Below are 115343 nucleotides of genomic sequence, written 5' to 3'. Positions count from 1 at the left end.
TCACTGCAAGGAAAATGGCCGAAGAAGAGCTGCAGCAGAGCGAACAAAAAACCAGAGAAGCGCAGAATTTCCTCCAATTGGTCCTGGATACCATACCGGTTCGCATTTTCTGGAAAGACACCAATCTGCGATACCTGGGATGTAACCGGCTTTTTGCCGAGGATGCAGGATGCCGATCTCCGCAGGAACTGATCGGCCGTGATGATTACAGTCTGGGGTGGCACGAGCAGGCCGAGAGTTATCGCCGGGATGACGCGGAAATCATCCGAACAGGAAGTTCCAAAGTACAGTATGAAGAGGTCCAGACCACACCAGACGGCAGAAAAATATGGCTCTCTACAACCAAGGTACCGCTTCGCAACACAGATGGCCGGGTGCTGGGAGTATTGGGAACCTATGAGGAGATCAGCAGGCGAAAGCAGGCTGATGAAGAAATCGTCAAAATTCAGAACCTGGAATCCCTGAGTCTGTTTGCCGGCACCCTGGCCCATAATTTCAGCAACATTCTCATGGTCATCCTGGGAAACATCTCTTTTGCCAAAATGCTGGTGGCTCCTGATACTGCCGCGTATCAGCGTCTGGTGACAGCTGAATCAGCCTCTTTGCAGGCCAAGGATCTCACCCGACAATTTCTCACCTTTGCCCAGGGTGGCGCTCCAGAGAAAAAATCAATTTCCGTTACCGAAACGATCAAGAATTATGGTCAGATTGCCTTGAGCGGAGCGCAATCGACCTGTGAATACAGGATTGATGCCGATGTGTGGCCGATAGAGGCGGACGAGAGCCAGATCGGTCAGGCGCTCACCAATATCCTCATTAATGCCGACCAGTCGATGCCCAAGGGCGGAACCATTTCAGTCCAGTGTCAAAACGTCCACATCAATGCGCAACAGGATCTACCCCTTGAGCACGGCAGGTATGTGCAGATATCCATTACTGACCAGGGAAGCGGTATCGCCAAGGAATATCTCAATAAGATTTTTGATCCGTATTTCACCACCAAGAAAACAGGTTGCGGCCTCGGCCTTGCCTCGACCTACTCGATCGTAAAAAAACACGGAGGCCACATCGACGTCAGTTCGCAACCAGGGTCCGGTACCACCTTCACCCTTTATCTGCCCGCGTCCGACGTTTCCACCGCATCTGCCGCACCTCCGCTCGCAACCACAGTGAACGTACTACCGTCGCTGTCACAGCAGGGGACCGGCAAGATACTGATCATGGATGACCACGACATGGTGGGTGAAATCCTGACCAACGCTTTGCAAAAGTACGGATATACGGTTGAACTGACTAGAGACGGCGAAGAGGCCCTGATAAAATATGCCGAGGCACAGCAAGCAGAGCAGCCCTTTGACGTGGTCATCATGGATTTGCTGGTTCCAGGCGGCATGGGAGGCAAGGAAGCAACGCAAAAAATACTGGATCTGGATCCGGACGCCAAGGTGATCGTTTCAAGCGGGTATTGCCACGACCCGATCCGGACAGACCACAAAAGCTATGGTTTCAGTGCTGTCATCACCAAACCATACCGTATCGAAGAGTTACTGCGTCAATTGCAGGGGCTCCTGCACGCATGATTGCCACGGAGATCGTCAACAAACTGGAATGACCGCCTTAACGGCCAAGATTTAAGTATTCCTGGATCCGTGACGGACGGACGCCTCCGAAGGGCGGTGGGTGAAGGTTATCATCAAGGATTCTACGACAGTTGAAATATGATGACAGCAAGATATATCCCAAACAAGAATCCAGCTGTCACGGATTCAGGATGAAAGCATGGTTTTGGTTTGTTGAGAACCCCCTTGTATCAAAACATCAACAAATTGAGTGATGTAAGAGGAGCAATACCCATGGAACTGCCTGCCCACAAAACCAAAATTGTTTGCACCATCGGGCCTGCATCCCGCTCGGAGGCTGTCCTGGAACAGCTGATGCTGATGGGCATGAACGTTGCGCGACTCAACTTTGCTCACGGGACCCTGGAAGGCCACAGGCAGGACATTCGGCGCATCCGGGCAGTAGCGGAAAAACTGCAACGCCACTGCATGATCATGTCGGATCTTCCCGGGCCCAAAATACGAATCGGCAGGCTGTTGGAGGAGCCGCTTCTACTTGAGAGAGAGGGTAAGGTCGTTCTGACCGCAAAGGATGTTGCGGGTTCGGCTGATCGAATCCCGGTCGAATACAAACAACTGCCAGCAAGCGTACAACAGGGGGACCTGATTTACCTCAATGACGGTTTCATCCAGCTCGAGGTGGAAAGGGTTTCAGGTGAAGATGTCTTCTGCCGGACAATCATTGGCGGCCCGCTCCTTTCTCACAAAGGACTGAATCTTCCTGGTGTGAAGATTTTTGCCGATGCGGTCTCCGCGGCAGACCTTGCGTTTGTTGATTTTGCCCTCCAAGAGGGTGTGGATGCCTTCGGTGTTTCTTTCGTTGAAACAGCGGAAGACATTCTCAAAGTGAAAAGGTTTGCTCTGGAAAAAGGACAATCCGTCTATGTGGTCGCCAAGATCGAGCGAGCGGAGGCCATCGATAATTTTGCCGAAATTCTCTCAGCCGCGGATGCGATCATGATTGCCCGGGGGGACATGGGGGTGCAAATTCCCCTCCAGGATGTACCGGCTGTGCAGAAAAAACTGATCCACCAAGCCAATCTTCTGGGCCGTCCCGTGATCACCGCAACCCAGATGCTGGTCTCCATGACCGAAAACATCCGGCCCACCCGCGCCGAAGTGTCGGATGTGGCTAATGCCGTTCTGGACGGAACGGACGCGGTCATGCTGTCCGAAGAAACAGCTATCGGACGGTATCCCGTGGAAACAGTTGCCATGATCGGCAAGATAGCGCTTTCCGCCGAGCGGGAAAAACAAGCCATTCAGGCGCTGGCCGATTTACCCGCCCACTTCCGGAACGCAGTGAATGAGGGCAAGGTCGATGTCGAGGATGTGGTTACGCTGAATGCCGTCGAATCGGCCGATGCCTTGAACGTACGCTTCATCCTGACCCGCACGCAGAGCCGTGCCGCCCCGTGCCTCATATCCAGGTTCAGGCCTAACTGCTGGATACTGACCCATGGTGGCGATAAACAAACAAATAACTTCCTGGCCCTATCCTACGGCGTTCATCCTGTTTCCCTCGATGGTACAACAGACGGTCTGGTCGACCAGACCATCCGACAGTTGCTGACGGACGGGGTGATTGAAAAAGATCAAAGCGTGATCTGGGTCGAAGACGAATTGCCTGGTGACAGCCTGGAAACCGTATCAGTGAAAATAATCAAAACCTGACTGAAACTCTACAATATGCCTTGATCCCATTTTTTCGGAAGGAGATGCGCCATGAACACTCCTCTCGTGCTGGCGACCGGAAACAGCAAGAAAGCATCCGAGATCAAAGAAATACTCAAAGATGTCCCGGTTGCCCTGCGCACCCTGGCCGAGTTCGCCCCGATGCCGGAACCGGTGGAAGACGGCACAACCTTCCTTGCCAATGCCCGCGGCAAGGCGGTGCATTATGCCCGCTTGCTGGGTCAGCCCTGTCTGGCCGACGATACCGGCCTGGTAGTTGAGGCGTTGAACGGCAGCCCGGGTGTTCATTCCGCCCGCTATGCCGGGCCGAAGGCGACCGACAGGGAAAATTGCGCTAAGCTGCTTCGGGAAATGGTCACGGCGACGAACCGGGCCGCCCATTTCGCCTGCGTCCTTGTTCTGGCCGTCCCGGATGGCGAAGTTCTGAGCTGGGAGGGCAGGTGCGATGGCGAAATCATCACCGAGGGTCGGGGCGTCAGCGGTTTTGGGTACGACCCTCTGTTTCTTCTCCCGGAGGTGAACAGAACCCTGGCCGAGATCCCCCTGGAGGAAAAAGGGGCCTTCAGCCACCGCGGCAAGGCTCTGGCACAATTCATCGCCGAGTTCGATGCGATCCGCAAGTGGCTCAACGAGCGCTTGTGATCCGCCATTTATCAGCGGTGTGGGGAGCGGCCGCGCCTCACTTCTTTTCCTTTCTGGTCACCGTCATTTCGCAGCGGTCGCAGTCAAACCGCACCAGGTAGCTGCCCGTCCGGTCGGCAAGCACAAGCGGAACGGCCGACGGTTGCCCCTCATGGTGCCTGCCCCCACACAACCTCAACTGTCTTCTTATACAGTATCTGCTGGTCATCAGGGCACATTCCCGCACGGCACCGGATCGCAGGCGCGGCGGATCGATGTCCTTCACGCCATGGCGACGGTAAAAGACCAGCGCCTTGCGGTTGGTGATCTGGTCGCGATAATCAACTGTCGCCCCCGGCCAGGGGACCTCCGTGGGAACGAAGGGACGAATGTCCCTCGGAAAGGATGCAAGCCGCATCGCCAGGTGAACGGCAAATGCCCTGCGGCGCAGTTCGTTGAGTGCGGCAGCAGAGACAAAAAGATCCGGGGGAAGGGTCACGAGCACATCGCGAACCGAAAAGATGGTGCCGCCGCTTTTGCTCAACTGGCGTTGCGCCATGGGCGCGATGGATCCCGCCCTGGTCGCCTCTTCCCTGGTTATGGCCATCGTGGTTGTCGAGCGGATGTTGTCTTCGTCAATGAGGGTGAGCTGCAGGCCACCGGGGTAATCACTTAGGGTCATACTCAGGGCGATGGTGCTGCATTGGCTGCTGCGTTCCAGGAGTTTATTGAAGGCGACATCGACATTGCGGAAAATATCCGTTCCCACGGTCAGGCCCAAAGCGGCTATGTCCTCCCTGGCATGGATGACCCGTTTTTCGACCCGGTTCACCCGCAGGCCGACAAGGGTCTGGTCGCGATTGAAAAAACAGAGGCCATCACCGTTGTGGACCGGTTCCTTCCCGGAAAGAGTGAAGGACCGTGGGCCGATGGCGACAACCCGGCCGATACACTTGCCGATGGATTTCGGTGTGCGGATTTCGGCCACAGCGGTGCTTTTCCCGGTCACGAAATAATCAGTGGCGCCACGGCTGAAGGAGCGGGACGGATCGGGGGTGAAGTCGAATCGGCAGCGACCCGACGAGGCGGGAGCCAGATCGGTGCGTGCTTCAAGAATGGCATCCAGGGCCAGTCGATAGGCGGCAGTGACGTTCTTGACGTAATTTTCATCCTTCAGCCGCCCTTCGATCTTGAACGAACGGATGCCGGCATCGATGAGGGCGGCAAGATGACCGGACAGGTCCAGGTCCTGCAGACTGAGCAGAAAACGGTCCGCGGCCACAAGCCGGCCCTCCAGGTCCCTGAGGTCGAAACTGTGCCGGCAGAACTGGGCGCATTGGCCGCGGTTGGCGCTCCTGCCAGCCACCACTTCACTGAAAAAACACTGACCGCTGTAGGCAACACAGAGAGCGCCGTGGACGAAAAACTCCAACGGTACCGTCGTAGCGTCACGGATTGCCCTGATTTCGGTCAGGCTCAGCTCCCGGGCAAGCACCACCTGAGCAAACCCCACTTGCTCCAGAAAGCGCACCTTCTCCACGGTCCGATTGTTCATCTGGGTGGAGGCATGGAGGGGGAACGGCGGCAGGTCGGATTCCAGCAGGCCGACATCCTGGATGATGAGCGCATCGGCCCCAAGCTCGTACAACCGGTGGCAGAGCGCCACGGCCCGATCAAGCTCTTCGTCTTCGAGGAGCGTATTCAAGGCCACATAGACCTTGGCCCGAAAGGCGTGGGCATGGGCCACCAGCCGCTCGATATCGGTCAGGCTGTTGGCGGCAGCCGCCCGGGCACTGAACAACGGCCCGCCGATATAGACCGCATCAGCACCATGGTTGACCGCCGCAATGCCGCAGGCAAGGTTTTTTGCCGGAGCCAGCAATTCAATGGTGGAGGGGTTCATGGGCTGAGGAGCTAGAGGATCGCCTGCTGCTTACTTTTTTCCCCTATTGGCTTTTTTCGATTGTTTGGTCTGTTTTTTTCTGGACTTTTTTGCTTTATTTTTCGATGTGTTAGTCGATGAAAAATGTGGCTGGGATTTTTCCGGCTGTTGAAAGCAGGCCCACCAGGACATATGTTGGTGAATGTCGTTTATGTGGTTTCTCTCCACCCGTATCCTGAATTTTTCCAGATGGTTCGCCTTGTCTGTTTTGAGAACCTCGGTAAACTCTTCATATCTGACATAGCCGGGATGGATCAATCCTTCTTCATAGGCTTTTCCAATGGCTTCCATCAATTCTTCAGGATACAGATCGTATATACAGACTGCCAGCGTATCGTGGAAACAAGATGAAGCCGTAGCTTCGTCGCCGGTAAATAATTCCTGATAAAAAGAGAGAACCTCTTCACGTGTTGCATATCCTTCGACGACCGCATAGGACAGGGCTTGAAGTGCCGAGCCGCGGCAATACTCGTAGGCATCTTTATTGAGTATTAACTCTTTGATTCTATCAATTCGCCCCCCACATGTCCTGAGGAGGACGATCGGCAGGTCACCAGTGATCGAATCGCCCAACAAAAGGCTTGGTAAATCGCCTGACAGACTGGCCAGGTCAACTATCACATCATGCGCTCCGCTTTCTTTAAAATACCCCAAGAGGATAAATGCATAAATATGGGCAAAATAATTGCAATCTCTATCTGCATAATGTTCTGGATTTTTCAGAACATTATCTAAAATACCTATGAGGTCAGGGGTAATTTCTTCACGCCGAGCAATTGCTGCATCGATAGCGTCTCGCTTGTATTCTTTATCATAAATTTCAAATGCTTGAAGAATATCATTAATTTCCATCTTCTCTTTCCATTATCGTTCAATATTGACGGTCCACGGCACTAAGTTTTCATAGTTTTGGGGTCAGGTCTTGAAATATCACTTTATCCTCGTGGCAGCCACGACCTTACCGCTGGCAATATAATGGATACCCACAATATCGGCGATATCTTTCAAGGTATAACCCAAGATAGGCCTTGTCGATTATCAGATGCTATTAGTTGTTGCCATTTCATCCTTGCCGTCGGGTCTGGTCCATCACACAATCACATACCGGTCCCCAGCCGGTTTCTCACCCGGACCGGTCCACTCGATCTCCGCCACACAGGCCCGGCACAGCCGGAAATAACGGATCGAATCAGAGCCGTGATCAATGAGTTGTTCCAGTTTATGCTGGAGTTGCAGCAAACGGTGCTCATTGAGATCCGGGCATTCAAAAACCGATTTCTGCACCCGCCGACCATGCCCTTTCAGGGCTTTCACCACCCGATAACGGACCCTATCGTCACTGATGTCAAAACAGATCACATAAAACATCGCATCATCTGATGTCCCAGGTTGTCACCGCGGCACCTGGAACGGGGTGTACATGGTGCCCTGCTGCAACACTTCGGCACAGTGGCGGCATTGGCTGTGGATGATCCAGCGCACCGATGTTTTCAGACCGGTGGGCGGATAGGTCATCCGCTCCTCCAGTTGGCGCTGATAAGCGGCGATCAAGGCCCGGGCAGCCTGGGGTTTCATCTCAACGGGCAACTGCCCTTCACTCCGCTCCTCCTCCCGCCGATAAACAAAATCCTCCGGACGAATGGCCTTGCGGTTGATCAGTCCCAGAACTAGGCGTTCGGCAATCGGCCGCCATTCCTCGACCAGGTCACAGGCCAGGGAAGGCCGGCCGGCCAGAATCTCATGGAGGCTGCCGCAGTAGGGATCGAGTCCGGTGCTTTTGATACCGTTGAGCACCTCATTGGTGAACAGGGTGTAGACAAAGGACAACAGGGCATTGACCGGATCCAGCGGCGGCCGCCGGTTCCTGCCGGTGAACCGAAAAGCCTCGTTGCGGAGCAGAAAGCCAAAAGCGCTGAAGTACAGCCGGGAACCATAGCCCTCCACCCCGCGCAAGGTGTCCATATCCGGGGCAACGGTCGCCTTGTCTCGCAACGCTTTTATCTGTGCGCCGACCCCGCGCAATGGATCGATGTTGTATTGCGAGGCCCGCCGCAGCAGCAACCGGGCCTGATTTTCCAGCTTTTCCCGAACAATGACCGCCGCGGTCCGCCGTTTATACTCCGGATCGTTGAACCGGACATATTGCTGCTGCCTGAGGGCGGTGTGGCTGGAATCATCGAGCAGCAGCCGGGCCCGGAACCGGCCGTTCATGGTCATGAATACGGTGTCGATACTATTGTTGATCAGAAAATCAAGCACCGCGCCACTGATCGAGGCCCTGCCCGCCAGGGTCAGCTGCTTGAGCCCGGCAGCCGGAATGGTCTCCACCACCCGCCCTCCTTTCATGATTTTCAGGCAGTCGCCATCCTTACGCAGGTAACTGCCCGCTTCAATGACATACAGGGTCTGCATGGCCCATCACCTCAGAGAAAACGTTCCACCTGGACAATCGCTGTTTTCAGCGATAACAGCGCGTCCTTGAGATTGACCACCTTTTCCTGGACCGCCGGACTCTCCTGCCCCTGCCGCAGGTGCAGCAAGGGATGGGGATAACCGGAACCGCTGAAAGTACAGGGCAGATCCGATCCCCCGGCCTGATCGAGCAGGCTGTGAATCCGTTTACAACCCAGCACCGTCCCCCGGACCCGGGATATTTTGAAATCGAGCAAGGGTCGATTATAATCCGGCAGTCTGGCAAACAGGTGGTGCAGCAGCAACCTGCCGCGGGGCAGATGACCAATCGTCCCCAGGACAATTTTCTCCTCGCGCACCGACAAGGGTTTACCTCCTCTGGCCATGGCAATGATCTGCCCTAGCATGGTGCATTTGGCTTCGAGTTCGGCCAGTTCGGGAAACTGTTCCGCCCAGGCCGCCAACCTGGGATGGACAACTATGCTTGCGCTCCGCTGCCGCTCCACCAGGGCTGCCACCGCCTTCGCCGGTCCGGGCCGCTGCGTGCGCAGCCAGGCCAGTTGCTCGTCTTCGGATCGGCCCTTGGGACCGACAAAAGATGACTTCCGCCCGGTGACCCGATGAATACCCAGGGGCAGTTTGACCAGGTTGCCGTACCCCTTGCCGGTCAAGCGATCCTGCTTGGGAAAGACCTCCAGGGAAAAACAGCGCAGATCATCGTTCAAGGCACCGAGCAGCACCTTGAGGGCGGTGCGCATGTCCGCGGCCGCCACCGGCTGATCAACCGGAAACCAGAAATGATAGCCCTTACCGCCGCTGATCTCGCCAAGACAGGTCAGTCCCGCCGCAGAAGCAAGTTCCATGATGCGGGTATAGATATAGGCCGATTCCCGCCTGATCACGGCCTTTTCCTTTTCCGCGGCCTGCCGGTCGCGCAGGGCGGTGACGAGATCGACATCCACGACCCCGGTCCAGACCTGACTCGCTCCGGTCAACAGATAAATACCATAAGTCCGTTTCCCCTGGATGTGCTCGCGGACGTCCTCCGGCTGCATCGGCCGCTGTACCGGGACATAGCCCTGTTTTCCCTCTTCCCGATCCGCCCACTGACGGGCAAAGGCCTCTTCCCGGCCGCGGAACAAGGCCATGTAGGACCCGAGATCCTCTTCCAGACGGCGCAAACGAGCAAAGGGTTCAAGGATATTTTCCTCCTCTTTGGTTTCCCCTGCCCCGCCGGATTGCGACTGGGCCGCGGCCACTCCCTCCCATTGCCGCACCTGCGCCGCCGGCACAAATCGTTGCGCCCGGGCCGCGATTTTCGCGGCCTCTCCAGCCTGGCCAAGGGTCGCGTGCAACTCGACATGCGCCTGCCATCCGCGCACGGATTGCGGCCGTTCCCGGTTAAGCCAAGACAACACAATCAGGGCCTGATCAAACAGACCATGCTGCTGGGCCACAAGGGCAAGGCCGAGGATTTCGTCGTCATCGCACCCATCCCAGAAGACCTCACCGCTGAAGGCCCTGCGCACAAAGGCCTGACCGGCATCATCAAAGGATGCCTTGTTGATCCGGTCGAGCAGCAGGCGGTGGTCCTGCCGGGGTATAGCCTGAATATCAGTATTTGGTTGTTGCAGAGCCATGGTTGTTTCCCCCTTGACTGTCCCGACCGGCAGCAGCCGTGGCGGCGGGCACCGCGGCGCGAACCAGTCCAGCAAGACGGCTGAAATGCGGATAACGGAAATGTCCGGCTTCCAGTTCCTGGATAATGGCCAGGGCCTCGGTGTTCCTGCCCAGCAGGTGCAATGCCGCTGCCTGCCAGAACAGCGCCTCCTTGGATGGATTGCCGTAGGTGTCCCGACAGAAGCTTGCCGCTCGGTCAGCAGCCTCCAGTGCCCGGTCGTATTCACGCAAGCCGAGAAACACCCTGGCCATGCGGATCAGGCTGACATGGCGGGAACGCTTGTCGCGTTCGCCACAACTCTGCAAGACCCGCAGGGCTTCCCGGGCCCTGCCGTCAGCAGCCAGGATGTCGGCCTCGGTCCAGAGCACGTACGGCCGCCGCCGATTACGCGGCACCTTGTTGATAAACCCCTTGGCCTTCTCCGGTTGCTGCAGGCGAAGGGCACAGCGAGCCGCCAACTCCCAGACAAAATCCGTGGGTTGATGCGCTTCAGCCACAAACCCCGCTGTTTCCAGGTGCTGCACCGCTTCCTTGTATCGCCCCAGGGCATGCAGCACCTTGCCAAAGGCAAAATGCTTGAACAGCGGGTGCATGAAATTGCGATCCTTGTCCTGGGGTTCCAGGATCTGCAACAGCTTGAGGCTCTGGGCGGCCTGGCCCGCTTCCAACTGACAGGAGGCAAGGTGATAGAGGCTCTTGATGTATTTGGGCCGCTGCTGGTGGTGGCGCTCCTGCTCCTGGGGGCTCTGTCGTTCCCAATTGCTGATGGCCTGGGTAAAAAGCGGGATAGCCAGCCGGGGTTTTTTTTCGATTTCCTTGTAGAGGATGGCTTCCCGGTAGAAAAAGGTCACCGAATCCGGCCGCAGGTCCCGGGCCGCGGCAAAATGGGTATGGGCCAGGGCGATCAATTCCTGCTTTCGTTTGGCGGGAATGATCCGCCGCTCGGTTCGGGCCGAGAACAGTTCATCCAGAGCCGCATACCCCAGGGTATAATGGACCATGGCATCCTCGGGGTGCTGGCCCGCCAGCGGGGTCAGCATCCGCACCGCTTCATCCGACCGGCGCAGACGGACCAGGGCAAAGGCCACCTTGACGCGGATATCGACATCCATCCCCGCGGCGACCTGCTCTGGCACCTTGTCCTCAAGCGGAAAAAACAGGGCGACAATATCCTCCCAACGATTCTCGGCCTGCAAGGCCAGAATGTCGTTGATGATCCGGTTATGGTCCCGCTTCAGCCCGTCCATGTCGCCGGCACAATTGACCCACTCGGCGAGCATCTGTTCCGTTTCCGCGGCCAGGCCTGATTGTGGTGCGGGAGGCCTGACCTGGTCATTGAGTTGAACGTGACCGACAACACGGGCATTTTCCCCTGCACCAATCTTTTGAGCTGCCTGTTCCATATTCCCTCCTCCTGCATAGATGTTTCTGGTCTTTACAAGTGGATACGGACAAAACAGCTCTTTTTTTGCAGAACGAAAAAAAAAGAAGAAAAACAGAAGAGCTGGGGCGGAGGTTGTCGGCACCAACCAGGGGGGACAGAGATTGATTGTCGCCCCTGAGACCCGGGGCGTGTTGAGAGAAGGTGGACCAGTTACGGCATACCGGCAGCCAGAGCCCCGAACACCGGACAGATTGCCTCCGGCATGAGTTACGCATGTGCTACAGCATGTACATCAATAGACCGACACTGCCGGGCACCAGCAGGAAGAGCAGCGCCCCGGCCAGACACCCTTTCCCTGGCTGCTGCTCGCTCTCCTGTTCCATATCTTCATAGAGGATGTAATCAAGGGCCTCATCCTCATCGAGGAGAGGATCGTGTTCGTAGTGTAAACCGGACATGCTCTCAATACCTTGTTTCTTTTTCATCTGAGCCTGCGGGCCGACGGCAACCCATTGGTACCAAGCCCCGGCCGCAAACCTGCACACGGAAGCCAACAACAACCCTGTTCAGCAGGAGCCCACCCCTGTGGGCGATAACAACGGACGACAACATGGGCAATCCCCTCTGGTCGGGGCATTCGTTCCGGTTCACCAAGGAGGTGATGGAATCGATCAAGAAAGGCATCACGATCAAGATTGTGTTGTGATCAGCTTACCACGGCTTTTCTCCATAAAAAAGATAGCTTGCCCGCTCATGATGCGGATTGCAACGTGTTTCTCTTATTTTCAATTTCTTATTTTTATCTTATACAAAGACCATGAACGCTATCAAATGGACAGAGAAGCATTCCGGCAATTACGAAAGATCAAGGACACGCATGCGAGCAAGCGCATTTACCAAGAAGCGCAAAACCTTGCCCATTTCCCTGAATGCAAGAACATCAAGCGACTGGTCAATCATCGGTACGGCTACCGGTTGCGTGTTGGAGATTGACGAGTCTTTTTCGAGTTTGACGGCGAAGTGAAAATCATATCCATAGAGGAGGTCAAGAAGCGCAATGAACGTACATATTGATGTCCAGATTATCAAGGATTCTTCCGGCAAGCCTACGTTCGCGGTCGTCCCCTATGAGCGATGGGTCAAACAGACATCTATCACCGCCGGGATGATCCCCAACGAGGTTGTTGGCGCCGTCATCATGGAAGGGAAAACACCTGTGCGCGCCTGGCGTGAGCACCTCGGATTCACCCAGGATGAACTTGCGGCAAAGGCGGGGATGACGCAGGCGGCGTTGTCACAGATCGAATCCGGCGAGCACAAAACCCGCAAAGCCACTCTTGAAAAGTTGGCGCTCGCCATGGGGATCACTGAATCCATGCTGCGTTGAAGGTCCACATCACCACAACGCCCCCTTGGGTAAATTGATCCATGACTGGACGATGCGCAGCATGTCTTTCCGGTATTCGGCGTTCTCTATGGACTTGACCATCTTGAGCGCCGCCTTGTGTTCGCCACGGCCATACAGCAAGATGGCTATCTTGAATCGTTCTGAATCAGTACCCTCGAAAAATCTCAGGGTTTCAGTGGCAAAAGGGTCATCAGGATCGCCACAGATTGTATCAATCTCTTCCCTGGTCGGGTTATAATCAAAGAAGTGCTTCGCCAAGTTACCGTCCATTGGTTAAATGTATCGTCTTCAGTAAGAACGCGAAGCGCTCTGTCTATGCAGACTCATTGAATATTGCCCTTCTGCGCACGATACAGCGCATCAACCACCGGGTCTTTAGTCTCAATCCCCTCTGATCGGGGCATTCGTTCCGGTCAAAAACAGGTTTGACAGCATACCGGGTTGAAATTGGTCTCAATCCCCTCTGATCGGGGCATTCGTTCCGGTGGGCAAACCCTGTCAACCTTTGTACAGGCATTGATTAAGTCTCAATCCCCTCTGATCGGGGCATTCGTTCCGGTAACAAGGACCTGCTGGATCATGTCATCGAGACCCTGTCTCAATCCCCTCTGATCGGGGCATTCGTTCCGGTTGAAGATGGATTACGAAAAATATCTGGTAGAAAACGGTCTCAATCCCCTCTGATCGGGGCATTCGTTCCGGTACAGCAGGGCAACTGAGATCGTAAAAGGCCCAGAAGTCTCAATCCCCTCTGATCGGGGCATTCGTTCCGGTGAACTGATATCCGGGCTTCGGGGCGAAAGGGCTAAAGTCTCAATCCCCTCTGATCGGGGCATTCGTTCCGGTTCTTTTCCCCTGTTTAAGGCTTTCTGTAAGTATTGTGTCTCAATCCCCTCTGATCGGGGCATTCGTTCCGGTCGATAATGGAAAAGAAGAAGAAGTGAGGGTGGGCAAGTCTCAATCCCCTCTGATCGGGGCATTCGTTCCGGTTGAAGATGGATTACGAAAAATATCTGGTAGAAAACGGTCTCAATCCCCTCTGATCGGGGCATTCGTTCCGGTCAAACCCCATGAAAAGTATCGCGATCGTATGGTCGCGTCTCAATCCCCTCTGATCGGGGCATTCGTTCCGGTTTGATGTTGACTATCCGCAAAACCTCCCTATTCCTGAGTCTCAATCCCCTCTGATCGGGGCATTCGTTCCGGTCCACTCCCGTAAACGAACGTCCGCTGTCAACGATCGTCTCAATCCCCTCTGATCGGGGCATTCGTTCCGGTCACAGCTCTTTGACAATCAATTTCCTCCTTTGTATGTCTCAATCCCCTCTGATCGGGGCATTCGTTCCGGTGCAGCTTGGCATTATTGGTAATAAATAATTGAAATAGTCTCAATCCCCTCTGATCGGGGCATTCGTTCCGGTCTCAATTAGGGCTCATAACCCTGATTTGATGGGATCAAGTCTCAATCCCCTCTGATCGGGGCATTCGTTCCGGTTCTACCATCGAGACCGTATCGAATCAAATGAACAAAAGTCTCAATCCCCTCTGATCGGGGCATTCGTTCCGGTCGTTCCCGTCGCCAGATGCTTAATCAATATTAAAAAGTCTCAATCCCCTCTGATCGGGGCATTCGTTCCGGTCAACCATTCGTAACGTATCTAATCAACTGAGCAAAGTCTCAATCCCCTCTGATCGGGGCATTCGTTCCGGTCCATCTTCACCGAAGAACTGAGAACAGTTGTGGCGGAAGTCTCAATCCCCTCTGATCGGGGCATTCGTTCCGGTAGGCCGTGAGCGACCAGCTTAGCAAAAAGTTGATCAGTCTCAATCCCCTCTGATCGGGGCATTCGTTCCGGTTGATATCGTTTTGGCTCATCCTATTGAAGAAATCATGTCTCAATCCCCTCTGATCGGGGCATTCGTTCCGGTCCCTACTTCCGATATGTGGTATCAGAGGCAATAAATTGTCTCAATCCCCTCTGATCGGGGCATTCGTTCCGGTACGCAAAAGGATTGCCGCACGCCTACATCGATAAATCCGTCTCAATCCCCTCTGATCGGGGCATTCGTTCCGGTCTACGAACACATTACTCAAGGCCATGCCGACACCGGAGTCTCAATCCCCTCTGATCGGGGCATTCGTTCCGGTCTAGATAACTTCGAACAGATCGTTAAGTTAACCGAAAAGTCTCAACCCCTCTGATCGGGGCATTCGTTCCGGTTCTTGTTTGGTGCTATGATTTCAATCCATTCGGAGAAGTCTCAATCCCCTCTGATCGGGGCATTCGTTCCGGTTGGTCTTGCCGGAAGTATCTGCGAAAACTTTAATTGGTCTCAATCCCCTCTGATCGGGGCATTCGTTCCGGTGAAAAGTTTCTGCTCTCCAAGCATACCATGCAACCAGTCTCAATCCCCTCTGATCGGGGCATTCGTTCCGGTTCTTGGAAGAAAAAGCCTTGTTAAATGAATTCTATGGAGTCTCAATCCCCTCTGATCGGGGCATTCGTTCCGGTAAGAACAACAAAGAAGAGGAACAAATGATTATACGTCTCAATCCCCTCTGATCGGGGCATTCGTTCCGGTTGAATCGGAAATTGACCTAAGCAATCAGGATGGTTCTGTCTCAATCCCCTCTGATCGGGGCATTCGTTCCGGTCTCATGGGTATTTTGGGACACGTGCGATTGAAGAGATTGTCTCAATCCCCTCTGATCGGGGCATTCGTTCCGGTACTGAACTCTCCAGCGGAGAGTGGCTGGTTGAATATGTCTCAATCCCCTCTGATCGGGGCATTCGTTCCGGTCATTGAGGATCGGCTGCAAACCGTGCGCGAGCGGATGTCTCAATCCCCTCTGATCGGGGCATTCGTTCCGGTGTCCAAGAAAGTGTTGGCGATATTGAAGCCTGCACTCATGGTCTCAATCCCCTCTGATCGGGGCATTCGTTCCGGTTCGCCGCCCATGCGGACGATTTTTTGGCTGAACAAGTCTCAATCCCCTCTGATCGGGGCATTCGTTCCGGTCAATTTTTTGGCCTCTTTAGAGGCAAGACCCCACGAAGTCTCAATCCCCTCTGATCGGGGCATTCGTTCCGGTATTACACAACAGAGGACCTGCCCGTTATCACCCCCCGTCTCAATCCCCTCTGATCGGGGCATTCGTTCCGGTTCCGTTAAGCACCATTCAATCCGTGACCGACCAGCTAGTCTCAATCCCCTCTGATCGGGGCATTCGTTCCGGTAGGTGAAGTAACGGGATCAACCCTGGACTCTCTTAAGTCTCAATCCCCTCTGATCGGGGCATTCGTTCCGGTAATTTTGCGATGTTTTATTGAGGATGAAGATGACGAGTCTCAATCCCCTCTGATCGGGGCATTCGTTCCGGTAGGTGGTGGAGATGTATGAGGGGAGCGCGGAATGAAGTCTCAATCCCCTCTGATCGGGGCATTCGTTCCGGTTTTCATCCGTTGTCACCCCCTCCGGAACACAGCGAATGTCTCAATCCCCTCTGATCGGGGCATTCGTTCCGGTTTTCAATTTTGAACAGAACGAAGTCAGAACAGTGGTGGTGTCTCAATCCCCTCTGATCGGGGCATTCGTTCCGGTCCACTATTGAAAGCATTTGCCAGTGAAGTACAATCGGGTCTCAATCCCCTCTGATCGGGGCATTCGTTCCGGTCAAAATGCTGGCCGAACGCTACAATTACTCGGTTGTAGTCTCAATCCCCTCTGATCGGGGCATTCGTTCCGGTCCGAAAACAGAAGAAAAGGCGCTGGCAGAAGGAAAGTCTCAATCCCCTCTGATCGGGGCATTCGTTCCGGTTTATTCCAGGGGTTCATCCTTGACCAGAGTAAAGCAACATGTCTCAATCCCCTCTGATCGGGGCATTCGTTCCGGTTTACACCAAGTACAAAACACTCCAGCAATTCGCAAAGTCTCAATCCCCTCTGATCGGGGCATTCGTTCCGGTGGAAGTACGACGATACGTTGAACCTGATCATGCAACTGTCTCAATCCCCTCTGATCGGGGCATTCGTTCCGGTCTAAACAGTTATAGCGGTACTCTGTTTTCTCTTTTGAGTCTCAATCCCCTCTGATCGGGGCATTCGTTCCGGTCAAAGATCAAGGGTCGAGGTGGACGCATGAACGAGTTGTCTCAATCCCCTCTGATCGGGGCATTCGTTCCGGTCAGAACACCAGGGACACCATTCACCCCAACGGAGGCAGTCTCAATCCCCTCTGATCGGGGCATTCGTTCCGGTTCAAGCTGTCGGGTCAGAAGAGTTCCGGAAAGGCAGAAGTCTCAATCCCCTCTGATCGGGGCATTCGTTCCGGTCCTGACGACGTACAAATAAAAATCGAATTCCATACCATGTCTCAATCCCCTCTGATCGGGGCATTCGTTCCGGTTCTTCAGTAGATAGAAGACAGTTGTGGCACGCTGTTTGTCTCAATCCCCTCTGATCGGGGCATTCGTTCCGGTGAAGAGATTATCAATCCAATCAAGGAGGAAGAAACTGTCTCAATCCCCTCTGATCGGGGCATTCGTTCCGGTTCGTCGTTGAACAGACGAGGCAAGATGAGATGACCAGTCTCAATCCCCTCTGATCGGGGCATTCGTTCCGGTCAAGATCAAACCTCCAATCTCCACCCTTTACGGGTGTCTCAATCCCCTCTGATCGGGGCATTCGTTCCGGTACGTGTTCATCGAGCTAATAGAGTTAGTCATTGGAGTCTCAATCCCCTCTGATCGGGGCATTCGTTCCGGTCCATTGCCGGCAGGAGATTACCTGGCGCAAATCGTGGGTCTCAATCCCCTCTGATCGGGGCATTCGTTCCGGTTGATCAGGCGTTGAAACAGAGAGTCATGAGGCATGGTCTCAATCCCCTCTGATCGGGGCATTCGTTCCGGTTACGAGTATCGCATTATGCGGCAGATGGTCTGTGAGTCTCAATCCCCTCTGATCGGGGCATTCGTTCCGGTTTTAGAAATAGAATCATACTGTGACAGGACAGGTATAGTCTCAATCCCCTCTGATCGGGGCATTCGTTCCGGTAATTGCGGATGGAAAAAGTGAAGCGGCGGCAAAAAAAAGTCTCAATCCCCTCTGATCGGGGCATTCGTTCCGGTAGCAATTCAAAATTGTTTTCCAATGAATTGCCAAACAGTCTCAATGCCCTCTGATCGGGGCATTCGTTCCGGTAAGAAGTATTTGGAAGGTGTGTAATATGCCACTCCATGTCTCAATCCCCTCTGATCGGGGCATTCGTTCCGGTGAACACTCAATCAACAGTCATGGATTAACGATGTGGGTCTCAATCCCCTCTGATCGGGGCATTCGTTCCGGTGAAGTAACTTTGATCGATGACTGTGAAACCTTAACGTCTCAATCCCCTCTGATCGGGGCATTCGTTCCGGTAGCACTTGGCTATGTGTCGAGATGGATACAGGAGCAGAAGTCTCAATCCCCTCTGATCGGGGCATTCGTTCCGGTTCATACATGTAACTGTCGAGGCTGAAGATATACACTGTCTCAATCCCCTCTGATCGGGGCATTCGTTCCGGTTGACCTTGCACTGTCAAGGTCAATCGGCAAGGAATTGGTCTCAATCCCCTCTGATCGGGGCATTCGTTCCGGTCGCAAGATTCATCCTTCGATACCTTGACCATTCAGTTGTCTCAATCCCCTCTGATCGGGGCATTCGTTCCGGTTATGACACAAGCTACTGCTTCCAAGACCGCTGCCAAGTCTCAATCCCCTCTGATCGGGGCATTCGTTCCGGTTCTACCCTCGAGTTTGGATACCTTGACCAGGAATCAAGTCTCAATCCCCTCTGATCGGGGCATTCGTTCCGGTGTATTCAGAGGTGATATTATGACACAAGCTACTGTTGTCTCAATCCCCTCTGATCGGGGCATTCGTTCCGGTCCACTAATAAATATCGTGAAGATAAAAATGAAGGAGTGTCTCAATCCCCTCTGATCGGGGCATTCGTTCCGGTATAACATTATTGATCGCCCATCAGTCGAAGTCTTGGTCTCAATCCCCTCTGATCGGGGCATTCGTTCCGGTTGATATTGAGCCTGTTTATAGGAGGTTGAGGGTGAAGTCTCAATCCCCTCTGATCGGGGCATTCGTTCCGGTGAAAATCTGCCCAGCCACAAACGGCCTGCCGACGCGGTCTCAATCCCCTCTGATCGGGGCATTCGTTCCGGTCCTTACCCTAAAATCTTTTATCTAATCCAGGTGTTACAAAGGGAAATTCGGGCACCTCCCCTGAAAAAGGGTTCGGGAATTTTATAGCGTGTACCAAGGTCCACGTTGCCCATGCCAATATCCTGTAAGCACAGAATAAAATCAAATTCGAGCACCTCCGTGCCAAATCTAACCCGAATAGTTCTGTCTGAAATTACCTTTTGTTCAATAAGACGGTCAACGCTGCAATTCAGGGGTGCCAAACGTTTAACAACCTGAACCGTATAAAAGTTTTGATGGCTTTTCAAGAAATCTCGGAGTTCGCAATGTCTGGGTCGGTCATCTTCTGAGCCTGCTGGTTGAGCAGTATCGTCTATAGTGGTGGCGGTACGCATGGGTTTACTCGATCAGCGTGATGATAAAATAAGATGTAGAATTGAAACATTTTCAGCAACAACGTATCGCATGCCCGCAAAACCACCAGGAGGTTGAAATGAAAATCATTTTGGTACCTTAAGTTGCTTAATGCGGCTATGAAGCTTGTCCCAGTATTCCTTCTTACCCGGGTTTTTCTTCCAGGCTTTTTTATTGTCAAGTTTCCACTCTTTGAATAGTTGTTGCAGGCTTTGCACCTCTACAGCAGAGAGATTTTCCACCTCTAAGCCAAGCTGTTTGCTACGGTTTGTCCAGTCACCAAAATTTTTGAAACCGGCGTCGGAAATCCTGTCTGGGGCACTCGCACCATCCTCTGCTGTGGTAGTTATGACTGGCTCTGATGATGACCACTCCAGGCCCGAAGCCGCCAGCCATAGCACAACATACTCATCACGTTCAACGCTCCATGTTTTTGGGAAATTGGTTCGTACACGCTCAGCCGCCATCTTGAATACGGAAGCCACTTCAACCTCGTTTTTCCAAGCGTCATCGAATTTCAGACCTGCCTGTTGCAGGTCCCCCCAGTTTTCGACCTTCTCCAATTGCGGCAGATGTTCACGCCAGGGGAACTTCTTTATTTCATCTTCTCTACGCTGCCGCTCCGCTTCCCTTTCCTGCCTGGCCCTTTCTTCTGCTTGCATCTGCTCGCGGATTTTTTGCGCGTCGTGTTCAGCTTGCAACCTGGTGGCTGCAAGCTGCTCGTACTCCGTTTTCATATTCGGTCGGTTATATACTTGCTGATCACACCAGGCTTTCAGTTGCGGCAACTCTCCCTGTGGGGTGATTTCCACCAATACCCAGCCAAAAGGCAGCATCTCTTTCTGCTGCTCCGCCTTTGGCGCCGCGAACCAGAACGTTTTCGTTTTGTTGAGAAACTCGAACTCTTGCTTGCCGGCGGCCTTGCCTTTCATTATTTTGATTTCCGCAACTCCGGTCAGTGTTTTACTCTCCGCACCACCATATTTGCCCAAACGCACCAGCATTGCTTTTCCTGCGTCAAGCAACGGCTTGAGTTCACCGTCCAAAAGCCCTTCTATATCAGCCTTCCATTTTGGGTCAATCATGCCTGTTATTACCATGTCGCGGAGTTCTTCGCGCAGACGAGGCCGGTGATATTCATTACAGTCCCTGGCGACCTGAGCGAGTTCAGGCCGCATATCTCTCCTGGGAACGTTACGTTTAGTATTCATCGAGGCCTCGAGGCCTCGGTCACCAAGATCATGAACGGTTATTGTTCCGGTAAAAGCACGATATTGACCGGGCAAGATAACCTCTTTTCGCGCCACAACGCCTCTGGGTTCTTTTTCCTGCCCGGTTTTCCGGTCATATTTTCTTAATTTGTAGCGATTGACAGCATAGAGGATCTGCCGGTCAATATCGTTGGAAGGCATGCAATCAGCAACTTTCAGTAACCGTAGCGGACTTGTGGCAAAGTCGCCCCCCAGTAAACGAACGGCCAATTTTCCGCTGTTTCTCTTTTCGTCCCGGTCGACAATTGGCCGACTTTTGTTGAGCCTGTCCATCAATGCTGTTCTGAGTGCTCCTTTCAAACTACTGCCAGGTATATACAATCTGTTCCTGCTATGGATATGCCGCTCAATGGCAAACTGATTAAAAACTTGCCTGCCGCCGCCTTCAAGATTGGCAACTTTGCCAATTTTATTGTGGTAATCACTTGCCACACCATCAGCAACTGGCATTACCACCTGAGAATACGGAATGAAAAACGACCTATTGTCCCGAAAAAACCGCTGGATACCAAGTAAATTAGCACTTTCTGCCAGCTCGGTCAGCTTTTGCGCCTGAGTGTCCGGTAAAACTGTCTTACCGGGGTCAAAACCGTACAGCTGTTTTTTCTCAGAATCTATAACATAATTGGTCGGTTCAAAATCTTCACCGCAACCGATATGAATTGGCGAAAGAGGAGTGACAGCAAGCTGACATATTTCCATAAATTTCATTGTGAATCCTCCAGGAAAATACCCTGTACCGGTGCGTATCCCTGACTCACCGTTTCGGGCTGACTCGGGGAAACGCCACCCAAACCCTGACCGATGAAAAGGCGACGGACTTGCGAGGTCTCCCCTGCTGGTGTAAACACACCACCGGTGGCCGCAAGGAGAACGGGGCGTTTGAAGGGGCTTCCGGCAAGTGCCAACGTACTGCCATGACGGCCGAAACGTGTAAAGGGTCGATAATAGCTCTTTCCACCATCAAACCCCAAACCTTGGGGTGCGCAAGGGGCAAGAGTCAGCCAAGCATTGGCTTTGTTGATGTTTGCCAAGGAAACGCGTTTCACTTCACCAACGAGGTTAAATTTACCAAGACCGATGCTGGCATCGCGGCCATAACCACTTTGGCCGATATCAGTGAGCGCGGCTGTCAATTCTTCTTTGCTGATTCGCTCTGTATCGAATAGCATATGGAGGTCAAAGCGCATGGCTGGGTGAAACCAGATCTGCGACATACTGTACGGCGCGAACATCCCCTCGCCGGTGGTGCCGGTGGCACGATTGATACTGTTGTGCGGCTGCGCCGTGATCTTTTGCAGGGCCGCGTTATCCGAGGAAAAGCCGCTATCACCCAAGATGATGTCCGCAGCTTCATGATCGGATTTGGCCCGCCTTTGCCATTCCCGAAAATCAGTGTCCATCTCCGCCACCGCAAGCCAGCGCTTTTTCTTCAAGGTCTTGCGATCTTCCGAGCTTTCATGAAAAAACCGAGACGGCACCGCAGGCAGGGGAAAAAAACCTTGCGGGAAGGCATCGGATATGACCACGAACGGCCGGCCTTCGGTATAGCCTTGCAAGCGTTCGACAAGCCAACCTTTGCCAAAACGATGCCTGAGCGCCCAGCAAAGCTGACCAAACAGGGTATCGCCCACAAGCGGGGTGCCGAAAGCAGAGCAGGGCTGGATGGTACAACACAGTGTGTCCATGTTACCCCCGTCTCAAGTTTTTTGCAGATTAGGAAAGGCCTGAACCTTAGCGAACTGCTCTGACTCATCTTTGCCGTTGATTGTCAGATCAAGGAATTGCACCTTCCCGTAGCCTCGCGAACCGGAACCGCCCAGACTGTCGAGTTCGATGAGCTTCAACCCCTGCAGGACAATTTTCAGAAGTGATGGGTCGTCACCATCGATTTCTTTCAAGGACAAGCGAAAGTCAAATTTTGCACCAGCCGGGACCCGTTCAGTATTTCGTGGATGTTGCGCTACACCGGAAATGCGGTTAATAACATTTTCACTTTTCACTTCGGTGAGCAGCTGGTTGTTGTCGCGTACTTCTTGTTCCCAGGTCTTTTCCAGCGGGCAATCCCAGAAAGACAGACGGGTTGGCCCCAGTTTCGCCACCAGTTCTTTGTTGTCCTGCACATCACCGCCCCCGATACCGAACAGTTGCAGAATATGTTTGATTTCCGTTTGCCTTGAGGTGTCCGTTTCACTGGTGTACTCTTTCGCACCAAGCGGTTTTTCCTTGACTGCACCGCTGCGCCATTCCAGCAGACTGCGCATTTTGCCTTTCAAGCTGGATCCGGGTATATAGGGTGCACCAGTCAACGGATGTTTGATAACGGTGTTATCGACGCCGCCGATGTGCATTTCCGAGTCGCCAGCCCCAATGCGCAGGCCAGTGACGAGTTCCAGAGTTGCTGCTATCCTAATGATGTTGTTAAGTTGCGCCATGGTTATTTTTCCTCCGCTTTGTAAAAACCCATGAAGGCTTCGATGAAGAGTTTTGCCTGTTTCAGTGTTTCTGGACTATTGACGGCACGGATAACGTGACTGAAAAGTTTTTCAAAGCCTTCACTGACATGATCACGCCCCCTGGCATAAGAAACTTTAGCACAGAGCATTTTAATATAAGGGGCCAGTTCTTTATACGTCACCACACGGTCTACGCCGTGCGCAAAGACCTTGTCATGCCACATGACGAGTTCATCAAAAAATTTTCGTAGCTGTGAAGACTTGTTCCTCCTGCCTCCGCCTTCAATTGCAATGATTTTGGCTTTGGCCTGGGCAATATCTGCAAAAAGATTAGAATCAATGTTTTCACCAAAATAGATGCCATCAACTATCGAATTATTTTGGTTGTAACTGCTGTTTTGTTGGCCTTGATTGCCATGGGAACGGCTCTGACTCTGTCTTCGCATTGATGTCTGGCTCATGTTTTGCCTCCTTGTCGTTTGCTGTAAAAATAGTTGAAAAGCGGAATGCGGAATTGTCTTTTCAAGGTTCCGATGTTTTTACCAAAAATTTCAGTTAACTCTATCTGCACACCTTCTCGTTCGTTTTTATCTAGCTTATCAACAACATAGCGTTTAGTGCGATAGGCGAATCGACTGTGCCACATAACGGATTCGATGTTGTTGCTATCGGCGGCCAAATCAATCAAGTGAAAAAGTCCATAAATATAACTGGTCGAGAGTCTGTATCTGGCAGCGCATAGTTGCACATCCGCTTCCAAAGAGGCGAGTCGATCCCAGTCAGGCCAAGGTACTATTTCGCCATATAGGCTGATCGCGTTCTTTTGTTTTCGTTCGTCCGTTTCGTACCCCTTGGCATTCTCCAGAGCCTCTTCCGCCAATACAGCCAGGGAATGGATGGGGTGTTTGGGCTTGGTCATGACCATGCCTGCGGAAAAATGAATCTCCGGGTTCTCAGCTACATACCACTTGAATTGCCTCGCCATGTCGGCAACAAGTTTTTGTGTACTGTACCAGGGACCAATCAGGAAAAAGTCGTCACCCCCTGCAAAAACGGTGTATACATTTGGGTAGTTTTTCTTACAAAATGCTGGTAGCCAGACAGTAAAAAAAGCGTTCATCTGGCGGGAGAGTGCCGCCATTTTAGCAAAGGTGCTCTTCCCTCCCATGCCGTGCTGAAAAATCATGCCAAGATTATCGACATCGCCTTTCACTGTGGTAAGCGCTACCTGGCCGAGCCATTGACCTTTTTCTTCCTTATCTGATCGGTCTTCACAGGCAATATGAGAAAAAGTTTTGGGGTTGGCCGGACGGCAGTCATCGTCCTTCTCAAGACCCTGATACTTTTCGCTCGTCAGTTGGTCATGGGCCGTAAAAATAGGCACATAGGCATTGATATAGCGGCGGGCATAACCATGCCAAAGAGTATCTGAAAAACTATCAGGCAGACTGAAATCCCAGCAGCGCAGTAAACCGCCGGATTGTGCGAGTTGCCCGAACCGGCCGGTGATTTCCTCCTCTTGGGTGAAGCCGACGCGGTAGCCAAACACGACAGTCTCCAATGTTTTGACACTGCCTTGACGGAGATCGGCGTCATTTCTGGTGACAAGCAACCTGTCTCTGTTTACAAGGGCTGTGCCGATTTCGATCTGGTCGCGGGAGAGCGACGAAGACCCTTTATTTCCTTGTTCCAACTTGTCTGCGGGCAGGCGATTGTTATACTGGCAAATACCCTGTTCATAGTTGACATCGAAAACAGTTGGCGTATCGCCGGTGAGTTCAAAACGTCGGAGCTTTTCATGCTCAAGATCGATAAAAAGGGTCTTCAGCAGATTTTCAAAACGGCCAGTCAGAAAATCGTTACAACAGGCGGTGTTCCAAACCAAACCCAGGCCCGCCAGTCCGTAGGTATGTTTCAAAAACCAATCGTTAATGTCCTTGCGCACAGCAGCGAGTTTTGTACGTATATCGATGGTGTTAGGTGCAACAATCTGAAATTTTCCCGCTGCGTTGATAATTTGTGAAGTTGACGGTAATTCGAGCACCTCCAAAATTCTTAGTGCCGCCAATTCCGAAAAAAGAGAGACCATAAATGAGCGTCCGCGCAGGAGTTTGGCAGCTTTTTTATTGGTTTCGGCTCCGTCTGCAAAAATGAAATCCTGGATGCCGAAAAAATCACCCTGGACCAGCAGAAACTTTTCCTCGTCCCAATCAGCCCGATCTTTATGCCGGCGGATGGCATCCTCTGTCGTCAGATTTCCCTGAGCCTCATGCCACCGCCAGAGTGCCACCGCAAAAGCGGCCGTTGCCTTACTGTGGTCGTAGAGCGATACCTCCGGCCGTATCCCAAAGGCGGTAGCCGATGGAATGGCGTGCGTGTAGCTTTGCCAGAGCGTATCGAAGTGATCAAGCCACAAGGGCCAGGATGTACGGTGTGATGCGGGAATTTTCTGCAAAGCGTCAACAAATTCCTGCCACAATTGCTGATATTCCGCTTGAGCCGAACCATTGTCTGTTGGTTCATAGCCGTCTCGGCAAAGTGGGAACATATTATCTGGTGTCAATGGCTTCAGCCTATAGCACCATTTGAACGTACAGGTATCTTGCCGTTCCAGGCGTACCTGCTCAAACAAGGTCAACAACCGTGCCTGATAGTGGTTACGCCCACTTTTACTCGCAGTATTGGTGCGGTCTTCGCACTTGTTGTATTTCTCATATTCTTCGCGCTCAAAACCTGAAGCAACTCGATCAGCAGTGGCGATAATCCATTGCAGCAAGGTCTCCGGCCGGTGGTGCATGGCGGCGGCATTGATAACGGAATCAGTGATGTCGCCCTCTCTATTACGACTGGCAAAGGGGGCTGTTTCACCATCAATCAGGTCCGGCGCGCTTTTCTCGATTACATCCAGATACAGCGCCGTATACGCGGCGTGTTTGTGGCTGTGATATTTTCCCTGCTCATGCCACCTGCAGTAATTAGTGATATGAGCATCAAGAGTCTTGCCCTCAACATTCGGGGCGGCACGCTCGGCAAATTTACCCAGGTCGTGGGTAAGCGCCGCGAAAGCGACGCGACAGGACGCGCCAAGCTGACCGGTGTTCGATATGTTTTCCATTCGTTATCCTCCTTGGTCCGCGTTACTCGCAGACTATTGCGTTTACGCTTTCATCTTTTTCGTATTGAGATCCTTTCATCCGGTGTGTGCCTGCCCGTTGGTTACCGATGATGGCCTTGGACATTCATGGCCACCTTGTGGCATGGTTGAACGGTTCAATTTCAATGCTTCCCAGGCCAAATAACGTTTGTTTCCCGACATGCACTCGCTGTGCATATTGCAAGAGCGGAACAAATTCGCCGAGTTCGCCTTCGTAAAGAGCCGTGCCCGTCAGACCGCTCAGGGAAACTTTTTGTTGCTGACGATTGCTATAACGGCGCAATTCGCGCCATCGCAAGGAGGATTCCTTGACTTCGACTCCTTTCGCTCGGTGGACAAGGCCGCGGTAATCAAGATCCGGTTCGCCTCTATTATCCAGTCCATAGGCGATTTCCAAAGCAGATATCCTTCTCAACGCAGTACGAACGAGGACATGAAAAGGAAGCTCCCTCAACAGTTTGTTCTCCTGTTTCAACCGTAACGGGGTACGCAGATGGATACGAAGTTGACCAACATCCTCCGCGGTTGATTGCAGGACAAGAGACTCGGCCACGGTCGTATTGTCCAGTTGCCCAGTCGCGTCGTCAAAAACAGTGACGTCATTGCTTGTCACTTTTTCCAGGGTAAAACGTCCCAATCCATGTTTTGCTCCAACACCGATACCTGTTTCGCCCATCATTTTAACACTGTAAACGATATGAGGCTGAAATTCGCTGGTATGGCCAATGATCAACAAGGAGAAATCCCAGCTTTCGCCTTTCTTGCTCAAACCCGTGCGTTGTGGTCTTGGTTGAAAAACCAGTGGATGCGGTCGAGCATTGACCGGACCACGAACTTCATTGTCATTGTACTGCTCCGTTGCGAACAACAAGGAATAGGCACAGGTCGAGTTCAATACGCAGGTTAAACATTTTTGCTGCTTCAACATGCAGGTGCAGCGTTTCAAGGCCCATCCAAAGGCACCGCGCAAGGTCGAACCAGGATAATCAGGCAATCTGCCATCAGTGGTCCAGCGACAATGAAAAGTGAGTTGTTGAATGAGGATTGTCATGTTGTCTTCCTTTTTATCACTGACTTGACAGATTGCCATGCCTTGCGCAAATTCGACCCATCTCTTCGACAAACCCCAATAAATTTTTCTGGAGAGTCTTTGGTTTACTTGGTTTATCATTATGACCGGCATGGTTGAGATCATTGCGGGTATCACTCAGATTCCTTAAATTATCCACCAGATCTTGCTGAGGCTTCAACCAGGAGATCATCTTCCGGGTTTTCAACTTTTCATCCCTTGCGGGTGGCAACCATTCCGATTCCGGTATATTTTTTTTGATGATAGTAACGCACTGATTGACGAGATCTCTGTCTCCTTGGTTTCGTCCATCCAGGCCGAGAACCTTGTTAACCACAAACGTGGTCAATGTTTCCTGGAGAATCGTATATCCCTGCTGATACAATTGATGATCCAGACACCAACGAACTGCTGCCAGGCCATCAGCGACCTCTTCCCCTGGGAAAGCGGCAAGGCTGGTCTCCAGTTTATGAAGCAGTGGTTTAAGGGGCTTGAGGATGTTTAAATCTTCAATTTGTTGTAAAGAGTTCTTCACTGCCGCCACATTGGCCGATATCTCCAGGCCGCGGCATGTGGCGAGGCCGACAGAGAATGCATTGAGATGCTGACCAAGCTTCTTGATAGTGAAGGCATCAGTATTCTGCCCCTTGGTTGCCTTTCTGAGAGGGCGCATATCCATGTCGGCCAAGTGTTCGATCATGGCCGCATCACCAGTGGCGGTAAATCTATCCAGGGCAATCACCCAATCCTGAAGGCGGTCAAAAGGTAAGAGATCGAATACTGGAACTTCACGGTCCTCAATGTCCATCCTTCGTATTTTCTCCAGATTGCCCAATGCTTCCATTGCTCCATAGGAAATGGCGCGTACCGTGATGGAACGCATTGCTTTCGCGTAGCTGAGAATCACCATAGCCAGCATCGGCAAGGAGCGAAAGGCATGGGTGATATCGAGATAAAGGTTATCTTTTTCGTTCAGGAGCGAAAAAACCTGCTCGAAAATCTGCCAAATTTGGTCTTCTGATTTACCGGCTGGAATTTTTACTACCTCAAAAGGAACATTGAGATTGAGCGCTTTCAACCTGGTTTGGAGTCCTTGCCTGGTTTGAATATTGCCATCTCTGTCCTTATGCCCATTGTCCAGCCAATTTTTTTCGTACGATTCATCGGTCACACAAATATAAATCCGGTCATCAGCGAGCCATGGACCACACCAGCGGGCTATGCAGGCTTCCTGGACAAAACGGACGCCTTGAACCGGTTCGTATCCATTGATCTGGTAAGTACAGGGAAGGTAATCGTTGGTCCCTAGAAAACTGACAAAAATTTTGCGCATGCTGTCACTCCTTCGGCCTGGTTCATTGTTTAAGTTTTCTGAAAAAATGTATCGATGCACCCCTTCACTCCCCATACCGCCGAAACCGAACATGCGCAAAGGTGTGCTCGAGCTTAATCCGACCATCGGCGAGTCGTTCCTCCCGGGCGTGGCGCTCGGTGGTGGCATAGACCGGGATATACCCCTGTTCCAGGGCAAAACGAACCAGGAGGTAGCAGGCCCCGAATTCTCCCTGCACCAGGATAAAATCACCGGGTTGGGCATGTTCCCGCAGCCAGGCCAAAATGGGCTGCAGCCAGGGGCGCAGGCTGGCCTCGGTGGGCGGGATGTTGGCCCAGCGGCGGCTGAGTTCCAGGGGTGGTTCGACAATGCTGGTAACCCCCAACTCGGTGCGGGCATTGTTCTGCTGATCGAGGGTGATGGTGTGGTTGAAAAAAAGAAACAATCGATGCATGCGGTAGCTCTACTCTGTTTGTTGGTGCCTTGGTCATTTCCGTCGGCGCTGCAGGCCGCGGGACGTGTTGTCTGTTGATATGTACGGGCACAAATGGATTTTTTTTCCCTGGTCCTTTTTTTTTTCTGTTTTTTTTCACCGGTAGCTGAAGGGAAAATAGCGGCCACGGTGGCGCTGGACTTCGGCCAGCACCTCGTCCGGGCCGGAGGCCTGGAGAAGCGGACGAAAATGCTGCTGATTGAGCTGGGGACTGTTGGCGATCATCTCCAGGGTGCGGCTGCAGATGGCGGTGTGTTCCGCTTCGATCAGACCGTGGTGATGGAGAATGGCCAATGGCAAGAGCGCCATGGCCTGCATGGTTTCCCCACCCTGTAGACAGGCTCTCAGGGCACGGGCCAGCAGTTGGCGGGCCAGGGCCGGAGCGCCGAGTGTCAGGGCCAGGCGGCCGAGATTGCAGGTGGTCAGCTGCCAGGGATGATGCAGTGCCGCCGGGATGGCGTTGACGATTTCCTGCAGATCGACCACTGTCGGCGCAGGCGCACCCGGGCCAACAGTTTCGGCCAACAGTCTGCAGGCCACCGCGGTCTGGAATGGGGTGTGCTCGCTGGGCTGCTGATTGATCTGGCACAGGGTTGTGATCAGGTGCCGCGGGTGGCCGGCTGCTGCGGTCAGGCCGAGGTATTGATCGAGCAGGTCGCTGGCTTCGCCATACAGTTCCGCGTCCAGGAGGCCGTAGATCCGGTAGGCGAACAGGCGCAGGCGATCGCGGTGATGTTTTCTACCAAAGGCCACGGCAGCTTTCTCCACCGATTCCTCGAGATGCTGCCGCCATTGCGGGCCACAGAACCCATAATTCTGGGCCATGGTCCCGTACAGGGCGCCCAGTGGGCGGGAATTTCTGGTGGCCCCGGGATGGGTCTTCTCCTCCATGGCCAAAGCTCTATGGAAATCTTCGGGCAACTCGGGGCGGAAGTCATAGCGATTAAAACGGGTGGCGATCAGGCCATGGTTAGCACTTTCGACAAATTCCTCTTCGGTCAACCTGGGGTGGAGTGTGTCGGCAAGCTTGATCCAGACCCTGGTGGCGGCAACGGCACCGCGACGGTTGGCCGAGGTTATTCGGGCCACACACCACTGATGTGCGTGAAACCCTTCATCTCCGCCAGCCTGGTGTGCGATGGCGAGGATTTCCTCCGGCGTGAAAAGATCGGCAAGCATAGCGGACCGCTGCGGGTCGTCACGGCAGCCGGCCAGACATATGCTCAGCTTATGGAGAAAAATATGTCGCTGGGTCGCGATCCTGGAGAGGACAGAGCGGCCTTCCCGGCTGGTCAGCAACGGTAAGGGCAGGATGTGGAACTGCTCGAGAAACAGTTGTGGATTGCCGAGGCAGACTCGATACCAGTTGATTGCCTGAGGATCAAGCCTGTCTTGCAGACAGCTGAGCACAAAAAAAGCCTGGTCCAGGTCGGCACAGCGCAACACCTTGGTTTCCTGAAGACCATTGATCAAGCCATTTTCCGGGAGGATCAATGCGTGCATGCGCTTATGGACGTGGAGATATTTCACGGTTTCCCCGTCAATGGCCTGCAGGTCGCCGTCGGCGGTCAGCCCGCCGCTGGCAAAGACCAACTCCGGCCATGGGCTTTGCCGGTCAAGCAGCAGCATACCCAGGGCAAAGGGCAGCGCCAGGGAGCCGCCGGTGACCGGCGGGTCATCGGGATGCTGCACGGCCATGACCAGGTACTCCCCTCCTGTGTGGCCACAGCAGCGGCGCACCGCCTCCAGAGCAGTCTGCATGGCAACACGACTGCTCCGCTCCGGAATGGGGTGTCCGCTCAGTATAAGCCCCCCCTCTTCCCCTGGTAATGATCCCAGCAGAAACCAGGTGATGGAGCTGGTCGACTCCTGGCAGGTCAGGATCGGCAGGCAGAGCCAATGCCCCCGGTACAGGGTGGCGGGTGCATGCTCTGGAAATAAGGCCTGAATTGCCGCATGCGGCAGCTGGTCTGGCTGTGATTTGTGGGGCGACGGCAAGGCCAGTGCGGTGAGCAGATGCCGATAGAACAGATCGGCAAGGCCCTTTTGGTGGGCCGTGGCAAGAAGGTGGGCCAGGAATGGTTCTGGAGGGAGAGCGACCGGACAGGGGGCGCGGAGACGGCGGGCGGCAATCAGCGGGGTTCGGTGCAGGAGCACCGCCAGTTCCTGCCAGTGAGCCGTTGCCGGAAGACTCATTCCCGGCGCTCCCGAAGGATGCGCACGATCAGCGTGCCGGGCTGGTCGGCCTGGTGCGGTTTCAGCGGAAATGCGGCCCAGAAGAGCCGCTCCTCACAGCCCGATTGACCAGGGAGGGGGGGGATCAACTCGGTGCCGGACTGCCAACGGACAATCCAGGCCTGGACCTCCGTGCTGCTGCAATCGGCCAAACCGGTGACTGTGAGCACCCCGTCGGCATAATCCCGTGAGGTCAGGGTAAGTGTCTCGACGGTGGCGGCGACGAGCCTGCCCTGCTCAACCGTGAAAACCAGGGCTTGGATGGTTGCCGCATCGGCCGCGGCCAGGGGCAGGAGTCGTTCATCGGCACATGTTACGGCCAACAGATCATCCATGCCGGTGACGGAGGTGGCGTCGGTGATCATTTTGAGCGGCAATTGCAGCAAATCCGGAAGCAGTTCCCGGTGATCGGTATACCTGAGCAGGGTTGCGCTCTGACCGGTGTGGACCATCATCAGCCGTCTGCTTGCCTGTTGGGCAAAATAATACCCGGTTTCCACCTCCATTTGCCGGAAAAAACACAGCAAGGATCCGGGCTGCAGGGGCAGTTCCCCTTGTTTTCGTTGCTCCAGGAGGGTGACGACAAGGTCGGCGTCGACCTTGCCAAGCCGCGGACCGACATCGTCGCGCATCAGGGTGTAGCAGTTCCACGGCTGAGCAAAGCCGCCGGGGTCGGGAGGAAGCACAATGTCATCAGCGCCGGCCAGGCTCAGGTCACCATAGATCTGGGCAACGAAGAGCGAATGCTCATCGGGGCAGGAAAGAATCAACACCGCGGGCGGATTATAGTATCTCGATTTGGGGCCCCATCCGGCAAGTCGGGAATGGAGGAAATATATATGGCCCGGCAACGGGGTGGTGGGCGCAATTGATTCCAGGGGCTGGTCCATGGGTAAAGGGCACGGCGGGAGTTCCAGGGTGTCGCGGCACCAGGGACAGATTTCGAGATGATCGCGTAATCGCTGATCAGCAGGCCTGATCAGCATGTGCTCAGGTGGACAGCAGCGCAGACGCCAGGCCTGCTTCCAGGCTGGAGAACCGGCATAGTCGGGGTTCATAAATTCCATTGCAGCCAGGTGTAAGTAGAGGAAAAAGGATGTTGGCTTTGTTTATTCATACGATCAATTTCCGCTGTTTTTGCACAGCCTCTTCATTTCATCGATAAAGACTTCGGCCACCTCCCGGGGCAATTCAGTCAAAGGCGGGCCGGGCCAGGTGGCGGTGAACCGTTGCAGAGATCTGGTGGCTTGCTGATACAGGCTGTAGGACCGATTATGATCGGCGAAACCAAGGTGTTCGCTGATCTCGCGGAAGGTCATGGCAGGCAGATCGGCCAGGCGGAGGGCAAAAACCTGTTGTTGTTCCGCAGGCCAGGTGGCAACCAGTTGCGCTGCCAGAGCGGTGATGGTGCGCAGGTCGTCGTGACGCTGGATCTGTTGTTCCGGGGTGCCATGGGGATCGGCCAGGCGGTCGGTCAGGTCGGCCTCATCACTACTCTGCGGTTGGGGATTGTTCAGCCATGGGTGGTGCGCGGCCAGATAGCGGCACAACTCGCGAATCGGCATGGCTATCGGGGTGCCGATCCGTTGCCCAGCCTCGATCCAGAAAAATTCTGCGGTGGCAGCAAGCCATTGGCCGGAAAAAAGATACTTCTCAGGAGACTGCCCAGCCAGGGGCGGCGGAGGCGGCCAGTCAGAATAGTGCAGGATTTCATGATGGTTGGTGGCCGCTTCGATATCCCCTGCCCCAGGATCAGCCACCGGATGATAGCACAACAGCCCCTGGGCATTGGTGGTCATCGTATAGTGAGGGGCGCTGTTGAGGAGTTCCCGCAAACGACGATACAGGTAACCGCGGGGGTTGGCCTGTTTGCTTCGTGCCTGATCCTGTTGGCGCCAGAGATACCGGTTCCAAGCCAGCTCCAGCACCCGACGATACGCCCCTGTAAGGAAAAGCCGGCTGATTTCCGGGTTTCGCGTTGCACTTGTCAGCCAGATGTCGAGCAGAAACAGCAGAAAATCATGACTCAGGTCCTGCAGCATGTCCTGCCGCTGGTCGACTACCCGCTCGGCCCAGGCAGATTGCCCGGCACCAGCACCGCTCGCAACCAGGCGGCCACGCCGGGCCATGATGGAGACAAACTGGGTGAGATACCCGTATCCAGCGGCGGTTTTCAGCCAGGCGCGAAAAGCGTTGGTCTGGTTCGTCACTGTCATGGGTGGTTTTCCCGGTGGTCCTGAAGACAGTGCAGCGGAACCCTGCCAAAAAAACGTAACCCTTTGCACAGTCGATGGTCCAGGGGGAGAGCAAACTGGTACTGCTCCATCAGAAAGGAATCACGGTTCATGATTTGGTCTTTCATCTCCATCTTGCAGCCTTCAGCGATGAAACGATACCGTTTACGATTGCCCTGTGAAGAACAGGGGCAGGCCAGGTGGCCGGCAGTCCCGGTACGGAGAATAAAGATGGGGTGCGTTGTATTGTCTTTACGAAAAGTTGCCGGAAACAGCCCTGTCTGCGCCTTGAGTTCGGTATCAGCGGCGCCGGTGAAAAACATCCGCTCCTGCCATTGTCCGGGCGGTAGCCGACGGATCGCGTTGCCCAGTATGCTCAGATCCGGTTGCCGCAGGTGGTGGATCAGCTCAGCGGTGGGGTTGGTTTGTTCAGCAGCCATGCACCCTCAGTCGTTTTTTTACCATTGTACCCGGTATTATCCTGATTATTAAACCTTTTCAGGAAAATAGATCACCATTGACAATGGTCATAGCCCTGAAGGCCTTCGGAGACAAGCATTTTCGTGATAAAAAATTTTTGAGTCCATAGGCAGACAAAAAAAGGGGAAGATTCATTGTATAGTAAAGAATCTGTCCCCTTTTTTTGTCTGCCTATTTCTATATAAGGCTCTTTATGTCCATCCCTCTCAAGTGATGTACTCCGCGGCCTGAGCAAGCAGGTTATCTGTAGAGGGTTTTGATGTTGGCCTGGCGAATATTTTGAAGCGGGATAAGTGCGGGAACCTCAATACGCAATATTTCTTTCCAGGCCCATGGTACTTTTTGATTTCAGCCGTGATATTCCCCCAACCAACTGAGGTTTTTCTTGTCTCCGGAGCAAGAGCATCCCGTTGCTCCAGGATACGTGTTATATCGGCAAAGGTTTCGTTGTTGATACAAATAATCAACCGGGGGTCAATCACCGTAACTATCTTACTCCATAACGCAAACGCCAGTTGCCTGGAAGCCTCTTTCTGGTGGAGTTGCTGATAATTCGGTGACCTGAAGGGAAGATAATAGGCGAAAATGGAATGAGTCAATAACTCCTTCCCTGTTGATTTTTCAGGAAGAAATGTGGCCAAATCGTTAAAAAGTACCTGAATCTGTTTTTGCAAGGGAGCCTGGCCTGGAGCATTATGCCCCCATTTTTCAGCAAGAATAGCATGATACTCCTCGCAGCTTTCAGATGGATGGTCGAGTGGAATAGTGCTGCCACCGGGATTCAAAGAGAGAAACAGGATTTTTGTTGATGGCCGCAGAGTCTCTTTGGGGCCAAGCAGAAATCTATACCCCAACTGATGATCCATCTGCGTATAACCCTCGGCTATGGTTGCGCATGCCCAATCAAATATGCTGTCTTTTTTCATTGTCCTTCCCCTTGTTTTTATCAATCTTTTTCAAAGAAATTCTCCTGTCATCCGGCGTTATACGTCATGGTTGCTGCCAATCTGCACAAAAGCTTCCTGTTTGATAGTGTATCGCGCAGGGTGACGGGAGGCCAGACGAATCTACTCAATCCTGGGACATCCAGCCTTGATATAAAAGACTCTGTCCTCTTTTGAGAGCTCCGTACCTTTGCAGGTAGTTACGGACAAAAAATTATTTTTTTGAAAAAAAGAAAGCTTCTGAAGGGGTCAAATCTACCTTTGGCTCTTAGTCTCTTTTATTTTGATCACAGCAAGAGGTTCTCTCACCTTCAAACCGAGCTATAGTCAAGCCTGGTGTTCGAAGAATCATTCTCAGGCGTTGGCTAACCTGTCGGTTCCGCTTCCTTCTACCGGATCAACCTTTTCACCGTCTTTGAATTGAACACCGCGTATTACTTCGGCTGGCAGCCTGTACCCTCTCAAGCGTCGCCATTTCTTCTGCGCACTCTGACCGAGCTTATAAACCATAGACAAAATGCTATGTCTTGTAACGCAGCCCCCTGTTTTTGCGGCTCTCAAACGCACCGTGGCAAATGTCGATTCTATTGGGTTGGCTGTCCGTATATGCTGCCAGTGAGTGGCTGGGAAATCATAAAACGCAAGCATTTCCTCCTTGTCCTTCTTCAGGCATTCCATTGCCTTCGGGTATTTCGCCGAAAACGTTGCGAGAGCCACATCAAAGGCCTGATATGCATCTTCCCTCGTTGGAGCCATCCATATTTCATGCAATGCCTGTTTGACTTTGGGCTGCTGCTCGCTCTCCTGTTCCATATCTTCATAGAGAATGTGATCAAGGGCCTCATCCTCATCGAGAAGAGGAGTCTGTTCTTCGATGACCTTGCAGGCGCCGTTATGAACGGTGCTGTATTGCCAGGGGGATTCCATCCGTACAATCAATCCTCGCCATGGGGTGGTTGCGCGGCAAAAATTGTCAGCATCAGCTCAGAATCATCAAGGAGCCTGTACTCCGGTTTTCTTCCCGAGAGCTTCTCACTTTCGGTGATGATGATCGGTACCCCCTCGCCACGCTTGTCCATGATGAAATTACGCTGGCTGCCGATTGCGTTTACATTCATAGGGCAACGGGCCAGCAAGGAAGTGATCAATTCGTTCCGGGCCGATTGCCGTTCCGAAATGCTCTCAATGGTCATGCTGTTGGGGATCGCACCGGGTGAGAAGATTTCCAGCCGATCAGAAAACAGGTGCAGGCGAATCTTGGAGCCGTAAATGGAGTAATCCCGATGGGCGACAGCGTTGACTACCGCCTCGAACACCGCGTTCATGGAGAACTGGGGGGTTTCAATCCGATTGGGCGCTTTGATGGCAAAAACCCGCATGTTTCGCTCCACAAACTTGCAGGCGTCCCGAATCTGAACATCCAGCGGACCAGTGATGTCCTTGGCGTCCAGTTGATAGGCGGCGTTGCGCTCTGTTCCTCGATAACAAACAGCCTGAATGAAAGCACTGGACATGAAAGACTCCGGTGCATCCGATGCCATCAAAATACCGCTGACTGTCGCCCGCATGGCGCCGTCTTCGTCCTTGGCGATCAGCTTCATCTTTTCAAGAAATTCCTGATCCGCTTTGGAGGAGATAACCGTCCGGAATTGATTCCATAGCTTGGGATTCAGATCATTGACAGATGTGCCCGGAACAGTCTGTTCATCGAAGCGAATGAGTCGCGCCTGACTGCGTTGCTGGAATAACCGCGCCAAAACATCCGGTCTCATCTCACGCTTGGAACTCCCGAGCCGGCGGAAATAGCCATTAGGGCTTTTATGGACAAAAAGACTGCGGGGCACGTCGATTCGCAGGATAGTTTTCTCACCACCTTGTTGATCGGGCACGATGAGTTTGCGTATGACACAATCCAAGGGAGGATCAATCGAGTCGTTGCAGATAGAACGTAGCCAGCCTTCAACTATGTCAAGTTTCTCCGGCGGTATCCCTCGAATCTCCTTGGTCTTGTCATCAACCCCCAGGACAATGATGCCGGAGGCCGTATTCGCCATGGCCGCCAGTTCGTCTGCCATGCCATCCTTGTGTGGACCGATAACTTTGTTGCCACTGAACTCCACTTCCTTGAGTTCAAGAACAGAGTCTTCGCCCAGCGCGATTTGTTTAAGCAGATCGGAAATATTATCGTACATAGTCAGTTCTCCTTGCCTGCTAAGAAGAACCACGAATGAACACCAATAGACACTAATGTTTTTCCATCCGGTTCCAATTTGTGTGTATTCGTGTCCATTCGTGGTTCACTCTCCCATACGGGTTACTGCCTGGTCGTACCACATGAGCAGCTTGGGATCTTTTTCCAGGACGTTGTTGGGGATCTTGTCGGCCACGGCGACGATGACGGCGTACTCGCGTTCCTGCCAGGCTTTCTTGAAACCGGCGCGGACAGCTTCCAAGCGGAAGACATTGAGCTTCTTTATGACCTCTTTATTTACCTCGAACTTCTTGAGCAGCGCCTTCTCGCGCAGTTTATCCAGATCGCCAGTCTTGTTGGGATCGGGGACGTAACAGCGTTCGCGGGCCTTGGCGACCAGAGTCGGGTCATCGGCTTTGGTGTTAGAGAACTCGACCGTCATCCACCTGCCTGGATTCAAGACGCGATAGGCCTCCCGAAATGCCTGTGTCAGTAATCATGCATAAAACGGTGAGGGAATGGTCGGGTAGACCCGGTAGATGTGATGAAATACCTCGTCCGTCTTGGCCTGCACATCCTCTTCCGTATAAAAAACCTCCGGCAGGCCGGTGGTGTCGCTGTACAGGAAATTATGTATTTCAACCATGACCGTGTCGCGGGTGGTTTCACGGTCACGCCAATGATCGATTTCCGAAATTTTCCTTTTCAGGGTCTCCAGCAACTCCACCGCCACCTGCTTGATCCGCTTAATCTCCTTGGCAGACAAGTCCGGCTTCCTTAACAGGTCGAAAATGGCCAACGATTCCTCATCCAGCCCCTCCCGGACCGCCCGTCGTTCCTCCTCATCCAGGCCCTGCTCAAAGCGGAACAGGGCCTCAAAGGTCTGCTCGATAGTTACCCGGTCTTTTTCCCGGTTGTATTCCGCCACGATTTGTTCGTAATGCAGCTGCAAGTCGGTTCGCAGCGGGTTGCGCTCCATCAGCCGCCGCAGCCGGGCTTCTACGACTTGCTTGAGATTCTGCACTGCGGTCCGCTTGTTTTTGCTCCGCTCAAATTCTTTTCGCAGCCGGTCGAAATCGATCCGGCTGATGTCGTAGGTGGTCTCCGGCCCAGGCTCACCGATAGTCAGCCCCGACTTCACTTCAATCGCCTCATCCACAATCGCATGCAACTGGCGGATGATATCACTGATGTCGGCCTGGTCGCGGTCCTGCTGCAGGCTCTTATAGATAATATTGACCGCGTCCCGGTCAGCCCGGTGGGTGTTCACCCCTTCCACGTTGATACAGGCCTTGAACTTCTTGAACACCTCCCGGCACATCACCTCAAACCGCTTGCGGGTCTCGTCGTTTTCGTTGGCCGCTTCTTTGCAGGCGATAATGGCCCCATTCCTTTCAAAGCCGGTCTTCTGGATAACGTCATCCAGCGAGGCCTCCCGGTCTTCGAGAAATGCCCGCACCATCAAGATGGCTTCGGCCAGGTCAGCCAGCAACTCATCATCCGGCCGGGCCGGGTCAATCTCACCACCTTCACCTTCAGGCTTGGTTCCGGCAAAGGTAGCCAATGCCTTGCGCAGGTGCTTGAGGATGCCGCAGTAGTCAACGATCAGGCCGTTGTTCTTGCCTTCACTTACCCGGTTGGCGCGGGCAATGGCCTGCATCAGGGTATGTGCCTTGAGCGGCTTGTCCAGATAGAGCGTAGCCAGGCTTGGCACGTCAAAGCCGGTCAGCCACATGGCACAGACGATGGCCACCCGCAACGGATGTTCGTCGGCCTTGAAAGCATCATCCAGGGCCATGGTCTGCAGGTTGCGGTATTCCGGTTTCTCCCGCATCGATTCCGGCAGGTCGATTCCTTCCTTCATCAGTTTCCGGTGCGGAATGATGTCCAGATCCCACCTGCGGAATTTGTCTACCTCTCCCTGCTCCTCACTCACCACCACGACCATTCTGGTCTCACGCATCCAATCCAGTTGCCGGTGGCGAAACAGTTCCTCCTGCTCGTCACCGATTCCAGCCAATTCCTTCGTAAGCTCATTGATCCGCTCCTGCCAGTAGAAATCGATCAACTTATGCATCCGCACACAGGTGACCTTGTCGATGCACACCAGCATTGCCTTGCCGGTCTCCCAGCCGGTCGAGTAATGGCGCACAAAGTCCCGCGCTACCTGGTCAAGCCGTTTGCCGGCGGTAATGATGTGGTAATCACGCTTCAGTTCCTTCTCCAGCCGTTGCTCCACATCGATACTCTCGGTTTCCAACTCCTCCAGCTTGGCGGCGATCCGTTCGTTCAAGTCCCCGATGGCCACGCCCAGTTTCTCGCCCCTGGCGTCATAGTAAAGCGGCACCGTGGCCTGGTCGCCCACCGCTCGCCCAAAGTCATAGGTCGAGACATATTCGCCGAAGACCCGGCGGGTAATCTCATCATCCTTGAACAGGGGCGTGCCGGTAAAGCCGATATAACTGGCATTGGGCAGGGCGTTACGCAGATTAAGCGCCAGAGTGCCGTACTGGGTGCGATGGGCCTCGTCGGTGATGACGATGATGTCGTCCCGGTCACTGTATGGCTGTTCCGGCTCCACCTTCAGATTGAATTTCTGGATCAGAGAAAAGATGTAGGCCTTGTGCTGCGTCAGCAGGGTGTTCAGATGACGGCCACTGGCGGCCCGACACGGCTCCTGGTCGCTCACCACGCCGCAGTTGGCAAAGGTCTTGTAGATCTGGGTATCGAGATCGTCCCGGTCGGTCAGAACCAGAAAGGTGAAATTGCCGCCCAGCTTGCGGTGTACCTTGCGGGTGAACATCACCATCGAGTAGCTCTTGCCCGAGCCCTGGGTATGCCAGAAGACCCCCAGCTTGCCCAGTCGCGCCGTCCGGTCCCGGACCGAAGCAATGGCCCGGTTTACGCCCAGGAACTGATGGTTGCGGGCAATAATCTTTTTGGGTTCCCCGGCCGTCTCATCGAACAGGGTAAAATTTTCGACCAGGTCGAGGAAGTTGCGCTTCTCGCAGACGCCCTTGAGCAGCGTCTCCATGTCCACGGCTCCAGGCGCTTCCTCCTCCAACCGTTTCCATTGGTTGAAATGCTCCCATCGGCTGGTGATGGAACCAATCCTGGCCTTCACACCGTTGCCGAACATGACGATGGCGTTGTGGTGGAACAGGTGGGGAACGGTATCGCGGTAGTCGGAAAAGTTCTGCTCGAAGGCGGCTTTCAGATTCTTGTGGATATTCTTGCACTCGATGAACAGAAGGGGCAATCCGTTGACAAAACCGATGATATCCGCCCGCCGCCGGTAGAGATCCCCTTTCACCCACAACTCACGCACGCAAAGAAAATCATTGTTTTCCGGGGCCTCAAAATCAACTGCCCTCAGCCGTTGCCGGACCCGTTCGCCCCTGTCGTTGCGAAAGGCGACCAGTACCCCGTCGAGCAAGAGAGCGTACTTTTCGCGATTGGTTGCGGCCAGGGTCTGGGAGGCCATGGTGGCGGTGATCTGACGAATGGCATCGTCATAAGCGCCATCAGGCAAGCCGGGATTCAGGTCAGCCAGCTTGGTTCGCAAGATCCGGGTAAGCACCACCTCACGGTCCGAGGTTCTCCCCAAAAGGCTATCCGGCCCGAAGGCCTCGTTGTTATGGGCATACACCGACAGCCACCCGAGCTGCTGCTCCAGGTACTCGGCTGTGGTCTGCTGGACGAGGGTGTCTTCGGTAAATGATGAATGATGAGTTTTGAATGATGAAGTGCTGCTCATGACTCATTCCGGGTTTGAGCGGACTTGACGATGCTGGTCAGGATTCGAACCAGTTCATCAGCTTCTTGCAATAGTTCGCCAAGTTTTTCATCGGTAATGATCTCCGAAGAAACCAATAGCTTGAGCCAGTAATGGGTCTCCCTTGCCTCTTTGCGTGCAATCGACATTTTGGCGGTAAAGTCTGCCTTGCTTTGACCGGCTTGCGCTTCTTCGATATTGGCACCAACCGAAGTCCCCGAACGGAGGAGTTGAGATGCCAGGGTTCTGGAAACCCGATCCTGCTTTTCCAGAAATTGACAAAGGCGCACAATCCGCACTGCGAATTGAAAGCTGCGCTCCGTGATTTTCCATTCAACATTCATAATTCGCCCATCATCACTCAATCACCTCCCAATGACCGGTTTTTTTGGACCCCACACGCCGCAGGATGCCTGCATCCTTAAGCTTTCCGATGTTACGCATCACAGTGGTGCGATCTTTTTGGGTCATGTCCGCCAGTTCGTCATAGGAAACAGTTCGGTTTGACCGAATAAAATCCAACAATTGCATTTGGAAGTCAGATAAAGATGCTTTTAAAGGTGCACCCTGCATCTTTATTGCACCTTTATCCACCAAAACCAGCTCTTCTACCGGTTTGCGGTGAACCGTGGCGGTGAACAGGCATCCCTCGTGGTCGTCGGCAAAGTCGATGTCCGGCCACTTTTCCAGTGCCCGTTTGATGCCCGAGCCCAGGCCGTGGTAGGGCAGCAGCCCCTTGGCGACATAGGAAGTCACGCCGGTCATGCTTTGCCTTCCTTTTTCCGGGGCCACCTGGTGGCTGATTTTGCCTGCATGGGTCAGTAACTCCCGGCCATTGAGCTGAATAATGGCATCCAACCGCTGAATCCAGTCTGTCATGTGCATGGGAATTCTTTGCTGGGCCATGGCTTCGGCGAAGGCCAGGTATTGCTCCACCAGCAGGCCGAGCAGCTTCATTTCGTCCTCGGCAAGGTAGTTCTTGGAGATGCTCACATCGCTTTTACGCACAGCCAACTCACCTTGCTTGTCGAACGACTGCATTCCCATCAGGGGCAGCGCGGCGTCGGCCCTGCGATAGACCAGTTCCGCCGCCGTCTGCTGGCTGATGGCCCAGAGGAGCTTGTTCTGAACCACCTTGAAAAACTCGACAGTCTTTTCATTCCTAGGGTCGTAGTCGATGCTTGTGGTATAGATATCCTTGATTTTCTGATAGAAAAAACGTTCAGAAAGGCGGATTTCGCGGATGCGTTCCTGCAACTCCGTGAAATAGGCCATCGAATTTCCCGTTTTGAAACGCTCGTCGTTCAGGGCAAAGCCCTTGACGATGTATTCCTTCAGTCGCTGGGTGGCCCAGATGCGGAATTGTGTGCCCTGGTGGGACTTGACCCGGTAACCGACGGAGATGATCACGTCCAGGTTGTACAATTGAACGTCTCTGGATTGGGTTTTGTCAGGCATGGCACCATGTCGAGTGGTCGTCCGGAAATTCCGGACAACCACCTGCTCGACCAGTTCGCCTTCACTGAAAATATTGCGGATGTGCTCGGAAATCGTCTTCTTGCTTTTGCCGAACAGCCCAGCCATGTGGTCCTGGGTCAGCCAGACCGTCTCGTCTTCCAGCCGGACATCAATTTTGATTTTGCCGTCGGTGGCCTGATAAATAAGAATTTCCGAATTATTCATGCCGCTGGCTCTATACTTATAAGGTCACTTGTCGGGTCAAAGTGACCGGATATAACCATGCTACCCGTGTTGGCAAAGCCGCCATCTCAGAGGCCAAGGAATCGGCATTCTTCACATCCGCCTTGAACTGGCGTGAGGAGTCTTCGTCAAGGGCGATTTGAGTGTGGAAATCGGATAGTTTCATGTCATCCATGTCTCCAAACCATATTCGGCAACCGGTTCCCGGAGTTCAGTGGGGGCAGTCCCGTTTGCCCCTATGAATAATTTGTCCAATTCCCATTGCTCGGGATTGTTATGGATATATTCCCGGATACGATTCAATTCCGGTTCATTGCGGACAATATGTTCCCAATAATTGCGTTGCCATAATTTTGCGCGGGGTGTTTGGCGTAATTCGTTGATGCGTTTGGTTGCGGCGGATTTGTATCCGGCCACCAAAGATCCCAGGGATTTTGGTTGCCGGTACAAGCCGTGGTGGTTTGACGATTGTAGGGGCGCACGGCCTTGTAGGGGCGCACGGCCGTGCGCCCCTACGGTGCTGGTAATAACCACAATCCCATGCAAATGATTGGGCATCACCACCCATTCGTCCAATTCAATTTCGTTGCGGATTTCCCCGGTTTTCAACCATTCATCGGCAACAATCCTCCCCGCATCATTCAACCGCATTTTGCCGTGTACGATTTCCCCGAACAAAGATTCCCGATCGTGGGTGCAGATGGTCAGAAAATACGCCCCGGCCCGGGAATAATCGTATCCCTGTAGTCTGATGGAGCGACGGTTTCGTTGGGATACTTGTAGGGGCGCACGGCCGTGCGCCCCTACATCACGGCCGTGCGCCCGTACATCGTGGGGATCGCAGCTCATACCGCCACCTCCCCGTTCATCAGTTTGGGCAGGAGGAGGTCGCGGGCTTTGGCCAGTGCATTTATTTTTTTTTCAAGGACTTGAATCATTTGAAATGCAGGCTCCATCTTATCATGGAAGATGTTGAGCACGCTCTGAGCTGGCAAAAGTATCTCCGCTCTTTCGAAGTCGTCCGGTCTTACCGCTGGGTAACTTGCACCCATTGTGTGATTTACCAAATGGCTTACAAAGTCATCTGTGGTTACAAACAAGTAAAGATAAGAAAAGGGAATGGTCACAGGTGGCAGAATCGTGAATCCAGTAGAAAAAACATCATTTTCATCTTGCTCAAGAACAAGGGCATACGCCCCTAAATTGGGACGAACATTTGACCAAATAACATCTCCATCGGCTCCCTTGCGACGTGCACGGCCCGGAGCTTCTGAAGAAGGCATTTTGTTCTTCGAAAGTATTCGCCCCTGTTTCACCGATGAGATGTCTATGTAGTTGATTTCATTGGGCAGGTTGTTCGCCTTGTAGCTTTCAGCGTTTGTGGCTGCGACATCCCCCAACCGCTTCTTCTCCCACCCCTCCGGCACGCCGTCGATGATTTGGGTGTGTTCGTGGCCGGGGAAGCGGAGGTGGACGAACCATTCCTTGTAGAGCAGCCGAGCGGCCTGTTCCAGCAACTGTATCCGTCGCCGGTCTGCCCCCGGTAAAGCCAGACAACGGCCAGCAGGTTTTTCTCCTGCTCAGGACTGAAATCGTAGATCTTGCGGGTCACCTTGTGGTAGACGTTGCGAGCGTCGAGCATCAGCACCTTGTCTTTATGCTCTTTGGGCTTGTCGCGGTTCAAAAACCAGAGTTCGCAGGGCACAGTGCGGGTATAGAAGAAGTTGGAACGGATGGCGATCATCACATCGACATCGCCGGTCTCGATCAACTTTCGGCGGACATTGGCCTCGCCGCCCCCGGCGCTTGAGGCCTGGGACGACATCACGAAACCGGCCTTTCCCTTGTCGTTCAGGTAGCTGTAGAAATAACTGATCCAGACATAGTTGCCGTTGCTGACCTTGCCCTTCTTGTTGACGCCGGGGAGCCCGAAGGGCAGGCGCGGATCGCGCCCCACCTTGTCGGCATCGATCTCGTCCACGTTGAAAGGAGGATTGGCCATGACATAGTCGGCCTTGTTCACCAGTTCGTGCGGATCTTCGTAATAGGTGATGGCCTTGAGGATATCGCCTTCCAGGCCGTGCACGGCCAGGTTCATCTTGGCCAGGCGAATAGTGGTGGCGTTCTTCTCCAGCCCCCGGATGAGCAATTTTTCCGTCGGGCTGTCGCCATGCTCTTCTACGGTCCGGGCACTCTGCACGAACATACCGCCGGAACCGCAGGCCGGGTCGAGGATGACACCGTGATCCGGGTCGATCACATGGGCAATCAGGGAGACAATGGAAATGGGAGTGAAGAACTCGCCGCCGTCATGGGCCTTCTGGTTGGCGAACTGGGTCAGGAAGTATTCATATATGCGGCCGAAGACATCGCCGGAAACCTTCTTCAACTCCTCCGGGTTGAGGGTCCGAAGCAACTGGCCGAGGACATCGTTGTCCAGCTCCTGGTATTCGGACTTGGGCAAGACGCCGCGCAGGTTCTCGTAATCCTCCTCGATGGACTCCATCGCCTCGATCAGCGCCTTGGCCCGGTCGGCACTGTCCGGCAGGGACACCAGAGAATCAAACTGTGCTTCGGGGCGCAGAAAGATGGCACTCTGTTTGGAAAAGTCCTCCTTGGTCAAAGACCGGGTTTTTCCACCCCGGCTGGGCAAGGTAGGCTCGATCTTACCTTTAACCAGAAGATACCGGCTGTAGGCATGACGCAGAAACACCAGCCCCATGACCGGCAGGAAGTATTCGTTACTGGCATAGTTGGAATTGGCCCGCAGAGTATCCGCAGCGTTCCACAGCCGCTTTTCAATTGCCTCGATATGTTCAAGTTGAGCCAAAGCTACCCTCCATCACGACGATTGTTTAACGATACGTACCGAGGCTTTTCGGTTCGATGCAGGGAATCGTGGGGTTCATCGTTCCACCCGTACCCGCCGTTGTCCCGGAACAACCGGGGTCTTGGCGTCACCCGCCAAAAGATGTCCGCTGCTCCAACAGATCAAATTTTGCGGCAAGCAACAAAGAGGATTTTGTAGGATTTCGGGTCGTGGTCGACTTCCCTGCGTTTCCCGCAGGGAAGGGAAAGGTACATTTCCGGTTTTCAATCGTGCGTAATGTGTCACCCGCTCAACCGCACTGCTAACCGTCCTGTGTCACTGCTCGGAGTCAGTGGAATCCTCGGTCTGCTCCAGGCGCTTGTTTGCTCAGCGATATGCATCTTTGCGATGGCCAACCTTGACCACCCATACCGTAAGCTCGTCATCCTGGATTGAATATACGATCCGATAATTCCCTTGACGGATTCGGTATAATTCAAGGCTTGTGAGTTTTTCGCACCCCATAGGCCGAGGATCGTTTCCAAGTTGCTCAATTCGGGAAATAATTTTTTTGAGATCGGCTTGGGGAACCTTTTTGAGTTCTTTCCAAACCGATTCCCTGAAAAATATTTCATATGCGGCCATCTTTTTTCAGCCTTTTGAGCATTTCGGAAAAACTGATCAACGGCTCATTCGCCCTTTCCTCGAACGCAGCGATATCCTCAGCATCCTCGGCAAGCGCCGCCTTGACTGCGTCATTGACAAGATCTGAAATTGATTTTGATGTTTCTATTGATTTTAATTTCAGGGCCTTGTGTATGGAAGGATCGAAATACACGGTGGCCCTTTTGGCTGGTATTGCCATGATATCACCTCCAATATTTGTGACATTATAGCTCCATAACGTTATGACGTCAATACAGCTGAATTCAGGGTAACGAGGTCAAGGGTGAAGGGGTCAGCGAAGGGGTCATAAAGGGGTCAAATCTACTTTTGGCTCTTAGCTTCTTTTATCCTGATCACAGCAAGAGATCCTCTCACCTTCCAGTCTGGTGTGCAACGCAACCGCTCAACTAAACTACTGACCGTGTAGTACCTGTTTATACCAAAATGTTTCCCACTTCACTTGAGATTGCCTGGCTCAGGTCAAAAGGCGGACAAGATAAAAGGCCATGTCACGGGAAATATTTCTTCTGCCTTGGCGGTTAAATACGAATTGACTTCGCAAATAAAGTTAAAAGCAGACTTGACCCCCTTGATGACCCCCTTGACCCCTATTTGCTATTTGAGCTCCGGATACAACTTGCCCAGCGCGTTGGCAAGGTCACGGCCATTCATCTCCGGCATGACCACGTCAATGGTGGAGGGGTTCATGGGGTGAGTACCAGTCAAGCCTGCAAGGGGTGCGGGGAGTGGACGAGCAGAGGCAGTGCTGGCGGGGCGTGACACGCCCCGCCAGCAGGAACCGAGACAGGCTTCCCGGTTCGTCAAGTCAGGTCGGAGTGTCTATTGCTGTGCCGGAACATTTTCGATGCGCATGTTCCAGCTGTTGCCAACCCAGTATTCCGTGAAGGGCGGCTTTTTTTCGACCCTGGCTGGTGTGCCTTCGGCGGTGAGAATGCTCAGTTCGTAGACTCTGGCGATGTTGTCTTTTTTCATTTCACTGTTGGTGATGGCCACATGAAGGGGAAGACGCCACTGAAGTACGCGGCCGAAAAGGTCGCGGGTTCCGACATCCCAGGGCCCCTGAACCGATGTTGCCAAAATTTTGGTCCCCCTGCCGGGGGGATTCCAGTTGGGGTGCTGGCGGATGAAGTCAAGGGCCGCCTGGGAGAGTTCCGCCACGGTACCTGGACCGGGAAAATCGGCCATGTTGCCAGCCCATGCACGGGCATCGATTTCTTTTTCAATGCGGACGCTCATCTCGGCATACAAGGTATCCACCTGGCCAAGAAGTCTGTTAACGTCCTGATCTGCGGTGTCGAAGGCCTGGGCCAGGAGCAGAAATTCCCTGGCTCCTTGCAATCGTTCGAGCCTGATTTCTTCCGCCAGGCCTTCAATGCCCATCATGGTGAATTCAGCTTGTCGAGCCAGATCCTGCGATGATGCCCGTCGGCTTTTTTCAACGTTCACAAGGCCCCTGTGGAGATCGTCAAATCTGCTGCCAACATCGAAATCGGTTTTCACGCCCAGATCGTGGAGGGCATTGTTTATTGCCGCCGGTGTCTCTCCCAGTGTGTCAACCACGTTCCCCATAACCGGCTGCAGCAATGGCAGCACGTCCTGTTCCAGGGTCTCGAGCTGCGCCACGGCTTTGCGTCCCTGTTCCAGCTGATCCTCTGGGGTCGTACCCTCAATCATGCTACTGCCGTGAACCCCCTGAAAACGAGCGTTAAAGGCATGGTGCAACTCCTGAATTTTTTCGGCCAGGAAAAGAGCTTCGGTCGCGGCCGGCGAGCTTTCCTCAACGGGTTCGGTCTCGGTGGAACGCTGTTGGATCAGAGGGGAGATGTCAGCCAGGATGGCTTGGCTTTCCCTGATTTCGGGGCTGTCGTGAAAGGCAGGATCAACTGATGCAATAATTGCATCCAGCCGTTCCCGGTAGGTGTCGACCGATTCCGATGCCCCCTGAAGCCTGGTCTCTCGTATGGAAGGCGACAGATCCCACCAGCGATGGTCGTTCAAGTTCGAGCGGGTTCGCTCCATTTCCCGATTCAGCTCACGCAGATCCCTGGAGGCGGGGAACCTGGCTGTCTGCGGAGTGGGAGTTGGTGCTGTCGAGACGGAGGCTGACACGGCGTCTTCCAACCGCCGATCCACATTGCCGGAAAGTCTGTCATACCGTGTGCGGGCACTGCTGAGTTGAGGGGAATCACCCTCGGCCGCTGCGGCCTCAAGCGCCTGATTTGCCTTGTCCAGTTCCATTCGTGCCTCTTCGAGCTTCCCTCCATGGAAGGATCTTTCAGCGCTTCTGATGAGGTTGTTCGCCTCTCTGAGATACTCAGCCTGAGATTGGGCATGAACCACTGAATCGCTCCATGGCATGGGAACAAAGTTCGCCAGAGAGTAGCTGAGAGCAAAAAAAAGCAGCAGGGGGAAAAAACGGACCTTGGTCATAAGCAAACCTCTTCGTTTTTTTTTAGCGGTGAATAGTTCTGGTTCAGGTCACAAATAATCCTGAATCCGTGACGGTTGACGTTTGTTTTGGATATATCCAACACAAAAGTCCAGCCGCCACGGATTCAGGAACTCTTATCAAAACAAAGTATCTCGCCTGGATGGCCACCAAGTCACCCGCTCTTGGTGCATTCAACCCTCAGGAAGGTTTTCGATCGAGCGCATCACGGACTTTGCCGCCGAGGTCCTTCATGGTGAAGGGTTTCTGGATGAACTGCACCCCTTCGTCAAGGACGCCGTGATGGGCGATGACGTTGGCGGTATAAACGGACATGAAGAGGCATTTGAGGTTCGGGAACAACCTGTGGAGCGCGTCGGCAAGATCGCGGCCGTTCATCTCCGGCATGATCACATCGGTCATCAACAGGCGGATTGTCCCGGCGTACTCTTCGGACAGGCGCAGCGCCTCTCCCGGGGTAGCGGCAGCCAGTACCTGGTAGCCCTGACGCTGAAGCATGAGCGTGACCATCTCGAGAATCATCGGTTCATCTTCAACCAGCAGGATGGTTTCGGAACCCGATGATGGCTCAATTTCTCCTGCATCCACTGGACTGTCTGCCTTACTGCCATATCGTGGCAGGTAGATCTTAAAGGTTGTCCCCCGACCCGGCTCGCTGTAGACATTGATGAACCCGTTGTTCTGCTTGACGATGCCGTAGACCGTCGCCAGTCCCAGGCCGGTGCCCTCCCCTGCCTGCCTGGAAGTGAAAAAGGGTTCAAAAACATGGCGCATGGTTTCCTTATCCATGCCGCAACCATCATCGCTGACTGCCAGGAGGACGTACTCGCCCGATACCACCTCGGCATGGTCTGCCAGGTAGTTCTCGTCAAAGAGGACATTGCCGGTTTCGATGGTGATCCTGCCGGTTTCGCCGATGGCATCCCGGGCATTGACACTGAGATTGGCAAGAATCTGGTCGACTTGCGAAGGGTCGATCTTCACCGGAGCCACATCCTCCCCCGGCAACCAGGCAAGATCGATATGTTCGCCGATCAACCGCCGCAGCATGTTGAGCATACCCTCAAGAGTCTGATTGAGGTCAAGCACCTTGGGTGCCACGGTCTGCTTGCGAGCAAAGGAAAGGAGTTGCCGAGTCAGGTCCGCCGAACGTTGTGCCGCTTGACGGATGCCTTGCAGGGCGGTCTGCAGCGAGTGGTCCTGGGGCACCTGTTCGATTGCCATCTCTGAATAACCGAGGATTACTCCGAGCATGTTGTTGAAGTCATGGGCAACGCCGCCGGCCAGACGCCCGATGGATTCCATTTTCTGGGCCTGGATCAGCTGATGTTCGAGCTGTTTGTTGCTGGTGACATCCCTGGTGACCGAGAGAATGTGGTTTTCTCCCTGCCATTCAAGCATTCTCGCCGACATCAGGCCAATACCGATCAAACCGTTCTTACGGCGAAATTCCGCTTCCAGGTTCTCACAATACCCTTTGTCCCGCAACTCCTTGACCAGAATTTTTCGGTCTTCCGGATTACACCACAAGTTGATCTGCTGTGAAGACTTTCCCAGGACATCGTCGCGAGTATATCCGGTCAAGCGGACGAAACCTTCGTTCACATCAATAAACACTCCATCTTCGAAGCGATTGATGCTCACCGCATCGGGACTGGTATAAAAGGAGGTCCTGAAGCGAGTTTCGCTCTCCCTGAGGGCCTGCTCCGCCTGTTTGTGGGCACTGATATCGCGAATAAAGACAAAACAAAACCGTTGTTCCAGGGCACTGTACTGCACGCTGACCTCGACATCGAACAGGCTGCCGTCCTTGCGGCGGTGCCGGGACTCGAAACGATCTCCGCCGGTGGCGATCACCTTTTGCATATGCCTGGCAACCGCTTCCGGGCTCTCGCTGGCTTCGAGATCGGCAATAGTCATGGTCAGCAGCTCCTCTTCACTGTAGCCGCTCATCCCACAGTAGGTGCGGTTCACTTCCAGGAGACGACCGCTCGTATCCACCATCCAGAAACCGTCCATGGTGGTCAACAGAATAGTACGATGGCGAGTTTCGCTCTCCCGCAGGGCCTCCATCGCCTTTTGCCGCTCGGTCAGGTCGATGCCAAGGCTGGTGACATCGATAACGTTTCCATCGGTATCCTTGCTGAGGACATTGGACCAGGCGACATTGCGCAATTCGCCGTTTCTGGTGACGATTTCGTTTTCATAGGTGGAGAATTCGGCGGTATCTTTCCGCTGCATGGTGGTGTGAAAAACCATACGGACCTGTTCCCGGCAATGGTCAGGAATAAACAGGTCAAACCAGTCGCCGCCAAGCACCTCGTCCCTGCGGTACCCGACCAGTTGCAGGAAATGGGTGTTGGCAAAGACGATCCGTGCCTCAGGGTCGAGGCTGATGGCGACCTGCGGGGTATTGATCAGGACATTGCGCCATTTCGTCTCGGAGCGGATGAGGGTTTGTTCCATCTGCTTTTGTCGGGTGATATCCTGGAATATGCAATAGGTCTGCTGGAAATTTCCCTCCGAATCCTTGCCGATTCGACCGTTGAAGGAGACGTAGACATAGGTGCCGTCCTTTTTTCTGATTTCAAACTCAACGCCGAGAATCTCGCCCATCGCCTTGAAGCGTGGGAAATTCTCTTTGAAGTGATCCCGCCAGTCGGGATGGAGAAACTCACCGAAATTTTTACCGACAACCTCATCGGCACGATAGCCGAGGGCATCCATCCAAGCCTGGTTGACCGAAAGAAAATTACCGTTTTCATCAAGGGATTGATATGCCAGCGGCACCTGTTCATAAAGGCGGCGGAAATGGCTGTTTTCCTGAACCAGACGACTGTTGTCGGTTTCAAGAGCGGCCAGTTTTTTTTGCAGCGCAGCAATGACCGTAGCGGTGTTTCCTCTCTCTTCAGTCATATCGCTCTGCTCCGGCTAGTGTGTATATGGGATCAGCTCTCGGGGAGTATCACGTTGTTTGAACCAGTCGCATCCTTATCCGTAGTTTTACTTAACTCGATTAATTCTTTCAATGTATATAGTGGCCATGCAGGTGGGACGGAAATGTTCAACAACCAACTGTTTTACTATAATTTTCAAGGAGATCAGAACAAACAGGTCCATGTGGGAAAAATACCATCGCGCTGCGCGAATGAAAACGGCCGCCACGGGAAAAGTGTTACCAAGCGCTTCTCCAAATGATAATACAACCTGAATCCGTGACGGCTGGACGCTTTTTTGGATATACGGACGAATAATCACGGATCCAGGACAACGGAAACTACGGGCGCAGCAGCTTCAGACCCAAAGGTTCTTCCACGACCCGCTTGGCGTCGGTCCCGACCAGCTCATGGATGATCACTTCCATAACCCGCCACACTTTCACCCCATCACGGATACAACCGGTAACCGTTGTATCGACCCGACCGCAGGCGACATGCATGTGGAGAAGCGGGACACCCTCTTCATCCCGAAACAGTGTCCCCACTCCAACAGCTTCGTGGACATTTTTCAACTGGTGTTTCATGGCCTCGACCGGGAGCTGACGATCCACGCGCGGCCCAACCACCAACCTGCTGCCATCGTCGGCCCCGCCGACAAGAATCACAGAGGCTGCTGTAATATCGTGATCAAGGGCGAATTGCTCGATGACCTCGTGGACGATCTCACCATCTTCGAGACGAAGAATAAAAACCCGCCCTTGCCGGGCTTGTGCATATTTCATAATATCTCCTTGAAGGTACTTTTGGCGGAATTCGTGCAATACCCCTGAATCCGTGACGGCTGGACGATTTTTTGTGTATAAATTGCTGTAATTATATTATAATTTCAGCAGAATCATTAAAGGGAACCTTCATTCGCCGCCCTTCGGGGCGTCCGTCCGCACGCCATCTTTATTGCCCGTAACCGTCCGATAAAGTTTACTTTAATCAAACGGTCACAGAAAATAAAGCTGACGCACGGACGACCGCTCACGGATCCAGGTTACCGACAACACGTGGGCGGATCACAGTTGACAACCAAAACGGTTTTATGGTCTCGGGGATGGTATCGGCAGTACTATTCCCTTTTATTGTCGTTGTCGTAATCCTGGTCATGAAACGGTTTCAGTCAGTCGGGGACGACACTCATCCCGTGGACCCGCTGAACGGTCATCTATTCCGTGATGAACAAACCGCATCAGTACCCAACAGCACAGTCAGAAAAAAGGATAATAATCGAATGGATGGAAAAAATCGGGCAGCAATCAAACCAGGACAGCTCGTCGATATTGTCTGCAAACAGGACCAGCGTACCGGGCGACTGACCCGGGGAATGGTCGATAAAATCCTGACCCGGTCCGAATGGCATTCCCACGGGATCAAGGTGCGATTGGCGAACGGACTCGTGGGACGGGTCAAAGCCATATTGCCGCAAAACAGTGACTCAGAAGGCAACAGCCAGGGACCCTGTTGAGCGTCACCCCCTTATTTCCACCGCAATACTCATGATGCGGCGAACTTGCTGTCCACCTTCCCTGCTCCCCTGCTTGCGCAATTGTGCAGCGATTGAATTGTCATGCTTGACGGATCCGTACCTGAAGCCACTTGCCAGCGCACGATTCGTGGAGAAGCCGGCGACCGGGGAATCACAGATATGACCCCGCCACGCCACCTGTCGGTTGTCGATGCATACAGTGGACTCTGTTGTTCCTACAGGGGAATAAGAGGTGGGTGCGCTGGAAAAAACGTTAAGACTCGTGTTCGTTTAAAAAAAGAAAGAGGGGCTTTTGGCCCCCCTTGAAAATTTTATGCCTTCAGCACCATAACCAGCTCAACCGGCCAGAGCCGCACTCCCCGCCCAGTCAAAGAGCAGACCCGGAAATATCCCGAGACCGAGAACACCAAGCACACAGAAGGCCAAGGCAGCGATCATGCCGGGGGAAAAGTGAAAGACCATGTTTTGCTCCCCTTCATCCATGTACATGTACCGCACCACTCGGAGATAAAAATAGGCGGAAATGGCGCTGAAGAGGACCGCACCAACAACGGTCAGGATGTAGCCGGCGCTGAAAGCCGCCTTGAGCAGGTAAAATTTGCCGATAAAGCCGGCGGTGGGTGGGATACCGATCAGGGAAAAAAAGAACACCAGCATCAGCGCCGCGGCAATGGGGCTGCGGGCGGCCAGCCCCTTGCAGTCATCCAGTGTTTCGCGGGGATTCCCCTCGGTGGCCAGCAATATGAGGATGGCAAAGGCGCCCAGGTTCATGAACAGATAGATGAACAAATAGGACATGGTGGCGGCCAGTCCCTGGGTGGTGCCGGCCAGCAGGCCGAGCAGAGCGTACCCGGCATGGGCGACGGAGGAATAGGCCAGCATCCGTTTGAGGCTGCGTTGACAGAGAGCAGTGATATTTCCCACCGCCATGGTTAACAGAGCCAGCACCGCCAGAATCGGTCCCCAGTGAAGCTGCAGTTCCGGCAGGCCGTAAAAAAGCACCCGGCCGAAGACAGCGAAAGCCGCCGCCTTGGGAGCAACGGACATGAAAGCGGTGACCACGGTGGGTGCGCCTTCATAGACATCCGGCGTCCAGAGGTGAAAAGGCGCCACCGCCACTTTGAAGCAGAACCCGGCAATCAGCAACCCAAGGGCGGCTGCCAGGGCCGGGTTGCCGGCCAGGGCATGCACCTCGATCACTCTGGCGATGGAGGCGATGTCGGTGGTCCCGGTGAGGCCGAACAGGAGCGACATGCCAAACAGCAGCAGCGCCGAGGCAAAGCCGCCCATGAGAAAGTATTTGATCGCCGCCTCACTGGTCCTGTTATCGGTCTTGTGCAGCCCCACCAGGGCATAGATCGGCAGGGCCATAAGTTCAAGCCCCAGGTACAGAATCATGAGATCGCCGGCCGAGGCCATGATCAGCATGCCCACCGCCGAAAGGACGAGCAGACTGTAATACTCACCCTGGTGCATACCGGAAATTCGACGGAAATGCTCGCTCATCAAGGTGGTGACGACCACGCCGGTCAGACAGAGGGTCTTGAAAAACACCGCATAGCCGTCGATGACGAACATGCCGCCAAAGGCGACGGCGGGTCTCGATCCAAGAACCATGACACCCACGGCCAGGCAGCCGACCACGGTCAGCCAGGGCAGCAACTGCCGCTGTCTGGGGGCGAAAAGATCGAGGATGATCAGCAACACAGCGATGCCGACCAGCAGCAGTTCCGGGATGATGGGTTCAACAGCGGCCCAGTTGACAGCCACGGTAGTACTCATGATTGCTCCTTGCAAAAGATCACGGTAAGAAGGGCAGAACCTGTTTCACGGGGAAAGGGCCAGGCTCAATGACTGGATCGACCCTTCCACTCCCCCGCCATGGACCTGTTCAAGGAGATGGACCACGGACACATGGAGGTAGCTGAGCAGCGCATTGGGGTAGAGACCGATCCAGAATATTAACAGGACCATGGGTGCCAGGGTGATAATCTCCCGCAGGTTAAGTTCGGGCAGGCCCCGCATCTCCTCTTTGACTTCATTGAAAAACAGCCGTTGGTAAAGCCAGAGCATGTACCAGGCCCCAAGAATGAGACCGGTGGCAGCAAAAACCGCGGTCCAGGGGAGCCGTTCAAAGCCGCCAAGCAGAATGAGAAATTCGCCGATAAAACCGTTGGTGCCCGGCAGTCCCACCGCAGCCAGGGTGAAGAGCAGAAAAAAACCGGCAAAAACCGGCATGGTCGAGGCCAGGCCGCCGTACGAGGCGATCTCCCTGGTATGAGTGCGCTCATAGATCATGCCGATGGCGAGAAACAGTGCTCCGGTGATGATGCCGTGGTTGATCATCTGGAGAATGGAGCCTTCCAGGCCGCGCTGGTTGAGGGCGAAAAGTCCCAGGGTGACAAAGCCCATGTGGCTGACCGAACTGTAGGCGATCAGTCGTTTGAGATCAGTCTGAGCAAGACAGATAATGGCCCCGTAGACAATGGCAATCACTGACAGGATGAGCATGGGCAGCAGCATCTCCCGGGTGGCATCGGGAAGAATGGGCAGGGAAAAACGGAGGAAGCCATAGGCACCCATCTTGATCAGCACCCCGGCGAGGATCACCGAGCCGGCGGCCGGGGCTTCGGTATGGGCATCCGGCAGCCAGGTGTGCACCGGCCACATCGGCACCTTGACCGCGAAGGCAGCAAAAAAAGCCCAGAAGAGGATGAGTTGCAGTTTAAGCGGATAGGATTGCCCGGCCAGCTTGATAATATCGAAGGTCTGACCGCCGTTGATATACAGCAGGATGATGCCCACCAGCAGAAGCAGGCTGCCCAGAAGAGTGAACAGAAAGAACTTGACCGTGGCGTAGATCCGCTTTGGCCCACCCCAGACGCCGATGATGAGAAACATCGGGATAAGCATGGCTTCCCAGAAAATATAAAACAGGAAAAAATCGGTGGCCAGGAAGACCCCCATCATCGCCCCCTCCAGGATCAGCATGGCGATGAAGAATTCCTTTACCTTGGTGCTGATGCTCTCCCAGGAAACCAGAATGGAGAGGACCATGATCAGGGCGGTGAGGAAGACAAACAGGATACTGATGCCGTCAATCCCCAGCGAGTAGTTGATGTTCAGGGCACTGATCCAGGAGTGGTGCTCCTGAAACTGCATCACCGGGGTGGTTTTATCAAAGAGCAGAAACAGGGGCAGGACCAGCAGCAATTCGATCAGGGTGATGATCAGGGCCATCATCCTCAGGGTTGCGGTCTGGTCCCGGGCGATAAACAGCAGCGAAAGCCCGCCGAGAATCGGAAAAAAGATCAGGGTGCTGAGCAGAGGTATCGACATGGACGACGTTTCCTCAATTGGTGTTTCGGGTTAGATCCGGACGAGAAGAACGACAAGGATCACCAGGGCGCCGCCGCCCATCCAGGCAAGGTAATGCGAGACGTATCCATCCTGCACCCGCCGCATCTTCTCCGCCAGGGAACCGATGGCGCGGGGGATGCCGTTGACGACAAACTCGATGCAGGCCAGATCAACCAGCCGGAGCAGTACCCGCCGGCTGAAGGTCAGGGTCGGCTTGACGATGAATCGATCATACAATTCATCGACATAGTATTTGTTGGCGAGCAGGCGATGGCAGGAGGAAAAACGCTGGGCCAGGACCCCGGGCAGATCGGGACGAACCAGGTACAGATACCAGGCCAGAGCGATACCCAGGACGCCGGCCAGGACGGAACTGCCCATGAGCAGGGCCTCGGTCAGGCCGGAAAGATGCACATGGGGATGACCGAGCACCGGCTCGAGAAAATGGGCCCAGTGGTTGCTGCCACCGAGGACGGAAGGCACGCCGAACCAGCCGGCGCCAACCGCGCCGATGGCCAGCAGAATCAGGGGCACGGTGACCACCCGGGGTGATTCATGGAGGTGGCTGCGCTGTTGTTCGCTGCCGCGGAATGACCCATGGAAGATGAGAAACAGCAGTCGGAAGGAATACAAGGCGGTCATGAAGGCCACCAGGGTACCGATGGCCCAGGCGAATTTCCCCGCCCCGAGGTGGGTATTGAAGGCCATGAGCAGAATCTCGTCCTTACTGAAAAAACCGGCCAGCCCCGGCATCCCAGATATGGAGAGGGAGGCGATGAGGAAGGTCGCATAGGTAATGGGCATAACCGCCTTGAGGCCGCCCATGGAGCGGGCATCCTGCTCGTGATGCATGGCCAGGATCACCGAACCGCAGCCGAGAAACAGCAGGGCCTTGAAATAGGCGTGGGTAAACAGGTGGAAAATACCGGCGGAATAGGCGCCGACACCGCAAGCGATAAACATGTAGGCCAGCTGGCTGACCGTGGAATAGGCCACTACCCGCTTGATGTCGGTCTGCACCAGAGCGATGGTGGCGGCAAACAGGGCGGTGAGCGCACCCACGATGGTGATCAGGTTGAGGGTGAAGGTCGACAGTTCGAAGATCGGACTGCAGCGGGCCACCAGGAACACACCGGCCGTGACCATGGTGGCGGCATGGATCAGGGCGCTGACCGGAGTAGGCCCTTCCATGGCGTCGGGCAACCAGACATGGAGCGGCAGCTGGGCTGATTTACCGATGGCGCCGCAGAACAACAGCAGGGCAATGACCGTGGCCACTCCCGCCTCGAGTCCAAGCAGGCTGATGGACTGGCCGGCAATGGAATCGGCACTGCCAAAGACTTCGTGATAATGGAGGCTGCCGAACTGGGTGAAGATGAGCAGCAGGCCAATGATAAAACCAAAATCACCAAAGCGGTTGACTATGAAGGCTTTTTTCCCGGCATCAGCAGCGGATTTCTTTTCGTAGTAAAAGCCAATGAGCAGGTAGGAAGACAGGCCCACCGCTTCCCAGCCGAAAAAGAGCTGGAGGAAATTGTTGCCCATCACCAGCATGAGCATGGAAAAAGTGAACAGGCTCAGGTAGGCGAAAAAACGATAGTAGCCCTCCTCTCCCTTCATGTAGCCCACTGAATAGATATGGACCAGGGCGCTGACGCTGGTAACGACAATAAGCATGACCGCGGTCAGCTGGTCGACCAGAAAACCGACCGAGACGGTCAGGGAGCCGGAACTGATCCAGGTATAGAGGTCCTGGTTGATGATTTCCCCGGACAGCACCCGGAAAAAGGCGAGCAGAGAAAAGAAAAAGGCCAGCAGAACAGTGATGATCGGCACCCAGTGGGCCCTGGTGCCGAGGCGTTTCCCCACCAGCAGGGTCAGCACAAAGGAGGCCAGGGGCAGAAACGGTATGGCGAGCAAAGAAACCGGCATGGTTTACCCCTTGAGTTGGTTGAGGTTGTCAACGTGTACCGTGCGCCGGCTCCGGTACAGGGCGATGGCGATACCAAGCCCGATGGCGGCTTCAGCAGCGGCCACGGTGATGATGAAAAAGGTGAAGACCTGCCCGCGCATGGATTCGAGAAAATAACTCATCGCCACCAGGTTGATATTGACACCATTGAGCATCAGTTCGATGGACAGCAGCATGACAATGACATTGCGCCGGGTGAGAAACCCGCAGACACCGATGCAGAACAGAATGGTGGCCAGGGCCATATACCAGGAAAGGGGAATCATCGACGCACCTCCTCATTGTTGTCCAACTGGCGATGGGCAGGGGGGACAACCTCGTCCCCCTCGTGATCCGGCGGCTGTCCCTGCTCTCGTCGCGCCAGAACCAGGCCGCCGATAACCGCCACCAGCAGAATCAGACCGGCAATTTCAAAGGCTAAGAGGTAGGTGGTGTACAACTCCAACCCCATGGCTTTGGTATGGGTCACCTCCCGCACTGCCGCCAACGGCCAATCTCCCCTCTCGCCGGGGATAAAGGAGGGCAGCACGGTGATCAGAGCCAGTGCCAGGCCGATGGCGATGCCCCGGCCGATCCAGACATTGCCGACAAAGGGATTGAGGCGTATCTCATCGCGGAGGCTGACCAGAAACAGAACAAAGAGATACAGGACCAGCACGGCACCCGCATAGACAATGATCTGCACCGCGGCCAGAAATTCGGCATTGAGGGTCAGATAGAGCCCGGCCATGTGCAAGAACATGACCAGGACCATGAGCACGCAATGGACGGGATTGCGCAGACTGATGGCCAGAATGCCGCTCATGATGATCATCAGGGCACAGTAACCAAAAAATAACTGGGTCAGCATCGATACCCCTCTCTCAAGATTGTTCCGGCCGGTGATGCCGGCGCCAGTTTTTACCCACCACCTGTTCTTCCCCGCTCCACTCGCGGGAAACAGGCAGACGCTTGGGTGCGGGCAGCGTGTGTTCCGGCAGACCGCGCGGCCGCCAGAAGGGATTGACATATTCGTCCACCGGCCCTTGCAGCTGGGCGGCAAACCGGTCCCAGTTGCCCAGCAACTGCTCCATGGTGAAAAAGAGTGAGGGCCGATCATTGGAGCTGTATTCAAACACCTCGGTGAGAACAATGGCGTTCACCGGACAGACCTCTTCACAATACCCGCAGTAGACGCAACGCAAGGCCTCGATACGATAGCAGTCGATAATACGGCGGTTGCCGGTCGCCGGTTCCTTATGGATGCGGATACGAATACATCGGGAAGGACAGACCACCGCGCAGCGCATGCAGCCGATACACTTGCTTGTCCCGGTTTGCGGGTCGCGGACCAGGGCATGCTGACCACGGAAACCACGACGGATCTCGGGCTTTTCTTCCGGGTACTGCCGGGTGACAGGTCGGGAAAAGAGTTTGCGCAGGGTCAGGGACAGGCCCTTGATAATCTCTACGTGAAGGATGGTACCTAGCCACGAACGTTTTGGTTTGTACTGAATCTGCATGGTGCCTCTCCTCAGCCGATCAGGGCCTTGACACCGGCGGTGACAACGATATTGGCCAACGCCAGGGGTATGAGCAGTTTCCACCCCAGTCCCATGAGCTGATCATAGCGATAGCGGGGCAAGGTGGCGCGGATCCAGATAAAGGCAAACATGAACAGATACACCTTGAGCACAAACCAGAACGGGGGAAAAAAGGGCACCGCAAATGGTCCGTGCCAGCCGCCGAGGAAGCAGATGGTCCCGATGGAGGCCATCATCAGCATGCCAATGTATTCAGCCATGAAAAACATGGCATAGCGCATGCCGCTGTATTCGGTGCTGTACCCGGATACCAGCTCGGTTTCGGCCTCGGGCAGATCAAAAGGCACCCGGTTGGTCTCGGCGAGCATGGCAATGAAGAACACAAAAAAACCGACACACTGAGGCAGGAGGTACATGCCGAATAGCGAATCCCCCTGAGCCCTGACAATCTCACTGAGGTTGAGTGATCCGGCCATCAGCATCACCCCGACCAGGCTCAATCCCATGGCGATCTCATAGCTGATGACTTGAGCCATGGACCGCATGCCGCCAAAAAAACTGTACTTCGAGTTCGAGGACCAGCCGGCAAGAACCACACCATAGGCAGCCAGGGCACTCATGCCGAAGATGAACAGCAGGCCGATATCGATGTCCGCCAGGACCCAGCCCTCGGCAAAAGGCAAAACCGCCAGGGACGACATCATCGCTACCAGACAGATGACCGGGGCAATGCGGAACAGCGTTTGGTCGGCACGCTCGGGAATGATGTCTTCCTTGAAAAAACTCTTGACCCCGTCGGCGATGGGCTGAAGCAGGCCATGCCAGCCGACCCGCATCGGCCCCATGCGCACCTGCATGCGACCGATGATCTTACGCTCGAAATAGGTGGCATAGGCGACGTGCAGCAGAACCACGACAACCAGCACGACGATATGCAGAAGCATAGTGAGAACAGTCATTTTTTCCCCTTGTTAGTGCTCATCCAGAAACGGCTGTTTTCCTTGAATCCCGGCGGCCCGGCACACACTCCTCAAAACAAGCATATATGCCGCGGGGTTCATCACCAGCGCATCGCGATTGAGAACAGAATATCCCTGCCAGGTGGCCACGCGTCAGGCAACGGGACCGGCGGGAAGGCTCACCGGTCCGATTCTCCAAGTACCACATCCAAGCTGCCGATATTGGCGATCAGATCGGCGATCAGTCCGCCCCGGGCAACGACCGCCAGGGCGCTGATATGCATGAAGGACGGCGAACGGATATGCATCCGATACGGCCGGTTGCTACCCTCGGAAATAAAGTAAAATCCAAGTTCACCCTTGGGCACTTCAGTGGCCACATAGATATCACCGGACGGGAACAGATCCTGATCCCGGATCAATTGAATCAATCCACCGCCATAGCGATTACTGCCTGCTGCCATCCGGGCCGGGGCACGATTGGCCATGATCAGGTCCGGGGCATCCGGCCCGATGATCGGGCCGGGAGGGAGCTGGTCGAGACACTGGCGGATAATACGGATCGACTGGTGCATTTCCTCCATACGGCAGCGGTACCGGGCATAGACATCACCGTCGCTGCCCAGGGGCACCTCAAAGTCGACCTGATCGTAGGCATCGTAGGGCTGATGCTTGCGCAGATCATAATCGACACCGGATCCGCGCAGGCAGGCGCCGGTGATCCCCAGGGCCAGGGCCTCGGCGCCACTGAGTTTGCCGACCCCCACGGTGCGCTTCAACCAGATGCGGTTGGTATCGATCAGGGTTTCGTACTCTTCGATTCGAGACGGAAAGATGTCGATAAAGCGTCCGAGTTCATCAACAAAGCGCGAGGTGACATCCTGACGGACACCACCGATGCGGGGGTAGGAATAAGTCAGCCGGGCGCCGCACAGCTCCTCGAACAGGTCGAGAAGAATCTCACGTTCGCGGAAGCAGTAAAGAAAAACGGTCATGGCACCGACATCGAGGGCGTGGGTGGCCAGCCAGAGCAGATGCGAGCTGAGGCGCGACATCTCGGCGGCAATGGTGCGGATATACTTGGCCCGCATGGGCACCGAGATGCCCAGCAGTCGTTCCACGGCAACACAGTAGCCGACATTGTTGGCCATGGCGCCGATATAGTCCAGCCGGTCGGTGAGAATCAGAGCCTGGGCATAGGTCCGGTTCTCCGCCAGCTTTTCAAAGCCCCGGTGCAGATAGCCCACCTGGGGCGTACAGCGCATAATGGTTTCCCCATCCAGGTCGAGGTCGACCCGGAGCACACCATGGGTGGCCGGATGCTGCGGTCCCATGCGCAGGGAATACCGTTCGTTCTCACCATCAGCCACCGGCACTTCGAGGATTTTTCTGCTCGGCACGCTCATCAGCAATCTCCTTTCCGTTTGCCGGTCGCGGCATCGCCTGCATCACCTGCTTCAGGACCCGGATCATCGGCTTTGAAGCCATGGGCATCGAGTTCCTCAAGCTTCGCCTGCAGGTCGGTGATGCCGACCCACTCACCCCGGCCGCGAAGAGGGTACTCCTTGCGCAGGGGGTGCCCTTCCCAGTCATCGGGAAGCAGAACCCGGCGAAGATTGGGATGACCGTTGAACCGGATCCCCATGAGATCATAGGTTTCCCGTTCCATCCAGTCAGCGCCGGACCAGAGGCTGACCACGGAATCGATGCTTGGGTCTTCTTCGGTCAATTGGGCGCGAATACGAATCTCATGGCGCAGGGCAATGGAGTAGAGGTTGTAGACCACCTCAAACCGACCCAAGCCGCCATTTTTTCTCCGGGCATTGTCAACCCCGCAGAGGGAACGGAGATGATCCATCCGCATGGCCTGATCATCCCGCAGCCAGCCAAGAATCTCCACCACCCGGTCGGGACGGATGCCCACCCCGACCTGCCCCTGAAAGGAGAAGCATTGCAGGATCTCTTCGGGAAACCTGGCCTGCAGCCCATCGGCTATCGCCATTGACTCCATCGAAACTGCTCCTTGAGAATCTTTTCCTGTAGTTTGATAAACCCTTCCATCAGCGCCTCGGGCCGGGGGGGGCAACCTGGGACATACACGTCCACGGGCATGATCTGATCCACCCCCTGGGTTACGGCGTAGGTATCGAAGACACCGCCGCTGCAGGCGCAACTGCCCATGGCCAGTACATAACGGGGTTCGGGCATCTGATCGTACACCCGCCGCAGCACGGGAGCCATTTTCTTGCTCACAGTGCCGGCGACCACCAGGCAGTCACCCTGGCGGGGACTGGCACGAAACAGGATGCCGAAGCGATCCAGATCGTTGGTCGACGCCCCTGCATCCATCATTTCAATAGCGCAGCAGGCCAGACCAAAGGTCACCGGCCAGATCGATCCGGCCCGACCCCAGTTGACCAACTTGTTCAGCGGTCCCAGCAAGGCATTAGCCCCAGGAATCCAGCGCACGCCCTCTTCCAGGCGAACCATGGAGGGTACGGTTACTTCTCCCATTGAAAAACTCCCTTTTTCCAGGCGTAGACAAAGGCGACCAAGAGGAGAAAGATGAACAGCAGCATCTCCACCAGGGCAAAAACACCAAGCATGTCATAGGTCACGGCCCAGGGATAGAGATAAATGGCCTCGATGTCGAACACCACAAACAGAATGGCGATCAGATAAAACTTCACCGAAAAACGCATTCGCGGTTCCCGGGTCGGTTCGTTGCCTGATTCGTAGGCGATCAGTTTATCCCGATACGGCCGGTTCAGACGAAAATATCGGCCCAGAAACAGGATCAGCGTGCCAAAGAGAAAACTGAAGATCAGCAGCAGAAAGATGCCGAGATATTCCTGGGGGACTGAGGGGGCGACCATATCCGCGACTCCTTTCAGCGTCGATTTTGCAGCAATTGTTCAGCAAAGGCTTGTCGTCTGGCCTCCGAGGCCTCGGCCGGGGTGGAGAACTGCAGACAACCGGTGGTACACTTGCTGACACAGGCCGGTTCCAGGCCGGCATCGATCCGGTCCATACATAAGTCACATTTGCCCACCTTGCCGGTATTCGGGTTCCACTGGGGCACAGACCAGGGGCAGGCGGTTATGCAGGCCTTGCAACCGACACAGGCACTGTCGACCACAAAAACAATGCCATCCTGATCCCGACGTTCCATGGCCCCGGTGGGGCAGGCGTCGACGCACCAGGCCTTTTCACAGTGGAAGCAGGAGAGATAGACATAATCAATGGCTGGCGGACTGCTCTGCTCGGAGACCACCTCGATCATACGGCAGTAAAAGGCGCCAGGGCCGCTGTTGTTCTTGTCCTTGCAATGGACTTCACACGCCCGACAACCAATGCAATCGGCCACTTCCTGGGTGACAATATATTTACTCATGACTGTTCTCCTCCTGCCTGTGCCGGGGTAACGGTGACAAAAGTCTCGGCAAGATTGAGGCCGCCGCCGGCATGGTCCCACTCTTTCAGTTTGCCCTTCATGAACACCTGGTCCGCCAGTCCTTTGCCAAAAGCACGTTTCTTGGCAGGCACATCGGTACCGAATCCATGGAGCATGAACACCGCCTGGGGATGAATGAGATCCGTGACCCGGGCCCGAATAATGCCCCGGGTGTCACCGTTGGCCACCTCCACGGGATCACCGTCCTTGATGCCCAGTTTCCCGGCCGCGGCGGTGTTGATCCACAACCGGTTAGTGTCGAGGAGTTCACAGAGGATAGGATTGTTCTGATGTTGACCGTGGGCCTGGTAGCCGTTACGGCCAAACAGCAGCCGGAAACTGCCCTCCGGTGGTTGTTCGGGGGCCACGTAGGGCGGCAGGGATGCCACGCCCATGGCGGCCCATTTCTGGTTGACTATTTCGATGCGACCCGATTCAGTGCCGAATTTAAGCTGATCCCGGTCATGCCAGAGCGCCTTGTCACTTAATTTGACAAAGCCCTTGGCATCGAAATCGGCCGGAGAAAAGCCGGTGTCCTGCAGCTGATACTGCCAGATCTCCTCAATGGAAGAAAAGGGAAAGTACTCACCCTTGCCCAGGCGGTGGGCCAGCTCCACATAAATCTTCCAGCCCGGCCGGGTATTGTTTGCCGGGGGCACGCACTGCTGCCGCCGGCCAAAACCGGGCTTGAGACCCTTTTCGGTGCGGAGGATATCGTCCCGCTCGAGGAAGGTATTTTCCGGAAGAATGACATCGGCAAACCAGGCGGTCTCACTGTAATTGACATCAACGGCCACAATCAATTCGAGCTTGTCGAAAATCCGCCGTTGTTCATCGGTATCGGGCAGAGCGATGAAGGGATTGTGGCGATGAACAAAATAGGCCTTGATCGGGTACGGCACACCGGAATCGATGGCCTCATACGCTGTCTGCAGCATACCGGCGCCTTTATCGAAGTGGGGATACCGGCTGCCACAGCCGTCAGCCCGTTCTTCCTCGACATTGGGTACCAGGGCGGAAAGACTCTTGAGCCCTTTTTTACCGGCATCCTTGGGTCCTTTAGGATAAAACAGCCCGCCGGGATGTTCGATGCTGCCCATGAGAGCGTTGAGAATATGAATCATCCGGGAGGCATGGAAGGAATCGCGGTAGCGGGCCAGCATCCAGCCGGGATGGATGATAACCCGTGGCCGGTCTTCGTTGAGTTCATGGCAGAACGCCTGGATCTCCCGGGCCGCAATCCCTGTTTCTCCTTCGGCCCATTCAAGCGTATACGGTTCGAGAAACGTCTTGAACTCCGGCATGCCATTGACATAGCGACCGACAAAATCCTGATCATAGAGATTGTTGTTGACGAGATAATGAGCAATACCCAGCAGGAGAGCATAATCAGTGCCGGGTTTGATCTGCCAGTAGCGGCTGGCCTTACCGGCGGTGATTGAGGCCCGTGGATCGATATAGGTAACCCGGGCACCCTTTTTGATGGCTTTGAGGAAGCTCTTGACTTCCTTGACCTTAAGTGATTCGGTAATATTGCGCCCGAAAAGTACAATGTGGCGTGAATTTTCGTAATCGTAGGCGAAATCTTTCCGACCAAGACCGTAGACAGATTTAGAGGCATGATGCACATTGCGGCCGCAGGTGCAGTCGTGATTGATGTAGTTGGGAGACCCCAGCGCCTTGACAAAGGCCTGCCTAAGGTCGGCAAAGGGACCGCCACGGTCGGACAGCATGATGGCACGTGCGCCGTGTTCAGCCATGATAGCTTGGAGTTTCCCGGCGATATAGTCGTAGGCCTCTTCCCAGGATGCCTCCCGCCATTGGCCCTCCCCTCTTTTTCCCCGACGGAGGAGTGGTCCGAGAGGCCTCTGTTTATCGGTACGCTGGGAAAAAGCCGCTCCGCCCTTGGCACAGAGACTGCGCCCCATGCCGCCGTCGTGACTGTTCCCTTCGATCCAGACCGGCTTGCCGTCTTGCACCTCCACGGTCACCGGACAACGTACGGCGCACATGCCGCAGATACTGTATTTCGTTTCTTTCATACCTTATCCCTGTTTTGCATATTCAGATACCTGTGTCGGGGTTTGCCCCACACGCCATCCTACATATTTATCCGTCAAGAGCAATCCGTAAATTCCCTCCTGGCGGTCAACATTTCCGTGTTGCGTTTTCCAGCCTGCCTTTTTCCCAAGGGGGCTCTCATCCCATCACCTCAAAAATAAGCCAGACAGTCGATCGATCAAAAAAAACAAACATGAAAAACATCTCTATCCGTATTTTGAGCGGTTTCCCATTGATCGATTGTGTTGGCTTGTTGCCCTTGGTATGTAGATAAAGGATTGCATGATGCATACCATCCAGCCTTACAGCCGCCACATGCAATCTATTCAACTGAAATATTGTTTTTTTACTCAGCTGAATACAGCGAATTCCGAGCAAGGCCCTTGTGCGAAAAGGCTTTGTCACCGCACCCGAAGCGCAACAAAAAAGATGCACAGGAAACAAAAAGATTGCACCAGAACCGAGCCACATATCCACATGCATGCAAAACGATTTCTTCCGCGAACAATACTTATACTCAACCGGATCGATGCCCTGATCGGCCTGCCGGAAGAGGCCATGTATCTGGCTAAAAAAATGGGAATCAGGGAACACATCGCTACCGTGGCCTTGACTGAGAACCAGGAAAACCCTCAGAGCCGATTATGTCATGTGGGTTGCTCGAAAACTCCCTGGGGCGAAGAAATCATTGCCACGATCAACAAAATCCTGTTGGAACAGCGCCCTGGCCAACGGTACCGGAATGCTTATGAACGTTGGCTGGACGCCGACAGCATGGAGGAATACCGCCGCCTTTATGATGAGGTCTTTTTTACAGGTTACCGAGTAGAATTCGGCAATCACCACAGGCACTTAAGTAAAAGAGCCGGGCAAACTGTTATTTCTTCTTTCGCTTTGGTATTTTCTTGGAGAACTGTTTTTTGTATAAACGTTTGGCTTCGGCCAGGCGCTTTTCACTTTTCTCGATCAGCTGTTCCTGTGCGCAACGATACTCACCGCCCGCCTTAACGGTTCTCTGGATATAGGTCCCGTCGGCCTGCATGTCCCAGGCTCCTCGCTGATCCGCTAGCTGCAGATCGATGATTTCCCGCAATTGGGTTTGCAGAATTGGGTTCTCGATGGGGGCGATCACCTCAACCCGCCTCTCAAGATTACGCTTCATGAGATCCGCGGAGCCGATATAGTACTCTTCCTGACCGTTGTTGCGGAAATAATAGATTCGGGCATGCTCAAGAAAACGGCCGACCAGGGAAACTACCCGGATAGTCTCGGAAAGCCCCGGAATACCGGGACGGAGCAGACAACTGTCACGAACGATCAGGTCCACAGGGACTCCGGCCTGCGAGGCCTGGTACAGAGCGGCAATAATATCCGAATCGGTGAGCGCGTTGGTTTTCATTTGAATAAGGGCCTGAATGCCTTTGGCATGATGTTCGGTCTCGCGGCGGATATATTCCAGCAGGGCTTTTTTGAGAATTCTCGGAGAGGGCAGCAGTTTTTTATAGGTCCTTGCCGGCGCATACCCAAGGGTGAGGAAATTGAAAAATTCGGTGAGGTCAGTGCCGATGTCGTGGTCACAGGTCAACAGGCCAAGATCACAGTAGGCCCTCGCCGTGCCGGCATGATAGTTGCCGGTGCCGATATGCGCATACCGTTTAAGTCCATTGAAATCCCGACGAACAACAAAGATCACCTTGGAATGGGTCTTGAGACCGACAACGCCGTAGGTGACGTGAATCCCGGCCTCTTCCAGGTGAGTGGCCCAGTGAATGTTGGCTGATTCATCGAACCGGGCCATCAGTTCCACTACCACCGCAACCTGCTTACCGTTCTGGGCCGCATCAAGCAGGTATTGAATGATCTGGGAATTGGCGGAGGTCCGATAGAGGGTCATTTTGATGCCGAGCACCTTGGGATCGACACTGGCCTCACGGAGAAAACGCTCAACCGAGGAACTGAAGGATTCATAAGGGTGCTGGAGCAGAAAAGGACCTTCTTCCCTGATGAGATGGAATATATTGGGAAAATCACCGGAAAGTTTATAGTGATCCAACGGTTGGTGGGTCGGATAATGCAGGTCCGGCTTGTCAATGGCCACGATTTCCATCAGATCGCGCTTGGCCATGATGCCATCGACAACAAAGACATCCTTGCGGGAATCAATTCCCAGTTGGGAAGCGAGCATGCCACGATGTTGCTTGGTCATGGTGCCGTCGACCTCCAGCCTGACTATTTCGGCAAATTTGCGGTCGCGCAGGGCCGACTCAATCATGGAGAGCAAGTCGACTGCCTGGTCGGAGAGTTTTTCCGTGATAGCGTTGCGGGTCACTCGGAACAACTCACAACTGTCAATGATCATCCCGGGAAAAATGTTCTCCAGGTTGTTGGCGATCACATCCTCGAACAGCACATACAGGTGCTGGTCGGCTTCGACCCGGATAAAACGAGGGATACCGGTCCCGGTGGTGGGTACCTTGATCCGGTTGAGATATATGTGGTCATTGTCGCTGTGGCGGGTGGCGACGAGGAGATTGAGGGACAGGTTGGAGATGAAAGGAAAGGGATGGGCAGGGTCCATCCCCTGGGGAGTGAGCAACGGATAGATATTGTTGAGGAAGTATTCACTCATCTTCGCCCGTTGCCGCTCGTTAAGCACCGAATACTTGACAATGCGAATATCCTCGCGGGCGAGCAGAGCGAGCAGTTCCCGCTCGAGGTCCTGCTGCTGACCGAGAATATCACGGATTACCTCATAACTTTCATCTATCTGCTGTTGCGATGTACGACCGTCCATGGAGAGCAGTTTAAGACCGGCCCCGACCTGCTGTTTGAGGCCGCCAATCCGTTTCATGAAAAACTCATCGAGATTGGAACCGATTACCGAGAGAAAAAAGACCCGTTCCAGCAACGGATTTCGTTTGTCCTTACTTTCGTTGAAGACCCGGCGGTTGAATTCGAGCCAGGTCAACTCCCGGTTGAGATACCATTGAGGTTCTTTGAGGTCGAATACCTGCTTGGTCTGCACCGCCGGCAGATTCTTTTCCTGTTTGGGTTCATCGATTTTCTTCGCTGCTTCTGTTTTCCGTGCTGCAACACCCATACTCAATCCTCCCCACGGTACACCGGTGCTTCCTTTATATGTTCTAGCCAAATACGAGAAATTTTCATTGTGAGACAAGGCCCGATTTAGAATATAACATTTTGAATATATTTAATATATTTATTATTTTGCTCGACAGCGCAATAAGAAATCAAGGGGTCATTGCCGTTTCCGGATGAACGCTTGAAAACACAATTATCATTGATATTGTAAAGAATACCGGCCAACAGTTCCACTGGAATCGTTGTACTCTTCCTCATATTGCCAATAATTACCAGCCAACCAGGGCATTGATGCGAGAGCGGTGTGCAAGAGAATCTCATGTTTCGGAATCTTTCCTATTTAATATTGACATGCAAACCTATGGACAGTAGTATATCGACCATCAATCGAGGATGTCGTTCGGCATCTCCACGTATCGGCATGAGCTGCTCAGAAACCGGGCAAGGCTATTGTTGACCTGCTTGTGGTGAGAAGTGAGACGTGCCGATATCCACAAACAAGAGTTTGTTGACCTTCGCTTGACCGTGGTCGCAACCATTGAGGGTTTCAAGTTCCGAAGCAGCTAGCCTGCTTGGAACCGCGAGGTCCACTTTCCGACCCCCTTAAAAAATCACAAGGAGAACAAAGATGAGCGAAAACAGCAAGTGCCCGGTAACGGGCAAAGGACACGATCATCCGGCAGCCAAAGGCACCTCAAACCGTGATTGGTGGCCCAACCAGCTGAACCTGGGCATTCTCCATCAGCATGCACCGGCCTCCAATCCGCTGGGGCCTGATTTCAACTACGCAGAGGAATTTAAAAAACTCGACATGGCCGCCCTGAAGAAGGATCTGTACGCCCTGATGACCGATTCGCAGGAATGGTGGCCCGCCGACTGGGGCCACTACGGCGGCCTGTTCATCCGCATGGCCTGGCACAGCGCCGGCACCTACCGCACCTCTGACGGACGTGGTGGTGGCGGTACCGGTAATCAACGTTTTGCCCCCATCAACAGTTGGCCGGACAACGTCAATCTTGACAAAGCGCGCCGGCTCCTCTGGCCGATCAAGCAGAAGTACGGCAACAAGATCTCCTGGGCCGACCTGCTTGTCCTCACAGGCAACTGTGCCCTGGAATCCATGGGGTTCAAGACATTCGGCTTCGGTGGCGGTCGGGTGGACATCTGGCAGCCCGAAGAAGACATTTATTGGGGCTCTGAATCCGAATGGCTGGGTGACAAGCGCTACAGCGGTGATCGTGAACTCGAAAACCCGCTGGCCGCTGTGCAGATGGGCTTGATTTATGTCAACCCCGAAGGTCCCAACGGTAACCCCGACCCGGTGGCCTCAGGTCGCGACGTCCGGGAAACCTTTGCCCGTATGGGGATGAACGACGAGGAAACTGTTGCCCTGGTTGCCGGTGGCCACACCTTTGGCAAGTGCCACGGTGCCGGTGATCCGAGCCTGGTTGGCCCGGAACCCGAGGCTGCGCCGATTGAGGAGCAGGGGTTCGGCTGGAAGAACGCTTTGGGTACAGGTAAGGGAGGAGACACTACCAGCAGCGGGATCGAAGGCGCATGGAAGCCCAACCCCACCAAATGGGACATGGGCTACCTGGATATGCTATTTACCTATGAGTGGGAACTGGTCAAGAGCCCGGCCGGCGCCCAACAATGGCTGGCCAAGGACGTCAAGGAGGAGCACCTGATTCCCGGAGCCCACGATCCAGCGAAGAAGTACCGGCCCATGATGACCACAGCCGATCTGTCGTTGCGTTTTGATCCGATCTATGAGCCCATTGCCCGCCGTTTTCACCAGGATCCGGAGGCATTCGCCGATGCCTTTGCCCGCGCCTGGTTCAAGCTGATCCACCGTGACATGGGCCCCAAGGCCTGCTACCTTGGCCCGGAAGTCCCGGATGAAGACCTGATCTGGCAGGATCCGGTTCCGGCGGTCGATCATCCCTTGATCAATGCCAACGACATCGCCGACCTCAAGGGCAAAATTCTGGCATCCGGCCTGACGGTGGCGGAACTGATCGCCACTGCCTGGGCCTCGGCCTCCACCTTCCGTGGTTCGGACAAGCGCGGCGGTGCCAACGGCGCCCGCATTCGCCTGGCCCCGCAGAAGGACTGGGATGTCAACCAGCCGGCCCAGTTGGCCAAGGTGCTGGGCGCACTTGAGGCCATTCGGAAATCTTTCAACGATGCGCAGACAGACGGCAAGAAAGTGTCCCTGGCCGACCTCATCGTGCTGGCTGGATGCGCGGCGGTTGAAGCAGCGGCCAAGGCGGGTGGGTACCCTGTCGAGGTACCCTTCACTCCCGGTCGCACCGATGCTCTCCAGGAACAGACCGATGTGCAGTCATTCGCCTTGCTGGAGCCGGAAGCAGATGGCTTCCGCAATTATCAGAAAAAGGCATACACGGTCTCGCCCGAGCAAATGCTGGTGGACAAGGCCCAACTGCTCACCCTGAGTGCTCCGGAGATGACCGTACTGGTCGGTGGCCTGCGGGTACTGGGTGCCAACGCAGGTCAGTCACAGCATGGTGTCTTCACTAACCAGGTCGGCACGCTGACCAACGACTTCTTCGTCAACCTGCTTGATATGGCCACCGAATGGAAACCCACATCCGAGACCCGAGAGGCTTTTGAGGGTCGCGACCGTACAACAGGCGAACCCAGGTGGACCGGTACCCGCGTTGACCTGATCTTCGGATCCAACTCACAACTGCGAGCCCTGGCCGAGGTCTATGCCCAGGACGACGCGAGGGAAAAATTTGTCCACGATTTCGTCGCCGCCTGGAACAAGGTCATGAACCTGGACCGTTTCGATCTCGCCAGATAGGAAAAGAAACATCCCTGCCGGCTCCACCGAGCCGGAAAACAGCAAGGACACCACCGGTTCAGCAGCAGGAATGAAGCGTAGCTGAACCGGTGTTTTTTTTTACCGTACCGTGAGTCGAGCTGTCACGGACTCAGGGTATATTACCTATTATTCCTCATACGGAGGGTAATCGATTTTTCGATCTCAACAATGAAAAAGACGGCCAGGCCGATCGCCACAGGGATCAGCCAATGGATCAACTCAAGACTGGCAGTCCCAAACCAGTGCTGCATGAATGGCGCATAGACAAAAGCCAATTGGAGCACTATCAATATAGCCACCGCCAACCAGGCTATACCATTGGTGAACAGTTGCCGGAGGTGCATGCTGGATTCATACAGGAAGCGACTATTGAAAAGATAGAAAATCTGGCCAAAAACAAGGGTGTTTACCGCCAGCGTGCGCGCCTGATCCAAGGGCATGTCGAGCCTTCTTTCGACCAGGAAAACAAAAATAGTTGCCCCACCGATGAGAACCGAGACAAAAAAAATCCGCCATAAAAAGATGGCACCCAGAATCGGAGCATCCGGACGACGCGGCGGTCTGGTCATTACAGCGGGCTCTGCCGGCTCAAAGGCCAGGGCCAGAGCCAGGGTAACTGCCACGACCATGTTCACCCACAGAATCTGCACCGGTGTCAGCGGCAGCACCATGCCAAAAACCACGGCCGCGAGAATGACCAGCCCCTGAGCGCCATTGGTCGGCAAAATGAACATGATGGCCTTGCGCAGGTTGTCATAGATGGTCCGACCCTCTTTCACGGCGTGCTCGATGGAGATGAAATTATCGTCTGCCAGGACGATTTCAGCCGCTTCCTTGGTTGCTTCCGTGCCTTTGATACCCATGGCCACTCCCACGTCAGCACGTTTGAGGGCCGGGGCGTCGTTGACGCCGTCCCCAGTCATGGCCACAACCTCGCCATTGGCCTGCAGTGCCTTCACCAATCGTAATTTATGTTCAGGGCTGGTACGGGCAAAAATGTCGTTTTCCTGGACCAGATGCCGCAGTTCCTCATCCGAGGCGGCTTCCAGTTCCTTTCCCGAAATGGCATGTACGGCTTCAGACAGGTCCATTTCCCGACAAATGGCTATTGCCGTGCCAGCATGGTCGCCGGTGATCATCTTGACACGGATACCTGCCCGACGACAACTCCGGATCGCATCGATGGCTTCCGGCCGTGGTGGATCCAAAATCCCAACCAGACCGATAAAAACCATCCCCTCTTCAAGGTCCTCCGGATTGAGATCCTTCATATCCGTCCACACGTCGCGGGAGGCTGCGGCAAGAACCCGCAGGCCTTGGCTGCTGAGTTTTTTGACCTCCTCTTCCCAGAAAGAACGCTGGAGGGCCTCCGTGCTGCCGTCGGTGGCCAGTTGCTTCTGACAGCGGTCCAACAGGCGGTCTGGCGCTCCTTTCAACAGGATACGCACCTCGCCTTCGGGATCGCGATTGAGCGTGGCCATGAATTTGTTTTCCGACTCGAAGGGAATCTCGGCCAGTTGGTCATAGGCTTCGTGCTCGAAACCCGCTTTTCGTGCCAGGGTACGCAAGGCCCCCTCGGTCGGTTCCCCCAGGACCCGCCAGTGGCCATTCTCCTCGACTATTTCTGCATCGTTGCACACCGCAACAACCTCAACCAGCGCCCGCAGATCAGGATGTTTCTCAAGGGATGCCGCTTCACCTTCGCGGATCATCTCGCCTTCCGGGGCATAGCCGGCCCCTTTAATATCGTAGCAACCGGAACGGGTGACAACGTCGCGAACGGTCATTTCATTTTTGGTCAGGGTCCCGGTCTTGTCCGAACAAATCACCGTGACCGAACCCAGGGTTTCAATGGCCTTGAGTTTACGGGTAATAGCATTCCGCTGCGCCATTCTCTGCACCCCAAGAGCCAGGGTGATGGTGAGAATGGCCGGCAAGCCTTCGGGGATGGCGGCAACAGCAAAGCCGATGGCAGCGAGAAACACTTCATCGTAGGCAAAACCATGGAGCAGACGGCCAATCAGAAAAAGCAGCACCGCCATGCTGACAATCACCACGGCAAGAATACGGCCAAAACTGTTCATCTGCCGGGTCAGGGGCGTGGCCAGGGTCTCCACTTCGGAAATCATGGTATTGATTCGACCCAACTCAGTGGCGACACCAGTTGCAGTGACCACACCTATACCACGGCCGACACTGACCATGGTCCCAGAATAGGCCATGCCGTGGCGATCGCCGATACCGGCATCAGCGGCAACAGAAGCTGTTTGTTTATCGCTGGCAACCGACTCTCCGGTCAATGCCGATTCTTCGATACGCAGATTGATGGTTTCAACCAGACGAATATCGGCGGGCACTCTGTCGCCGGAACGGAGGCGAACCACATCACCGGGAACCAACTGGTCGGCCTCAACATCAAGCCATTGGCCATCCCGACGTACCTGGGCATGAAGAGAGAGCATTTTGCGAATGCTCTCCAGGGCCTGTTCGGCCTTCCCTTCCTGGATGAATCCGATTACAGCGTTGATCACCACCACGGCCAGGATAACGCCGGTATCAATCCAGTACCCAAGGAGGGCGGTAACGACCGCCGCCACCAGAAGAATATAAATGAGCAGTTCATTGAAATGTTTGAAGAACCGTTTCAACAAACCCTCCTTGGGCGCAGTCGGCAATCGATTGGGACCAATGGCGGCCAGCCGTTCCTTCGCTTCTTCAGTGTGCAGACCGGAAGAGCGACTCTCCAGGCGCCGGACAACCTCATCGGCTTCGAGAGCGTAAGGAGTATCAACATGGAACAGGGTTTTGCTGTTGTTTTTCATGGGCATCTCTGCATGAGGATGAAAGGAGCATTCGCGCCAGGTCGTTCGATGGTCCTAATCCTTGATGAAGCGACGGACCAAGAGTTTGGTGGACTGGGAAAAGCAAGGGTTGGATAACTGCACCACATTTCCGGTGATTCGTAACGGTTCAGCCTTGCTTTGATTACGGAACCCTGAATCCGTGACGACTACACGCTCACGGTTCCAGGTGACAATGAATATAATTCACTACTCAGAATCGGCAAGAGATTGATAAGCAAATCTCAGAGGGAACCTGTTTATCAATCCCCGGAAAACATGGTCATTGTATCCTGTCAAGCAGCAGGCGGGCGGGCAATACCGCGCAGCAGCCTGCCAAGGATATCTGTCCCGGTCACAATCCGCGGTTGACCATCCCAGAGCAGAATGACATCTTTCTCGATAATGTCATCACCTATTCTGCCTGGTCGCACCTGAAAACACGGGATAACCTCCCCAAGCTTCACGTTCGCCTTACGGACGATGATGGGCCGGTGACAGTGCCTATGGGGATTGAAATGATCAATGGTAAAGATGGCTTCACGGGTGAAATCCGCAGCATTGAGGACCAGTTTAGGTTCTCCGGCCAGATCGGCAAGCACCACCCAGCTCTTGCCGGAGCGATTGACGGTCTGGAGGAATGAGTCGGTGGCACTGGGCTGTATACAGGGGAAGACCGGACGATCGCCCTTGAATTCAAGTCGGATGATACTGTTCTCATCGACGATCTCGCCTTCACGGTTCAGCGGCACGTCATCCATTTCCAGAAAATTGAGTGCCCCCTGCCCCTCCACCAGATCGATCTCACTTTCCGCGGCCTCAAGGTGGAGTTCAATCAAGCGACGAAGATCCCGCTCCCGAAAAAAACGCATCTCCTCGCCCCCTAACCAGCGGTCCAACAGCCAGGCGGTGGGTCGTGCCACGGGGTACAGCACGATCTGATAGCAACGCAATACAGGAAGCAGCAAAGAGGCCAACCGCATGGCGTGACGGGTGAAATAGGCCTGAGGGATGATCTCGGCAAACACCGTGATAATCACGGTCGAAAACAAGAAGGCAGCCACCCCGTGGAGTACGGAACCCGAGAGCAAAGCCAGAAGCACATTAACGCCGACATTGCCCCATAAGATAGTGACCAGGGCAAAATTGGCATCCTTACGGACCGACAGGATCCGCTTGGCGCGCGGATCACCTTTTCTGGCCGCGACATTAAGCTCCATCCGGCTGAGCGAAAAAAGACCGAGGTTCATTCCGGAAAGAATGGCTGACTGTGACAGGCACAAAAAAATTCCGCACCAGAAAAGGAATACCATATTTTCAACCCTCCACAACGAACCTCATCATTGAGATGAGAACTGGTTACAGATTACCTGAATCCGTGACGTCTGGACTCTTGCATTGGAAATATCTAACTGTAATCAATATATAATTTCAACGAAGTCCTTGATAATAACTTCACCAGCCGCCCTTCGGGGCATCCGTCCGCACGCCATCTTCATTGCCCGTAACCGCCCGATAAAGTCTTCATTAATCGAACGGTCACAGACAAGCTGCCGACTTGTCAAGTTTCCATCTTCGTGGTAGAGAATGAGTACCCTAACCATTTCTCAAGACCGGCCTACCGCCTTCCCGGTACCCATAAGGAGGCCTGTACCACCGGACCTGATCCACATCAAGTGAAAAAGGAACCCGTCCCATGAGCAAATGCCTGCTGTGTCACGGCAGAAAAGGAAAAAGAAAGTGCTTGTTTGCCGGAGGTCTGATCTGCAGTGGCTGCTGCGGCGATACCCGGACCAAGGAGCGATGCGGAGATTGCTCATTTCTGGCTAAAGAGGGGCTCATCCGCAACTATGGCAAGGTCCCTTGCGTCCCCCTTGATGAAATGGCTCGATCGCTCCAGTGGCAGCGACGAACCGAAACCATCGAAGCCGCGGTGAGTCGGTTTGATCGACAGGAAAATCGCACGATCACCGACCGGCAGGTCTCCAGCATCCTGGAATTACTGCTGAACACCTATTTTTTCAACGACACGACTGTCACCTGCCAAACCGAGCGGGAGCAAAAGGGGTTCACCCTGATCGGCGAGGCTATCCGGGAGGAACTGGCAGACCTTGACCGGCTGGATATCGCCACGGCCCTTGGCACCGTGTATCGTTCTGTGCGAAGAAGAACCGCGGGTAAGCGGGAGTATCTGGATTTCATCCGCCAATTCGTTTACGACGATAAGGAAAGAAACTTCAGGCCTCTTCCGGAATCCTTTAGCAACAACCTGACTCGATAAACGACTCACCTCCGTCAAAAAGCCGCCGCCATTATAGTCCTCCAGCATGACACCAGACAATCACCAAGATCCGTCCGATGAACAGGAATCCCTGATCGTTGTTGACGGACTAACCAAAGCATTTAACGGCATCACCGCCGTGGACCGCATTTCCTTTGATGTTCGCCAGGGAGAATTATTTGGTTTTCTCGGCCCCAACGGCGCCGGAAAAACCACCACCATCAATATGCTCACCGGTCTGACCAGACCCGACGCCGGCCACATTCGCATTGCCGGTCGCGACTGTTCACGATCTCCCAAGGCTGCCCAGGATCTGATTGGCATTGTTCCTGATGAAAGCAATCTTTACCCGGAACTCACCGGGTTCGACAACCTGTGTTTCTGTGCCGCGCTGTATGGCCTGCGCAAACAGCAACGTCGGGACCGGGCCGAGGAACTGCTGGAAATCTTTGGCCTCCAGGATGCGGCACGGCGCAAGTTTGGCGGATACTCCAAAGGAATGCGACGGAAACTGACCATCGCCGCCGGAATTATCCATTCCCCTCCTCTGCTTTTTCTTGACGAGCCAACCACCGGTATTGACGTGGCCAGTGCTCGCCGGATCCGACAGTTGATCGCCGACCTGCATCGCAGCGGCACGACCATTTTTCTCACTACCCATTACATCGAGGAAGCGGAACGTTTATGTGAGCGTATTGCCTTTCTTGTCAAGGGTCGAATTATCGAGGTCGACACGGTTGCCAACCTGCTCCAACCGGTCCGGACGCAACATGTTCTCCTGCTTTCCATCGCAATGCCGGCACCCGAACTGCCCCGGAAACTTGCCGCTGCCTTCTCCCACCTGACCTTTTCAGCCTGCTCCGAAGAACAGATCCGAGTCGAAGCTCAAGGGCCGATCAACATCGCTCCTCTGGTTCGCTTCTGCGAAGAACATGGAATCGAGGTCATCGAGGCCCGTCGGGGACAACCATCACTGGAAGAAGTCTTTGTCCGCATCACCGGGATCGAGCCGGACAGCATGCAGAACGGTAAAAGAGGAGGCAAGTGATGCGGCAGATAATTGCTCTATGGAATATCATGCTCAAAGATCTCCGGGCCTATTATCTTAAACCGCCTAACATCAGCTGGGGCCTGCTCTTCCCGGTCGCCTGGACAGGTATGTTCTTTATCAAGTCCGGAAGCGGCATGGACAGCATTTCAACCTTGCTTCCCGGTGTCGTAGCCATATCCATCCTGTTCGGCGCCACCTCCATGCTGGCGGTGACCGTGACTTTTGAAAAAAAGAATCGCTCCTTCGAACGACTGCTTCTGGCACCTATTCCTCTGGAGATGCTCATGCTGGCCAAGACCGGCGGCGCCATTCTCTTTGGCATGGTCAATGCGCTGATCCCCATTTTTCTGGCATCCTTTCTCACCGATCTTTCCCAGGTTGCCTGGACAGCCGTCTTCCCTGCCATTGTGCTGATTGCCGTGGCTTCAACCTTTCTGGGACTGTTCATCGCAGTGTCAGTGAGCGAAATTTTCGAGGCCCAGACCTTTTCTAATTTTTTCCGGTTTCCAATGATATTCCTCTGCGGCCTCTTCTTTCCGATTGACTCCCTGCCGACGCTGCTCCGCCCTCTGGCGTATGTACTGCCCCTGACGTACGGGGCTGATATTCTGCATGGCGCCATGCATGGCGGCAATATGATGCCCTTGGCGCTCAACTTTTTCATCCTGACAATTTTCTGCGCCCTGCTCTTCTTTATCAGTATCCGCAACATCCACCGAAAGTGGATCACCTGATTGGGGCAACAGCAATTCAGCCGGTACCCTTGAGGAACCCGCCCTGGTTCAGTAATTAGCTATGCTGTTGCCGTATCCGAAGAGAGTTGATTGCGGATACCGGTTCATGGAATCGCTGGCCTGCATCCACTGGGCTGTATCGATCCGAACAGGAAATACACGTCTTTCATCGTCTTATTATTGCTGAGGTTTTGTTTATGTTTTCTCGTTTCCATCGGTGCTGCATCTTTATTAAAACTCTCGTCCTGTGCATCATGTTCCTCTCGTCCACAGGTATTGCCGACCCGGGGTTCCGTCATTGGCTGACTGAATTTTCCGCTGAAGCCGCGCGTGAAGGCATCAATTCACGGACCTATGCCCAGGCCTTTGCGGGTATCGAGCAGCCTGATCCCGATGTCATCCGCAAGGCTAACTTCCAACCCGAGTTCACGACAGCTATCTGGGACTATCTTGACACCCGGGTCAATGATCGCAGCGTGCAGACCGGGGCTGTCATGGCCCAACGACATGCCGATACGCTAGCCGCCGTTGAACAGCGATTTGGAATCGATCGTTATCTGCTCCTGGCTATCTGGTCGATGGAATCAGCTTATGGTGCTGTTCTTGAAAGACCGGGTCTGCTTCATTATGTCCCTCAGGCCCTGGCGACCCTGGCCTATGCGGATCAACGCCGGGCCCGATTTGCCCGCACCCAGCTTATCGCTGCCTTGCAGATCCTACAGGCAGGGGATATCACGACCGAGCAGCTCTACGGTTCCTGGGCCGGTGCCATGGGCCACACCCAGTTCATCCCCACCAGTTACCTGGCCTATGCCGTGGATATGGATGGTAACGGTCGTCGTGACATCTGGAACTCCATCCCCGATGCTCTTGCCACTGCTGCCAATCTTCTAGCGAAAAATGGCTGGCGCAGCGGTCATCCCTGGGGCTTTGAAGCAAAAGCTCCAGCAAACGGATTCCAATACAACGGTGAGACCAAAACCCTGGCCCAGTGGCGGCAGCTGGGTTTTATCCGACCCAATGGCAAGGGGTATCCCGATCCGGAGGCACGGGCAGAACTGAAGATGCTCGCTGGAGCCGAAGGACCGGCATTTCTCTTGATGCGGAACTTCTTTGTGATCAAACGGTACAACAACTCTGATTTTTACGCCTTGGCTGTGGGACTGCTTGCCGATCAATTGGCGGGCAAAGCAGGCATGGTCCAGGATTGGCCCCGCCCTCCGGGTGCCCTGTCTTTCGAAGAAAAAAGAGAAGTTCAGGAGTTGCTGCAGCGCCGCGGCCTCTACACCGGAGCCATAGACGGCGACCTGGGACCACTATCGCAACAGGCTATGCGGGCTTTCCAGGCTCAGGCCGGTCTTCCTGTCACCGGCATGGCTACGCAAAAGGAACTGAGAGCCCTGCGCCGTTAACTGCCTGTGTCTGTCCCTAAACGAGATATTGTCCCGGACACGTGAACGTTCATCCATGCACCAACTTCGTTGTTCGTGGCCGTTCGATTAAAGTACACTTTATCAGACGGGTACGGGCAATGAAGATGGCATGCTGACGAACGCGCCGAAAGGCGGCTGGTGAAGGTTACCTTCAAGGATTCTACTGCAATGACAATATGATGACAGTAAGATATGACCAACATAGTCCAGCCGCCACAGATTCAGGCACCTGTCAGCATTTCATTCGCCTACGATAACTCAAGATTCATCAGGTATTCATCCAGGACCTGACGCAGGTCTTGTTCTTGCCTGTGCAGGTCTGCGATCTCCCGGCGCAGCTTTTCCAGCTGTGTCTCCTGCTCACTGAACTTTCTGACATAGCCACGATACACTTCGCTTTGCCGATCCAGTTGCGCCATGTTCTGACGCATCCGGGCCTGGTCCTGTTCAATACCGCGAATCTCCTGTTCGTACTGCCGGCGCTGCCCTGCAACCCGCTCAATCTGGTGCCGCTGTGCGACCACCTCCCCCAGGGCTTCTCTGACCTGTTCACTGACCACTGTTGCCTTCATATAGAGATGGATCAGGGCATCATCGATATTGGTCAACAGGATGTGCTGGGTGTCAATCCGTTCTTCCTCAACCAGCAGACCGGCTGGTTTTCCGGGCTCGGCCCTAACCGCAAAGCGATAGAAGTCGCGGGTCTTCTCAGCTGGTTCGGAGGGCTTGACCAATGTCCACTGGGCTTCAATCGGCTGCTCGATCAGAACTGTCCTGGCGGTGCGACCTGAATTCCTGATGACATACTCCTGACTGCGGAGAAATTTGCGTTCAGCATGCAGGGTTCCTTTAACAATCCTGACACTGCGCAACTCCTCAGGGGTACTTTTCCCCTGGCGGACAACCTCGGTATCGAGGTCCATGGCATAACTGATCAGCCGTTCACCGCCGGGAGGAATGTCTTCGATCCGGGCGTCTCCGGCATAGACGCCACCGTCAAAGACAGTGATCGGTCCCTGCATCAGGTGCAGATCGGTGGTATTGGTGAAGCGCAGACCGGAGAGCGGATGTTTGGCATGCACTGACCAATTGTAGATAGCCAGTTTTTCTCCGGTGATTTCGCTGTTGACGATGGGCAGCATGGCGGACTGCTGGCGAGGCAGGTTAACCGGTGCCTGTATCCTGTACTGGAATGATTCACCGGCATCAATACCTTCGGCGACCGACTGCACCCCCCGGCGTAGATCCATGGACTCCGGCCGGGACATGGACAAATCCTTCAATGTCCTCCTCCTGATGTCCGCCACCGTCCCTGGTTGTCCCGAACCTACCGCTGGTGACGGTGCCATCATGGGCATGACCTGACTCTCCGCCATCCGGTCGGCAGCGTGCTCATCAGCGAATACCTGACCCAGACGGCTCAGATCCTGCCCATAGGTCTGCGGAAGGACCGAGGTGAATAACTCGAACTGCACCTCGGGCCGCGGCAGATACAGCGGTTCATACAGGTCCATGGTAAAGGAAACAGGCCGGCCACTGACCAGGGTCAGATCAACCCCGCGCCAATCCTGCTCGGACGTATTTTCGACAATGGCCCAACCCTGAAGCAGGGTTTCTTCACCGGCAAGGACAAGACGGTATGAAGTCTTCCAAACAGGTGATTCCTGAATATACCCGACCCTGACCCGTCGCTCTCCCTGGCCGGTGAATTGCACTGTGACAGTCTTTTTATCGGTGGCATGGGCCGAAGCCAGCAGACTCAGGGCCATGTCCAATTCAGCCTGCAGCGCCTCGTTCAGCAAACGGATGCTGCTGACCGAATCAAGAGCAACACTCTGCAGGCCATTGTCCGTTAACAGGTTGAGGATGTCGACGTCCATGAACTCGTTGTCACCGATTCTTTTGCGGCGGGTTTCAACGCCCAGAATAATGCCACTGATCCTGGCGGGCATTTCCACCTCGACCCGTTCACCGCGCACCTGGGCGAGCAGTTCAGCCAAAGAGGGGTCTGCCGTCAGATCAATGGCAAAGGTTCTCAGGGTCTTGGTTATCGGATCCCTGGACGGGTACCTGACCGCATCGACCTGGCCGCCATCAAGATCCCGGACGACCATGCTCTTGAGCAGGTCATTGATATCACGGGTGTTGAAGCGCATGGAGATGTTGGTATCATCGCGCACTGAGCCCGCATGTTCATAAAAGCCGACGCCGGAATGGAACAAGACAACGCGTTCCAGCGGAATGGTCATGGCATCCTGTCCGGCCAGGCCTGTACTTCCGCCAACCAGAAGCAGGCCGGCCAGGATTGCGGAGCGAATACTGATGGTCATCATGGCAGGTACCTCCATCGAGGGATTCATGGAAAAATGGTCTTTACTATTCATGGGTATGGCACATCTCAAAATTTTGTGGTTGAAAAGGTGGCGCGATATATGGCGTGACGACCTGTTCAAAATTTGAGGGAAAACGCACGAGAAAAACGTTTCAGGGGACCGGATCCGATAACTGTTCACACGAGGCCAGGATCTCCTGCCTGGAGGGAAGCCTGAATACGTTATCGTTTCTGGGGAAAGAGTGGTGCTGGAAAAGCCCTCTTGCGCTGAACCGGTGGACGGTGTATGGCCATGAGGGTCACCGTGTAAAAAACTCTCTGCCCGAACGTTGCAAATATTACCACTGGAACGTCTACTTCATCGCCAAAAACATCTCATATTCCTGCATCCGTGAGTGTTTATCCGTGCGTCAGCTGTATTGTCTGTGAGTGTTCGATAAAAAGACACTTTATCGAGCGGTTTCGGGCAATGAAGGTGGCGCGCGGACGGACGCCCCGAAGGGCGGCCGGGGAAGGTTGTCATCAAGGATTCCGCTGCAATTGTATCCTGATTACAGCATGATATATCCAATACAAGTGTCCGGCCGTCACGAATTGAGGGTTTTGACCTCATGAACACAACCGGAATCGTCACTGCCATCCTCGCCGCCCTCTTCATGGGTACGGTTGGCATTTTTTCCAGGGCCACCGGCCTTGAGGCCGAGACGTTCACCTTTTTCCGTCTGACCATCGGTGCCGGCTTCATGCTGCTTTTTCTTGTCGCCACCAGTCGCCTGCATCTGGCATGGTCGCGGTCCTCCTGGCCGGTTCTGCTGAACGGCACCATGCTGGCAGGCCTCATCATCTGTTATGTTCGAGCCATGGAGTACACCACCATGGCCAATGCAGTCATGCTGCTTTATCTGGCCCCCCCGGTCACCGCAATCTACGCCCATTGTTTCCTTGGTGAGCGCCTGACCCGTGCAAGCACTTTTCTCATCAGCCTGACCCTGTTCGGCTTCATGATGATGATGGAGTTTCGCATTGATTTCAGCGGGGACGAAAACCTGGGCAAAGGCCTTGTTTTCGGCCTGCTGTCAATGTGCTGCTACGCGGCCTTTATCCTCATCAATCGGAGTATCGATCAGTCGATCCACGTCTACACCCGCACTTTCCATCAATTGCTTATCGGCGGTCTGCTGCTTCTGCCTTTCAGCCTCCTGCACCGGCCGGAACTGCCTCTCTCTACCTGGCCCTGGCTGGCTGCCACCGGGCTGGTTCCCGGTTTTTTTGCCATCCTCTGTGCGGTGATCGCCCTCAGTCGTCTGCCCGCCGCCACCTTCGGTACTCTGGCGTATTTCGAACCTATTGCCGTGGTCGTTTTTGGGTGGACACTGTTCAATGAGTCCCTGTCACCATTGCAATGCGCCGGTTGCCTGCTGATTGTTGTCAGCGGGACCCTCAAGGCCTGGTTCACAGTCTCCGGCCCCGAAGCATCCCGCCCGCGGGGCTGATACCTTGAATCAGTGACGGTTGAACGTTTGTTTTACTCTTCAGGCTGCAGTCGCCGGTTCAAGGGGCACGATCAGCAATTGCCTCAGGAGGATGATACTGGACCATCAACGACAGAGTAATACGGTTGGACGATGATTAATACGATTGTGTCCGCCATGATGCGGATGGCGGCATGATATTTTTTCAGAAAATTTCAGTAGTATGAAAAACCGACCACATCCTGCAAGTGTTCAAAGGTACAGAGCCGTACGCGAGTTTCACCCCGGCGCAGGCCCACCAGAGCCTGTTCCGCAGCCAGCAACACCGCTACCAGCCTCGGGTTAAATAGTCATGGATACTGTCCGCGGCCTTTCTTCCGGCCCCCATGGCCAGGATCACGGTTGCGGCCCCAGTGACAATATCCCCACCGGCCCAGACACCCCGCATAAAGGTTTTTCCATTTTCAGGGTCAGCCTCAATGTTGCCCCAACGGTTGAGGCGGATCGACGGTTCGGAACTGGTCAACAGAGGATTGGCTCCGGAACCGACGGCAATGATGGCAAGGTCACAGTCCATCGTGAACTCCGAACCTTCGAGTGGCACCGGTCTACGCCGGCCGGATGTATCGGGTTCTCCGAGGGTCATGCGCTCGCAGGTTACCGAGGTCAGGCGGCCATCACTGCTCCCGTCAAAGTGCAATGGGCTGGACAGCAACAGAAATTCCACGCCCTCTTCTTCGGCATGATGGGCTTCTTCCACCCTGGCAGGCATTTCTTCCCGGGATCTCCGATACACGATCTTCGACGATTCAGCCCCCATGCGCAGGGCGGTCCGAGCAGCGTCCATGGCGACATTACCGCCACCCACCACCACGACATTACGGCCCGGTACCATGGGTGTGTCATAGAGCGGGTCATAGGCTTTCATGAGATTGGCGCGGGTCAGGTACTCATTGGCGGAGTAAACCCCGATGAGATTTTCTCCCGGTATATTCATAAAACGGGGAAGTCCGGCGCCAACCCCGACAAAAACGGCATCAAATCCTTCTTCCAGCAGTTCGCTGACGTCCACGGCCCGGCCCACCACCGTATTGCAGGCAATGGTCACTCCCAGTTGTTCCAGGGTTTTCACTTCTGCCTCGACGATGGCCTTGGGCAAGCGGAATTCCGGGATACCATAAACCAAAACTCCCCCTGGTTTGTGAAAGGCCTCGAAAATAGTCACATCATGGCCCTTCAACACCAGATCTCCCGCCACCGTGAGCCCCGCGGGTCCACTGCCGACCACGGCGACTTTTTTCCCGGTCGGTGCTTCCTTGGCCGGTAACGACCCGTCGCCATTGGCCCTTTCCCAGTCAGCGAGAAAACGCTCGAGATGTCCGATGGCCACAGGGCTCCCTTTTTTCCCCAGAATACAGCGGCCTTCGCACTGGATCTCCTGAGGGCATACCCGGCCACACACCGCGGGCAGGGCATTTTTTTCCCAGATTGCCCGAATTCCCTCGGCAAACCGGCCTTCGGCAATGGCTTTGATATAAGCTGGAATGGGAACCGCCACGGGACAGCCTAGAACGCATTGGGGAGTTTTACACTGGATACAGCGGGACGCCTCGGCCCTGGCCATCTCTTCCGTGTACCCAAGGGGTACTTCCAAAAAATTGTGGCGGCGCAATTCCGGAGGCTGCTCCGGCATGGGATGCCGTTCCTTGGTTGTTTTTTTGGTTTCCTGCATACCCTTTTTCTCCACTTACCTTATGCCTGTTCGATTTTTCTGGCCTGAGCTTCCATGCGGCAACGATGGTCCTCCATGGCTTCTGTTTCCACTTTTCTATAGGCCTGCAGGCGTTGGGATAGACCGTCAAAATCAACCTTGTGGCCGTCAAATTCCGGTCCGTCAACGCAGGCAAACTTGGTCTGATCACCCACCGTGACCCTGCATCCGCCGCACATACCGGTTCCGTCCACCATAACCGGATTCAGGCTCACCAGGGTATGGATCCCATCGGTTCGAGTCAGTTCACTGACCGCCTTCATCATCGGCACCGGACCTATGGCCACCACCAGGTCCGGTTTGTCGGTGATCAGGATCTCCTTCAGGGCATCAGTGACGAAACCTTGCCTGCCGGTGGAACCGTCATCACTCATGGGAATAAAAGTGTCGGAAAGCGCATTCATCTTTTCCTTTAGAATCATGAAATCGACATTGCGGGCCCCCAGGATAGTGGTGACTCTGTTGCCCGCCTTTTTCATGGCCCGAGCAATCGGGTGCAGAACGGCTATACCCGTGCCGCCGCCGACGCAGACCACATGGCCCACTTTTTCAATATCCGTGGGACGCCCCAGAGGGCCGATAAGATCTGAATAAGCATCGCCCTCATACAGGGTGGCAAAGAGGGAGGTCGATTTACCCACCACCATGAAAATTACGGTGACAGTTCCCGCGTCAGCATCAGTATCCGCCATGGTCAGAGGAATACGTTCTCCGGTCTCTGTAGCCTTGAGGATCACAAATTGACCTGGCTTGGCCTTACGGGCAATTCTCGGGGCCTCAATCTCATGAAGAATGACAGAGGACGGCACCAGCTCCTCCCGTCGTACGATTGTAAACATGGTCTCTCCTCTATTAAAAAGTTTCCCGACTCCCTAACTGTGGAGTTTATTTTTCCGCGTATCTCTCTCAACAAACTGATATGTTTCTTATTTGACCACAAACGCAGAACATGCGGGGGGAACCGATGCAGGGTGACGTGGCATGGCCCGCCGACCACACTGCAATATTTCCTGAACACGTGACGACTGAGGCGTGTTGTGGTATCTGATGCGATCCAACCAGAAAGTGCCCGATAGTTCTTTGCCCTCTTCTCGAAGCAATGGTCAAAGGCCCATGAAGAAGAATCGAAAAAGTACCCCACTGCAGGGACAAAAGGAAAGAAAAAAAAGCCTTCCCCCCATTATTGCCCTCCCACCCACCGGTCTGCCGTTATAGCCCCAACCATGCCTTTTCCCTTCATCGACACGTTTCAGCCATGATCATTAATTCTGACCTGAATCTGGACCTGCGAGATTTTGCGGCAATCCTTTTTGATCTGGACGGCACGTTCTGGCATGAGCATCTCCCCTGCCCGGTGCTGTTCCCCTGGTACAGCAAGTACAGAAAAGCGGGCTTATCCATGGATTTATAAGTAATTCCAGCTCATCACCGGCCGGAGTGGTTCGACGACTGGCCGCAATGGGTCTCACTGTGACCGAGGAGACTATTCTGACAGCCGCGGCTGCAGCCTGTGATTACATTCTCGACACGTTCGGTCCGGGAGCCAGGGTCTTCAATATCGCCAATCCATCCATCGATGAATTGCTCAGCGGTCGCGCCATTCTCACGGATGATAAATGCGAAGACTGTGACGCGGTGCTGGCCGCCGGCCTGGCCCATGGATGTGCCACACCGTTTCGTCTGCAAATAGCACTGCGACTGCTGATGCGGGGGGCCGGGCCAGTCTGATCGGGTTGTGCGCTGACCGTGCCTATCCGACCCCGCGCGGTTTTGAAATCGGAGCCGGTGGAGTCACAGCAATGCTTGCTAATGCCACCAACTTGCCGGCAACCTATTGTGGCAAGCCGGAACCTTGGTTTTTTGAAGACATCTGTCATCGCCTCCAAGTCCCTCCGAATTGCTGCCTGTTAATTGGCGATAACCTCGAAACCGACATCGCCGGTGCTCGTCGCGTTGGCATGAAAACTATTCTCACCCTGACCGGTCTCGCCACATCCGCAGCTGTTGCTACGGCAACGGACAAACCCGATGTAGTGGTCAACGACCTCTCTATGCTGTTGTTTTAAAAAAGACGGGGGCGACGGCCCGTCTTCCTGATCCGCGCCACCCGCTTCCCCCAGCACCTTCAGCGTACGCTCTATTTATTCATTGTCACCCCTCTCCCGCCTTCCTGCTTTTATAACCGGAAATTAACCGCTCGCTGATTTAATTCTAACCCGATGGTGTGATAGTCCAGGCTCGCATGAAGTGTTCATCGCTCATGCGACATGCAATGCAACATCATTAACAACAACAAGGAGGACTGTTCATGTTCCACGGTTTAACATCGTTCCATCGCGTGCTGGCCCTAGCTCTCTTCTGTGTCCTGACCCTGATCAATGCCACTGGTTTTGCAATGGACCCTCGCTTCAAAGACGAAGATGGTGACATGGTCGCCGACATTCCCACTGATCCCAGTCAATGGGTCGATCCGCCCACCTTGATTTTTGCCTACACGCCGGTTGAAGATCCGGCGGTCTACGCCAAAGTCTGGGAAGGATTCATACACCATATGGAAGAGATAACCGGAAAAAAGGTCCAGTTTTTTCCGGTCCAGTCCAATGCCGCCCAATTAGAAGCAATGCGTGCCGGTCGTCTTCACGTCGCCGGTTTTAACACCGGATCCAATCCTCTGGCAGTGAATTGCGCCGGTTTTCGTCCCTTTGCCATGATGGCCCGTGCCGACCGCAGTTATGGCTACGAAATGGAGATTATAACCCATCCGGACTCAGGTATTAACACCATCGAAGATATCAGGGGCAACAAGATGGCCTTCACCTCCCAGACGTCAAACTCAGGGTTCAAGGCACCTTCAGCACTGCTGGAGGCTGAATATGGTTTGATTGCGGAAAAAGATTACGAACCGGTCTTTTCCGGCAAGCACGACAATTCCATCCTCGGGGTTGCCAACAAAGACTATCCCGTTGCCGCCATTGCCAATTCGGTCTTGAACCGGATGATCTCACGTAACGTGGTCCAGCCTGAGCAGATCGTCACCATTTATACGTCACAAACCTTCCCAACTACTGGCTATGGGGTTGTCTACAACCTGCATCCCGAACTGCAGCGTAAAGTACAACAGGCTTTTTTCACCTTCCCCTGGGAAGGATCGGCTCTGGAAGAAGAATTCAAGAATTCCGGAGAAGCTCAATTTATCCCTATCACCTATAAAGAACACTGGGCTGTCGTGCGCACCATTGATGCGGCTATGGGTGTTCAATACGATTGTCGCTGAACCATGCTGCGTGTACAGGCACTGAGCAAAAGGTACGCCACCGGGGACCAGGCCCTTGGTGGCGTCACCCTGACCATACCCGCAGGTCAGGTTGTCGGCCTCATCGGTCCTTCGGGGGCTGGTAAATCGACCCTTATTCGTTGTGTCAACCGATTGGTTGAGCCCAGCGGCGGTTCCATCTATCTGAATGATATCGACCTGACCAGACTGAACCATTCGCAATTGCGACAGGCCCGGCGGCGCATGGCCATGATTTTTCAGGAATTTGCCCTGGTAGAACGGTTGACGGTCATGGAAAACGTTCTCAGCGGTCAACTGGGATATGTTAGTTTCTGGCGCAGCCTGCTTCGTCAATTTCCTGCTGCAGCTGTTGCCAAGGCTTTTGCCACCCTCGACCGAGTCGGACTTGCCGATCATATCGACAAACGCGCCGACACGCTGTCCGGTGGCCAACGCCAACGGGTCGGGATCGCCCGTGCTTTGCTGCAAAATCCCGATCTTTTACTGGTGGATGAGCCCACGGCAAGCCTAGATCCCAAAACCTCTCGTCAGATTATGCGACTCCTCACTGACGTTTGTGCTGAACAGCAATTGGCCGCAATCATCAATATTCATGATGTTGCACTGGCCCGAATGTTTGTCCAGAGAATAGTTGGTCTTCGCAAAGGCCTGGTGGTCTTCGATGGACCACCAGAGAGCCTCGACGCCACAGCATTGACAATGATCTATGGTGCCGAGGACTGGACTGGCACTATTCAAGAAACAGAGTGTCAACCTGACCCCTATGTTCAGCTCGATCCGATGACACAAAGCCCGCTGGTACCGGCCTGATGTTGCACCATCCCAAACAGATTCAGGCTGTCAGTCAATACCCCACTCGCTGGAAAAAGCCGCCGTTCATCCGCAGAGCATGGCTTCGCTATGGCATGTATCTGTTCATTTCAGGCTATCTTGTCCTTGGGTTTACCAGCGTGGAAATCAACTGGACACGGGTCGCTGAGGGAATACCGCGGGGCTGGATATTTATTTCCGCTTTTTTTACCCCTGATTTTCTCTCCCGTAGTAGTGATATCTGGCAGGGAATCAAGGAAAGCCTGACCATGACCTTGACCTCCACCATTGCCGGGATAGCGCTTTCCATTCCCATAGGCGTTGGAGCAGCGCGTAATCTGGCACCAGCGCCGATCTATCTGGCCTGTCGATCGATTATCGCTATTACCCGCAGTTTTCAGGAGATAATCATCGCCATCTTGTTTGTCGCCATGGTTGGATTCGGTCCCTTGGCCGGATTCCTGACCCTCACCCTGGCCACCATCGGTTTTCTTGCCAAATTGCTGGCCGAGGATATCGAGGATATCGACGAGAGTCAGACCGAGGCCATCCGCTCCACTGGCGCCAGCTGGCTGCAACTGATCAATTATGCTGTCCAGCCACAGGTCATGCCGCGACTCATCGGTCTGTCCATGTACCGACTGGATATCAATTTCCGTGAATCAGCAGTCATCGGCATTGTTGGCGCCGGTGGCATCGGAGCGACCCTCAATACCGCCATCGATCGTTATGAGTTCGATTCCGCGGCTGCGATTCTACTCATTATTATCGCTATTGTTTTTATTTCGGAATACAGTTCCGGCTTCATCCGTAACCGGGTGCAATAATGCCTGTTCAGCATATCGGCACAAAAAAAGTATGGCAGCGACGTACCCATGGTGATCGATTCCGCATATGGGCCTTGCAACTGGTGCTAGTGGTTCTGTTTCTACTCGCCTGGCGGCTTATGAACGAAAACACCATGTGGATTTTTGTTCAGGATGCTCCCCGCCAGGCGGTCGACATCGGCGGTCGTATGCTGCCACCCCGCTGGTCCTACATGGAACGTTTGTGGATACCACTGTGGGATACCCTTAACATTGCCACGCTAGGTACTCTGCTCGCCCTGCTGCCAGCAGTCCCAATCGCCTTTCTCGCTGCCCGCAACACCACTCCCAGTGTCCGTTTTATTCGCCCTGTAGCCCTGCTTGTTATCGTCGGTTCCAGGTCAATCAATTCACTGATCTGGGCTTTACTGCTGGTTGCCATCCTCGGCCCGGGGCTGCTCGCCGGCATCATTGCCATTGCATTCCGTTCCATAGGATTCATTGGCAAATTGCTCTATGAGGCCATTGAAGAAATCGATATCTCCCAGGTGGAAGCTATAACAGCCACCGGTGCTTCACCAGCACAGGTTCTTGAATTCGCTATTGTTCCTCAGGTTCTCCCGGCTTTCGCAGGCATCACTGTTTTCCGCTGGGATATCAACATCAGAGAATCCACTGTCATCGGCCTGGTCGGCGCCGGCGGTATTGGCCTTGAACTGTCCCATTCGCTCAACACCCTGGCCTGGCCACAGGTCAGTCTCATTTTCCTCGTTATCCTCGGTACGGTTGTAATCAGTGAATGGGTGTCAGCTAGAGCGCGTCATGCCATGATTTAGTGCCCATCCGGAATCGTATGTTTTCCCTGACTTCTTGTGTTGCGGACAAAGGTAATCTGCGGAAGCGCACCTCTATTTCTGCGGCTCAATTGCCTGCGCGCCTTGATTCAGCGCAGATCATCTCCTTACCGGACAAACCCTAATCTGCTTCAGCTGTCTGAATTTTTCTTGACACTCTGCATGGGAGCTGATATTTGACTTGCGGTTTTCGAAACTTTGGTTTAAATAGGCAGTTTATAGATACAATAAGTGCAGGCGCGTAGCTCAGTGGGAGAGCGCTACCTTGACGTGGTAGATGTCGTCGGTTCGACCCCGTCCGCGCCTACCAAAACGACAAAGGCTAGGATGCAGAAGACTCTTCTGCTCATTAGCCTTTCCTTTTTGCAGGGACCATGACAGAAATAGCAGTTTCCTTACAAGACGGTGAAAGCAAGGCTTTTCCACAGGGTTCACCTGTGGCGGAAATCGTCAAGGAACTGCTTTCCAGCAAACAACGCAAACAGACAGTTGCTGTGCGGTACAACGGCGAATTGCTTGACCTGTCCAGCTCCCTTGGCGAAGATGGCACCCTGGAACCAATTTCAGTTTACTCCGAAACCGGCCAGGAAATTCTTCGCCACTCCACCGCCCATATCATGGCCCTGGCGGTGAAAGAGCTCTATGGCGATGCGGTCAAAGTGGCCATCGGCCCGGCGATTGAAGACGGGTTTTATTACGATTTCGATCGGGAAAAACCTTTCTCGCCCGATGAATTCGAACAGATCGAACAGAAAATGGCGGAAATCGTCAACAACCGCCTGCCTTTTCACCGTCGCGAGATGAGCCGGGACGAAGCCATCGCCCGCTTTGAGCAACACGGCGAGACGTACAAAGTCGAGCTTCTCAGCGAAATGGATACGAACACAGTCAGTGTGTACTCTCACGGCTCCTTTGTCGATCTCTGCCGCGGCCCCCATGTGCCGGACTCGTCCTGGCTGAAAGTTTTCAAACTGTTACGGGTGGCGGGTTCCTATTGGCGTGGAGACGAAAAACGGCAGATGCTGACCCGGATTTACGGAACAGCCTTTGCCGACAAAAAAGAACTGCAGCAGTACCTGACCCGCCTGGAAGAAGCACGTAAACGAGATCATCGCCGATTGGGTAGACAACTGGGCCTGTTCACCATCCAGGATGAGGTTGGCCCCGGCCTCATCCTCTGGCAACCACGCGGAGCCCTGCTGCGCCGATTGATCGAGGATTTCTGGAAAGACGAGCACTATCGGCACGGCTATCAACTGCTCTATACTCCGCACATTGCCCGCCAGGATCTGTGGAAAACTTCGGGACATCTTGATTTTTACGGCGACAACATGTATTCCGCCATGGAAATCGACGAGGTGATGTACCAGTTGAAACCGATGAACTGTCCCTTTCACATCGGTATCTATAACGCCGACAAGCACAGCTATCGGGAATTCCCAATTCGCTGGTGCGAACTGGGCACCGTGTACCGCTACGAACGGACAGGCGCTCTCCATGGCCTGATGCGGGTCAGAGGGTTTACACAGGATGATGCGCATATCTTCTGTCGGCCCGATCAGCTTGAAGAAGAAATCTTCAACATCTTGGATTTCAACCTGCATATTCTGAAAACCTTTGGCTTTGCCGAGTACGATGTGTTTCTGTCCACCAGACCGAAAAAATATGTCGGATCGGATGAACACTGGGACCTCTCGACCCAGGCACTGAAACAGGCCCTGGAAAAAAAGCAATTGCAGTATCAGATCGATCCGGGTGAAGGCGTCTTTTACGGCCCCAAAATTGATATAAAAATCAAGGATCAGTTAGGACGCTCCTGGCAATGTTCCACCATCCAGGTCGATTTCAATCTTCCGGAACGGTTCCGGATGCGCTATACCGGTGAAGACGGTGGCGAACATCAGCCTATCATGATCCATCGCGCCCTTATGGGGTCACTGGAACGATTCATCGGTGTCCTCATCGAGCATTATGCCGGGGCTTTTCCTCTGTGGATGGCGCCGGAACAGGCACGGATCATGAATATCACCGACGACCAGGGCGAGTACTGTCAACAGGTTTATACCCAGCTTCGCCAGCGCGGTATTCGGATCGAACAGGATGTGCGCAACGAAAAACTGAATTATAAGATTCGAGAAGCTCAGATCATGAAAATTCCCTATATGCTGATAGTCGGCCAACGGGAAAAAGAAGAAGGCACCATCACTGTGCGTAAAAAAGATGGGCAGAACCTGCCCCCGATGACGCCGGATGCCTTCTGTGATCTGGTCAGTGCCGAAAGCAACCCCCGAGTTGCCTGATCAACCACACAACAGGAGGAACGAACATCAAAAAACGAGGCAGCAAAAAACTTTCCCCACAGCAGGAACTGAAGATAAAAATCAACGAAAACATCGACTACCGAGAGATTCGTCTCATCGATTCCGATGGTGAGCAACGCGGAATAGTCAATACCAGAGATGCCCTCGAATCCGCCAGGGAACAGGGTCTGGATCTGGTAGAAGTTTCCGACAAGGCCGATCCTCCTGTCTGCCGGATTATGAATTATGATAAATTCCGGTACGAACTGAAAAAGAAACAACAGGAGGCCAAGAAAAAACAGACGGTTATCGAGACCAGGGAGATCAAGTTTCGGCCGAAAACCGAAGAACATGATCTCAACTTCAAGATTCGAAAAATTAAGGAATTTCTTGAAGATAAAAATAAAGTCAAGGTGACCATGCGTTTTCGCGGCCGGGAAATTATCTATGCTCAAACCATTGGACTCGATGCGCTGAATAAAATAGCCGATACGCTCCGAGAAGACTGTGTCATCATTCAGGAACCGAAGATGGAAGGTCGGCAACTCGTAATGTTTGTTGGTCCAAAACCCTGACAGCAGTGCAATTATTATCCGGAATGAAGATGCATACCCACGACCTGCGTCCATTCCGGCCAGAGACCAGGAGTCAAAAATGCCTAAAATGAAAACAAACAGGGGTGCCGCTAAACGGTTCAAGGCGACTGGAGGAGGAAAAATCCGTCGTCGTAAAGCCTACAGCTCACATATCCTGACGAAAAAATCCACGAAACGAAAAAGAAATCTGCGCCAGGGTGCTCTTGTTGCCGAGTCCGATGAGCGCGCCGTCCGCAGAATGCTTCCTTACTTATAGAGCACTCTGACCCGAAAAATTGCAGCAAAAAATCGAACCGTCCACCAGCCTGATGTCGGTTCAGGTACTGTAGCGTGGGTCAGCATGCTCACTTTTTTACACGCTCAAACGGAGAGAAAAAATGCCTCGTGTCACCCGCGGCTTCAAAGCGCGCCGCAGAAGAAATAAAGTTTTAAAACTTGCCAAAGGCTATCGTGGCGGTAAACATCGCCTGTTCAAGACCGCCGCGGAAGCAGTCGACCGTGCTCTCTGCTACGCATATCGCGATCGTCGCACCAAAAAACGAGAATTTCGTCAACTCTGGATCACCCGGATCAACGCGGCAGCCAAGCAGAACGGGACCAATTACAGTCGCCTGATCAGTGGTCTTTCCAAAAACGCCATCGAACTTGACCGCAAGGTGCTGTCCAACCTGGCCATTGTCGATCCCAACGCTTTTACCGCGGTCGTCAATGCCTCCAGGCAGATGGCTTCCTGACCGTTTCGCCATGGAATCAGAGCTGCTCAAGCTCCAGGCTGAGGCTGAGGAATCGCTGCAGCAGATCACCGATGTGACTCAGCTTGAGGCCTTCAGAGTCAAATATCTGGGAAGAAAAGGCGGGCTGCTGACCGGAATCATGCGCCAGCTGAAAACGGTCCCTGCTGAGGACCGTCCCCGCCTTGGTCAACTGGCCAACGAAGTGAAGCAGGCGGTGGAAAATGCTTTTGAAAAGCAAAAAGAGCAGCTAGCAAGCCAATTCTCTGCCACAGCTGCCTCCAAGGTTGACCTCAGCCTGCCCGGGCGATTTCTGCCCTTCGGCAAACTGCATCCGGTCACTCAGGTGATGGAAGAGATCTGCTCCATCTTCGAGGGACTTGGATTTGCTGTTGCCGAAGGACCTGACGTCGAAACCGATTATTACAACTTCGAAGCGCTCAATATTCCTCAGCATCATCCTGCCCGGGACATGCATGACACTTTTTATGTCACGGATTCCATCCTCCTGCGCACCCACACCTCGCCAATGCAGGCACGGATCATGGAGCAGCAGGAACCACCCCTGCGGTACATAGCTCCGGGTAAAGTCTATCGATGCGACTCTGATATTACCCATACCCCCATGTTCCACCAGGTGGAAGGGTTCCTGGTTGACCGGGATGTGTCTTTTGCCGATCTCAAAGGTGTGTTGACCAGTTTTACCCGGACCATGTTTGAGCGGGAACTGGCCCTGCGCTTTCGACCGAGCTTTTTTCCCTTCACCGAACCCAGTGCCGAGGTCGATATCGCCTGTGTCATCTGCGAAGGCAGCGGCTGTCGGGTCTGCAAGCGCTCCGGCTGGCTGGAAATCCTCGGCGCTGGCCTCATCGACCCTGAAGTGCTGAAAATGGTCGGCTATGATCCGGATCGCTTTTCAGGTTTTGCCTTTGGGCTCGGTGTTGAACGTATCGCCATGCTGAAATATGGAATCGACGACATTCGTCTGTATTACGAAAACGACCTCCGGTTTCTGTCCCAATTCTAAATCGAAACTGTTCATCAGCGCTTCGCCGGTGGATAAGCAGAATGGTGGGCTCAAGTGATCTGTACACTGTACCTGGCAGCCATAACGCCCGCAGATGAAGCGGTTGACGGATGGTGCCCACCGCACAACGGATAAGCTCTCCCTGGTGCAGGGAAAGACCGATGAGACGGCCAGCATGCGCAGGTCAACACGTGCCGGAACGCATGTTGCTCCGCCCTCCTCTCCTGTAATCACACAGAGATTTCACTGCTTTTCGACCATCTGTCATCACCAGCCCGCTGCCGGTGAGCAGCGGAGTATTTACTTTTGATATATATGCAGACGGTACTGCCATGAAATTCACTTTGAGCTGGCTCAATCAATTCATACCTACCGAGGGACTGTCCCCTGCCCAACTTGCCGACAAACTGACCATGCTCGGCCTGGAAGTGGATGCCGTCACCGAATTGCACGTTGATCTTGAGGAGATTATTACCGCGCGGGTGACCACGGTCACGAAACATCCAGATGCCGACAAACTCACCGTCTGCATGGTCGATACCGGCAGCGAGGAAATCCAGGTGGTCTGCGGCGCACCCAATGTCAGTCCCGGCATGCTTTCGGCCCTGGCCAGGCCAGGCATTCGTTTACCAGACGGCACCAGGATCAAAAAGTCCAAAGTCCGTGGCGTCGCCTCCGCCGGCATGCTCTGCTCCGCAAAAGAACTGGGAATAAGCGAGGATCATGGCGGTATTCTCGACCTGAATCCGGATCTATCCACAGGCCAGTCGCTGGCCAAAGCTCTGTCCCTGCGCGACACCGTCATTGAAGTAGACTTGACCCCGAATCGCCCCGACTGCGCCAGTGTTCGTGGTATTGCCCGGGAAGTCGGCGGTTTTACCGGTGGCGTCCTCAGGCCACTGGTTGAGAGCACCACCCCCTTGACAGGAACAGATGTCGGATTTGAGGTTCATATCCAGGCCCCGGACCTCTGTCCCCGCTATGCCGCCAGACGACTGACCAATGTCACCATCGGCCCTTCTCCTCAATGGATGCAGCGTCAGCTCATTGCCGTCGGCATGCGGCCGATCAACAATATCGTCGACATCACCAATTTCGTGATGCTCGAGTCCGGCCAGCCATTGCATGCCTTTGATTTCGAAACCCTCCAGGATGCACAGATTGTCGTCCGTCGTCCTCATCCGCACGAAACTTCGCTGACGACACTCGATGGCCAGGAACGCACCCTGGATCCAGAAATGCTGTTGATCTGCGATGGCCGACGCCCCGTGGCCCTTGCCGGGGTCATGGGAGGGCTGGAGACTGAAATCACCTCATCCACCACCACCATCCTCCTGGAATCGGCCTGTTTTAATCCAGTGTCCATTCGCCGGACCGCCCGCAACCTTGGCATTCCCTCCGAAGCCTCATATCGCTTTGAACGGGGCGTGGACCCGGAACTTGCCGCCAGCGCTCTCGAACGTGCAGTCAATCTCATGGTGCAATATGCAGGTGCACAGGCTGACTTAGACGGTATAGACGCTTTTCCTGGCAAAAAACCACTCGTCCAGCTGCACCTTCGCCTTGAACGGGTCCGGACCCTGCTCGGCATTTCCCTTGCCATTGAAGAGGTGGCCCGCTATCTGCGCGGCATTGAGTTCATCGTCACTGCTCTTGACGGACAAACCCTTGAAGTGACGGTCCCCAGCTTCAGAGTTGATATTGAACGGGAGATTGACCTGATCGAGGAAATTGCCCGGCTGTATGGGTATAACGAGATCCCCGCCACCCAGCCCGTCATCCGCATGGATTATCCCCGCCGCGATGACCTGCGGAGTATACGGCAGGAAACAGCACGCATTCTTACGTCGCAAGGCTTCTACGAAGCCATCAATTACAGCTTTGTCCCTGAAAGCCATCTCGACCACTGCCGACTTGCTGAAACAGACCCGCGACGCCGGGTGACCCGCCTGATCAATCCGCTCTCCGAAGAGCAGGCGATCATGCGCTCCATGCTCTTACCGGGGATGCTCGAAAACATTCGCCGCAACATCAGTTTTCAGCGTTCCGATATCCGCCTGTTCGAAACCGGGAAAATTTTCCTGCAGCACGAGGCAAACGTCCTTCCTGAAGAACGGTTGTATCTTTGCGCCGTTATCAGCGGTTGCCGCCATCCCGAAGCCGAGCCCCTCTATTACAGCAGTCTGCACAGCGATTTTCTTGATATAAAAGGAACTGCGGTCAACCTGCTGCGTGTGCTGCGCATATCCGGGCACGACACATCCCGGATCTTCCAGACAGGGGTTGCCCAACCCTACTGTGATCCGGACTGCGCTGCGGTTATCAAGAACGGTGAACAGATAATTGGTTCACTGGGCGCGGTCCATCGTGATACGCTGAAGGAATTTGACATCAAGCAGCCGGTGTATTTTTTCGAAATTGACCTGCATCAACTGCTCACCATGAGCAAGGAAGCAAAAAAATTCAGCCCGTTACCAAGATACCCTTCTATCCGACGTGATATGAGCCTGGTTGTGCCGGACAGCGTTGCGGCCGGGGACCTTCTGGAAGCAATCCACGCCCAACAACAGAAATATGTTGAATCTGCCGATATCTTTGATGTATATCGAGGCAACCCCATAGAACCAGGGTACAAGAGCGTCTCTCTTTCCATTACCTACCGCTCAGCCGCAACAACTCTCGACGACCAGACCGTCGACAAAATACACGACAAAATTGTTAACTCTTTGATGGCGTCTTTCAGCGCCCGTTATCGTGAAGGATCGGAAGAATGAAAAAAAAGAATGTCACCCGAAAGGAACTCGCCATCGCCGTCAATGAAAAACTTGGTGTTTCCCAGCGAAATGCAGCGGAAATTGTTGACACAGTCTTTGCAACCATGAAGAATACCATGGTGGCGGGAGAATCGATCAAGCTGGTTCAATTCGGTACTCTGACGGTGCGGGACAAATCACCGCGACGTGGTCGCAACCCTCGCACCGGTGAATCCATGACCATTACCAAGCGACAGATGGTCTCTTTCCGACCCAGCAAGCGGTTGCGGGAGCGCTTGAACAAATAATACCGAAGTATCCCAGCAGAGAGGGTCAGATTTTCATTGGCACCAGCGTCAAGACGACCAGCCACAGCGTTTCTCAACAGGCATGGCGAACAAAGCTACGATGTGACAATGTGAAACAACATTCGGCGTCAGATCCCCAGCAGATACCGGATAAGGTCTACTTCCGGATTGGTGAAGCCAGTCGCCTGGTAGGAGTTGACACCCATGTGTTGCGATACTGGGAAACAGAATTCCCAAAAATCAAACCCTTTCGCGGCAAATCAAAACAACGTCTGTATCGTCGGCAGGACATCGAAACCCTGTTACTGATCAAAACACTGCTCCACGATGAAGGCTACACCATTGCCGGAGCCAGAAAATTTCTTGCCTCTTATGTCAGGGGAACAACACAGCGTACCTCTTCATCCATGGGCCATCACCCCTCCGGTACCGATGCCAACCACCTGGTGGTGGACATAAAAAATGAATTACAGAGCATCATGACCCTCCTGCAAGAGAGAAACAACGACGAAACCTCAGGAAGAGGTTGACAGCCCATGATGTTCAGTGCTACATACACCATGCCAATCAACGGAACGTAGCGCAGCCTGGTAGCGCACCTGAATGGGGTTCAGGGGGTCGGAGGTTCAATTCCTCTCGTTCCGACCAGTACAAACAAGGAGTTATGGGTCATCCATAGCTCCTTTTTTATTGTTTGATAACTTCCGGGTACTCTTCCGGCAACGCAACTAAGACCAACATGCTGGCCGATTCCTCCCGAGATTACCGCGCCGACGGCAACAAACGGGCCGAGACTCTTTTTATAGAAGATGACGCAGGACCCCGGCGTTGCCATAGAGATGTGTAATTGGAATCAATTATATGGCCTCCACTAGCCTGCGAATGCCGGCAATGAGAGCATTGAAACTGTGTGATCTGTTGTTTTCAATACTGAGGTGCGGACCGATGGCCCGAGACCCTGAAAGCTTATTGTAACGCTGATCGGTCAATTTCTTCAGTTCCACCGCCGGATTGGCCAACACATCAGGATTCCGGAATATTCGCGAATGTTGCCTCCCCCTCAAATTGTTGACGCCAAGTCCTTGTTCCACGGCGATCAAGTCTCCGAGAAAGAAGCTCTCCATCTCCCTGCAGGCGATACGGACAAGCCATCCGGTTTTTCCACTTGCTCTACAGTATTCCACCAACTTCTTCTTGATTTGATGGCAATCTCCGGCGTCCTGGTCGCGCATGACCATAAAAGCAGAATCAGGTAGTTGCCAACCTCGTAAGCGGCGAACAAGGTTTTTCTCCAAGTCCTGCTTGCCACGAAACACCAGGTAGCGGACGTTTATGCCGGCAGGGATCAGCTTCGGCAAGAGGCCATGAAGCATTTCTTTTTCCGATGGGCCCTCCAGAAAAAAAACGAGAGTCATCATCGTGGGTCTGCTCCCGGGAAAAATCCGTGTTCCCACAGATACCCCATCTGATCGCCTTCCGCCATGTATGCAGCAAGCTGATCGTCATCCTGCGCGCGCCTTATCTGGGTAAAACCCTTTTCCTTGACCAGCCAGAACACCTCTTCCAGATTGGTGGCATTAAGAAAATCAGGAGAATGGGTTGATACAAAAACCTGACCTCCTCGATTGGCATAGGCGCGAAATTCTTCCGCGAGTTCCCATAACAGCTTGGGGTAGAGCTGATTTTCCGGTTCCTCGACACAAAGGAGAGGATGTGGAGATGGATCGTGTAAAAGCAACAGGTACGCAAACATCTTGATGGTGCCGTCAGAGACATACTTGTCAATGAACGGATCCTTGAACGACCCGTCCTGAAACTTCAGTAATAAACGGCCGTCTTTGGTCGGTTCCGGTTCAATGGCGCTGACACCCGGAACCCGCATTTTCATCAACTCTATGATGTGGTGAAATATATCTTTTCTTTCTTCAAAAAGCCGGTTGGCAACTAATTGCAGGTTATCGCCGGTCACTGAAAGATGATCGGCATATCCGGCGGCATCCTTGCTGCCTCGGGCTAGATTGATATGAAAGTCAGAGACATACCAGTTTTCGATGATCTGCCGAAAGGCATTGGCGGCCTTGAATTTCTGAAACTGCCCTAATCCCTTGATGGCAAGAATGTCGGATTTGTCCAGTTCCTGCTGTTCTTTGGTCAGCTCTTCCTCGGTCTTGTTGAAATCATCCTCGTTGACGACCGCCTTGCCTTTGCCGAAGGAGAAATCGAGAAAGTGATAGGGTGAACCGGCAGCACCCCGCTTGTAGCGCAGTATTTCCCTTTTCACCTCGACCTTGTTGTTGGCATGGCAGAGCTCCAGATAATAGGTGACCAGTCGCGGCACCTTGCTGATCTCCATTCTGAATTGAAGTTCAATAACTATGTTTTCCTTTTCATGCCCCCGGCTGACCAGCTCGTGCCAGCCGCCTCGACTCTGCATGGCGGCAACGACATTGTAGGTAAGGCAATCCTTCAAAAATCCGAACACCTCAAAAAGTGTTGATTTTCCGGTACCGTTGGCTCCCACCACCACGCAAAAAGGAGGAATGTTGGTTATGGTAATATCTTGAAAAACCTTGAAATTTTTCAGTCTGATCGATTTGATTTTCATTACCCACCTCGTTAATCCATATCCAGCGTATCAAAAAGAGTAGTAATAACACTGAAAAATCAGGTAGAAGCAAAATAACCCTATCTTTGCTCAACAAGCAAGCAGGAGGGTCACAAGAGCCCCCAAACAATACCCTGAATCTGTGACGGCTGGACTCTTGTTTCGGATATAATGACCGTTGTTTTCGAGCGAACCGAAACCCACTCTGATGTATCCCAAGTGTAAGAAGCGCGTCACTCAAGACCTGTTGGCTTGAACCAGTTGTTCAGCGACTCTTCGGCCCAGATCTGCTCTCCCGACGGGTATTGGTACACGAAGCTGGACATGGTGGCGGAAGCTTTGATGCAGAGATTTCCCCGCCAACTGAAGCTGGGAGTAGGACAACAGGATATGGGGCAAGGGTTTTTCGTAATATTCCGCGGATTCAAAACGGGCACCCCAGGTATTCCAAGAGTGGACCGACCCGTTCAGATAGATGCCCTGGGCACCGATGAAGATCTGCCCTGGCCGGCGCACATTGCGGCGATGGATGAACCTGGGCAGGAGCAGGAACAACACCCCAATCAAGGTAATAAAGCTCATCAGCAGGCCAAACACCCAGACCGAGGCCGCATCACGCATGACAACCATGAAACCCAGGCCGACCACCAGGCAAGTGGTGAACATGACCACAAAGAGGGAGCGTTTTTCAGAGAACTGTTCAGCATGATCCCATTGCGTGAACCGCAACCACTCCTCTGGAGAGTAGGTGAAATGGGCCAGGGATATGCCGTCCTGGATCAGGGCCTTGATCATGGCACGTTGTTTCGAGAAGAGCCAGACTCCGACCAGAGCTCCGCAGAAAAGCAGGCTACCGATCAGGATCGATGCGAAACTGAAATCGCTGCCAACGGTTTGATGGATGAAGGGCCAAAGCAGCAACCCGGAAAATATGGCCGCGCAGAATGCCGACCAGCGTACGCCCATGGCCGCTGTACTCGTGAGGATCAAGTCATCGCCACCTCTACCGGAGATGCCCCAGCAGCCCAGGCCAAGGCCGCCTATCAGGAGGAAAAGCCCGTATTCCCGCAAGGGGAAACGCATAGACGTCGGAATAGGCTGATCACCATACTCATTTGCGGTTAAGAAGCGATATTCCATGTGCCGGATGCCCTGCTCATCCCGCCACTCCACAAAGCGCAGGCCCGTATCCAGTTCCGTGAAGGGTTGGTCCGATGGTCGCTCATAGTGAAGTGTTCGTCCGCCGTGCCCCTTGTCTTGCTCCAACCCAGCGAATACTTCTGCCCAGGACGGGTTGTCCGCCTGGTAAACCTGCCCTTCTACCTGCTGCTCGATGAACCTGGCCAGGGGTACAGGTGGGGTCACGGACTGGATAAAAGCGCGCCCCGCTTCCATCGCCCCCCACTGGGTCTTGGGCGGTGCATACCGGGCTTCGTACCGCTGGGCCCAGTCGACGAGATCGCCCCGGATCATCATGGGTGCGGGAAACCACCAGGCCAGGGCCAGGGCCACCAGGGCGTACGCGGCCACAATACGTCGCAACGTCAAGTTCATGTATTCCAACCCTCAATCATCAAGACAGATACAGTTCTTGAACCGGCACTATTCCTCAACCACCTCGACCGGCTGCCAGGATGTGCCCATGTCCCGGGTGACCATCATTCCATCCTGAAATCCGGCAAACACTGCCCCGTCCGGGCCGACGCCCAGAGACAACGCCCACCGGTTCATCAGCCCACTCTCGGCAACAATCAGACCTGTATCCTGCCGATGGAGAAAATCGACCCCATTTTCCTGGCGAGCCGCAACCCATCGTTCCCGGCTCAGGGGACGAAAAAAGCGGTAGGCATCAAGAGGGATAGCTGGGACCGTCTCCCACTTTTCCTCGCCTCGCTGCAAAGCAAAGGTGCTCATCATCCGTTGACTGTAGATCGTACCAGCCGTATCCACGGCCAGAGCTCGATAAGGCTGGCCAAAATGCTTTCTTTTCCAGGTCTCCCCACCGTCATCGGAAAGCAGCATGTCCATGTACCCTGCTGCCACACCGCGATTATCCGGGAGAAAAACAATCTCCCAGACACTGTAGGGTCTTCCCTCCTCTTCAACCAGGGGAATCACTCGCCATTGATCAGACCCCGAGCGCACGTACAATCCGGAAGCATCCGAGGGGATAGCCAGCACTGTTCCGGCCGGACTGACCACGACCGCCCGCACTCCATCACCCGTCAGGCCTCCCATGTCCCGGTCCCAGGTTTCGCCCTGCGAACTGGATGTCCACAATCCTTCCCGAAGAGAACCGAGAAACAATCGCCCTTCTGCCGTGACCGCCAACCGCAGATCCATGGCCGGCCGGACTGGAATGCGTAGCTGGGTCCATTGTCGCCCGCCATCCAGAGAACGAAACAGACCCAAGCCGGCCAGGACCGCATATCCGACCCCGTCCTGGCAAAAGGCGAGATCAGCCACATGCACAACAGCGGCAAATGGCCTGCGTTGCCAGGAAGCTCCTCCATCGTAGGAGACAAAGAGACCCTGCTCCCAAAACCCGGCCCACATCGATCCGTCCGCCGCCACAGCCACGCTTTGCGCGTCGGCCATGGGCAGATCGGCTTCCATTCGCCGCCAGGATCGACCCTGGTCCAGGGAGAGAAACAGTCCTCGCTCTGCGCTGGCAGCCAATATTTCTCCCTTTGGCCCGAACGCCAGTTCCTGGATGTCCGCTCCCGTAAACATAGGGTCCACCATGTTCCATCGGGCAATATCATTATGCCAGCGGAATAGTCCGCCACCATAGGTCCCGGCGTAGAGTTCCCCCCAGGGACTTGCTGCCAGGGTCAACACCCTGGGACTGACCAGGCCCAGGGAGACCGGTTCCCAGGGCGCGCCCGCGGAACGGGAACGAAACACACCACGACCGAATGTCGCCGCAAACAATTCGTTATCAGCACGGATCACGGCGGACTGGAACGGAGTGTCCGGTAGTACCTGCTTGAGGGCGATCCACGAATCGGCCCCAGGCTCCCTGTCCTTTTCTCTGCCCGTCCGTTCCTCCTGGAGTTGGCTGGGGCTCAGTACACGTGTCGGAACGCCGAAAAGCCCCCTGCCCCATTTTTTGACTAGAGCAAGGTCTGACTCAGAATTCAGCCCGGGCGAGCCGAAAAAAATCCAGCCAACCGATCCTCCGGCCACCTGTTCCCAGATACGCCGTGCGTCATCCCAGCGCAACAGCCCGCCCGGCGTGGCAAGATACAGGGTCTGGTCAGGCCCCAGGGCCATCTGGTGGATGAACACCTCCGGGACTTCGGCCCACTTCCGCCATGATCGTCCGCTGGAAGCGGAAACGTATAAACCGCCTTTTTCCGGAGTCAGAACCGCCATCCGGCCGTCGGGTAAGGCCAAAACCTGCATGATCGGCGGAGCATCCATGGCTGGTTCGGTTTGCAGGTCGGTGGCAAAACAATATCCCTGGGACAGTACAGCGCTGATCACCGCGACCTTGACAACAAAAAGTATCCCAAGAAGATAGTTTGGAGAAATCAACATGTAGCACCTACCTGAATCCGTGACGGCTGGACTCGACCTCCGAGAAAACGAATTGGTTTAACACTGTCCAATTGTTGCCAACCGCACCTGCGAATGCTGCGAAATGGCGATTGATAAACAATTTCAACGACGATATATTCTCATTTTTCCGTGGAAAACGCCGACCCGACCTGATCCATGATCCACAGCCACAAACTCATGGGCTCTCCCTGAATCGCAGTTTTCGCCCCCAGGCCATGGTCCACGAGGCGCATGTTAATTTCCGCGGTATCAGCTCGGTAAATCCCCAATGGCGGGAGGAATTCACTGACTTCCGCGGTCATCCGCAGCCCCTGCGCATCCACGGCCTGGACATGCCAGACATCGAAGGATCGATCGTTACGGGTCACGGTGCGCCGCTCTGGTTTTTCTTCACGCATGAAGGGTTGCAACCTGCCAACTTCTTTTCCGCTGTCCTTGAGAAAGCTTTTGGGAACGTTGAACGGCTTGTGACCATCCATCTGCACGATCACCTCCCGAATTTCACCCGGTCCGGCGGTGGTTTCCTCGGCCAGGATCCGGGTTGCGACCCTGGGCTGGTCCGGTATCTCGATGCCGATTTCCATCCAGATGTGTGTCCGCCCCTGTCTGTATTCCCTGGTCAAAGTGGCAAAGCGCATCCGATAGCCCTGCTGCTTGGTCTTGTCATACATGACATAATCGGCCCAGGCTCCGGGAGTGAATTGAAAAGCGCCTTCGATAAAGGGCATCGGCTTCTGGCCGGGTATTTGCTCACCGGCTTCGATCCAAGGCTGAAAAGCCATGAACGCTAACAAAATCAACGGAAAAACCCTGAACATCATAGTTCGGCATGTCATTCGGTCATCCTCCGGATGAGCGTTTTAAAAAAGGGACGAAGTGGATACAGTTGTCAAGTCTGCTCCAATCGTGCCGCAGCCTCCAAAAACACATTGGGTCAAACACATTGGGTCAGGCCTAGAAGATGACAAGATGATCGAAAAAGATACAATAGCCGCTCATGCTCCTCGCAGCTTGCGGATGCCGCTGTTGCCCAGCAGGGTGCCTACCTGTGACACTTATGTTCTCGGACAAATTATTGTAATGCTTGGAAAATATTTTTTGTATCTTGCGGAATCTCGCGTGATTAAATCAAATGAAGATACAGTGGCATGTGCGCCAATGAAGAAATCTGGTAGGGGGGAACTTTTAGTGCCTTTATTTTTTCGATAATCAAGGAATACTTTTCCAGCCAGGAAAAGTGCTTCACGAGGCATTTCAAGTGCTTTCACACCTATTTGCTCAATTGCGTCTTCAACCTCTTCAATTCGGTTGAAACCGATTGATACTTCAGTATATACAATTGAGTTTATAAACAGCGTGTTGCTCTGACTATATTTATCCAATACGCTTTCTGACCAGTTTGCCCATCTGGGATCATCAGTAAACAGGTCAAGTAAAATACATGAATCAACAAAGACACCATTCATTTTTTCTCTCTTGTCAGATTCATGATTTCGTCTGTGGACATTTTGACGGTGGCAATTCCCCGTAGCCTGGTAAATTTCGTTGTTGGTTTGCCTTTAGACGATTTGACAATATAAAATCTGCCATTGTCTTCTTGAAACTCAACCTCTGATTCAGGGACAATACCCAAAATCTCCCTAACATTTCGAGGAATTGTCACTTGGCCTTTTGTAGTTACACGCATATGAAACCTCCTTATTTGTAATACCTTTATAGTATTACTCATCAGCGTGTGCAACTCTTTTCACAGCGAACACCGCATTCAGCGGACAAAAGAGCAACTCGGACTTAGCCCAAGCCACCGTATACACGAAAGAAAATATTCCTTCGTTCAACTCCCCTGACGATCACGTGCTGGAGAACTCCGGGTATATCAAGGCGTGCGGCTCGTGCATAACCATCAATATATTTGATATTATTACAAAATCAACAGATCAACTACGTCCCCTTGAGCTTGCGCAAAGCATGGGCCAGGGTCAGCGCAATGTCGTCAATATTTATCGGGCCCTGGGTGCACCTGGGCGGCGATTGGCAATCTGCAATGGCCGATGGCGAGGTCGCGGAAGAACTGTACGGGAAGGAGGCCATTCATCCATGATCGACTTCACAATGACCTTCCTGCACGTTTTTGCCAAAGGGGTCTATCTGTGCCTGCCGATTCTACTGTTCATGCTGGTCATGATCTTCAGTTTGGCCGTTTGGAGTGGTCGCCGGATGCATTTAAAGTGGGGGGACCTCCTTTATTGGGCCTTCATAACTGCATTAACCGTTGGCTATGGAGATATCACGCCACGTGATCGTGTCGCGAAAACCTGCGCCATTTTGATTGGCTTGTTTGGCATCCTGTTCACCGGCATTCTCGTTGCAATCGCTGTCAGCGCCACGACCATCGCCATCCAACAACATGTCGATTTATCCGCCATAAAGCCGTTGCCATGACGAGCACCTCCAGGGGTTCAGCACACTTCCACCATGATCGTCCGCCGGAAGCGGAAACGTATAAACCACCTTTTTCCGGAGTCAGAACCGCCATCCGGCCGTCGGGTAAGGCAAAACCTGCATGATCCGCGGAGCATCCGTGGCTGATTCGGTTTGCAGGTCGGTAGCAAAACAATGCCCCTGGGACAGCACGAAGCCGACCACCACGACCAGGGCAACAAAAAATATGCCAAGGGGATAGTTTGGAGAAATCAACATGTATCACCTGCCTCAATCCGTGAAGGCTGGACTCTTATTTTGGATATATCTTTCAGTAATCACATTATTATTGCAGTGGAATCCATGATAATAGTCTTCACCAGCCGCCCTTCGGGGTGACCGTCCGCACGCCATCTTCATTGCCCGTAACCGTCCGGTAAAGTGTCCATTAATCGAACGGCCAAGGACAACGAAGCTGACGCACGGACGAACGCTCAAGGATCCAGGGATGCCTCTCGCGGAGGCAACGTCAAGCCTGCTCCAATCGCGTCGCAGCCTCAGCCATGGACAATCCGGTGCTGAAGATCATCGCCGCCACGGTCGAATTGGTGTGGTAGCCACTGTTTTTGGTGGTCTGCTGCCGGATCACGAGAATCTCCACATCGTTCTCCAGCGTATATTCCTTGACCACTCCCTTGGGCGTGGCGATGCCCCCGGTGAGCGCTTCAAGACCGTAGCCCTGTTTGGCCACCAGAACCACGTACACATAGGGATAGCTCGTTCCCTTGACGTCGTTGGTCACCACCTGAACGTACAGGCCCAGGAACGACTCGGGCGCATCCGGGAAGCGGACGCGCAGCTTGACATCTTCCGGAATCTTCGTCTCGCCCCGCAGAAGCATCATCACCGTGACCCGATCCTCGTCGATCTCCCGCCGGACGCTGTTCAAAAGGGCTTCCAGAGCCTCCACCTTGACCATCATTTTGGGCAGCCGCAGAATACGACGGGTGCCGGTGATCCAGTGTGGTCCCAACAGGACCAAGGCGTTGAACAACAGAATTCGCATCGCGGGGGGGTATGGAGCAACACCGTTTTCCAGAAAATAATACACCGCATAGACGGTTGGGGCAGCGACAATGCCCAGGGTAACCAGCCCCAATGTGTTGGTCATATCCATGGCGGAGCGGTTCCAGCGCAGCATTTTCCGGTCAAGCTCCTGAAGATCATGGAGACGCTGGATTTCCACGTTCTCCCAATCGGCTCCGGGGCTGAACCGGCCGCTTTCCACCCGGTTGTGGTATCCCTGGACGCAGAGCAGCACCGAACCCACCAAGAGGAGCAGGACGCCGGACAGGAAGGAACCGGTCAGGAACTGGAGGATAAGTCCCCCGGCAACCAGTACCAGGGAGATGGCCAGCCGCTTGCCGTAGGACATGTACGGCCAAAAATGAAACACGACGATACCGCGTTCCTCCGGGGACAACGAGAGCAACGAGCCCGAGGCGGACAAATCGGCGGACGGACCGGGACCGGTGGTGGTTGAGTTCATGGCTACCCCTCTGTTGATGATAAGGATAATGAAGACGGGGAGGATGGGATGCAGGGTGGCGGATGGGCTGGAAATCCCCTGACCGTTTCCAGCTCTCCGAAGCCGAAGTGCCGCCAGTACAGCGGACACCCCCCATGGCAAAAGGCAAAATGGTCGCACTGCCGGCAGGAGGGGTGGGCAAAACGTTTGTCGCGGTAGGCCGTTGAGGACGGGCGGTTCCAGATGGTCCGAAAATCCTCCCGAAGCAGGTCGCCCATGGGGTCGTCGCAAGAGGAGCAAGGCAGAATCCGACCTCGAGGGTCCACGGAAAGCAGCCCATCGCAGGCGCTGCATCCTTTATTACCCAGTTCCGCGGTGATGGGGTTGAACAGGCACAGGGGCGTGGGCGAGTACCACATGAACTCCATGCCCGCCTGTTCCGCGGCCCGCTGGACGCTCAGAACCAACGAAGCCATGTCCGTGTAGCGGATCAGGGGCGAATCCGCTTCGTCCTCCACCCGGCTCGCGCTTCCCGCCGGGATGACCATGTTCATGCTCAACCGCGCCAGGCCCAGTTCCTTACGGGCAAAGCCGGGCATCTCCGTCACTGCGTCCAGGTTACGGCGGTTGATGGTGGTGTTGCAGTGCACGGTGACCCCCGCTTCCCGGAAATAGGCCACGGCCCGGCAGGATCGCTCAAACGACCCGTCGACCTGGGTCACCCGGTCGTGAACGATGGCATTCGGACCCTCGATGCTCACCTGCGCCGAGGCCAGGCCAGCTCCGACCAAGGCGACGGCCGATTTTCTGGACACCAGGGTGCCGTTGGTGATCAGGTTGACCCGCATGCCCAGATTCCCGGAGGCAAAGGCCACCAGTTCCGGCAGATCCGCCCGCAATGTCGGCTCCCCGCCGGTAAAGCTGACCGACGGAACCCGGGCCTGATAGCGGATCCGCTCCAGCACGGTCTTGACCTGTGCCGTGCTCATGGTCGGACCCTGAACGTTCTCCGGGACACGGGAACAGGTTCCGGCGCACCCGGCATAACAGAACACGCAGCGGAGGTTGCACCGGCCGGTCACCGCTACTTCGGAGAGGACCGGCAACTCGCTGAACCGGACTTCCAGTGGCCTGACATCCACGGCGCAGGTCACGGTATCCTCCCGCAACTCCCCGGAAAGACACCGGCGGACCGCGTCCAGAAACAGGGCGACGTCGCGCAGGGGCGGTGAAAGCTGCTGATCGTTGTCCGGGCTGCTGTTTCCGCTCCCAGCGTTGATCCGGGCAACAATATCCGCCACCCGACCGCCGCCGAGCAGATAGTCCAGCATCCTGGCCCCTTCAGGGTTCAACTTGTGGGCCTGGTTGGGCATTCGAATCAGCAGATTGTCCTCCAACCGGACCACGACATAGGACCGGATATCGGCGATGAATTCATCCACCCAGGCCAGAGCCGGAGGAACGGCGGTCAATGTCCGCGGGCAAGCGGTACCGCCCCGCCAACCAGCAAACCATGTGGTCAACCGTGATAGTCGACTCATCGCGAACCGCCGCTGACGCAGGCCGAATGGCAGGCGGAGTGGCAGGCTGAATGGCAGGCTGAGTGACAGGCCGAATGGCATGCGGAATGGCAGGCATCATGGCAGACGTTCATGTCAAAGGCCGCCGATGTGTTGATGAAACTGCGCTGGAGATGGTCGCTGTCCACGGGAATGGTCGCCTCGTGCCGCCAGGGGTTGTCCTCGCAGGCATACCGATCCCGGAACAAGGGGTGCTGGTTATGATACCAGTAGTACCAGCGATTGTACTCCGTGTCTTGCCAGCGATTGCGGCGGGAAGCCTCACGCCGGGATTCCTGGTCGTACTCGCCAATACGCTTCGCCCAGAAGGCCTGGGTGGCTTCCACGTCGCAGTCCCAGGCCTTCTGCTGGATGGCCCGCACGGCCATGTTCATGATTTCCTCCAGTTTACGCTGGGAAAGCTGGCCGTCGTAGGCAAAGGCATTGACGAACAGTTGCTCGTAGATGTCCATCCGTGGTTCCGGCTGGCGGACCACTCTGGCCCGCAATGTGGGCCGTTCCTCCAGCACTTCCAGATAACCTTCCCGAACCAGGGAATTGAACATGGCGCTGAGAATCTGCCGAAAAGGGATTTCCAGATAAAACGCGGCCTCAAGCGGAGTAAGATCCTTGCAGACCTTGCCTTTGACCCGGAAGTTGGCCAGCACCAGCTTGGGTGGGGTCCAATCCAGCGTGTCCCAGCGAATGGAATCCAGCCCGCGATGGGCCTTGACCATGGAGCGCTGCTTGCCGACCATCAACAGGTAGAACATCAACAGCAGAGCAATTGCGCCGGGGATAAATAAAGCATTGGTTCCGGAAAACAGCGAGTCCACCTTCACCTCCGGCCGGCCAATCCCGGTCAGGTTGTGCAAAAAATCCACGGCCTGCCCGACCATGCCGGATGGTGCACCGTCCTTGGCATCCAGTTCGAACCAGGCGGCCGGCAGATACATCTGGACCTGCATCTGGTAACGATTGCCAGGGGAATCCCGGTGAAACAGCAGTACCAGCCGCCCGTGCTCGCCCCGCTGGTAATCGATCCGATAGCGATCGTTGACCCAGGGCTCGGTCAGGACCAGGTCGTTTTCCAGGACATAGGCCCTGACATCCTCAACATTGGCCGGGAGCGGATGCGGCGTATGCACCCGCAAGGTATAATGGCGCTGGCGCTCTGCCTCGTCCCACTGCACCGGCGACCAGTTGAAGACCACCAACTCGCGTCCATCCGCCGCCGTGGTCGGCTCCACGTATCCGGCCTGAGCAAAGTTGGTGGAAAACCAGAAGCGATAGGTCACATGCCCGGAATGTACCCCCTGACCCCGCTCAAGGAGGATTTCATACGCATCGCGCTGCAAACGGTTGATCTCCAGGCCGAAACGGTTCCCGGCGTCATCCACGGCATGGGAGCGATCGCTGAAGGGCCCCACCACCAGCCGGTCGTTTCCGGAAAAAACAAACCCCCGCAACCGATCCCCCACCACCCGCCATTGCACCGTATACGCCACCACGGCCAGGCCATCGACGTTCAAATCCACGTCTGTCTCCACGAAATGGACGTCTCCCTTGCGGGCCAGGGCCGGTGTGGCCAGAAGCACGCTGCCAATCAAAAGCAGCTTCAGACCAAGGGCAAGAACGTTTTTCATCATGCTCACCTCGTTTAGTTTGACTCGTACCAAGTAGCTTGCTCGCATGGTATTCTAGTTGTGCCTGGCATCCCTCGCCTGCGGAGACTCCTGTTCCGTGCCAGCCGGTTCACCGACGCAATCAGCAGCAAACCAACAGAAAAAGCACGCCATATCCACTTCCCACGGCCAACTTTTCTATAAACCTTGATTACGTGACGGCTGGATCTTGTTTGGGATATATCTTCTTGCAATCAGATTATACTTGCAGCGGAATCTCTGATCATACCCTTCACCAACCGCTCTTCAGGGCGTTCGCCTGCACGCCATCTTCATTGCCCGTATCCGTTCGATAAAATCAACTTTACTCGAACGCTCACGGATCCAGGCTGAAATACGTATCTCAGGCAACGCGCTGCAAACAAGCATGATTGACTCTTCATTGGGCAGACGGAGCAACATAACCCCACTCCACCAGGCGACCCTGAGCGTACTGGTACTTCTCCCCGGAGTGCACCATGCGTGAAAAACGCAGATATTGCTCGGCAGCCTGTCCTCGGCGTCCCATGCCTTCCAGGCTTGAACCAATCAGAAAGACCGTATTCGGATTGCCTGGAAGCATCCTTTCGTAGGTGGTGAACATGGCGTGGGCCTCACCGTATCGCTTCATACCCAGCTTAGCGATGCCGCTCAGATGGTGGGCCTGGGCCTCTTGGGGGTAGACGCTTCGCGCCTTGTCGGCGAAGTATTCAGCCCTATTGGGACGATCCAGGGCGAGTTGGCATTTGGCCATCAGCATCAGTCCGCCATAGTCTCTGGGCACCTGCTGAAGCACGTCTTTGAGAAGGCCCTCGGCCGCCAGAAACCGCCTCTGCACCATGTGTTTTTCGCTCTCCTGCATCTTCTCGATCGCGCTTTTGATGTTCCGCAGTCCCACGGTGTGATCCATATACCTCTCGCGATGAATTGGCAGGTGACGGTCTGAACGGAAGGTTGTCTGGGCATTGACCAAGGCGGCCCGGTAACGATCTTCGCTCATCGGATGCGTGGCGAACATCATCTCGATGGCGGAAGGCTTGCGCTTCTGTAATCGCCGCAGAACGTCCATCAGGCCGACCATGCCGTCAGGACTGTACCCGGATCTGGTCATGTACTCCACACCCAGTTGATCAGCTTGACGCTCGTCGGCCCGGCTATAGCGGGCCAGAAGCGCTCCCGCTGTGACGGCCCCGAGACCGGCGGCAAGAACACCCCAGTCTTCGTTCCGGGAGGAAAGAGCCAGGACTGTTCCCACGAGGATGAGTTCGGACATGATAACTTTGGATGTGCGTGCCGCCGTATGTCGGGCGCTGACATGGGCCAGTTCGTGGCCAAGCAAGGCCCCCAGTTCAGCCTCGTTCTGCATTTCCAGCATAATTCCCCGGGTGACACCAACGCTGCCGCCGGGAAAAACATAAGCATTCACGTAGCTGGCATTCACACACCGAAACGAGTAGGGCATGTGCGGTCGATGGGTAACGCCCACCATGCTGTGTCCCACCGAGGAAACATAGTTGTTCAGAGCAGGATCTTGGACAGCTCCATAATCCGCGGAAAACTGGTGCGGTGCGTGCTCTCTGTCAATGGCGATCTCGCCCTGCTCGGTCAGCAACATCAATTGATTCTGACCAGTAACCGGATTTATGGCGCATCCGCTGGCCAATCCGGCTGTGGAAACCGCGGCAAGCCACAAAAAATCACGCCTGTTCAAGGATCGATTGGCAATTCGGTCTTCAGGATGATGCATCCATGGCCTCCTATGGCTCTAAGACAGCATGGGGGACGTCTGCCCGACACAACACAAAAAAATATTGAAAACAAGCTCTTGGGTTAACTCAACCACCTTTCAATTTTTCGAAGATCCTCCTTCCGGGAACGACGTGGGCGAAATACCTCACGATGCTCTGAAAGGGGACGAACAGTAGCCCGCTTATCACGCGTAAACACATGATTCAGGCGTATTGCCATCTCATGCCCTGTTTGTTGTTTATCAAGTGGAATGGGAATGCGCAGACTATACTCTCTCCGGTATAAAGGAAGACCACGCCCACTGCTTTGGATTGCGGAATAAATCAACAGTATATGTGGAACAGGCTGATCGGAGTACTCTAGGGATTCCATCCTGTTTCCGAATCTACCGATTGGGAAAAAAAATCCATGTATATATATATCTTTTTCTCCTATATAAACATGAGCCTTATTAT

The 115343-nt window shown here is 54.3% G+C and carries 94 protein-coding genes, 2 tRNA genes, 4 pseudogenes and 1 CRISPR repeat array (1 of these 101 running past the window's edge); of the genes and pseudogenes, 29 read left to right on the top strand and 71 right to left on the bottom strand.

Annotated features, from left to right (window positions below; all coding sequences use genetic code 11):
* The 3 genes from JWG43_RS04445 to JWG43_RS04435 form a co-directional block, all read left to right on the top strand.
* On the top strand, nt 1-1580 hold the 3' portion of the coding sequence (locus JWG43_RS04445; RefSeq protein WP_205241615.1) for a PAS domain-containing hybrid sensor histidine kinase/response regulator. Its footprint begins 925 nt before the window's first position; 1580 of the gene's 2505 nt are visible here — the last part of the coding sequence; the start codon falls outside the window, past its left edge; it ends in the stop codon at nt 1578-1580.
* A gap of 273 nt (nt 1581-1853) precedes the next feature.
* Nucleotides 1854-3293 carry a pyruvate kinase gene (gene pyk / locus JWG43_RS04440; RefSeq protein WP_205241614.1) on the top strand — a complete coding sequence of 480 codons (1440 nt, stop codon included), beginning with the start codon at nt 1854-1856 and terminating at the stop codon, nt 3291-3293.
* Nucleotides 3294-3344: 51 nt separating this feature from the next.
* Nucleotides 3345-3956 (top strand): XTP/dITP diphosphatase, encoded by a 612-nt coding sequence (locus JWG43_RS04435; protein WP_205241613.1) that lies wholly within the window; start codon nt 3345-3347, stop codon nt 3954-3956.
* 37 nt (nt 3957-3993) lie between these two features.
* Here the strand turns inward: JWG43_RS04435 and JWG43_RS04430 are convergent, their stop codons facing one another.
* The 7 genes from JWG43_RS04430 to JWG43_RS04400 all read right to left on the bottom strand — a co-directional run bounded on the left by JWG43_RS04430 (nt 3994) and on the right by JWG43_RS04400 (nt 11839).
* Nucleotides 3994-5838: a peptidase U32 family protein gene (locus tag JWG43_RS04430; RefSeq protein WP_205241612.1), complete on the bottom strand. Its 1845-nt coding sequence runs from the start codon at nt 5836-5838 to the stop codon at nt 3994-3996.
* A 30-nt stretch (nt 5839-5868) separates the two neighbouring features.
* Nucleotides 5869-6729 (bottom strand): DUF1186 domain-containing protein, encoded by an 861-nt coding sequence (locus tag JWG43_RS04425; RefSeq protein ID WP_205241611.1) that lies wholly within the window; start codon nt 6727-6729, stop codon nt 5869-5871.
* A gap of 237 nt (nt 6730-6966) precedes the next feature.
* Nucleotides 6967-7245: a CRISPR-associated endonuclease Cas2 gene (cas2, locus tag JWG43_RS04420; protein WP_205241610.1), complete on the bottom strand. Its 279-nt coding sequence runs from the start codon at nt 7243-7245 to the stop codon at nt 6967-6969.
* Nucleotides 7246-7269: 24 nt separating this feature from the next.
* Nucleotides 7270-8289 (bottom strand): CRISPR-associated endonuclease Cas1, encoded by a 1020-nt coding sequence (cas1, locus tag JWG43_RS04415; RefSeq protein ID WP_205241609.1) that lies wholly within the window; start codon nt 8287-8289, stop codon nt 7270-7272.
* Between the two features lie 11 nt (nt 8290-8300).
* On the bottom strand, nt 8301-9929 hold the full coding sequence (locus JWG43_RS04410; protein WP_205241608.1) for a CRISPR-associated primase-polymerase type A1: 1629 nt from the start codon (nt 9927-9929) through the stop codon (nt 8301-8303).
* On the bottom strand, nt 9904-11373 hold the full coding sequence (locus JWG43_RS04405) for a tetratricopeptide repeat protein (protein ID WP_205241607.1): 1470 nt from the start codon (nt 11371-11373) through the stop codon (nt 9904-9906). The genes JWG43_RS04410 and JWG43_RS04405 overlap by 26 nt, the downstream gene beginning before the upstream one ends.
* 259 nt (nt 11374-11632) lie before the next feature.
* Nucleotides 11633-11839, bottom strand: a complete 207-nt coding sequence (locus JWG43_RS04400; RefSeq protein ID WP_205241606.1) for a hypothetical protein — start codon at nt 11837-11839, stop codon at nt 11633-11635.
* Nucleotides 11840-12171: 332 nt separating this feature from the next.
* On the opposite strand from JWG43_RS04400, the pseudogene JWG43_RS20195 reads away from it, so the two are divergent.
* Nucleotides 12172-12428, top strand: a pseudogene (locus tag JWG43_RS20195) (type II toxin-antitoxin system RelE family toxin).
* On the top strand, nt 12412-12741 hold the full coding sequence (locus JWG43_RS04390) for a helix-turn-helix domain-containing protein (RefSeq protein WP_205241604.1): 330 nt from the start codon (nt 12412-12414) through the stop codon (nt 12739-12741). Before JWG43_RS20195 ends, JWG43_RS04390 begins: the two are co-directional and overlap by 17 nt.
* Nucleotides 12742-12750: 9 nt before the next feature.
* Here the strand turns inward: JWG43_RS04390 and JWG43_RS04385 are convergent, their stop codons facing one another.
* The 31 genes and pseudogenes from JWG43_RS04385 to JWG43_RS04240 all read right to left on the bottom strand — a co-directional run bounded on the left by JWG43_RS04385 (nt 12751) and on the right by JWG43_RS04240 (nt 52373).
* Entirely contained in the window at nt 12751-13020 is a 270-nt protein-coding gene (locus JWG43_RS04385) for a hypothetical protein (protein WP_205241603.1), read from the bottom strand.
* Nucleotides 13021-13140: 120 nt separating this feature from the next.
* Nucleotides 13141-18978: a CRISPR direct-repeat array (repeat unit 36 nt; unit sequence GTCTCAATCCCCTCTGATCGGGGCATTCGTTCCGGT).
* A 17-nt stretch (nt 18979-18995) separates the two neighbouring features.
* Nucleotides 18996-19352 (bottom strand): hypothetical protein, encoded by a 357-nt coding sequence (locus tag JWG43_RS04380; protein ID WP_205241602.1) that lies wholly within the window; start codon nt 19350-19352, stop codon nt 18996-18998.
* A gap of 105 nt (nt 19353-19457) precedes the next feature.
* Nucleotides 19458-21353: a type III-A CRISPR-associated RAMP protein Csm5 gene (csm5, locus tag JWG43_RS04375; RefSeq protein WP_205241601.1), complete on the bottom strand. Its 1896-nt coding sequence runs from the start codon at nt 21351-21353 to the stop codon at nt 19458-19460.
* A complete protein-coding gene (gene csm4, locus JWG43_RS04370; protein ID WP_205241600.1) occupies nt 21350-22330 on the bottom strand; it encodes a type III-A CRISPR-associated RAMP protein Csm4 in 981 nt (326 codons plus the stop codon). Before csm4 ends, csm5 begins: the two co-directional genes overlap by 4 nt.
* Nucleotides 22331-22342: 12 nt before the next feature.
* Nucleotides 22343-23077, bottom strand: coding sequence for a type III-A CRISPR-associated RAMP protein Csm3 (gene csm3 / locus JWG43_RS04365; protein ID WP_205241599.1), 735 nt, complete (start codon nt 23075-23077; stop codon nt 22343-22345).
* 2 nt (nt 23078-23079) lie between these two features.
* Nucleotides 23080-23559, bottom strand: a complete 480-nt coding sequence (gene csm2 / locus JWG43_RS04360) for a type III-A CRISPR-associated protein Csm2 (protein WP_205241598.1) — start codon at nt 23557-23559, stop codon at nt 23080-23082.
* A complete protein-coding gene (cas10, locus tag JWG43_RS04355) occupies nt 23556-26213 on the bottom strand; it encodes a type III-A CRISPR-associated protein Cas10/Csm1 (RefSeq protein ID WP_205241597.1) in 2658 nt (885 codons plus the stop codon). Before cas10 ends, csm2 begins: the two co-directional genes overlap by 4 nt.
* A 124-nt stretch (nt 26214-26337) precedes the next feature.
* Entirely contained in the window at nt 26338-27303 is a 966-nt protein-coding gene (gene cas6, locus JWG43_RS04350) for a CRISPR system precrRNA processing endoribonuclease RAMP protein Cas6 (RefSeq protein WP_205241596.1), read from the bottom strand.
* A gap of 16 nt (nt 27304-27319) precedes the next feature.
* Entirely contained in the window at nt 27320-28654 is a 1335-nt protein-coding gene (gene csx2, locus JWG43_RS04345; RefSeq protein ID WP_205241595.1) for a TIGR02221 family CRISPR-associated protein, read from the bottom strand.
* A 64-nt stretch (nt 28655-28718) separates the two neighbouring features.
* On the bottom strand, nt 28719-29108 hold the full coding sequence (gene csx20 / locus JWG43_RS04340; protein WP_205241594.1) for a CRISPR-associated protein Csx20: 390 nt from the start codon (nt 29106-29108) through the stop codon (nt 28719-28721).
* Nucleotides 29109-29243: 135 nt separating this feature from the next.
* A complete protein-coding gene (locus tag JWG43_RS04335; protein WP_205241593.1) occupies nt 29244-31343 on the bottom strand; it encodes a hypothetical protein in 2100 nt (699 codons plus the stop codon).
* The gene (locus JWG43_RS04330; RefSeq protein WP_205241592.1) at nt 31340-32440 is read right to left on the bottom strand and encodes a hypothetical protein; all 1101 of its coding nucleotides are present in this window, start codon (nt 32438-32440) and stop codon (nt 31340-31342) included. Before JWG43_RS04330 ends, JWG43_RS04335 begins: the two co-directional genes overlap by 4 nt.
* Before the next feature lie 63 nt (nt 32441-32503).
* Complete coding sequence (locus tag JWG43_RS04325; RefSeq protein WP_205241591.1) at nt 32504-33598, bottom strand: sigma-70 RNA polymerase sigma factor region 4 domain-containing protein; 1095 nt, start codon at nt 33596-33598, stop codon at nt 32504-32506.
* On the bottom strand, nt 33595-34056 hold the full coding sequence (locus JWG43_RS04320; protein ID WP_205241590.1) for a hypothetical protein: 462 nt from the start codon (nt 34054-34056) through the stop codon (nt 33595-33597). Before JWG43_RS04320 ends, JWG43_RS04325 begins: the two co-directional genes overlap by 4 nt.
* A gap of 246 nt (nt 34057-34302) precedes the next feature.
* Entirely contained in the window at nt 34303-35022 is a 720-nt protein-coding gene (locus JWG43_RS04315; protein WP_205241589.1) for a hypothetical protein, read from the bottom strand.
* Between the two features lie 372 nt (nt 35023-35394).
* A complete protein-coding gene (locus JWG43_RS04310; protein ID WP_205241588.1) occupies nt 35395-35967 on the bottom strand; it encodes a transposase in 573 nt (190 codons plus the stop codon).
* 8 nt (nt 35968-35975) lie between these two features.
* Nucleotides 35976-37232 carry an ATP-binding protein gene (locus JWG43_RS04305; RefSeq protein ID WP_205241587.1) on the bottom strand — a complete coding sequence of 419 codons (1257 nt, stop codon included), beginning with the start codon at nt 37230-37232 and terminating at the stop codon, nt 35976-35978.
* Between the two features lie 105 nt (nt 37233-37337).
* Nucleotides 37338-37649 (bottom strand): annotated as a pseudogene (locus JWG43_RS04300) (DNA methyltransferase); the annotation flags it as partial.
* A 78-nt stretch (nt 37650-37727) separates the two neighbouring features.
* Complete coding sequence (locus JWG43_RS04295; RefSeq protein ID WP_205241585.1) at nt 37728-40988, bottom strand: type I restriction endonuclease subunit R; 3261 nt, start codon at nt 40986-40988, stop codon at nt 37728-37730.
* The gene (locus JWG43_RS04290) at nt 40985-41350 is read right to left on the bottom strand and encodes a four helix bundle protein (protein ID WP_205241584.1); all 366 of its coding nucleotides are present in this window, start codon (nt 41348-41350) and stop codon (nt 40985-40987) included. Before JWG43_RS04290 ends, JWG43_RS04295 begins: the two co-directional genes overlap by 4 nt.
* A 13-nt stretch (nt 41351-41363) precedes the next feature.
* Nucleotides 41364-41579, bottom strand: coding sequence for an HVO_A0114 family putative DNA-binding protein (locus JWG43_RS20190; RefSeq protein ID WP_504208221.1), 216 nt, complete (start codon nt 41577-41579; stop codon nt 41364-41366).
* Nucleotides 41580-41687: 108 nt separating this feature from the next.
* Nucleotides 41688-42689: pseudogene (locus JWG43_RS04285) on the bottom strand (virulence RhuM family protein); the annotation flags it as partial.
* A 16-nt stretch (nt 42690-42705) separates the two neighbouring features.
* Nucleotides 42706-42873, bottom strand: coding sequence for a hypothetical protein (locus tag JWG43_RS20185; protein WP_205241582.1), 168 nt, complete (start codon nt 42871-42873; stop codon nt 42706-42708).
* Nucleotides 42870-43556 carry a transposase gene (locus JWG43_RS04275; RefSeq protein WP_205241581.1) on the bottom strand — a complete coding sequence of 229 codons (687 nt, stop codon included), beginning with the start codon at nt 43554-43556 and terminating at the stop codon, nt 42870-42872. The genes JWG43_RS20185 and JWG43_RS04275 overlap by 4 nt, the downstream gene beginning before the upstream one ends.
* Nucleotides 43553-44107, bottom strand: a complete 555-nt coding sequence (locus tag JWG43_RS04270; RefSeq protein ID WP_205241580.1) for a restriction endonuclease subunit S domain-containing protein — start codon at nt 44105-44107, stop codon at nt 43553-43555. The genes JWG43_RS04275 and JWG43_RS04270 overlap by 4 nt, the downstream gene beginning before the upstream one ends.
* Nucleotides 44108-44238: 131 nt before the next feature.
* Nucleotides 44239-45537: pseudogene (locus JWG43_RS04265) on the bottom strand (class I SAM-dependent DNA methyltransferase); the annotation flags it as partial.
* Between the two features lie 366 nt (nt 45538-45903).
* Nucleotides 45904-46161 carry a type II toxin-antitoxin system RelE family toxin gene (locus JWG43_RS04260; RefSeq protein ID WP_205241578.1) on the bottom strand — a complete coding sequence of 86 codons (258 nt, stop codon included), beginning with the start codon at nt 46159-46161 and terminating at the stop codon, nt 45904-45906.
* Nucleotides 46148-46381: an RH3 domain-containing protein gene (locus tag JWG43_RS04255; RefSeq protein WP_205241577.1), complete on the bottom strand. Its 234-nt coding sequence runs from the start codon at nt 46379-46381 to the stop codon at nt 46148-46150. Before JWG43_RS04255 ends, JWG43_RS04260 begins: the two co-directional genes overlap by 14 nt.
* A gap of 641 nt (nt 46382-47022) precedes the next feature.
* Nucleotides 47023-48633 carry a hypothetical protein gene (locus tag JWG43_RS04250; RefSeq protein WP_205241576.1) on the bottom strand — a complete coding sequence of 537 codons (1611 nt, stop codon included), beginning with the start codon at nt 48631-48633 and terminating at the stop codon, nt 47023-47025.
* Between the two features lie 199 nt (nt 48634-48832).
* Nucleotides 48833-51568: a PAS domain S-box protein gene (locus tag JWG43_RS04245; RefSeq protein ID WP_205241575.1), complete on the bottom strand. Its 2736-nt coding sequence runs from the start codon at nt 51566-51568 to the stop codon at nt 48833-48835.
* A 361-nt stretch (nt 51569-51929) separates the two neighbouring features.
* Nucleotides 51930-52373 carry a PPC domain-containing DNA-binding protein gene (locus JWG43_RS04240; RefSeq protein WP_205241574.1) on the bottom strand — a complete coding sequence of 148 codons (444 nt, stop codon included), beginning with the start codon at nt 52371-52373 and terminating at the stop codon, nt 51930-51932.
* Nucleotides 52374-52870: 497 nt separating this feature from the next.
* Here JWG43_RS04240 and JWG43_RS04235 point away from each other — a divergent pair, with 497 nt between their 5' ends.
* Nucleotides 52871-53104 (top strand): YwbE family protein, encoded by a 234-nt coding sequence (locus JWG43_RS04235; protein ID WP_205241573.1) that lies wholly within the window; start codon nt 52871-52873, stop codon nt 53102-53104.
* A 357-nt stretch (nt 53105-53461) separates the two neighbouring features.
* On the opposite strand, the gene JWG43_RS04230 is transcribed toward JWG43_RS04235, so the two are convergent.
* From JWG43_RS04230 to ppk1, 15 genes are all read right to left on the bottom strand, one after another.
* A complete protein-coding gene (locus JWG43_RS04230; protein WP_205241572.1) occupies nt 53462-54907 on the bottom strand; it encodes an NADH-quinone oxidoreductase subunit N in 1446 nt (481 codons plus the stop codon).
* 45 nt (nt 54908-54952) lie between these two features.
* Nucleotides 54953-56464, bottom strand: coding sequence for an NADH-quinone oxidoreductase subunit M (locus JWG43_RS04225; protein WP_205241571.1), 1512 nt, complete (start codon nt 56462-56464; stop codon nt 54953-54955).
* Nucleotides 56465-56494: 30 nt separating this feature from the next.
* Entirely contained in the window at nt 56495-58417 is a 1923-nt protein-coding gene (gene nuoL, locus JWG43_RS04220) for an NADH-quinone oxidoreductase subunit L (RefSeq protein ID WP_205241570.1), read from the bottom strand.
* A gap of 3 nt (nt 58418-58420) precedes the next feature.
* A complete protein-coding gene (gene nuoK, locus JWG43_RS04215) occupies nt 58421-58723 on the bottom strand; it encodes an NADH-quinone oxidoreductase subunit NuoK (RefSeq protein WP_205241569.1) in 303 nt (100 codons plus the stop codon).
* Entirely contained in the window at nt 58720-59307 is a 588-nt protein-coding gene (locus JWG43_RS04210) for an NADH-quinone oxidoreductase subunit J family protein (protein WP_205241568.1), read from the bottom strand. The genes nuoK and JWG43_RS04210 overlap by 4 nt, the downstream gene beginning before the upstream one ends.
* 13 nt (nt 59308-59320) lie before the next feature.
* The gene (gene nuoI / locus JWG43_RS04205) at nt 59321-59959 is read right to left on the bottom strand and encodes an NADH-quinone oxidoreductase subunit NuoI (protein ID WP_205241567.1); all 639 of its coding nucleotides are present in this window, start codon (nt 59957-59959) and stop codon (nt 59321-59323) included.
* 11 nt (nt 59960-59970) lie between these two features.
* Nucleotides 59971-60939 carry an NADH-quinone oxidoreductase subunit NuoH gene (nuoH, locus tag JWG43_RS04200; RefSeq protein WP_205241566.1) on the bottom strand — a complete coding sequence of 323 codons (969 nt, stop codon included), beginning with the start codon at nt 60937-60939 and terminating at the stop codon, nt 59971-59973.
* 179 nt (nt 60940-61118) lie between these two features.
* A complete protein-coding gene (locus JWG43_RS04195) occupies nt 61119-62345 on the bottom strand; it encodes an NADH-quinone oxidoreductase subunit D (protein ID WP_205241565.1) in 1227 nt (408 codons plus the stop codon).
* Nucleotides 62345-62950: an NADH-quinone oxidoreductase subunit C gene (locus tag JWG43_RS04190; RefSeq protein ID WP_205241564.1), complete on the bottom strand. Its 606-nt coding sequence runs from the start codon at nt 62948-62950 to the stop codon at nt 62345-62347. Before JWG43_RS04190 ends, JWG43_RS04195 begins: the two co-directional genes overlap by 1 nt.
* Entirely contained in the window at nt 62932-63429 is a 498-nt protein-coding gene (locus JWG43_RS04185) for an NADH-quinone oxidoreductase subunit B (RefSeq protein WP_240193383.1), read from the bottom strand. The genes JWG43_RS04190 and JWG43_RS04185 overlap by 19 nt, the downstream gene beginning before the upstream one ends.
* A gap of 11 nt (nt 63430-63440) precedes the next feature.
* The gene (locus tag JWG43_RS04180; RefSeq protein WP_205241562.1) at nt 63441-63815 is read right to left on the bottom strand and encodes an NADH-quinone oxidoreductase subunit A; all 375 of its coding nucleotides are present in this window, start codon (nt 63813-63815) and stop codon (nt 63441-63443) included.
* A gap of 14 nt (nt 63816-63829) precedes the next feature.
* On the bottom strand, nt 63830-64333 hold the full coding sequence (locus tag JWG43_RS04175) for a 4Fe-4S dicluster domain-containing protein (RefSeq protein ID WP_205241561.1): 504 nt from the start codon (nt 64331-64333) through the stop codon (nt 63830-63832).
* Nucleotides 64330-66435: a molybdopterin-dependent oxidoreductase gene (locus tag JWG43_RS04170; RefSeq protein ID WP_205241560.1), complete on the bottom strand. Its 2106-nt coding sequence runs from the start codon at nt 66433-66435 to the stop codon at nt 64330-64332. The genes JWG43_RS04175 and JWG43_RS04170 overlap by 4 nt, the downstream gene beginning before the upstream one ends.
* 157 nt (nt 66436-66592) lie before the next feature.
* Complete coding sequence (locus JWG43_RS04165; RefSeq protein WP_205241559.1) at nt 66593-66937, bottom strand: hypothetical protein; 345 nt, start codon at nt 66935-66937, stop codon at nt 66593-66595.
* Nucleotides 66938-67331: 394 nt separating this feature from the next.
* A complete protein-coding gene (gene ppk1 / locus JWG43_RS04160) occupies nt 67332-69554 on the bottom strand; it encodes a polyphosphate kinase 1 (RefSeq protein WP_205241558.1) in 2223 nt (740 codons plus the stop codon).
* A 630-nt stretch (nt 69555-70184) separates the two neighbouring features.
* Here ppk1 and katG point away from each other — a divergent pair.
* A complete protein-coding gene (gene katG / locus JWG43_RS04155) occupies nt 70185-72383 on the top strand; it encodes a catalase/peroxidase HPI (RefSeq protein ID WP_205241557.1) in 2199 nt (732 codons plus the stop codon).
* Nucleotides 72384-72523: 140 nt separating this feature from the next.
* Here katG and JWG43_RS04150 read toward each other — a convergent pair whose 3' ends face one another.
* Both JWG43_RS04150 and JWG43_RS04145 read right to left on the bottom strand, forming a co-directional pair.
* Entirely contained in the window at nt 72524-75226 is a 2703-nt protein-coding gene (locus tag JWG43_RS04150) for a cation-transporting P-type ATPase (protein WP_205241556.1), read from the bottom strand.
* A 314-nt stretch (nt 75227-75540) separates the two neighbouring features.
* On the bottom strand, nt 75541-76557 hold the full coding sequence (locus JWG43_RS04145; protein ID WP_205241555.1) for a DUF21 domain-containing protein: 1017 nt from the start codon (nt 76555-76557) through the stop codon (nt 75541-75543).
* A 383-nt stretch (nt 76558-76940) separates the two neighbouring features.
* On the opposite strand from JWG43_RS04145, the gene JWG43_RS04140 reads away from it, so the two are divergent.
* From JWG43_RS04140 to JWG43_RS04125, 4 genes are all read left to right on the top strand, one after another.
* Entirely contained in the window at nt 76941-77525 is a 585-nt protein-coding gene (locus JWG43_RS04140) for a hypothetical protein (protein WP_205241554.1), read from the top strand.
* Between the two features lie 46 nt (nt 77526-77571).
* A complete protein-coding gene (locus tag JWG43_RS04135; protein ID WP_205241553.1) occupies nt 77572-78573 on the top strand; it encodes an ABC transporter ATP-binding protein in 1002 nt (333 codons plus the stop codon).
* Nucleotides 78573-79310 (top strand): ABC transporter permease, encoded by a 738-nt coding sequence (locus tag JWG43_RS04130; RefSeq protein WP_205241552.1) that lies wholly within the window; start codon nt 78573-78575, stop codon nt 79308-79310. The genes JWG43_RS04135 and JWG43_RS04130 overlap by 1 nt, the downstream gene beginning before the upstream one ends.
* 197 nt (nt 79311-79507) lie before the next feature.
* A complete protein-coding gene (locus JWG43_RS04125) occupies nt 79508-80722 on the top strand; it encodes a lytic murein transglycosylase (RefSeq protein WP_205241551.1) in 1215 nt (404 codons plus the stop codon).
* Nucleotides 80723-80991: 269 nt separating this feature from the next.
* Here JWG43_RS04125 and JWG43_RS04120 read toward each other — a convergent pair whose 3' ends face one another.
* The gene (locus tag JWG43_RS04120; protein ID WP_205241550.1) at nt 80992-83127 is read right to left on the bottom strand and encodes a hypothetical protein; all 2136 of its coding nucleotides are present in this window, start codon (nt 83125-83127) and stop codon (nt 80992-80994) included.
* A gap of 559 nt (nt 83128-83686) precedes the next feature.
* Between JWG43_RS04120 and JWG43_RS04115 the strand changes: the two genes are divergently transcribed.
* Nucleotides 83687-84568 (top strand): DMT family transporter, encoded by an 882-nt coding sequence (locus tag JWG43_RS04115; protein WP_205241549.1) that lies wholly within the window; start codon nt 83687-83689, stop codon nt 84566-84568.
* A 307-nt stretch (nt 84569-84875) separates the two neighbouring features.
* Here JWG43_RS04115 and gltA read toward each other — a convergent pair whose 3' ends face one another.
* Complete coding sequence (gene gltA, locus JWG43_RS04110) at nt 84876-86279, bottom strand: NADPH-dependent glutamate synthase (protein WP_205241548.1); 1404 nt, start codon at nt 86277-86279, stop codon at nt 84876-84878.
* A 20-nt stretch (nt 86280-86299) separates the two neighbouring features.
* On the bottom strand, nt 86300-87157 hold the full coding sequence (locus JWG43_RS04105; protein WP_205241547.1) for a sulfide/dihydroorotate dehydrogenase-like FAD/NAD-binding protein: 858 nt from the start codon (nt 87155-87157) through the stop codon (nt 86300-86302).
* Nucleotides 87158-87665: 508 nt separating this feature from the next.
* On the opposite strand from JWG43_RS04105, the gene JWG43_RS04100 reads away from it, so the two are divergent.
* The 16 genes from JWG43_RS04100 to JWG43_RS04025 all read left to right on the top strand — a co-directional run bounded on the left by JWG43_RS04100 (nt 87666) and on the right by JWG43_RS04025 (nt 100446).
* Nucleotides 87666-88046 carry an HAD family hydrolase gene (locus JWG43_RS04100; protein ID WP_205241646.1) on the top strand — a complete coding sequence of 127 codons (381 nt, stop codon included), beginning with the start codon at nt 87666-87668 and terminating at the stop codon, nt 88044-88046.
* A 71-nt stretch (nt 88047-88117) separates the two neighbouring features.
* Nucleotides 88118-88384 carry an HAD-IA family hydrolase gene (locus JWG43_RS04095; protein WP_205241546.1) on the top strand — a complete coding sequence of 89 codons (267 nt, stop codon included), beginning with the start codon at nt 88118-88120 and terminating at the stop codon, nt 88382-88384.
* Nucleotides 88385-88626: 242 nt separating this feature from the next.
* Entirely contained in the window at nt 88627-89592 is a 966-nt protein-coding gene (phnD, locus tag JWG43_RS04090; protein ID WP_205241545.1) for a phosphate/phosphite/phosphonate ABC transporter substrate-binding protein, read from the top strand.
* 3 nt (nt 89593-89595) lie between these two features.
* Complete coding sequence (gene phnC / locus JWG43_RS04085) at nt 89596-90423, top strand: phosphonate ABC transporter ATP-binding protein (protein ID WP_205241544.1); 828 nt, start codon at nt 89596-89598, stop codon at nt 90421-90423.
* The gene (gene phnE, locus JWG43_RS04080) at nt 90423-91250 is read left to right on the top strand and encodes a phosphonate ABC transporter, permease protein PhnE (protein WP_205241543.1); all 828 of its coding nucleotides are present in this window, start codon (nt 90423-90425) and stop codon (nt 91248-91250) included. The genes phnC and phnE (JWG43_RS04080) overlap by 1 nt, the downstream gene beginning before the upstream one ends.
* Nucleotides 91250-92065: a phosphonate ABC transporter, permease protein PhnE gene (gene phnE / locus JWG43_RS04075; protein ID WP_205241542.1), complete on the top strand. Its 816-nt coding sequence runs from the start codon at nt 91250-91252 to the stop codon at nt 92063-92065. Before phnE (JWG43_RS04080) ends, phnE (JWG43_RS04075) begins: the two co-directional genes overlap by 1 nt.
* 253 nt (nt 92066-92318) lie before the next feature.
* Nucleotides 92319-92393: transfer RNA gene (locus tag JWG43_RS04070), tRNA-Val, on the top strand.
* A gap of 64 nt (nt 92394-92457) precedes the next feature.
* Nucleotides 92458-94383: a threonine--tRNA ligase gene (thrS, locus tag JWG43_RS04065; protein WP_205241541.1), complete on the top strand. Its 1926-nt coding sequence runs from the start codon at nt 92458-92460 to the stop codon at nt 94381-94383.
* Nucleotides 94380-94958 (top strand): translation initiation factor IF-3, encoded by a 579-nt coding sequence (infC, locus tag JWG43_RS04060; protein ID WP_338033230.1) that lies wholly within the window; start codon nt 94380-94382, stop codon nt 94956-94958. The genes thrS and infC overlap by 4 nt, the downstream gene beginning before the upstream one ends.
* 79 nt (nt 94959-95037) lie before the next feature.
* Nucleotides 95038-95235, top strand: a complete 198-nt coding sequence (gene rpmI / locus JWG43_RS04055) for a 50S ribosomal protein L35 (protein WP_205241540.1) — start codon at nt 95038-95040, stop codon at nt 95233-95235.
* Between the two features lie 121 nt (nt 95236-95356).
* Entirely contained in the window at nt 95357-95713 is a 357-nt protein-coding gene (gene rplT / locus JWG43_RS04050; RefSeq protein ID WP_205241539.1) for a 50S ribosomal protein L20, read from the top strand.
* A 10-nt stretch (nt 95714-95723) separates the two neighbouring features.
* Nucleotides 95724-96737 (top strand): phenylalanine--tRNA ligase subunit alpha, encoded by a 1014-nt coding sequence (pheS, locus tag JWG43_RS04045; RefSeq protein WP_205241538.1) that lies wholly within the window; start codon nt 95724-95726, stop codon nt 96735-96737.
* A 332-nt stretch (nt 96738-97069) separates the two neighbouring features.
* Entirely contained in the window at nt 97070-99511 is a 2442-nt protein-coding gene (gene pheT / locus JWG43_RS04040; RefSeq protein WP_205241537.1) for a phenylalanine--tRNA ligase subunit beta, read from the top strand.
* The gene (locus tag JWG43_RS04035; RefSeq protein ID WP_205241536.1) at nt 99508-99798 is read left to right on the top strand and encodes an integration host factor subunit alpha; all 291 of its coding nucleotides are present in this window, start codon (nt 99508-99510) and stop codon (nt 99796-99798) included. The genes pheT and JWG43_RS04035 overlap by 4 nt, the downstream gene beginning before the upstream one ends.
* Before the next feature lie 110 nt (nt 99799-99908).
* Nucleotides 99909-100328: a MerR family transcriptional regulator gene (locus tag JWG43_RS04030; protein ID WP_205241535.1), complete on the top strand. Its 420-nt coding sequence runs from the start codon at nt 99909-99911 to the stop codon at nt 100326-100328.
* 41 nt (nt 100329-100369) lie between these two features.
* Nucleotides 100370-100446: transfer RNA gene (locus JWG43_RS04025), tRNA-Pro, on the top strand.
* Between the two features lie 209 nt (nt 100447-100655).
* Here the strand turns inward: JWG43_RS04025 and JWG43_RS04020 are convergent.
* The 7 genes from JWG43_RS04020 to JWG43_RS03990 all read right to left on the bottom strand — a co-directional run bounded on the left by JWG43_RS04020 (nt 100656) and on the right by JWG43_RS03990 (nt 107654).
* Nucleotides 100656-101216, bottom strand: coding sequence for a DUF4276 family protein (locus JWG43_RS04020; RefSeq protein ID WP_205241534.1), 561 nt, complete (start codon nt 101214-101216; stop codon nt 100656-100658).
* Complete coding sequence (locus tag JWG43_RS04015) at nt 101213-102403, bottom strand: AAA family ATPase (RefSeq protein ID WP_205241533.1); 1191 nt, start codon at nt 102401-102403, stop codon at nt 101213-101215. Before JWG43_RS04015 ends, JWG43_RS04020 begins: the two co-directional genes overlap by 4 nt.
* A 237-nt stretch (nt 102404-102640) precedes the next feature.
* The gene (locus JWG43_RS04010) at nt 102641-103957 is read right to left on the bottom strand and encodes a hypothetical protein (protein ID WP_205241532.1); all 1317 of its coding nucleotides are present in this window, start codon (nt 103955-103957) and stop codon (nt 102641-102643) included.
* A 48-nt stretch (nt 103958-104005) separates the two neighbouring features.
* A complete protein-coding gene (locus JWG43_RS04005; protein ID WP_205241531.1) occupies nt 104006-105946 on the bottom strand; it encodes a sialidase family protein in 1941 nt (646 codons plus the stop codon).
* 140 nt (nt 105947-106086) lie between these two features.
* Complete coding sequence (locus tag JWG43_RS04000; protein ID WP_205241530.1) at nt 106087-106803, bottom strand: hypothetical protein; 717 nt, start codon at nt 106801-106803, stop codon at nt 106087-106089.
* A 219-nt stretch (nt 106804-107022) separates the two neighbouring features.
* A complete protein-coding gene (locus tag JWG43_RS03995; RefSeq protein WP_205241529.1) occupies nt 107023-107433 on the bottom strand; it encodes a type II toxin-antitoxin system VapC family toxin in 411 nt (136 codons plus the stop codon).
* Nucleotides 107430-107654 (bottom strand): AbrB/MazE/SpoVT family DNA-binding domain-containing protein, encoded by a 225-nt coding sequence (locus JWG43_RS03990; protein WP_205241528.1) that lies wholly within the window; start codon nt 107652-107654, stop codon nt 107430-107432. The genes JWG43_RS03995 and JWG43_RS03990 overlap by 4 nt, the downstream gene beginning before the upstream one ends.
* Nucleotides 107655-108064: 410 nt before the next feature.
* On the opposite strand from JWG43_RS03990, the gene JWG43_RS03985 reads away from it, so the two are divergent.
* The gene (locus JWG43_RS03985; RefSeq protein ID WP_205241527.1) at nt 108065-108409 is read left to right on the top strand and encodes a potassium channel family protein; all 345 of its coding nucleotides are present in this window, start codon (nt 108065-108067) and stop codon (nt 108407-108409) included.
* Nucleotides 108410-108490: 81 nt separating this feature from the next.
* Here JWG43_RS03985 and JWG43_RS03980 read toward each other — a convergent pair whose 3' ends face one another.
* From JWG43_RS03980 to JWG43_RS03955, 6 genes are all read right to left on the bottom strand, one after another.
* The gene (locus JWG43_RS03980) at nt 108491-108667 is read right to left on the bottom strand and encodes a hypothetical protein (protein ID WP_205241526.1); all 177 of its coding nucleotides are present in this window, start codon (nt 108665-108667) and stop codon (nt 108491-108493) included.
* A gap of 250 nt (nt 108668-108917) precedes the next feature.
* The gene (locus JWG43_RS03975; RefSeq protein WP_205241525.1) at nt 108918-109937 is read right to left on the bottom strand and encodes a hypothetical protein; all 1020 of its coding nucleotides are present in this window, start codon (nt 109935-109937) and stop codon (nt 108918-108920) included.
* A 2-nt stretch (nt 109938-109939) separates the two neighbouring features.
* On the bottom strand, nt 109940-111457 hold the full coding sequence (locus JWG43_RS03970) for a radical SAM/SPASM domain-containing protein (protein ID WP_205241524.1): 1518 nt from the start codon (nt 111455-111457) through the stop codon (nt 109940-109942).
* Entirely contained in the window at nt 111454-113124 is a 1671-nt protein-coding gene (locus JWG43_RS03965; protein ID WP_205241523.1) for a hypothetical protein, read from the bottom strand. The genes JWG43_RS03970 and JWG43_RS03965 overlap by 4 nt, the downstream gene beginning before the upstream one ends.
* 415 nt (nt 113125-113539) lie before the next feature.
* The gene (locus tag JWG43_RS03960; RefSeq protein WP_205241522.1) at nt 113540-114886 is read right to left on the bottom strand and encodes a M48 family metalloprotease; all 1347 of its coding nucleotides are present in this window, start codon (nt 114884-114886) and stop codon (nt 113540-113542) included.
* 83 nt (nt 114887-114969) lie between these two features.
* On the bottom strand, nt 114970-115343 hold a 374-nt coding region (locus JWG43_RS03955), incomplete at its 5' end, for a hypothetical protein (RefSeq protein ID WP_205241521.1).

This window comes from Desulfobulbus alkaliphilus (assembly GCF_016918545.1).
Taxonomy (GTDB): Bacteria; Desulfobacterota; Desulfobulbia; order Desulfobulbales; family Desulfobulbaceae; genus Desulfobulbus; species Desulfobulbus alkaliphilus.
The sequence above is the reverse complement of the archived record's forward strand: the minus strand, read 5'-3'. Positions and strand labels throughout refer to the sequence as shown.

Coding starts and splice junctions, on each gene's coding strand:
- rpmI (WP_205241540.1), top strand. CDS start 95,038: ATGCCTAAAATGAAAACAAACAGGGGTGCCGCTAAACGGTTCAAGGCG.
- JWG43_RS03980 (WP_205241526.1), bottom strand. CDS start 108,667: ATGTTGATTTCTCCAAACTATCCCCTTGGCATATTTTTTGTTGCCCTG.
- JWG43_RS04130 (WP_205241552.1), top strand. CDS start 78,573: ATGCGGCAGATAATTGCTCTATGGAATATCATGCTCAAAGATCTCCGG.
- JWG43_RS04290 (WP_205241584.1), bottom strand. CDS start 41,350: ATGAATGTTGAATGGAAAATCACGGAGCGCAGCTTTCAATTCGCAGTG.
- JWG43_RS04260 (WP_205241578.1), bottom strand. CDS start 46,161: ATGGCCGCATATGAAATATTTTTCAGGGAATCGGTTTGGAAAGAACTC.
- nuoK (WP_205241569.1), bottom strand. CDS start 58,723: ATGATTCCCCTTTCCTGGTATATGGCCCTGGCCACCATTCTGTTCTGC.
- gltA (WP_205241548.1), bottom strand. CDS start 86,279: ATGCAGGAAACCAAAAAAACAACCAAGGAACGGCATCCCATGCCGGAG.
- rplT (WP_205241539.1), top strand. CDS start 95,357: ATGCCTCGTGTCACCCGCGGCTTCAAAGCGCGCCGCAGAAGAAATAAA.
- csx2 (WP_205241595.1), bottom strand. CDS start 28,654: ATGCGCAAAATTTTTGTCAGTTTTCTAGGGACCAACGATTACCTTCCC.
- JWG43_RS04015 (WP_205241533.1), bottom strand. CDS start 102,403: ATGAAAATCAAATCGATCAGACTGAAAAATTTCAAGGTTTTTCAAGAT.
- phnD (WP_205241545.1), top strand. CDS start 88,627: ATGTTCCACGGTTTAACATCGTTCCATCGCGTGCTGGCCCTAGCTCTC.
- JWG43_RS03960 (WP_205241522.1), bottom strand. CDS start 114,886: ATGCATCATCCTGAAGACCGAATTGCCAATCGATCCTTGAACAGGCGT.
- JWG43_RS03990 (WP_205241528.1), bottom strand. CDS start 107,654: ATGCGTGTAACTACAAAAGGCCAAGTGACAATTCCTCGAAATGTTAGG.
- csm2 (WP_205241598.1), bottom strand. CDS start 23,559: ATGAGCCAGACATCAATGCGAAGACAGAGTCAGAGCCGTTCCCATGGC.
- pyk (WP_205241614.1), top strand. CDS start 1,854: ATGGAACTGCCTGCCCACAAAACCAAAATTGTTTGCACCATCGGGCCT.
- JWG43_RS04405 (WP_205241607.1), bottom strand. CDS start 11,373: ATGGAACAGGCAGCTCAAAAGATTGGTGCAGGGGAAAATGCCCGTGTT.
- JWG43_RS04250 (WP_205241576.1), bottom strand. CDS start 48,633: ATGACCAAGGTCCGTTTTTTCCCCCTGCTGCTTTTTTTTGCTCTCAGC.
- JWG43_RS04005 (WP_205241531.1), bottom strand. CDS start 105,946: ATGTTGATTTCTCCAAACTATCTTCTTGGGATACTTTTTGTTGTCAAG.
- JWG43_RS20190 (WP_504208221.1), bottom strand. CDS start 41,579: ATGCAGGGTGCACCTTTAAAAGCATCTTTATCTGACTTCCAAATGCAA.
- JWG43_RS04335 (WP_205241593.1), bottom strand. CDS start 31,343: ATGAGTCTTCCGGCAACGGCTCACTGGCAGGAACTGGCGGTGCTCCTG.
- JWG43_RS04315 (WP_205241589.1), bottom strand. CDS start 35,022: ATGAAAAAAGACAGCATATTTGATTGGGCATGCGCAACCATAGCCGAG.
- JWG43_RS04225 (WP_205241571.1), bottom strand. CDS start 56,464: ATGTCGATACCTCTGCTCAGCACCCTGATCTTTTTTCCGATTCTCGGC.
- JWG43_RS04235 (WP_205241573.1), top strand. CDS start 52,871: ATGGATGGAAAAAATCGGGCAGCAATCAAACCAGGACAGCTCGTCGAT.
- JWG43_RS04145 (WP_205241555.1), bottom strand. CDS start 76,557: ATGGTATTCCTTTTCTGGTGCGGAATTTTTTTGTGCCTGTCACAGTCA.
- JWG43_RS20185 (WP_205241582.1), bottom strand. CDS start 42,873: ATGAAACTATCCGATTTCCACACTCAAATCGCCCTTGACGAAGACTCC.
- csx20 (WP_205241594.1), bottom strand. CDS start 29,108: ATGCATCGATTGTTTCTTTTTTTCAACCACACCATCACCCTCGATCAG.
- cas1 (WP_205241609.1), bottom strand. CDS start 8,289: ATGCAGACCCTGTATGTCATTGAAGCGGGCAGTTACCTGCGTAAGGAT.
- JWG43_RS04150 (WP_205241556.1), bottom strand. CDS start 75,226: ATGAAAAACAACAGCAAAACCCTGTTCCATGTTGATACTCCTTACGCT.
- JWG43_RS04095 (WP_205241546.1), top strand. CDS start 88,118: ATGCTTGCTAATGCCACCAACTTGCCGGCAACCTATTGTGGCAAGCCG.
- JWG43_RS04175 (WP_205241561.1), bottom strand. CDS start 64,333: ATGAGTAAATATATTGTCACCCAGGAAGTGGCCGATTGCATTGGTTGT.
- thrS (WP_205241541.1), top strand. CDS start 92,458: ATGACAGAAATAGCAGTTTCCTTACAAGACGGTGAAAGCAAGGCTTTT.
- JWG43_RS04120 (WP_205241550.1), bottom strand. CDS start 83,127: ATGAATAGTAAAGACCATTTTTCCATGAATCCCTCGATGGAGGTACCT.
- JWG43_RS04240 (WP_205241574.1), bottom strand. CDS start 52,373: ATGAAATATGCACAAGCCCGGCAAGGGCGGGTTTTTATTCTTCGTCTC.
- JWG43_RS04135 (WP_205241553.1), top strand. CDS start 77,572: ATGACACCAGACAATCACCAAGATCCGTCCGATGAACAGGAATCCCTG.
- JWG43_RS04255 (WP_205241577.1), bottom strand. CDS start 46,381: ATGGCAATACCAGCCAAAAGGGCCACCGTGTATTTCGATCCTTCCATA.
- JWG43_RS03970 (WP_205241524.1), bottom strand. CDS start 111,457: ATGAGTCGACTATCACGGTTGACCACATGGTTTGCTGGTTGGCGGGGC.
- JWG43_RS04325 (WP_205241591.1), bottom strand. CDS start 33,598: ATGACAGTGACGAACCAGACCAACGCTTTTCGCGCCTGGCTGAAAACC.
- JWG43_RS04010 (WP_205241532.1), bottom strand. CDS start 103,957: ATGAACTTGACGTTGCGACGTATTGTGGCCGCGTACGCCCTGGTGGCC.
- phnE (WP_205241542.1), top strand. CDS start 91,250: ATGCCTGTTCAGCATATCGGCACAAAAAAAGTATGGCAGCGACGTACC.
- pheT (WP_205241537.1), top strand. CDS start 97,070: ATGAAATTCACTTTGAGCTGGCTCAATCAATTCATACCTACCGAGGGA.
- JWG43_RS04305 (WP_205241587.1), bottom strand. CDS start 37,232: ATGTACGATAATATTTCCGATCTGCTTAAACAAATCGCGCTGGGCGAA.
- csm5 (WP_205241601.1), bottom strand. CDS start 21,353: ATGAAATTTATGGAAATATGTCAGCTTGCTGTCACTCCTCTTTCGCCA.
- csm3 (WP_205241599.1), bottom strand. CDS start 23,077: ATGGCGCAACTTAACAACATCATTAGGATAGCAGCAACTCTGGAACTC.
- JWG43_RS04245 (WP_205241575.1), bottom strand. CDS start 51,568: ATGACTGAAGAGAGAGGAAACACCGCTACGGTCATTGCTGCGCTGCAA.
- nuoH (WP_205241566.1), bottom strand. CDS start 60,939: ATGACTGTTCTCACTATGCTTCTGCATATCGTCGTGCTGGTTGTCGTG.
- cas2 (WP_205241610.1), bottom strand. CDS start 7,245: ATGTTTTATGTGATCTGTTTTGACATCAGTGACGATAGGGTCCGTTAT.
- JWG43_RS04000 (WP_205241530.1), bottom strand. CDS start 106,803: ATGACATGCCGAACTATGATGTTCAGGGTTTTTCCGTTGATTTTGTTA.
- JWG43_RS04390 (WP_205241604.1), top strand. CDS start 12,412: ATGAACGTACATATTGATGTCCAGATTATCAAGGATTCTTCCGGCAAG.
- JWG43_RS04105 (WP_205241547.1), bottom strand. CDS start 87,157: ATGTTTACAATCGTACGACGGGAGGAGCTGGTGCCGTCCTCTGTCATT.
- csm4 (WP_205241600.1), bottom strand. CDS start 22,330: ATGGACACACTGTGTTGTACCATCCAGCCCTGCTCTGCTTTCGGCACC.
- JWG43_RS04210 (WP_205241568.1), bottom strand. CDS start 59,307: ATGCTGACCCAGTTATTTTTTGGTTACTGTGCCCTGATGATCATCATG.
- JWG43_RS04190 (WP_205241564.1), bottom strand. CDS start 62,950: ATGGAGTCAATGGCGATAGCCGATGGGCTGCAGGCCAGGTTTCCCGAA.
- JWG43_RS04400 (WP_205241606.1), bottom strand. CDS start 11,839: ATGAAAAAGAAACAAGGTATTGAGAGCATGTCCGGTTTACACTACGAA.
- JWG43_RS04410 (WP_205241608.1), bottom strand. CDS start 9,929: ATGGCTCTGCAACAACCAAATACTGATATTCAGGCTATACCCCGGCAG.
- JWG43_RS04035 (WP_205241536.1), top strand. CDS start 99,508: ATGAAAAAAAAGAATGTCACCCGAAAGGAACTCGCCATCGCCGTCAAT.
- cas10 (WP_205241597.1), bottom strand. CDS start 26,213: ATGGAAAACATATCGAACACCGGTCAGCTTGGCGCGTCCTGTCGCGTC.
- JWG43_RS04330 (WP_205241592.1), bottom strand. CDS start 32,440: ATGAACCCCGACTATGCCGGTTCTCCAGCCTGGAAGCAGGCCTGGCGT.
- nuoL (WP_205241570.1), bottom strand. CDS start 58,417: ATGCCGGTTTCTTTGCTCGCCATACCGTTTCTGCCCCTGGCCTCCTTT.
- JWG43_RS03975 (WP_205241525.1), bottom strand. CDS start 109,937: ATGAACTCAACCACCACCGGTCCCGGTCCGTCCGCCGATTTGTCCGCC.
- JWG43_RS04320 (WP_205241590.1), bottom strand. CDS start 34,056: ATGGCTGCTGAACAAACCAACCCCACCGCTGAGCTGATCCACCACCTG.
- pheS (WP_205241538.1), top strand. CDS start 95,724: ATGGAATCAGAGCTGCTCAAGCTCCAGGCTGAGGCTGAGGAATCGCTG.
- JWG43_RS04170 (WP_205241560.1), bottom strand. CDS start 66,435: ATGAAAGAAACGAAATACAGTATCTGCGGCATGTGCGCCGTACGTTGT.
- JWG43_RS04230 (WP_205241572.1), bottom strand. CDS start 54,907: ATGAGTACTACCGTGGCTGTCAACTGGGCCGCTGTTGAACCCATCATC.
- JWG43_RS04115 (WP_205241549.1), top strand. CDS start 83,687: ATGAACACAACCGGAATCGTCACTGCCATCCTCGCCGCCCTCTTCATG.
- phnC (WP_205241544.1), top strand. CDS start 89,596: ATGCTGCGTGTACAGGCACTGAGCAAAAGGTACGCCACCGGGGACCAG.
- JWG43_RS04195 (WP_205241565.1), bottom strand. CDS start 62,345: ATGAGCGTGCCGAGCAGAAAAATCCTCGAAGTGCCGGTGGCTGATGGT.
- ppk1 (WP_205241558.1), bottom strand. CDS start 69,554: ATGGGTGTTGCAGCACGGAAAACAGAAGCAGCGAAGAAAATCGATGAA.
- nuoI (WP_205241567.1), bottom strand. CDS start 59,959: ATGCAGATTCAGTACAAACCAAAACGTTCGTGGCTAGGTACCATCCTT.
- JWG43_RS04310 (WP_205241588.1), bottom strand. CDS start 35,967: ATGGAATCCCCCTGGCAATACAGCACCGTTCATAACGGCGCCTGCAAG.
- phnE (WP_205241543.1), top strand. CDS start 90,423: ATGTTGCACCATCCCAAACAGATTCAGGCTGTCAGTCAATACCCCACT.
- JWG43_RS04185 (WP_240193383.1), bottom strand. CDS start 63,429: ATGGTTCGCCTGGAAGAGGGCGTGCGCTGGATTCCTGGGGCTAATGCC.
- JWG43_RS04125 (WP_205241551.1), top strand. CDS start 79,508: ATGTTTTCTCGTTTCCATCGGTGCTGCATCTTTATTAAAACTCTCGTC.
- JWG43_RS04425 (WP_205241611.1), bottom strand. CDS start 6,729: ATGGAAATTAATGATATTCTTCAAGCATTTGAAATTTATGATAAAGAA.
- JWG43_RS04180 (WP_205241562.1), bottom strand. CDS start 63,815: ATGGTCGCCCCCTCAGTCCCCCAGGAATATCTCGGCATCTTTCTGCTG.
- JWG43_RS04430 (WP_205241612.1), bottom strand. CDS start 5,838: ATGAACCCCTCCACCATTGAATTGCTGGCTCCGGCAAAAAACCTTGCC.
- JWG43_RS04275 (WP_205241581.1), bottom strand. CDS start 43,556: ATGAGCTGCGATCCCCACGATGTACGGGCGCACGGCCGTGATGTAGGG.
- JWG43_RS04165 (WP_205241559.1), bottom strand. CDS start 66,937: ATGCATGTGGATATGTGGCTCGGTTCTGGTGCAATCTTTTTGTTTCCT.
- JWG43_RS03985 (WP_205241527.1), top strand. CDS start 108,065: ATGATCGACTTCACAATGACCTTCCTGCACGTTTTTGCCAAAGGGGTC.
- cas6 (WP_205241596.1), bottom strand. CDS start 27,303: ATGACAATCCTCATTCAACAACTCACTTTTCATTGTCGCTGGACCACT.
- JWG43_RS03995 (WP_205241529.1), bottom strand. CDS start 107,433: ATGAATGGTGTCTTTGTTGATTCATGTATTTTACTTGACCTGTTTACT.
- JWG43_RS04020 (WP_205241534.1), bottom strand. CDS start 101,216: ATGATGACTCTCGTTTTTTTTCTGGAGGGCCCATCGGAAAAAGAAATG.
- JWG43_RS03965 (WP_205241523.1), bottom strand. CDS start 113,124: ATGATGAAAAACGTTCTTGCCCTTGGTCTGAAGCTGCTTTTGATTGGC.
- JWG43_RS04295 (WP_205241585.1), bottom strand. CDS start 40,988: ATGAGCAGCACTTCATCATTCAAAACTCATCATTCATCATTTACCGAA.
- JWG43_RS04140 (WP_205241554.1), top strand. CDS start 76,941: ATGAGCAAATGCCTGCTGTGTCACGGCAGAAAAGGAAAAAGAAAGTGC.
- JWG43_RS04380 (WP_205241602.1), bottom strand. CDS start 19,352: ATGCGTACCGCCACCACTATAGACGATACTGCTCAACCAGCAGGCTCA.
- katG (WP_205241557.1), top strand. CDS start 70,185: ATGAGCGAAAACAGCAAGTGCCCGGTAACGGGCAAAGGACACGATCAT.
- JWG43_RS04435 (WP_205241613.1), top strand. CDS start 3,345: ATGAACACTCCTCTCGTGCTGGCGACCGGAAACAGCAAGAAAGCATCC.